The 104755-nt window shown below is 32.7% G+C and carries 102 protein-coding genes, 4 tRNA genes and 1 riboswitch (1 of these 107 cut by a window edge); of the genes, 64 read left to right on the top strand and 42 right to left on the bottom strand.

The window, feature by feature from the left end; all coding sequences use genetic code 11:
* Positions 1 to 693 precede the first annotated feature (693 nt).
* The 12 genes from thrS (at position 694) to BXU01_RS17275 (ending at position 12822) form a co-directional block, all read left to right on the top strand.
* On the top strand, positions 694 to 2640 hold the full coding sequence (gene thrS / locus BXU01_RS17330; RefSeq protein ID WP_083694323.1) for a threonine--tRNA ligase: 1947 nt from the start codon (positions 694 to 696) through the stop codon (positions 2638 to 2640).
* 22 nt (positions 2641 to 2662) lie between these two features.
* Positions 2663 to 3214 carry a translation initiation factor IF-3 gene (gene infC / locus BXU01_RS17325; protein ID WP_072974136.1) on the top strand — a complete coding sequence of 184 codons (552 nt, stop codon included), beginning with the start codon at positions 2663 to 2665 and terminating at the stop codon, positions 3212 to 3214.
* 177 nt (positions 3215 to 3391) lie between these two features.
* Entirely contained in the window at positions 3392 to 3589 is a 198-nt protein-coding gene (gene rpmI / locus BXU01_RS17320; RefSeq protein ID WP_022827375.1) for a 50S ribosomal protein L35, read from the top strand.
* Between the two features lie 179 nt (positions 3590 to 3768).
* Positions 3769 to 4113, top strand: a complete 345-nt coding sequence (gene rplT / locus BXU01_RS17315; protein ID WP_041515545.1) for a 50S ribosomal protein L20 — start codon at positions 3769 to 3771, stop codon at positions 4111 to 4113.
* Between the two features lie 151 nt (positions 4114 to 4264).
* Complete coding sequence (locus BXU01_RS17310) at positions 4265 to 4837, top strand: Crp/Fnr family transcriptional regulator (RefSeq protein WP_083694322.1); 573 nt, start codon at positions 4265 to 4267, stop codon at positions 4835 to 4837.
* 76 nt (positions 4838 to 4913) lie between these two features.
* Positions 4914 to 5348 (top strand): carboxymuconolactone decarboxylase family protein, encoded by a 435-nt coding sequence (locus BXU01_RS17305; RefSeq protein ID WP_083694321.1) that lies wholly within the window; start codon positions 4914 to 4916, stop codon positions 5346 to 5348.
* 159 nt (positions 5349 to 5507) lie between these two features.
* Entirely contained in the window at positions 5508 to 7232 is a 1725-nt protein-coding gene (locus tag BXU01_RS17300; protein ID WP_255373792.1) for a tetratricopeptide repeat-containing sensor histidine kinase, read from the top strand.
* A gap of 2 nt (positions 7233 to 7234) precedes the next feature.
* Positions 7235 to 9010 (top strand): tetratricopeptide repeat-containing sensor histidine kinase, encoded by a 1776-nt coding sequence (locus BXU01_RS17295; protein WP_083694320.1) that lies wholly within the window; start codon positions 7235 to 7237, stop codon positions 9008 to 9010.
* 293 nt (positions 9011 to 9303) lie between these two features.
* Positions 9304 to 10788, top strand: coding sequence for a tetratricopeptide repeat-containing sensor histidine kinase (locus BXU01_RS17290; protein WP_123774078.1), 1485 nt, complete (start codon positions 9304 to 9306; stop codon positions 10786 to 10788).
* Between the two features lie 13 nt (positions 10789 to 10801).
* Positions 10802 to 11470: a response regulator transcription factor gene (locus tag BXU01_RS17285; RefSeq protein WP_083694318.1), complete on the top strand. Its 669-nt coding sequence runs from the start codon at positions 10802 to 10804 to the stop codon at positions 11468 to 11470.
* Positions 11471 to 11570: 100 nt separating this feature from the next.
* A complete protein-coding gene (locus BXU01_RS23990; RefSeq protein ID WP_083694317.1) occupies positions 11571 to 11825 on the top strand; it encodes a hypothetical protein in 255 nt (84 codons plus the stop codon).
* Positions 11826 to 12018: 193 nt separating this feature from the next.
* Positions 12019 to 12822, top strand: a complete 804-nt coding sequence (locus BXU01_RS17275) for an endonuclease/exonuclease/phosphatase family protein (protein WP_083694316.1) — start codon at positions 12019 to 12021, stop codon at positions 12820 to 12822.
* On the opposite strand, the gene BXU01_RS17270 is transcribed toward BXU01_RS17275, so the two are convergent.
* The 10 genes from BXU01_RS17270 to tgt all read right to left on the bottom strand — a co-directional run bounded on the left by BXU01_RS17270 (position 12823) and on the right by tgt (position 23079).
* Positions 12823 to 14082: an asparagine synthetase B gene (locus tag BXU01_RS17270; protein ID WP_083694315.1), complete on the bottom strand. Its 1260-nt coding sequence runs from the start codon at positions 14080 to 14082 to the stop codon at positions 12823 to 12825.
* Between the two features lie 337 nt (positions 14083 to 14419).
* The gene (locus BXU01_RS17265; protein ID WP_083694314.1) at positions 14420 to 15085 is read right to left on the bottom strand and encodes a response regulator transcription factor; all 666 of its coding nucleotides are present in this window, start codon (positions 15083 to 15085) and stop codon (positions 14420 to 14422) included.
* 111 nt (positions 15086 to 15196) lie between these two features.
* Positions 15197 to 15988 carry a sensor histidine kinase gene (locus tag BXU01_RS17260; protein ID WP_083694313.1) on the bottom strand — a complete coding sequence of 264 codons (792 nt, stop codon included), beginning with the start codon at positions 15986 to 15988 and terminating at the stop codon, positions 15197 to 15199.
* The gene (locus BXU01_RS17255) at positions 15985 to 16461 is read right to left on the bottom strand and encodes a hypothetical protein (protein ID WP_255373791.1); all 477 of its coding nucleotides are present in this window, start codon (positions 16459 to 16461) and stop codon (positions 15985 to 15987) included. Before BXU01_RS17255 ends, BXU01_RS17260 begins: the two co-directional genes overlap by 4 nt.
* Positions 16462 to 16628: 167 nt before the next feature.
* Complete coding sequence (locus BXU01_RS17250; RefSeq protein ID WP_255373790.1) at positions 16629 to 17051, bottom strand: hypothetical protein; 423 nt, start codon at positions 17049 to 17051, stop codon at positions 16629 to 16631.
* 95 nt (positions 17052 to 17146) lie between these two features.
* Positions 17147 to 18691, bottom strand: coding sequence for a replicative DNA helicase (gene dnaB / locus BXU01_RS17245; RefSeq protein WP_055091733.1), 1545 nt, complete (start codon positions 18689 to 18691; stop codon positions 17147 to 17149).
* A gap of 141 nt (positions 18692 to 18832) precedes the next feature.
* Positions 18833 to 19786: an acetyl-CoA carboxylase carboxyltransferase subunit alpha gene (locus BXU01_RS17240; protein WP_083694311.1), complete on the bottom strand. Its 954-nt coding sequence runs from the start codon at positions 19784 to 19786 to the stop codon at positions 18833 to 18835.
* Positions 19787 to 19898: 112 nt separating this feature from the next.
* Positions 19899 to 20786 (bottom strand): DMT family transporter, encoded by an 888-nt coding sequence (locus BXU01_RS17235; RefSeq protein WP_083694310.1) that lies wholly within the window; start codon positions 20784 to 20786, stop codon positions 19899 to 19901.
* Positions 20773 to 21861, bottom strand: a complete 1089-nt coding sequence (locus BXU01_RS17230; protein ID WP_083694309.1) for an LptF/LptG family permease — start codon at positions 21859 to 21861, stop codon at positions 20773 to 20775. Before BXU01_RS17230 ends, BXU01_RS17235 begins: the two co-directional genes overlap by 14 nt.
* A gap of 87 nt (positions 21862 to 21948) precedes the next feature.
* Complete coding sequence (gene tgt, locus BXU01_RS17225; RefSeq protein WP_055091740.1) at positions 21949 to 23079, bottom strand: tRNA guanosine(34) transglycosylase Tgt; 1131 nt, start codon at positions 23077 to 23079, stop codon at positions 21949 to 21951.
* Positions 23080 to 23339: 260 nt separating this feature from the next.
* Between tgt and BXU01_RS17220 the strand changes: the two genes are divergently transcribed.
* The 3 genes from BXU01_RS17220 to BXU01_RS17210 all read left to right on the top strand — a co-directional run bounded on the left by BXU01_RS17220 (position 23340) and on the right by BXU01_RS17210 (position 25800).
* The gene (locus tag BXU01_RS17220; protein WP_083694308.1) at positions 23340 to 23660 is read left to right on the top strand and encodes a hypothetical protein; all 321 of its coding nucleotides are present in this window, start codon (positions 23340 to 23342) and stop codon (positions 23658 to 23660) included.
* A 254-nt stretch (positions 23661 to 23914) separates the two neighbouring features.
* Positions 23915 to 24766, top strand: a complete 852-nt coding sequence (locus BXU01_RS17215; RefSeq protein WP_055091744.1) for a transketolase — start codon at positions 23915 to 23917, stop codon at positions 24764 to 24766.
* 80 nt (positions 24767 to 24846) lie between these two features.
* The gene (locus BXU01_RS17210) at positions 24847 to 25800 is read left to right on the top strand and encodes a transketolase family protein (RefSeq protein ID WP_055091746.1); all 954 of its coding nucleotides are present in this window, start codon (positions 24847 to 24849) and stop codon (positions 25798 to 25800) included.
* 197 nt (positions 25801 to 25997) lie between these two features.
* Here BXU01_RS17210 and BXU01_RS17205 read toward each other — a convergent pair whose 3' ends face one another.
* Complete coding sequence (locus BXU01_RS17205) at positions 25998 to 27188, bottom strand: FKBP-type peptidyl-prolyl cis-trans isomerase (protein ID WP_083694307.1); 1191 nt, start codon at positions 27186 to 27188, stop codon at positions 25998 to 26000.
* 79 nt (positions 27189 to 27267) lie between these two features.
* On the opposite strand from BXU01_RS17205, the gene BXU01_RS17200 reads away from it, so the two are divergent.
* On the top strand, positions 27268 to 27657 hold the full coding sequence (locus tag BXU01_RS17200; protein ID WP_083694306.1) for an RNA-binding S4 domain-containing protein: 390 nt from the start codon (positions 27268 to 27270) through the stop codon (positions 27655 to 27657).
* Between the two features lie 94 nt (positions 27658 to 27751).
* The gene (locus tag BXU01_RS17195) at positions 27752 to 28252 is read left to right on the top strand and encodes a phosphoribosyltransferase domain-containing protein (RefSeq protein WP_083694305.1); all 501 of its coding nucleotides are present in this window, start codon (positions 27752 to 27754) and stop codon (positions 28250 to 28252) included.
* Here the strand turns inward: BXU01_RS17195 and BXU01_RS17190 are convergent.
* Positions 28244 to 28762 carry a shikimate kinase gene (locus BXU01_RS17190; protein WP_083694304.1) on the bottom strand — a complete coding sequence of 173 codons (519 nt, stop codon included), beginning with the start codon at positions 28760 to 28762 and terminating at the stop codon, positions 28244 to 28246. The genes BXU01_RS17195 and BXU01_RS17190 overlap by 9 nt on opposite strands.
* A 127-nt stretch (positions 28763 to 28889) precedes the next feature.
* On the opposite strand from BXU01_RS17190, the gene BXU01_RS17185 reads away from it, so the two are divergent.
* The 6 genes from BXU01_RS17185 (at position 28890) to BXU01_RS17160 (ending at position 32207) form a co-directional block, all read left to right on the top strand.
* Positions 28890 to 28962 (top strand) — tRNA-Lys (locus BXU01_RS17185).
* 40 nt (positions 28963 to 29002) lie between these two features.
* Positions 29003 to 29075, top strand: a tRNA-Lys gene (locus BXU01_RS17180).
* A gap of 44 nt (positions 29076 to 29119) precedes the next feature.
* Positions 29120 to 29205 (top strand) — tRNA-Leu (locus BXU01_RS17175).
* 14 nt (positions 29206 to 29219) lie between these two features.
* Positions 29220 to 29292, top strand: a tRNA-Lys gene (locus tag BXU01_RS17170).
* 361 nt (positions 29293 to 29653) lie between these two features.
* Positions 29654 to 30466 carry an AraC family transcriptional regulator gene (locus tag BXU01_RS17165; RefSeq protein ID WP_083694303.1) on the top strand — a complete coding sequence of 271 codons (813 nt, stop codon included), beginning with the start codon at positions 29654 to 29656 and terminating at the stop codon, positions 30464 to 30466.
* A 76-nt stretch (positions 30467 to 30542) separates the two neighbouring features.
* Positions 30543 to 32207, top strand: coding sequence for a serine hydrolase (locus BXU01_RS17160; protein ID WP_083694302.1), 1665 nt, complete (start codon positions 30543 to 30545; stop codon positions 32205 to 32207).
* Between the two features lie 18 nt (positions 32208 to 32225).
* Here BXU01_RS17160 and BXU01_RS17155 read toward each other — a convergent pair whose 3' ends face one another.
* Positions 32226 to 33212 carry a hypothetical protein gene (locus BXU01_RS17155; protein WP_083694345.1) on the bottom strand — a complete coding sequence of 329 codons (987 nt, stop codon included), beginning with the start codon at positions 33210 to 33212 and terminating at the stop codon, positions 32226 to 32228.
* Between the two features lie 296 nt (positions 33213 to 33508).
* Here BXU01_RS17155 and BXU01_RS17150 point away from each other — a divergent pair, with 296 nt between their 5' ends.
* The 8 genes from BXU01_RS17150 (at position 33509) to BXU01_RS17115 (ending at position 41020) form a co-directional block, all read left to right on the top strand.
* Entirely contained in the window at positions 33509 to 34009 is a 501-nt protein-coding gene (locus tag BXU01_RS17150) for a tetratricopeptide repeat protein (RefSeq protein WP_255373789.1), read from the top strand.
* A gap of 130 nt (positions 34010 to 34139) precedes the next feature.
* Positions 34140 to 35099 carry an ion channel gene (locus BXU01_RS17145; protein WP_083694300.1) on the top strand — a complete coding sequence of 320 codons (960 nt, stop codon included), beginning with the start codon at positions 34140 to 34142 and terminating at the stop codon, positions 35097 to 35099.
* Between the two features lie 75 nt (positions 35100 to 35174).
* On the top strand, positions 35175 to 36074 hold the full coding sequence (locus BXU01_RS17140; RefSeq protein ID WP_055091763.1) for a MerR family transcriptional regulator: 900 nt from the start codon (positions 35175 to 35177) through the stop codon (positions 36072 to 36074).
* 39 nt (positions 36075 to 36113) lie between these two features.
* Complete coding sequence (locus BXU01_RS17135) at positions 36114 to 37580, top strand: NAD(P)/FAD-dependent oxidoreductase (protein ID WP_083694299.1); 1467 nt, start codon at positions 36114 to 36116, stop codon at positions 37578 to 37580.
* A gap of 5 nt (positions 37581 to 37585) precedes the next feature.
* Positions 37586 to 38425 (top strand): squalene/phytoene synthase family protein, encoded by an 840-nt coding sequence (locus tag BXU01_RS17130; RefSeq protein WP_083694298.1) that lies wholly within the window; start codon positions 37586 to 37588, stop codon positions 38423 to 38425.
* Between the two features lie 148 nt (positions 38426 to 38573).
* Positions 38574 to 39014 (top strand): sterol desaturase family protein, encoded by a 441-nt coding sequence (locus BXU01_RS17125; RefSeq protein WP_083694297.1) that lies wholly within the window; start codon positions 38574 to 38576, stop codon positions 39012 to 39014.
* A 131-nt stretch (positions 39015 to 39145) separates the two neighbouring features.
* The gene (locus BXU01_RS17120) at positions 39146 to 39610 is read left to right on the top strand and encodes an SRPBCC family protein (RefSeq protein WP_083694296.1); all 465 of its coding nucleotides are present in this window, start codon (positions 39146 to 39148) and stop codon (positions 39608 to 39610) included.
* Positions 39611 to 39724: 114 nt separating this feature from the next.
* On the top strand, positions 39725 to 41020 hold the full coding sequence (locus BXU01_RS17115; RefSeq protein WP_083694295.1) for a deoxyribodipyrimidine photo-lyase: 1296 nt from the start codon (positions 39725 to 39727) through the stop codon (positions 41018 to 41020).
* Positions 41021 to 41525: 505 nt separating this feature from the next.
* Here BXU01_RS17115 and BXU01_RS17110 read toward each other — a convergent pair.
* Together BXU01_RS17110 and BXU01_RS17105 are read right to left on the bottom strand one after the other, a co-directional pair.
* A complete protein-coding gene (locus tag BXU01_RS17110) occupies positions 41526 to 42830 on the bottom strand; it encodes an AarF/ABC1/UbiB kinase family protein (RefSeq protein ID WP_083694294.1) in 1305 nt (434 codons plus the stop codon).
* On the bottom strand, positions 42827 to 43489 hold the full coding sequence (locus tag BXU01_RS17105; RefSeq protein WP_083694293.1) for a TetR family transcriptional regulator C-terminal domain-containing protein: 663 nt from the start codon (positions 43487 to 43489) through the stop codon (positions 42827 to 42829). The genes BXU01_RS17110 and BXU01_RS17105 overlap by 4 nt, the downstream gene beginning before the upstream one ends.
* 98 nt (positions 43490 to 43587) lie before the next feature.
* Between BXU01_RS17105 and BXU01_RS17100 the strand changes: the two genes are divergently transcribed.
* The gene (locus BXU01_RS17100; RefSeq protein ID WP_083694292.1) at positions 43588 to 44499 is read left to right on the top strand and encodes a TIGR01777 family oxidoreductase; all 912 of its coding nucleotides are present in this window, start codon (positions 43588 to 43590) and stop codon (positions 44497 to 44499) included.
* 2 nt (positions 44500 to 44501) lie between these two features.
* On the opposite strand, the gene BXU01_RS17095 is transcribed toward BXU01_RS17100, so the two are convergent.
* The 4 genes from BXU01_RS17095 to rmuC form a co-directional block, all read right to left on the bottom strand.
* Positions 44502 to 45071 (bottom strand): YceI family protein, encoded by a 570-nt coding sequence (locus BXU01_RS17095; protein ID WP_083694291.1) that lies wholly within the window; start codon positions 45069 to 45071, stop codon positions 44502 to 44504.
* Between the two features lie 271 nt (positions 45072 to 45342).
* Positions 45343 to 45738, bottom strand: coding sequence for a VOC family protein (locus BXU01_RS17090; RefSeq protein WP_083694290.1), 396 nt, complete (start codon positions 45736 to 45738; stop codon positions 45343 to 45345).
* Positions 45739 to 45768: 30 nt separating this feature from the next.
* A complete protein-coding gene (locus BXU01_RS17085; protein ID WP_083694289.1) occupies positions 45769 to 46317 on the bottom strand; it encodes an acyl-CoA thioesterase in 549 nt (182 codons plus the stop codon).
* A gap of 36 nt (positions 46318 to 46353) precedes the next feature.
* The gene (rmuC, locus tag BXU01_RS17080) at positions 46354 to 47730 is read right to left on the bottom strand and encodes a DNA recombination protein RmuC (protein WP_083694288.1); all 1377 of its coding nucleotides are present in this window, start codon (positions 47728 to 47730) and stop codon (positions 46354 to 46356) included.
* A 207-nt stretch (positions 47731 to 47937) separates the two neighbouring features.
* Between rmuC and BXU01_RS17075 the strand changes: the two genes are divergently transcribed.
* From BXU01_RS17075 to BXU01_RS17055, 5 genes are read left to right on the top strand one after another with little or no spacing between them, the layout of a single operon-like run.
* Positions 47938 to 48813: a protease complex subunit PrcB family protein gene (locus tag BXU01_RS17075; protein ID WP_083694287.1), complete on the top strand. Its 876-nt coding sequence runs from the start codon at positions 47938 to 47940 to the stop codon at positions 48811 to 48813.
* A gap of 9 nt (positions 48814 to 48822) precedes the next feature.
* Positions 48823 to 49221: a hypothetical protein gene (locus tag BXU01_RS17070; protein WP_083694286.1), complete on the top strand. Its 399-nt coding sequence runs from the start codon at positions 48823 to 48825 to the stop codon at positions 49219 to 49221.
* Positions 49222 to 49272: 51 nt separating this feature from the next.
* Complete coding sequence (locus tag BXU01_RS17065) at positions 49273 to 49824, top strand: RNA polymerase sigma factor (protein WP_083694285.1); 552 nt, start codon at positions 49273 to 49275, stop codon at positions 49822 to 49824.
* Complete coding sequence (locus BXU01_RS17060; RefSeq protein WP_083694284.1) at positions 49821 to 51797, top strand: hypothetical protein; 1977 nt, start codon at positions 49821 to 49823, stop codon at positions 51795 to 51797. The genes BXU01_RS17065 and BXU01_RS17060 overlap by 4 nt, the downstream gene beginning before the upstream one ends.
* A gap of 52 nt (positions 51798 to 51849) precedes the next feature.
* Complete coding sequence (locus tag BXU01_RS17055; RefSeq protein WP_083694283.1) at positions 51850 to 52371, top strand: MepB family protein; 522 nt, start codon at positions 51850 to 51852, stop codon at positions 52369 to 52371.
* Positions 52372 to 52429: 58 nt separating this feature from the next.
* On the opposite strand, the gene BXU01_RS17050 is transcribed toward BXU01_RS17055, so the two are convergent.
* From BXU01_RS17050 to BXU01_RS17040, 3 genes are all read right to left on the bottom strand, one after another.
* The gene (locus BXU01_RS17050) at positions 52430 to 55849 is read right to left on the bottom strand and encodes a T9SS-dependent choice-of-anchor J family protein (protein ID WP_083694282.1); all 3420 of its coding nucleotides are present in this window, start codon (positions 55847 to 55849) and stop codon (positions 52430 to 52432) included.
* Positions 55850 to 56149: 300 nt separating this feature from the next.
* Positions 56150 to 56902, bottom strand: a complete 753-nt coding sequence (locus tag BXU01_RS17045) for an SDR family NAD(P)-dependent oxidoreductase (protein ID WP_056246624.1) — start codon at positions 56900 to 56902, stop codon at positions 56150 to 56152.
* A gap of 146 nt (positions 56903 to 57048) precedes the next feature.
* Positions 57049 to 57426 (bottom strand): hypothetical protein, encoded by a 378-nt coding sequence (locus BXU01_RS17040; protein ID WP_083694281.1) that lies wholly within the window; start codon positions 57424 to 57426, stop codon positions 57049 to 57051.
* Positions 57427 to 57566: 140 nt separating this feature from the next.
* On the opposite strand from BXU01_RS17040, the gene BXU01_RS17035 reads away from it, so the two are divergent.
* Positions 57567 to 58151, top strand: a complete 585-nt coding sequence (locus BXU01_RS17035; protein ID WP_083694280.1) for a pseudouridine synthase — start codon at positions 57567 to 57569, stop codon at positions 58149 to 58151.
* Positions 58152 to 58258: 107 nt separating this feature from the next.
* Positions 58259 to 58714, top strand: a complete 456-nt coding sequence (locus BXU01_RS17030; protein WP_083694279.1) for a tRNA (cytidine(34)-2'-O)-methyltransferase — start codon at positions 58259 to 58261, stop codon at positions 58712 to 58714.
* Between the two features lie 347 nt (positions 58715 to 59061).
* Here BXU01_RS17030 and BXU01_RS17025 read toward each other — a convergent pair whose 3' ends face one another.
* From BXU01_RS17025 to BXU01_RS17015, 3 genes are all read right to left on the bottom strand, one after another.
* On the bottom strand, positions 59062 to 59838 hold the full coding sequence (locus tag BXU01_RS17025) for an ABC transporter ATP-binding protein (RefSeq protein WP_083694278.1): 777 nt from the start codon (positions 59836 to 59838) through the stop codon (positions 59062 to 59064).
* Between the two features lie 93 nt (positions 59839 to 59931).
* Positions 59932 to 60960, bottom strand: a complete 1029-nt coding sequence (locus tag BXU01_RS17020) for an iron chelate uptake ABC transporter family permease subunit (protein ID WP_369819569.1) — start codon at positions 60958 to 60960, stop codon at positions 59932 to 59934.
* A gap of 5 nt (positions 60961 to 60965) precedes the next feature.
* Positions 60966 to 62108 (bottom strand): ABC transporter substrate-binding protein, encoded by a 1143-nt coding sequence (locus BXU01_RS17015; protein ID WP_083694276.1) that lies wholly within the window; start codon positions 62106 to 62108, stop codon positions 60966 to 60968.
* A gap of 172 nt (positions 62109 to 62280) precedes the next feature.
* On the opposite strand from BXU01_RS17015, the gene BXU01_RS17010 reads away from it, so the two are divergent.
* From BXU01_RS17010 to BXU01_RS16975, 8 genes are all read left to right on the top strand, one after another.
* Positions 62281 to 62643 (top strand): DUF5522 domain-containing protein, encoded by a 363-nt coding sequence (locus tag BXU01_RS17010; protein ID WP_083694275.1) that lies wholly within the window; start codon positions 62281 to 62283, stop codon positions 62641 to 62643.
* 194 nt (positions 62644 to 62837) lie between these two features.
* Entirely contained in the window at positions 62838 to 63347 is a 510-nt protein-coding gene (cobU, locus tag BXU01_RS17005) for a bifunctional adenosylcobinamide kinase/adenosylcobinamide-phosphate guanylyltransferase (RefSeq protein ID WP_083694274.1), read from the top strand.
* A 43-nt stretch (positions 63348 to 63390) separates the two neighbouring features.
* Positions 63391 to 65070 (top strand): nicotinate-nucleotide--dimethylbenzimidazole phosphoribosyltransferase, encoded by a 1680-nt coding sequence (cobT, locus tag BXU01_RS17000; protein ID WP_083694273.1) that lies wholly within the window; start codon positions 63391 to 63393, stop codon positions 65068 to 65070.
* A 44-nt stretch (positions 65071 to 65114) separates the two neighbouring features.
* On the top strand, positions 65115 to 65537 hold the full coding sequence (tnpA, locus tag BXU01_RS16995; protein WP_083694272.1) for an IS200/IS605 family transposase: 423 nt from the start codon (positions 65115 to 65117) through the stop codon (positions 65535 to 65537).
* 207 nt (positions 65538 to 65744) lie between these two features.
* On the top strand, positions 65745 to 66542 hold the full coding sequence (locus BXU01_RS16990) for an adenosylcobinamide-GDP ribazoletransferase (protein ID WP_083694271.1): 798 nt from the start codon (positions 65745 to 65747) through the stop codon (positions 66540 to 66542).
* On the top strand, positions 66527 to 67060 hold the full coding sequence (gene cobC / locus BXU01_RS16985) for an alpha-ribazole phosphatase (protein WP_083694270.1): 534 nt from the start codon (positions 66527 to 66529) through the stop codon (positions 67058 to 67060). The genes BXU01_RS16990 and cobC overlap by 16 nt, the downstream gene beginning before the upstream one ends.
* Before the next feature lie 67 nt (positions 67061 to 67127).
* A riboswitch (cobalamin riboswitch) is annotated at positions 67128 to 67335 on the top strand.
* Positions 67336 to 67361: 26 nt separating this feature from the next.
* Positions 67362 to 69215: a TonB-dependent siderophore receptor gene (locus BXU01_RS16980; protein WP_083694344.1), complete on the top strand. Its 1854-nt coding sequence runs from the start codon at positions 67362 to 67364 to the stop codon at positions 69213 to 69215.
* Between the two features lie 4 nt (positions 69216 to 69219).
* The gene (locus BXU01_RS16975) at positions 69220 to 70251 is read left to right on the top strand and encodes a YncE family protein (RefSeq protein WP_083694269.1); all 1032 of its coding nucleotides are present in this window, start codon (positions 69220 to 69222) and stop codon (positions 70249 to 70251) included.
* A gap of 85 nt (positions 70252 to 70336) precedes the next feature.
* Here BXU01_RS16975 and BXU01_RS16970 read toward each other — a convergent pair whose 3' ends face one another.
* Positions 70337 to 71809: a S41 family peptidase gene (locus BXU01_RS16970; protein ID WP_083694268.1), complete on the bottom strand. Its 1473-nt coding sequence runs from the start codon at positions 71807 to 71809 to the stop codon at positions 70337 to 70339.
* 248 nt (positions 71810 to 72057) lie between these two features.
* Here BXU01_RS16970 and BXU01_RS16965 point away from each other — a divergent pair, with 248 nt between their 5' ends.
* The 5 genes from BXU01_RS16965 to yiaA all read left to right on the top strand — a co-directional run bounded on the left by BXU01_RS16965 (position 72058) and on the right by yiaA (position 74691).
* Positions 72058 to 72567 (top strand): RNA polymerase sigma factor, encoded by a 510-nt coding sequence (locus tag BXU01_RS16965; protein ID WP_055091832.1) that lies wholly within the window; start codon positions 72058 to 72060, stop codon positions 72565 to 72567.
* Positions 72554 to 73042, top strand: a complete 489-nt coding sequence (locus tag BXU01_RS16960; protein WP_083694267.1) for a hypothetical protein — start codon at positions 72554 to 72556, stop codon at positions 73040 to 73042. Before BXU01_RS16965 ends, BXU01_RS16960 begins: the two co-directional genes overlap by 14 nt.
* 16 nt (positions 73043 to 73058) lie before the next feature.
* The gene (locus BXU01_RS16955) at positions 73059 to 73586 is read left to right on the top strand and encodes a DUF4252 domain-containing protein (protein ID WP_083694266.1); all 528 of its coding nucleotides are present in this window, start codon (positions 73059 to 73061) and stop codon (positions 73584 to 73586) included.
* A gap of 1 nt (position 73587) precedes the next feature.
* Positions 73588 to 74127 (top strand): DUF4252 domain-containing protein, encoded by a 540-nt coding sequence (locus BXU01_RS16950; protein ID WP_083694265.1) that lies wholly within the window; start codon positions 73588 to 73590, stop codon positions 74125 to 74127.
* A 168-nt stretch (positions 74128 to 74295) separates the two neighbouring features.
* Positions 74296 to 74691 (top strand): inner membrane protein YiaA, encoded by a 396-nt coding sequence (yiaA, locus tag BXU01_RS16945; protein ID WP_055091841.1) that lies wholly within the window; start codon positions 74296 to 74298, stop codon positions 74689 to 74691.
* An 84-nt stretch (positions 74692 to 74775) separates the two neighbouring features.
* Here yiaA and carB read toward each other — a convergent pair whose 3' ends face one another.
* On the bottom strand, positions 74776 to 77631 hold the full coding sequence (gene carB, locus BXU01_RS16940) for a carbamoyl-phosphate synthase large subunit (RefSeq protein ID WP_083694264.1): 2856 nt from the start codon (positions 77629 to 77631) through the stop codon (positions 74776 to 74778).
* Positions 77632 to 77776: 145 nt separating this feature from the next.
* Positions 77777 to 77938, bottom strand: coding sequence for a 50S ribosomal protein L34 (gene rpmH / locus BXU01_RS16935; RefSeq protein ID WP_008464848.1), 162 nt, complete (start codon positions 77936 to 77938; stop codon positions 77777 to 77779).
* A gap of 167 nt (positions 77939 to 78105) precedes the next feature.
* Here rpmH and BXU01_RS16930 point away from each other — a divergent pair, with 167 nt between their 5' ends.
* Positions 78106 to 78621 carry a hypothetical protein gene (locus BXU01_RS16930; protein ID WP_055091846.1) on the top strand — a complete coding sequence of 172 codons (516 nt, stop codon included), beginning with the start codon at positions 78106 to 78108 and terminating at the stop codon, positions 78619 to 78621.
* Positions 78622 to 78903: 282 nt separating this feature from the next.
* On the opposite strand, the gene BXU01_RS16925 is transcribed toward BXU01_RS16930, so the two are convergent.
* On the bottom strand, positions 78904 to 79563 hold the full coding sequence (locus tag BXU01_RS16925) for an alpha/beta hydrolase (protein ID WP_083694263.1): 660 nt from the start codon (positions 79561 to 79563) through the stop codon (positions 78904 to 78906).
* Positions 79564 to 79854: 291 nt separating this feature from the next.
* Between BXU01_RS16925 and BXU01_RS16920 the strand changes: the two genes are divergently transcribed.
* A complete protein-coding gene (locus BXU01_RS16920) occupies positions 79855 to 80166 on the top strand; it encodes a GNAT family N-acetyltransferase (protein WP_255373788.1) in 312 nt (103 codons plus the stop codon).
* On the opposite strand, the gene BXU01_RS16915 is transcribed toward BXU01_RS16920, so the two are convergent.
* From BXU01_RS16915 to BXU01_RS16905, 3 genes are all read right to left on the bottom strand, one after another.
* Positions 80163 to 81593 carry an anion permease gene (locus tag BXU01_RS16915; protein WP_083694262.1) on the bottom strand — a complete coding sequence of 477 codons (1431 nt, stop codon included), beginning with the start codon at positions 81591 to 81593 and terminating at the stop codon, positions 80163 to 80165. The genes BXU01_RS16920 and BXU01_RS16915 overlap by 4 nt on opposite strands.
* A 16-nt stretch (positions 81594 to 81609) precedes the next feature.
* Entirely contained in the window at positions 81610 to 82713 is a 1104-nt protein-coding gene (locus tag BXU01_RS16910; protein ID WP_123774089.1) for a porin, read from the bottom strand.
* A gap of 255 nt (positions 82714 to 82968) precedes the next feature.
* Complete coding sequence (locus BXU01_RS16905; protein ID WP_083694260.1) at positions 82969 to 84603, bottom strand: ABC-F family ATP-binding cassette domain-containing protein; 1635 nt, start codon at positions 84601 to 84603, stop codon at positions 82969 to 82971.
* Between the two features lie 242 nt (positions 84604 to 84845).
* Between BXU01_RS16905 and BXU01_RS16900 the strand changes: the two genes are divergently transcribed.
* Complete coding sequence (locus BXU01_RS16900) at positions 84846 to 85289, top strand: PepSY-like domain-containing protein (RefSeq protein WP_083694259.1); 444 nt, start codon at positions 84846 to 84848, stop codon at positions 85287 to 85289.
* Positions 85290 to 85375: 86 nt separating this feature from the next.
* Here BXU01_RS16900 and BXU01_RS16895 read toward each other — a convergent pair whose 3' ends face one another.
* The 5 genes from BXU01_RS16895 to BXU01_RS16875 form a co-directional block, all read right to left on the bottom strand.
* Positions 85376 to 86551, bottom strand: coding sequence for a GlmU family protein (locus tag BXU01_RS16895; protein ID WP_083694258.1), 1176 nt, complete (start codon positions 86549 to 86551; stop codon positions 85376 to 85378).
* A 147-nt stretch (positions 86552 to 86698) separates the two neighbouring features.
* Positions 86699 to 87223 (bottom strand): nuclear transport factor 2 family protein, encoded by a 525-nt coding sequence (locus BXU01_RS16890; RefSeq protein WP_083694257.1) that lies wholly within the window; start codon positions 87221 to 87223, stop codon positions 86699 to 86701.
* Positions 87224 to 87227: 4 nt separating this feature from the next.
* A complete protein-coding gene (locus tag BXU01_RS16885; protein WP_083694256.1) occupies positions 87228 to 87635 on the bottom strand; it encodes a 4-oxalocrotonate tautomerase in 408 nt (135 codons plus the stop codon).
* 52 nt (positions 87636 to 87687) lie between these two features.
* Positions 87688 to 88260 (bottom strand): Crp/Fnr family transcriptional regulator, encoded by a 573-nt coding sequence (locus BXU01_RS16880; RefSeq protein ID WP_083694255.1) that lies wholly within the window; start codon positions 88258 to 88260, stop codon positions 87688 to 87690.
* Positions 88261 to 88405: 145 nt separating this feature from the next.
* Complete coding sequence (locus BXU01_RS16875) at positions 88406 to 88660, bottom strand: type B 50S ribosomal protein L31 (protein WP_029272307.1); 255 nt, start codon at positions 88658 to 88660, stop codon at positions 88406 to 88408.
* A gap of 250 nt (positions 88661 to 88910) precedes the next feature.
* Between BXU01_RS16875 and BXU01_RS16870 the strand changes: the two genes are divergently transcribed.
* From BXU01_RS16870 to BXU01_RS16845, 6 genes are all read left to right on the top strand, one after another.
* Positions 88911 to 89444, top strand: coding sequence for a DUF4199 domain-containing protein (locus BXU01_RS16870; RefSeq protein ID WP_083694254.1), 534 nt, complete (start codon positions 88911 to 88913; stop codon positions 89442 to 89444).
* A gap of 8 nt (positions 89445 to 89452) precedes the next feature.
* Positions 89453 to 90409, top strand: a complete 957-nt coding sequence (locus BXU01_RS16865; RefSeq protein WP_083694253.1) for a glycosyltransferase family 2 protein — start codon at positions 89453 to 89455, stop codon at positions 90407 to 90409.
* 128 nt (positions 90410 to 90537) lie between these two features.
* On the top strand, positions 90538 to 92265 hold the full coding sequence (locus tag BXU01_RS16860) for a phospho-sugar mutase (protein WP_083694252.1): 1728 nt from the start codon (positions 90538 to 90540) through the stop codon (positions 92263 to 92265).
* 5 nt (positions 92266 to 92270) lie between these two features.
* Positions 92271 to 93308 carry a YhcG family protein gene (locus BXU01_RS16855; RefSeq protein ID WP_083694251.1) on the top strand — a complete coding sequence of 346 codons (1038 nt, stop codon included), beginning with the start codon at positions 92271 to 92273 and terminating at the stop codon, positions 93306 to 93308.
* Positions 93309 to 95138, top strand: a complete 1830-nt coding sequence (locus BXU01_RS16850) for an ABC transporter ATP-binding protein (protein WP_083694250.1) — start codon at positions 93309 to 93311, stop codon at positions 95136 to 95138. It begins immediately after the preceding gene.
* A gap of 128 nt (positions 95139 to 95266) precedes the next feature.
* Positions 95267 to 95968 carry a DUF2971 domain-containing protein gene (locus tag BXU01_RS16845; RefSeq protein ID WP_083694249.1) on the top strand — a complete coding sequence of 234 codons (702 nt, stop codon included), beginning with the start codon at positions 95267 to 95269 and terminating at the stop codon, positions 95966 to 95968.
* Between the two features lie 253 nt (positions 95969 to 96221).
* On the opposite strand, the gene BXU01_RS16840 is transcribed toward BXU01_RS16845, so the two are convergent.
* The 4 genes from BXU01_RS16840 to BXU01_RS16825 are packed head-to-tail and all read right to left on the bottom strand — an operon-like array spanning position 96222 to position 101788.
* The gene (locus tag BXU01_RS16840) at positions 96222 to 96944 is read right to left on the bottom strand and encodes a hypothetical protein (protein ID WP_083694248.1); all 723 of its coding nucleotides are present in this window, start codon (positions 96942 to 96944) and stop codon (positions 96222 to 96224) included.
* A gap of 46 nt (positions 96945 to 96990) precedes the next feature.
* A complete protein-coding gene (locus BXU01_RS16835) occupies positions 96991 to 97626 on the bottom strand; it encodes a hypothetical protein (RefSeq protein ID WP_083694247.1) in 636 nt (211 codons plus the stop codon).
* The gene (locus tag BXU01_RS16830) at positions 97623 to 100082 is read right to left on the bottom strand and encodes a TonB-dependent receptor plug domain-containing protein (RefSeq protein WP_083694246.1); all 2460 of its coding nucleotides are present in this window, start codon (positions 100080 to 100082) and stop codon (positions 97623 to 97625) included. Before BXU01_RS16830 ends, BXU01_RS16835 begins: the two co-directional genes overlap by 4 nt.
* Positions 100083 to 100093: 11 nt before the next feature.
* Positions 100094 to 101788, bottom strand: coding sequence for a M23 family metallopeptidase (locus BXU01_RS16825; RefSeq protein ID WP_083694342.1), 1695 nt, complete (start codon positions 101786 to 101788; stop codon positions 100094 to 100096).
* A gap of 179 nt (positions 101789 to 101967) precedes the next feature.
* Between BXU01_RS16825 and BXU01_RS16820 the strand changes: the two genes are divergently transcribed.
* The 3 genes from BXU01_RS16820 to rny all read left to right on the top strand — a co-directional run bounded on the left by BXU01_RS16820 (position 101968) and on the right by rny (position 104330).
* Positions 101968 to 102258 carry a hypothetical protein gene (locus BXU01_RS16820; RefSeq protein WP_055091878.1) on the top strand — a complete coding sequence of 97 codons (291 nt, stop codon included), beginning with the start codon at positions 101968 to 101970 and terminating at the stop codon, positions 102256 to 102258.
* 6 nt (positions 102259 to 102264) lie between these two features.
* Positions 102265 to 102558 carry a cell division protein ZapA gene (locus BXU01_RS16815; RefSeq protein WP_012022231.1) on the top strand — a complete coding sequence of 98 codons (294 nt, stop codon included), beginning with the start codon at positions 102265 to 102267 and terminating at the stop codon, positions 102556 to 102558.
* Positions 102559 to 102767: 209 nt separating this feature from the next.
* The gene (gene rny, locus BXU01_RS16810; RefSeq protein ID WP_055091880.1) at positions 102768 to 104330 is read left to right on the top strand and encodes a ribonuclease Y; all 1563 of its coding nucleotides are present in this window, start codon (positions 102768 to 102770) and stop codon (positions 104328 to 104330) included.
* 82 nt (positions 104331 to 104412) lie between these two features.
* Here rny and BXU01_RS16805 read toward each other — a convergent pair whose 3' ends face one another.
* Positions 104413 to 104755, bottom strand: partial view of a PAS domain-containing protein gene (locus BXU01_RS16805; RefSeq protein WP_083694245.1) — the 3' portion only. It continues 1178 nt past the right edge of the window; the window shows 343 of its 1521 coding nt (coding positions 1179–1521); its start codon lies beyond the right edge, outside the window; the stop codon is at positions 104413 to 104415.

The raw sequence follows: 104755 nt of genomic DNA, 5'->3' as shown, positions 1-104755 counted from the left end.
TTTTTATAAGTGGCTGGTTTGACGTTTTTTACAGGCAGAACTTTTTTGGCGGTTTTCCCGTTTTTGGACAATTGGAGCGATTTTACCGCAAAGATGCTAAGTTTTTATTCTCTTGATCTGTTTGCCAAAGATCGCAAAGCTGGGTTTTCTGCTGCTTTTCCTGGTTCTCGCAAAGACGCTAAGGCGCTAAGCCTTCTCTTTTGGAACGTATTTTTCTGTTTTATGTCTCATCTTACCTTTGAAACCTCTGTCCTAGCCCCGATAGCAGCGGAAATCCTTTTGCTTTTTTCTTTAAAAAGCAAAAGATTGGAGCGGATAGCGGGAAATAGCTCCTAATACTTAATTTAAATTCCAATTTTTGAAATCCTAAATTCCAAACTGAAAAGCTTCGGCTCGCTCAGCTCGACAAAAGCTCTCCTTATATATAGGTATCAAAAATAAATCCGACAGGTTTTATAAACCTGTCGGGTTGTGGGATCATATTCTTCCTTATATATAGGAGTTTTATACTTATGTATGCATACTTGCTACAGAAGCTTATTAGACTACATTATTACCTACTTATTGAGCACAGATAAGCACACCTGAAAATAATTATGAAATTTAGTCTTACATATTATAGTATAAACATGAATATATGTATTGTATGTATTTCTGTAATGCGTTATATTTGCATTCACAAAATTATAAACAATGATTAAGATTACTTTACCCGATGGGTCAATTAGAGAGTTTGCTTCAGGCGTAACTCCGATGGAGGTTGCTAAGAGCATTAGTGAAGGATTTGCAAGAAACGTGATTTCTGCTTCTTTTAATGGTACAACAATTGAAACCGAAACTCCATTGACGACCGACGGTAGTCTTATTTTATACACATGGAACGATGCGGAAGGAAAAAAAGCTTTCTGGCATTCGACTTCGCACGTAATGGCTCAGGCGCTTGAGGAATTGTTTCCTGGAATTAAATTAACTCTAGGGCCAGCAATTTCAAATGGCTTCTATTATGATGTTGATTTTGAAGACCAGAAAATTACTGATGCTGACTTTAAAAAGATCGAAGATCGCGTTTTAGAGATTTCGAGAGGAAAACATGAATTTAAAATGCGTCCGGTTAGCAAAGCTGATGCATTAGAACTATATAAAGATAATGTTTACAAGACTGAATTGATTTCGAATCTTGAAGACGGAACTATTACTTTTTGCGATCATGCTACTTTTACTGATTTATGTAGAGGTGGACATATCCCAAATACTGGTATTATTAAGGCTTTTAAAATCATGAGTGTTGCTGGTGCTTACTGGAGAGGTGATGAGAAAAACAAACAATTGACTCGTGTTTACGGAACTTCTTTCCCTAAACAAAAGGATTTGACTGAATATCTTGAACTTCTTGAGGAGGCTAAACGTCGTGATCACCGTAAATTAGGTAAAGAACTTGAATTATTTGCTTTCTCTCAGAAAGTTGGCCAAGGTTTGCCTTTATGGTTACCTAAAGGTGCTGCACTTAGAGATCGCTTAGAGCAGTTTTTAAAGAAAGCTCAGAAGAAAGCCGGATACGAGCAAGTGGTGACTCCACATATTGGTCAAAAGGAACTTTATGTTACTTCTGGACATTATGCAAAATATGGTGCTGATAGTTTTCAACCTATACATACTCCTGCAGAAGGTGAAGAGTTTTTATTGAAACCAATGAACTGCCCTCACCACTGTGAAATCTACAACGTGAGACCTTGGTCGTATAAAGATTTACCTAAGCGTTATGCTGAATTTGGTACTGTATATAGATATGAGCAGTCTGGAGAATTGCACGGTTTAACTCGTGTAAGAGGGTTTACTCAGGATGATGCGCATATTTTTTGTACTCCGGAGCAATTAGACGAGGAATTCAAAAAAGTAATTGACCTTGTATTGTATGTATTTGGTTCGTTAGGTTTTGAAAACTTTACTGCTCAGATTTCGTTAAGAGATAAAGAAAACAGAGACAAATATATTGGTTCTGACGAAAACTGGGAGAAAGCTGAAAATGCTATTATCAACGCGGCAGCTGATAAAGGATTAAATACTGTTGTAGAATATGGCGAGGCTGCTTTTTATGGCCCGAAGCTTGACTTTATGGTAAAAGATGCTTTAGGAAGACAATGGCAATTGGGAACTATTCAGGTTGATTATAACCTTCCTGAACGTTTTGAATTGACTTATAAAGGTGCTGATAATGAATTACATCGCCCTGTTATGATTCACAGAGCTCCATTTGGATCTATGGAACGTTTTATAGCAATTTTACTAGAACACACTGCGGGAAATTTCCCACTTTGGCTAATGCCAGAACAGGCTATAATCTTGTCTTTGAGCGAGAAATACGAAATATATGCTAAAAAAGTTTTAGATTTGCTAGAAAATCACGAAATTCGCGCCCTAATTGACAACCGAAGCGAGACTATTGGTAAGAAAATTAGAGATGCTGAAATGCAGAAAATACCGTTTATGCTTATTGTGGGTGAGGAAGAGGAGAAAAACGGAACTATTTCTATCCGTCGTCACGGTCAAGAAGGAAAAGGGAATATTACAGTTACAATTGATGAATTTGTCGCTATTGTAAACGAAGAAATAAAAAAGACATTAAAAGTTTTTACAGTTTAACTTAAATTATAAAGTCATAGCAATAAGAAGCAACAGAGGTTACCAACCTCGAGTAGAAAAAAAAGATGCACACAGAATAAATAACAATATTCGTGGTGTACAAGAAGTAAGATTAGTAGGCGAGAACATCGAACCAGGTGTATTTAAGCTTGCTGAAGCTTTACGTTTAGCAGATCAATTCGAATTAGATTTGGTTGAAATTTCGCCAAACGCTGAGCCGCCGGTTTGTAAAATCATGGATTATAAGAAATTCGTTTACGAACAAAAGAAACGTGATAAGGTATTAAAAGCTAAGTCTACACAAGTTGTAGTAAAAGAAATTAGATTTGGTCCTCAAACAGATGAGCATGATTACGAATTTAAAAGAAAGAATGCTGAGAAATTCCTAAAAGAAGGTGCTAAATTAAAAGCATTTGTATTCTTTAAGGGACGTTCTATTATCTACAAAGATCAAGGGCAAATTTTATTGTTACGTTTGGCTACAGATTTAGAAGAGCATGGTAAAGTAGAAGCTATGCCAGTTTTAGAAGGAAAGAGAATGATCATGTTCATTGCTCCGAAGAAAAAGAAATAGTGTTCAGTTTGCAGTTTCAGTATACAGTTTTACAACAAACCTGAAACTTTAAACCTGAAACAAAAAAGAAGTAATACAGTTAACAGTCGCAGTTTTCAGTTTCGTACTGTAGACTGAAAACCGAGACTGACAACTAAAAATATAAGTAAGTAAGAATAAATTAAAACACTAGGAAAAATGCCTAAAATGAAAACAAAATCTAGCGCCAAGAAACGTTTCAAAGTTACTGGTTCTGGAAAGATTAAAAGAAAGCATGCTTTTAAAAGTCACATCTTGACTAAAAAATCTAAAAAACGTAAATTAGCTTTGACTCACTCAGCGCTAGTTCACAAAACAGATATGAAAAGCATTAAACAACAATTAAGAATTATCTAATAAGTCTAAAGTGTAAAGTCTTAAAGTTGGAAAGTTTTAAACTTTTGACATTTGACTTTGAAACCTTTGACTAAAGATTTTCTTTAGGTTAAAAAATTATTTAAAAATAACCTTGGAGTATGGCTTTTAAGTTCCTTTGATTTAATTCAGGACGCCTGCTACAAAAACACATTAAAATTATGCCAAGAGCAGTAAATTCAGTTGCTAAAAGAGCAAGAAGAAAAAAAATAATGAAGCAAGCCAAAGGTTTCTTTGGTAGACGTAAAAACGTTTGGACAGTTGCTAAGAATGCAGTAGAGAAAGCAATGTGCTACGCTTACCGCGATAGAAAACAAAACAAAAGAAATTTCCGTGCATTATGGATTCAACGTATCAACGCTGGAGCTAGATTGGAAGGAATGTCTTATTCTCAATTCATGGGTAAAGTAAAAGCTAACGGAATCGAATTGAACCGTAAAGTTCTTGCAGATTTAGCAATGAATCACCCTGAAGCTTTCAAAGCAATACTTAATAAAGTAAAATAAACGTTTTATAAACTAAATTTAGATTACTTACTTATCATAGAAAAACCATTCGCTGCGGCGGATGGTTTTTTGTTTTTATACACATCTCCAAAAAGTTCCTATTTTTAAGAATTGATTTTAAAAAGTACCTTTGTAAACAATCATATATATCATGCACAAGCCACTTTTACAACATATTGAAAAGATCGTATACCTAGAACCTTCAGAAATCGATATCCTGAATTCTCGTCTACGTGTATCTACAATTAAAAAGAAAGAGCTTGTATTACAAGAAGGTCAAATATGTAATACGCTTTACTTTATTATCAAAGGCTGTATGAGGCAATATATCATAAATGACAGAGGAATTGAACAAACGCTTCAATTTGGTATTGAAAATTGGTGGATTACAGATTACATAAGTTATCATAATGACATTCCTTCTCATTTCTATATTCAGGCTGTTGAGAAATCAGAAGTTATTGCTATCGAGAAATCAACTTTAGAGGCTATACTTATTCAGGTTCCAAAATTGGAACGTTATTTTAGAATCGTTGCTCAAAAATCTTTTGGCGCAGCACAAATGCGAATCAAATTTTTATTTACAATGTCGGCTGAAGAAAGATATAATCATTTTAATGGCCTCTATCCTGAATTCGTACAACGTGTTCCGCAATACATGCTTGCCTCCTACCTGGATTTCTCGGCAGAATTCATGAGTAAAATTAGAGCCGGCAAGATCTAGTGTAATTTCTTGAAGTACTTCAAGTTTTTTAAAGGACATATATGTGACCTTTGTATCAAACTTTAAAAGAAATAAAATGAAATCTAGAATTGTTATTCAAAAGGTGGCTCCGGAAGCTTATGAAGCTTTAGTAAATTTAGAAAAGTATAACGCGACTACTTCAGTTACTCCAATACAGAAAGAACTAATAAAAATTCGCGCGTCACAATTAAATGGCTGTGCTTTTTGTATCAACATGCATACTGCTGATGCCAGAAAATATGGTGAGACTGAAAAACGCATTTACTTATTAAGTGCATGGCGTGAAGCTGATGTTTATACTGAAGAAGAAAAAGCAATTTTAGCTTTGACAGAAGAAATTACGATGATTAGCAATCATGTATCTGAAGAGGTATATGAAAATGCAGCCCGTTTATTTGATGACAAGTACCTTGCTGAAATTATCTTGCTTATAATAACCATAAACTCATGGAACAGATTAGCCATAACAACAGGAATGAGAGCCGTATAAGCTCACCTACAATACTAATAATCAAAGAAGCCCTTAAAATTTAAGGGTTTCTTTGTGTTTAATAAAAAAATTACCATTTGATCATAAATACTAAAATAAATAACCAAATTAGTGTATTTATTACTTTTCTTAAATATTTAAATTCAATACTTTTGGAGCATGATACCAAACAGATTACAAAATTATCTATATATTATTTTTGCAATTTTTATTTTAATTTCATGCCAAAAAAATAATGATGATATAACTACAAATCCAAACAACAAAACAGAAGTCAAAAGACTTATTGCTTTAGGTGATCGCTTTTATAATAATAAAAAAATTGACAGTGCCTTTTACTATTACAACAAGGTAAAATTCATTTGTAATCCTATAACAGATTCTGAAAATTTTGTTAGCACAGTAAACAAAATGGCAGATATCCAACAAAATCAAGGCGATTATATTGGAAGTGAATCTACCGTTACTGAAGCAATGCCTTATTTAAAATATGTAAAGAATCCGGATTTTGCATGGAATACTTATATCATTTTAAGCATAAACTATTTAAATACTAACGATTATAAAAAGGCAATATTATACAATCAAAAAGCTTTTGAGTTAAAATCAAAACCATGGCAAAAATTAGCTGCAGAAAATAATATTGCAATTATATTGATTGAGGAAGAAAAATATAATGAATCTCTTCAAATTTTTCTGCGTTTGCTATCTAAAAAAGAAGTAACCAGTGATGATGAATTTCATGCAAAGGTACTTGACAATACAGGATTTTGTTACTTCAAGATTAATGATTTAAAAAATGCAATTCATTATTCTAATAAAAGTCTTGAAATAAGAGAAAAGGGAAAAAGACCTTTTGACTTAGGAAAAAGTTATTTTCACTTTGCAAAATATTACGAAAAAACAAATCCTTTGCTGGCAAAAAAATATATGCTTTCGAGCTATACACAATTCACGATTAGTAATACTGTCGAAGACAGGATGTCGTCTTTAAAACTATTGATCAAAAATAGTTCTAATCAAGAATTAAAAAAATATTCTGTAATCTATGTAAACTTAGTCGATAGTATATTTGAAGTTCGGCAAAAAGCAAAAAATCAGTTTGCCAAAATTAAGTACGATTCTAAAAAAGACAGGGATGAAAACCTAAAACTTAAAACTCACAAAGTAGAAAATCAACTTCAGATTGAGAAACAAAAAAACAGAAATATTATTTCGTACATCATTATTGTAATTACACTTGTCCTTATTTTAGTACTTTATTTTTACTTAACATCCAGAGGCAATAAAGAAAAAATTGAAGCTACTTATAATAGCGAAACGCGTATTGCAAAAAAATTACATGATGAACTTGCGAACGATATTTATCATACAATGGCGTTTGCAGAAAACAAAAACCTTTCTCTGGTCGAAAACAGAGTGCAGTTAATAAACAATCTTGATGCTATATATTCAAGAACACGTGATATATCAAAAGAAAATAACCCAATCATTACTTCAGAAAAATATAATTTTTACTTAAAAGAAATGATTGCAGGATTTAATACTCCGCATATTAATCTTTTATTAAATGGTATAGATACTATTTCGTGGGAAAAGATTGAACAGAATAAAAAAATAACTGTTTACAGAGTCCTGCAGGAATTGCTTGTAAACATGAAAAAACACAGTAATGCTACCTTAGTTTCTATCACATTTAAAACTACAGATAAAAGTATTTTTGTGACTTATACAGATAACGGAAAAGGCATTGATTTGAATAATATAACATTTAGAAATGGACTTCATAATGCTGAAAACAGAATTCTTGCCATAAAAGGAACGATCGATATTGATACAGCTCCTAAAAAAGGATTTAAAGTCTTTTTTGAATTTCCTCTGTAAAAATGAAAAAGACTATTTATCTATTCAAAAATAAAGTTATTCTTACCTGTTTATTGCTAATTTTATTAGCAGTAGCAGGATCGTTTTATTTACTAAATTCTGATCAAAATCAAAGCAGGAGTCCTAAACCTAAACCAAAAAACAAATTACCTGAAATAAATAAAATCATCGAAAAGGCTGATTTTCTATTTGATCATCAAACAGATAGTTCTTATTTTTATTACAACAAAGCCATTGAACTTTGTGAGCCAAAATTAGATTATCTAAACAAGTATATTTACTCTCTGATCTCAATAGCAAATCTTCAACAAAATGTTGGCGATTACATTGGTAGTGAAGAAACACTGACTAAAACACTTCCGTATTTAAAAAAACTAAAAAATCCTAAATACGAAATAAACTATTACACTCTTACTGCGTACAATTACTTCAATACTTATGATAATAATATGGCTCTTTACTATCATGTAAAAGCTTTAAAACTAGCCAAAAAACCATTTAAAAGATCAGAGATTTTAAATGATATCGTAATTATCTATACTTCACAAGGAAAATATCAAAAAGCCGTTGATATAATTTTGCCTTTACTTTCAAAAAAAATCAAACACGATACTGATGCCAGGCGTACTATTAATAATTACTCAGTACTTCTAGATAACCTTGGCTTTTGTTATTATAAACTTGGTAATCCTAAAGCTCTGGATTATTTAAATGAAAGCTTAAAAATAAAACTTGAATTAAAGGAAGATTTCGAATTAATTGGAACTTATACTTGTTTTGCATCATTTTATGAAAAAACCAATCCGAAGCTTTCAAAAATGTATGCAAAAAAATCATACATTAGTGCATGTAAAGTAAATTCAGCAACATTTAAAGCTAATGGTCTGGCTTCATTAATAAAAAAAACTGAAGGGAATGAATTAAAAAAATATTCCTTAGAATACATCAAAATAATTGATAGTCTTATTATTAACCGAAGAAAAGCTAAAAATCAGTTTTTAACAATTAAATACGATTCAAAGCAAAGCAAAACAGAGAATTTACTACTAAAAGCTCAAAAAGCAGAAAATGAATTAGAGCTGGAAAGACAAAAAAACCGAAATATCATTTCGTATATTACAATTGTATTTATTCTGGGGTTTATTGTATTTCTTTATTTTTATTTAAAATCGAAAGTAACAAAAGAAAAAACTAAAGCAATAGCGGAAAGTGAATTGCGAATATCAAAGAAATTAAGCGATGAACTTACTAATGATATATATCAAACCTTGACGTTTGCAGAAAATATCGATTTGGAAAAAGACGAAAATAAAGAAAAATTATTGAACAATTTAGATCTTATTTACTCACGAACCAGAAACATTTCTAAAGAAAATAGTCCTATTGTTACTGATGAAAATTATAGTATTGGTTTAAAAGAAATGATTTCCGGATTTAAAACACAGGAAATAAACATTATACTAAATGGTTTTGAAACTATTTCGTGGGCTAAAATTGAAAAAAATAAAAAAATAACTATTTATAGAGTTTTACATGAATTGCTTATTAACATGCAAAAACATAGTCATGCTGCATTAGTAGGTATTTTATTCAAAAATATAAATAACGAATTTCTTGTAACATATACAGATAATGGCAATGGAGTTGACCTTGAAAATTTGGATACCACAAATGGATTGCAAAATATAAAAAACAGAATTTTAGGCATAAAGGGCAAAATCGATATTGATTCTAGTCCGGAAAAAGGATTTAAGGTTTTTATTAAATTTCCTGTCTAGAAATGAGAAGCAAATTTAAGTTTTTAGATCAAAAAACAATATGGAAGTTTTTGCTAATAGTCCTGATTATAACTTTAGGAAGTTTATTATATTATTCAAATTATTACGAAAACCATACTACACGAAGAATAAAAAAAGCAGATAATTCGATTGAAATTAAAAACTTAATTGATAAGGCAGATTTACTTTTCGATAACAATCAGAACACTAGTGCGTACTATTATTTTAATAAAGCAGTATTACTTTGCAATCCTAGAAAAGATTATGTAGAATACGTCTATTCTTTGTCTTGTATGGGAAATATTAAATATCTACAAGGTGATTTCATCAATAGTGAAGCTATACTTACCAAAACGCTGCCTTATCTAAAAAAAATAAAAAAACCAAGGTATGCCTGGTATGTATATGTTTTGTTGGGCGATAATTATTATAGTACAGATGATTACAGTAATTCTCTCTTATATTATAAAAAGGCATTAAATCTTAAACAAAGTAATTTTAAAAAAACTAAAGTTCTTATCTATATAGCTGCAGTTTATATAGAACAAAAGAAGTACGAGAAAGCAGAATTAATACTATTAGTTCTTTCTAAAAAAAAGGATATTTATTTAAAAGATAAAAAATTAAATGATAGTGAATATGCCAGAATATTATATCATTTAGGATTAAGTTATTTACGGCAAGGAAAATTAGAGGCGATAGATTATTTCAACAGAACTTTAAAAATTCAATTAGAAAGTGAAGATTATGATGCATTAATAGAAACCTATAAATCTACAGCTCTTTTTTACCAAAACATAAATCTAAAAAAATCAAAACAATATGCTAAAGAAGCATATAAAATATCCCTAAAAAAGAATGCCATATCAAATAAAATAGTTAGTCTAAAATTGTTAATTGAAACCAGTGAGGGAGCAGAGTTAAAAAAATATTCACAAGAATATTTAAAACTTCATGACAGTTTTAATACAGCAAAATTAAAAGCTAAAAATCAATTTGCCAGAATTAAATACGATTACAACCGGGAACAAGAAGAAAATTTACAACTCAAAGCTCAAACTATTGACAATGAGCTTCAATTAGAAAGGCAAAAAAATAGAAATTTTGTTTTATACATTATAATTTCATTGATTCTTAGCTTGCTTACATTTCTTTATTTTTATTTAAAATTAAAAGGTAAGAAGCAAAAAAACGATGCTATATTTGAAAGTGACAGGAGGATATCTAAACATTTAAGTGATGAACTTACCAATGATGTGTATCAAACGCTGACTTATGCAGAAAATTGCGATTTTCAAAAAGATGAGAATAAAGAAAAATTACTAAGTGATTTAGATACTATTTATTCTCGTACCAGAAATATTTCTAAAGAGCACAGTCTTATTTCAACGGACAAAAACTATGAAATTGCATTAAAAGAAATGATTTCTGGATTTAAAACTCCTGAATTAAATATTATATTAAATGGTTTTGATCTAATTTCATGGGATAATATCGAAAAAAATAAAAAAATAATTCTTTATAGAGTCTTACAGGAGTTGTTTGCCAACATGAAAAAACACAGTCAGGCAACTTTAGTGAGTATTAATATTAAAATTATAGATAAAAATCTGACTATAATCTTTAATGACAATGGGGTTAGAACGAAAAATAGTACACCAAATTTTAAAAATGGACTACAAAATGTGGAAAACCGTATTAAAACTATAAATGGAAATATTATTTTTGACAAAAATTCAGAAAAAGGCTTCAGAATAAGCTTCTCTTTTCCTTTATAAATACAATGATGATATGTTTAAAAAAGTTTTAGTTGCCGAAGATTTAGATAGTATAAGTATAGCGGTTATTCAGGTTCTTGAAGATTTAAAGATTCCTACAATTGATCATGTGAAATATTGTGATGATGGTTTATTAAAAATAAAAAAGGCGTTACTGGAAAATGAACCTTATGATTTACTTATAAGCGATTTATCATTTAAATCTGATCATAGAAATATAAACTTATCAAGCGGAGAAGAACTTATTGATGCAGCAAACGGCGTTCAGCCCAAATTAAAAAAAATAGTTTTCTCTATAGAGGATAAATCATATCGTATAAAATCTCTTTTTTATGATTTAGGCATTAACGCGTATGTTTCTAAAGGAAGAAATAGCATTAGTGAATTAAGAAAAGCAATTGAAGGAACATTTAGAAACGAAGAAAAAATACTCTCATCAGATTTATCTTTTAGTTTTAATGATAAATCCCTGATTGAAATTGAATCTTATGATATTTCTATTTTGAAACTTTTGGCTCAAGGCCATATATTAGAAAGTATTTCAAGCGAATTTAAAGCTTCTTCAATAACTCCAAATGGTACAAGCAGTATCGAAAAACGAATCAATAAATTAAAAATATACTTTAAAGCAAACAACAATGTTCATTTGATTGCGATTGCAAAAGATTTTGGATTGGTATAAATTTTACAAGTTGGTGTAAATTTTATAAATTTTTTACGGATTCCCGTAAGGAAATGACTTTTTATAGATTTAAGTTTGTGTAGAATTTATTAACTAACCAATGAAACCCAGAAACATACTTAGCTCTAAGAAGAACTTACAGCAAATGATGCTCTCAAAAATTAATACAACTCAAAATAAAATTATAATGAAAACTATGTTGCTTTGTCTTTTTCTATCCTTAAGCTTTGCTTTTGTTTCAGAAAAAACCGGATGGTTAGAAGTTGACTGGAAAATCATCTTTATACCTGCTCTTCTTGTTTTGCAGATCATAATTATAGGAACTGCTCTAAAAAACAGATATAAAAAGCATTAATTCCCTGCTGTCCTTTAAAGAAATGACAATTTATCTGCAAAAAAAATACCTTTTTGCAAACTATTTTTATGCCTATTCTAATTACTTCTTGATTAGTGATTATGTGCTAATGATTATTTTTTTAATTAAAAATTGAATAACTTCAATTATTCTAAAATTTTGAAATGCTTATATTTGATCTTTTAAAGACCACATGAAATATATTCTAAGTTTTCTTCTTTTATTTTTTACTACTCTTACTTTTTCACAAACTAAAATTCTATCATGGAATTTAGAAAATCTTGGAAAATCAAAATCTGAATCCGAATTAAATTTCATAGCAAGTACTATTCTCGATTTTGATATTATAATTATTCAAGAAGTTGTTGCAGGATATGGCGGTGCTCAGGCAGTAGCTAAATTAGCCGGTATATTAAACACTAAAGGTACAAAATGGGATTATTCAATTAGTAACCCAACAAGCAGCAGTAGTTATAAAACAGAACGTTATGCTTTTATCTGGAAAACCAGCAAAATAAAATTGAAAGGCAATACGTGGTTAGAAAAAAAATATAGTTTAGAAATTGACAGGGAACCTTACTTTGCAACATTCGAAATAAACAAAAAGACAATTACTTTAGTTAATTTTCATGCGATAACAAAAAACAAGCAACCGGAAACTGAAATTAAATATTTTAAATTTCTACCTGCTGAATACCCTACTTTAAACCTCGTATTTATTGGTGATTTTAATTGTCCTCAATCACATACGGTATTTAATCCATTGAAAAAAATGGGATATGCTCCTATTTTGCTAAACCAAAAAACTACGCTAAAACAAAAATGCAGGGATGATAATTGTTTAGCGTCTGAATTTGATAATATGTTCTATAAGACCAATTCTCTGGAATACATTCATTCTGGCATTGTGCCATTTTATAAAAATTTTAATTCCTTAAAAGAAGCAAGAAAAATATCGGATCATATTCCTATCTGGTTCGAATTTTCTTTGAAGTAATTATGTTTTTAATTTTTTCTTTCTTGCTGCAGGAAACAAAACATTATTCAAAATCAAACGATATCCCGGAGAATTTGGATGTAAATCTAAAACCGTAGGAGGATCTCCAACCTGATGTTGAAAATCTTCCGGATCATGACCTCCAAAAAAAGTAAACATTCCTTTTCCTTTTTCTCCATGAATGTATCTTGATTCGCCATTAAGTTCACAAGTTCCCATTATTAAAACATTCGATTTTATTAGTGCGGTATCAAATGAGGTGGTCTGCCCCATAAAACCTTTTACTAATTGAGTGTGATTCTGACATAACATACTAGGAATTGGATCCCATTTTGCTGAAAATTCCATTAGCGAAAAATAATCTTTTTCCATCGGTACTCTGCGTTTAGCAGTCATATCTATATCAGAAAACTCATAAACTTCAGGTCTTCTTTCTAATGTAAAATCTTTGAAAGCAAATGAATTTCCATAATTTAATTTTGATTGATAATTAGATTCACTCGCATCACCATCAAACATAGCTTCGCAAATATCAACTCCATCAGCAGAAAGTGCGATATCAAAACTATCTGTTGCAGAACACATAGCAAACATAAATCCTCCACCAATAACAAAATCTCTAATTTTTTTTGCTACTGCACCTTTTTCTTGCGATACTTTATTGTAGCCTAATTTAGCAGCAAGAGCTTCAGCATCTTTTTTTTGATCTATATACCAGGGTGTATTTTTATAGGCGGCATAAAATTTACCATACTGTCCTGTAAAATCCTCGTGATGTAGATGCAACCAGTCATAAAGTAATAATTGATCACTTAAAACTTCTTCATCATAGATTGGCGTAAAAGGAATTTCTGCATAAGTTAAGACTAATGTTACGGCATCATCCCAAGGTTGTTTACCTTTTGGAGTATAAACTGCAATTTTAGGTGCTTTTTCAAGAATAACAGATTCCATATTTTGTGACGGACTTGAAATTTCTTCTAAAATTGAAGCTTCTTCACTGTCGGAAAGTATCTCAAAACTTACACCACGAATCTTGCATTCTCTTCGAATTTCATCTGCGTCAGGAAGCAAGAATGAGCCTCCACGATAATTAAGCAACCAACTTGCCTTGTAATCTTTACTTAAACACCAATATGTTATTCCGTATGCTTTTAAATGATTTTGCTGTGTAGTTTCGTCCATCGGAATTAAGATAAACGATGCTTTTGCATTTAATGAAAGTAGCAATATGAAAATATAAACTAAATATTTATTCATTAGAAAATTATTTTAGTAAAGATATAAAGGAAGCATGAAAAAACACAATAGATATATCTCTTTTATAGTGGAATAAAAGTTAAATAAACAATTATCTAATGACAGAATTTTTTTATCAAAATCACGTAAAAACACCTATTTTAGAAACCCATATTAGTCTTACATTTGTTACCCCGGATCATCAAACTAATCAATTATAAACCAAAACTATGAAGATTAATGATAGTAATAACCAACCAAAGGAAATGAATATGATGCGAAAAATAGGATTATGCGTTCTTGTACTGACTATTATTTTGTATTACGTATTATCAATTCAGTTTTTAACAAGTTAATTTTAAATTGTGAGTACAGCAATTTCATTTTGAATTGCATACACAACTAATCCTGCAATATTTCTGGATTCTGTTTTTAGCAATAAATTGTTACGATGTCCTTCTACGGTTCTTGGACTTAAATAGAGGTGTTCAGCAATTTCTGAAGTTGTTTTTTGTTGGCAAATAAGTTGAAGAATTTCTATTTCGCGCTGGGAAAGAAAACCAGTTTCTAGATTTCCTTTAGAATTTTTCGTCGAAATAATTGTTTCCTGTATTGTCTTTAAAACATTTTCATTATAATGAAATCCTTTTCTTGCGACTTGATTAATGGTATTGATCAAATCTTTTGGAGTGGTATTTTTTATTAAATAAGCAACAGCTCCAACCTGAATCATATTTGCAATAAATGATTTTGTATCATAACTAGTTAAAGCTACTATTTTAATATCCGGATATGATTTTCTGATAATTTTGGTGGCTTCTACACCATTTAATACAGGCATTTTCAAATCCATGATAATAATGTCGGGTTTTATTTCGATCTTATCTAAATTTAAAAGAAGTTCTTCTCCATTTGATGCTTCAAAAATAATATCGATATTATCTTCTCTTTGCAATAAAAAAGATATTCCTTTCCGGAATAAAACTTCATCATCGACTAAAGCAATTTTAATAGCGGCACTCATTTAGTTTGATTTTGGTCGTTTGGTTTGTCGAAATTACAAAATATGAAGCAAAAAAAGAGCTAAGAAACCTAATATGTTGGGTCACTATACCATTTATTTTAGTATTTTAACTTAAAAAGTAAAAATTACAGCAATACCTCTGCCAATTTCAGTATTTATTTTTATAGTTCCGTCTAAAAAAGAGATACGGCTATCAATATTTTTCATCCCCATGCCTTTTTGATTTTCTGCCTTTTGGTTGTCGAACCCTACTCCATTATCTCTATAATTACAACTATTAATTTGATTTTCTTTTTTAAAACTAATCCAAATTTCAGATGCTTTTCCATGACGCAATGAATTATTCATTAGCTCCTGCAAAACTCTAAAAACATGCAAGTGCCGATTAATGTCCTGCTCATCAAAATCAATTTCATTTTCGTAATTTACTTTTACTGATTTGCTGCTTTCAAATTCTTCACACAACTCTTCGACTCCGGCATTCAAACCAAATTTTTCAAAAACGGGAGGCAATAAATTATGTGCAATTTTGCGTGAATTCTCTAAAGCTTTAGCTGTTAGGTTTATAATATTCTCTGTAATCTCTTTTGTTTCGTCTTCGGTTAAATTAGGAGAAGAAAGTAAATAAGAATTTAATGAAACGATATTAAGTTTAGAACTAATATCATCATGCAAGTCCTGAGCAATTCGTTTTCGCTCTTCTTCCTGCGTAAAAATAACGGCATGCAACTGTTCTTTTTGATACTGAATTTCTAAATCTCGTTTTTCTAATTCTTTCTGAATAATTTTTTTTCTGGAAAAATAAAAAAACGCAACTAAAAAAACAGCGACAACCATAAAAAAGCATGATGTGTATAAAATTATGGCGACTATTTCTTTCTCATAAACGGGGCTTACACTCATATATAAGTATTAATTTCTTTCTTGGATTTAAAACTAACTTTCCATTCATATAAAATAAAAAGATAATACATAAGAATTAAAAAAGCATTTAATCTCCAGCTCAAATATTTTAAATTATCACTTAAATTCGAAGTAAGATTTCCAACTAAATACAAAACTGTACTTGTAAGCAGATAAAAAACTACACCTATTGTGTAATAGTAATATTCTTTTTTATCTGATAACATATTATAAAAATGCAACAAAGCAAAAACTACAATCGATAAAGAAGTAAGTGTAATTTCAAATAGATTAAATTTTAAAAATTGATCCGGCTCTATAAAGTATTGAATAAACAAAACCAATAAAATGGAAGTAATAACAAGTTTTACGAAAAATTTTTGGTTTCTGGTTTTTAAAATAGATTCATAAAACAATCCCAAAAAAATCATTTGCCCAACAAAAAAAAGATTAATTGCAAATAGATTATTCATATGCAGGTAATACATAATCTCCATTATAAATTGAATTATAAAAATGAAAACTAAATAAACCATAAAAAAAACATTAGCTTTTTCCTTATGGAAAAAGCTAAATGTATATAAAATCAGATTAATTAATAAAACAAAATAACCTGAATATATTAAAAGGTCATCCATCTTTATTCATTCATCGGGCTACCTGGATCACCATAAGGGGGACAAGGGCGAGAACCGTCATAAACAACATCTCCACCACCATTTTCTTCGGATTCACCTTTTGCAAAAACATCTTTATAAATTCCAGTTTTTTCGTCTAGTTTGGTTCCAACAAATATAAGATTTTGTTCTCCTAATTCGTTTACTCCTATATAAGCACGAACTGCATCAATCTCCAGCGTTTTTTTCAGTCTTAAAACTGCTTCTAAACTTTCTAAGGGGATTAAATAAGAGTTTATTTTCTTTTTGGATTCTTCATCTTTAGAGTCTCTGTACTTTCTCGCCCATGTTTCACCTGTTGATAATCCGATTTCAATTTTTCCTGGAAATTTTTCTTCTGCCATAATATAAATTTGTTTTTGGTTACGATAATATTCAATTGCCATCAGACAATTGTTTTGCTAAACTACTGAATTTTTATCAGAAAATATTAACAAAAAGGCAGAAAAAAAAGCCTCATAAAGAGGCTTTGATTATTTTATTAAAATGGGACATCGCTGTCATCATCGTCATCATTTAAATTGCTTCCAAAGGCTTCATTTGCCGAAGGAAGATTTTTAGTTATGAATGGATTTTCATCGTGATTCATTTTAGATGGCAAATCATCATAATTACCTGAAAAATCATCCAGGTTATCAAATTTACCAAGATGTCCAAGAAATTTCAAACGAACGTTTTCAATACCACCATTACGGTGTTTGGCGATCATAATTTCAGCCTGACCGGCAGTTGGTGAAGCTTCATCATCATCCCACTCATCGATTTTGTAATATTCCGGTCGGTATAAAAACGAAACGATATCAGCATCCTGCTCAATTGCTCCGGATTCACGAAGATCCGACAGTAAAGGACGTTTACTTGATCCACGGGTTTCAACGGCACGCGATAACTGAGACAGTGCAATTACAGGAACGTTTAGCTCTTTTGCCAAGGCTTTTAAGTTTCGGGAAATTGTAGAAATTTCCTGCTCACGATTTCCTCCTCCTTTACTATTTCCTCCCGCAGTCATCAACTGCAAATAATCTACAATAATGATTTTGATACCGTGCTGTGAAACCAAACGACGACATTTTGCTCTTAAATCAAAAATAGAAAGTGATGGTGTATCATCAATAAACAATGGTGCCTTTTCTAAGTTTTTTACTTTGGTACTCAGCATTGTCCATTCATGAGGTTCTAATTTACCCGTACGTAATTTTTCTGATGAAAGTCCTGTTTCTGATGAAATCAACCTCGTAATCAACTGAACCGAAGCCATCTCCAGAGAGAACAACGCTACTGCATGTCCAAAATCGATGGCTATATTTCTCGCCATTGAAAGTACGAACGCTGTTTTTCCCATCGCCGGCCTTGCTGCAATGATAATTAAATCACTAGGCTGCCATCCGGAAGTAAGTTTGTCTAAATTAGTAAATCCAGTTTCAACACCGCTCAATCCTTCTTGTTTCGAAATTTCTTCGATACGTTTTTTAGCCTGCAAAACTAAACTTTGTGCAGTTTCAGAACTACGTTTTATATTTCCTTGTGTTACTTCATATAATTTTGATTCGGCCTGATCAAGCAAATCAAATACATCTGTTGTTTCATCATACGATGCTTCAATAATTTCAGACGAAATACGAATCAAACTTCTTTGAATAAATTTCTGAAGAATAATACGCGAGTGAAATTCAATATGCGCTGAAGACGCAATTTTTTGTGTAAGCTGAATTAAATAAAAATCTCCACCTGCCAAATCTAATTTTCCATTCTTTTTCAACTGGGCCGAAACTGTCAGCAAGTCAATTGGCTGCGTGTCGGTAAAAAGCTGAACGATTGCTTCAAAAATAAATTTGTGTGCATCTTTATAAAAAGCATCAGCCTGCAAAATATCAATTACATCATCTACCCCTTTTTTATCAATCATCATTGCCCCAAGCACAGCTTCTTCTAAATCAAGTACTTGCGGAGGAAGCTTTCCTTTTTCTAAACTAATGATTGTGGTTTTATCTACCTTTACAGGATTTATATTTTTGAAATTTTCCATATAGCGAAAGTAGCAAATTTTAAAAAAAAATCGCTATCGAGTTATAACTATTAATTGTTTATAAATACGTTCTGTTTGTTCATAACCAAAAAAAAATCCGAAACGATAAGGCTTCGGATTTTAAATTACTCTTGTAAGAATTTACTCTTTATATTCGCCCATATTACTGTATTTGTCCATTCTTTGGGCAATTAAGTCGGCTGTTGATAAGTCTTTCAATTCGTTATATCCTTTAGTAATATATTCGGCAACCGTTTTAAAAGTAGTTTCACGGTCATAGTGCGCTCCACCTAGTGGTTCCGGAATTACATCATCAACTAATTTTTGTTTCTTCATATCAGATGAAGTCAATTTTAAGGCATCTGCAGCACGTTCTTTGTACTCCCAGCTTTTCCATAAAATAGAAGAACATGATTCTGGTGAAATTACAGAATACCAAGTATTCTCTAACATATAAACTTTATCACCAACACCTATTCCTAGAGCTCCTCCAGAAGCACCTTCACCTACGATAATCGTGATAATTGGTACTTGCAAACGAACCATTTCGAAAATATTTCTGGCAATAGCTTCACCCTGTCCTCTTTCTTCGGCTTCAAGACCTGGATATGCACCCGGAGTATCTACTAAAGTTAAAACCGGAATACCAAATTTCTCAGCCATTTTCATCAAACGCAAAGCTTTACGGTAACCTTCAGGATTTGCCATACCAAAATTACGGTACTGACGTGTTTTTGTATTAAAACCTTTTTGCTGACCAACAATCATAAACGACTGACCGTTTATTTTTCCTAGTCCACCAACCATAGCTTTATCATCTTTAAAATTTCTGTCTCCATGAAGTTCTAAAAATGTCTCTCCGCAAATTGCTCTGATATAATCTAAAGTATAAGGTCTGTTAGGATGTCTTGATAACTGAACTCGTTGCCAAGCTGTAAGGTTTTTATATATTTCTTTCTTAGTTTGTTCTAATTTTTTGTTGATTTCTTTGCAGGTTGGTGTTACATCAACATCAGATTCTTGTCCAATTATAACACACTTTTGTAATTGCTCTTCAAGTTCTTTTATTGGAAGCTCAAAATCTAAATATTCCATGGATTTTTGAATTTTGTTTGTAAATCGAACCGCAAATATAAAAATATTATATCATTGGTTGGGTTAAATCGTATTTAAAATATAAAAATGTAATTTAAAAATAAGGAAATTATTACACTTCTTTCTTATTTTTATAATGTTTAAAAACACCATTTAAGATAACTGTAATTACAATTATCAAAGCGCCAATATAAAATTCAGTACTCATTTTTTCTTTTCCACCCAGTATAAAATAGGCTAACATAATTCCGTAAACCGGCTCTAAATTAGTCGTTAACATAACTGTATAAGGCGTTAATTTTTGCATTACTTTAACCGAAGCAGTAAATGCGTAGGCTGTACAAACTGAAGCTAAAACGAGTAATAAAATCCAGTTATTTAATGACATGGTAAAGAAATCTGCATTGAATTTTCCTTGCACTAAAAAATAGATCGAAATAAAGAAAACTCCTGCGCCAAATTCATAGAAGGTAATAACAGACGGTTCATGGTCAGAAATCAGTTTCCCATTCATTAAGGTAAATAAAACACCCAGAATAATAGAAGCCAATGCATAATACATTCCGTGCAGGTATTTAACTTCAACCTGCATGATTAGTCCTAAACCCGCAATAATAATTAACCCGAAAAAAACTTCGTACCATAATATCTTTCTTCCGTAAAAAAGCGGTTCTAATAAAGAAGCAAAAAAGGCACCCAATGAGAATATCGAAAGTGTTATCGAAACATTAGAAACATGAATGGCCCTAAAAAAGAATATCCAATGCAACGCAATCAATAATCCTACGAAAATTAATTTTGCAAAAGATGCTGCTGAAATAACAAAAGATTGTTTTTTATACACTATAAAAGCTGCCAGAAAAACTCCGGCAAGAAACATTCTGAACCAAACTAAATTTTCGGCATCAATTGTGATCAAAGCGCCAAGAATAGCTGTAAATCCCCAGATAAAAACAATTAAATGAAGGTTTAAATAACTTTTTAGATTATCGTTTCGCATTACGTAGTAAGTACACTGCTAAAATTCCGAAAACAATATTCGGAAACCAAACAGCTAATAAAGGTGAGAAAGTAGATTTTTCGGCAAGAGTACCAAATATTTTATCAAAAAACACAAATGAAAAAGCAATTGCAATACCAATAGCAAGATTGGTTCCCATACCGCCACGACGTTTCATTGACGAAACTGCTACGGCAATAATGGTTAGGATAAAGGCCGAAACCGGCACACTGTATTTTTTATAAAGTACCACTAAATAGGTATTAATATTTCCTGAACCTCTTTTTCGCTCTTTCTCAATAAAATCAATCAATTTGCCTAACGGAAGTGTTTCTGCAATGTAAACCACAGGGGTTAAATCTGCTAATTCAAACTTAAAAGCCACATTTTTTTCAGGAACTTTCTCGATATTATCATTTAGTTCACCAAGTGTTCTTTTTGTATAATCATACAAAATATAGGTCTTCTTTTTAGGATCCCACTTAATACGGCTTGCAGTAATTTTATAGGTTAATTGATCTTTTTCAAAATGTTCCAGCGTAAAATTAAAAGCCGTTTTAGACTCTTCATTAAAACTATTTACAAAAATAAAATCGTTATCATTAATTTGTCTGTAAACATTGGTGTTTTCACCGCGCATCAGCTGTTTTCCATTTCCTTTTAGATAGGTATACCTAAAATTATTAAAACCTTCACTGGCAGCGGGAACAATAAAAAACCCCATTAAAAGTACAAATACCGAAACGATAGAAGCACCAATAATATAAGGTCTTAAAAATCGGGTAAATGAAATTCCTGAACTTAAAATTGCAATAATCTCTGTATTATTTGCCAGCTTTGAAGTAAACCAAATCACCGATAAAAACAAAAATATCGGAAATAATGAATTCGCAAAATAAACCGTAAAGTTGTAATAATAGATCGCAATTGCACTAAAAGGAATCTTGTTTTCCAACATTTTATTCACCTTTTCAGAGACGTCAATTACAATCCCAATCGGGATAAATAATAAGATCATCACCGAGAAAGTGGCTAAATATCTTTTTAAAATATACTTATCTATTATCGTCAGCATATATAAATTTGTTTGTTTTGTTTAAGGTTTCAAGTTTCAAGTTCTGCTGAGAACCTGAAACTTGAAACCTCAAACCTGAAACTTTTTTTAAAGTCTTTGACTCATATTTTTAACCATCATTTCTTTCCATGGTCTAAAATCTCCTGCTAAGATATGTTTTCTGGCTTCACGAACCAACCACATATAAAAACCAAGATTATGAATCGTTGCAATTTGTTTTCCTAAATATTCGTTGGCAGCAAATAAGTGACGCAAATAAGCTTTTGTATATTCTGTATCTACAAAAGTGTGTCCCATTTCGTCGATTGGCGAAAAATCAGCTTCCCACTTCTTATTTTTGATATTTATAGTTCCGTTTGCGGTAAATAACATTCCGTTTCTCGCATTACGGGTTGGCATAACACAATCAAACATATCAATTCCTAACGCGATATTTTCTAAAATATTTATCGGAGTTCCTACGCCCATTAAATAACGTGGTTTGTCTTCCGGTAAAATTTCACAAACCACTTCGGTCATTGCATACATTTCTTCAGCAGGTTCTCCTACAGATAAACCTCCAATGGCATTACCTTGTTGACCTGAATTGGCAATGTATTCAGCCGATTGCTGACGTAAATCTTTATAAGTACTTCCCTGAACAATTGGAAAAAAAGTTTGCTCGTACCCGTATTTATAAGGCACTTTATCCAGATGATTTATACAACGATCTAACCAGCGGTGTGTCATGTGCATGGAGCGTTGTGCATATCTGTAATCGCAAGGATAAGGCGTACATTCATCAAAAGCCATGATAATATCAGCTCCAATTGTACGCTGGATTTCCATTACACTTTCCGGTGAAAAAAAGTGATATGATCCATCAATATGTGATTTAAACTTTACTCCTTCTTCCTTAATTTTTCTATTATTTGAAAGAGAATAAACCTGATATCCACCAGAATCGGTCAAAATATTACGATCCCAATTCATAAATTTATGTAATCCTCCGGCTTTCTCAAGAATTTCAGTCTGCGGACGTAAATATAAATGATAGGTGTTTCCCAGAATAATATCCGGATTAATATCCTCTTTAAGTTCACGCTGGTGTACTCCTTTTACAGATGCTACCGTCCCGACAGGCATAAAAATAGGCGTTTCGATTACGCCGTGATCTGTAGTGATACTTCCCGCTCTCGCTTTAGATTGCGGATCTTTCTTTAATAAATCAAACTTCATCTGTTTCTTTTTTCAGTCGGCAAAGATAGGCTAATTTCAGGAAAATTTAATTAGATAATTTGTCAATTAGAAAATTAGATAATGATTCTGATAACTAGTCTAAAAAAAACAAAAAAGTAAAAGAAATAACTTCGAGATTTGAGATTAAAAAAATTGGATTTCAATTAATAATGTGAATACTGCAATATCCTTACTTTAAAAATGTAACAATGAAAAGCCTTTGATTGCGTAACTTTATCAAACACTTAAAATTAGAAACCATGATAAATTCAGAAGAAAAAAATCCTTTAGATTTAGATCAGATTAAGGATGATCAAATCGAGAAAAATCTGGAACAACTAGATTATCCCGCATCAGAGGACATCTATAATAATGAGGATAAACTGGAAGACATCGATCCTGAAGGAATATCAGGAGAAAGAATTATAAATCCAGAGAGCAACAATAACGAATGGAAACAAAATAGCGATAAACTTGGAAACGATCTAGACATTCCTGGTTCAGAACTTGATGACGAACAAGAAGAAGTTGGTTCAGAAGATGAAGAAAACAACTTCTATAGTGAAGGAGATACTGAATAACCCTTTTTGCCACAAATTTTTACAAATTTATTTTTTGCCACAGATTACCTGATTAGAACGATTTTTTTAAATCACTTTAATCTTGTAATCTGTGGCAAAATTTTTATATACTACCAACAAGATCTCAGACTTTTTTTCTAAACCAATAAAAAAAGGCGTATAATTTAACAATTACATCAAACTAAAGCGAAAAATCATTTGTCAGCCCGCAAAATAAAAATTACTTTTGCACCAGTTTAACTTTTACACATAAAATGAAGCCTAACACACAACAATTAAGCGATTTAACTATCCAAGTAAGAAGAGATATTCTTCGAATGGTACATGCTGTCAACTCAGGTCACCCAGGTGGTTCACTAGGTTGTACTGAATTTTTGGTAACACTGTACCAAAACATTATGGAGCGCAAAGAAGGTTTTGATATGGACGGAATTGGAGAAGATATTTTCTTCCTTTCAAATGGTCATATTTCTCCTGTATTTTATAGCGTATTAGCACGTAGCGGTTATTTCCCTGTTTCAGAACTTGCAACTTTCAGATTATTAAACTCACGTTTACAAGGACATCCAACTACTCATGAAGGATTGCCTGGAGTTCGTATGGCTTCTGGTTCATTAGGACAAGGTTTATCTGTAGCGCTTGGTGCTGCACAAGCAAAAAAATTAAATGGAGATAATCATTTAATTTACACTTTACACGGAGATGGCGAATTACAAGAAGGTCAAAACTGGGAAGCTATTATGTATGCTTCTGCTAAAAAAGTAGACAATCTAATTGCAACTGTTGACGTAAACGGAAAACAAATTGATGGTACAACTGACGAAGTTTTAGCAATGGGAAGTATCCGTGCAAAATTTGAAGCTTTTGACTGGGATGTTTTAGAAATTGCCGAAGGAAACAATATCGATGCAATTTTAGCCGGATTAAATGATGCTAAATCAAGAACAGGAAAAGGAAAACCAGTTTGTATTTTATTACACACTGAAATGGGTAACGGTGTTGATTTTATGATGCACACTCATGCATGGCATGGTAAAGCACCTAACAATGATCAATTGGCAAGTGCTTTAGCTCAAAACTATTCTGCAGATCAAATCGACTATTAAAAAAGTGTTCAGTCTCAGTGTTCAGTATTCAGCTTAGAAACCTGATCACTAAGAAACTAAGCATCTCATAAAAGACAAAAATGAAAAAATACACAAATACAGGAAGTAAAGATACCCGTTCTGGTTTTGGAGCAGGAATGACTGAATTAGGTCAAAAAAACGAAAAAGTAGTAGCACTTTGTGCTGATTTAATTGGATCATTGAAATTTGATGATTTCAAAAAAAATCACCCAGAGCGTTTTTTCCAAATTGGTATTGCAGAAGCAAATATGATTGGTATTGCTGCTGGTTTAACTATTGGAGGAAAAATTCCTTTTACAGGAACTTTCGCTAACTTTTCTACAGGAAGAGTTTACGATCAAATTCGTCAATCAGTTGCTTACTCTGATAAAAATGTAAAAATCTGTGCTTCTCACGCTGGTTTAACACTAGGAGAAGACGGAGCAACTCACCAAATTCTTGAAGATATTGGTTTAATGAAAATGTTACCTGGAATGACTGTAATCAATACTTGTGATTACAATCAGACTAAAGCGGCTACATTAGCATTAGCAGATCATCATGGTCCGGCTTATTTACGTTTTGGACGTCCGGTAGTACCTAACTTTACTCCTGCTGATGAGCCTTTCGTAATTGGAAAAGCAATTTTATTAAACGAAGGAACTGACGTAACAATCGTAGCAACAGGACACTTAGTTTGGGAAGCTCTTATTGCTGCTGAAGCATTAGAAGCAAAAGGAATTTCTGCTGAAGTAATTAACATTCACACTATTAAACCTCTTGATGAAGAAGCGATTCTAAAATCATTGGCAAAAACTAAATGTGTTGTAACTGCAGAAGAGCACAATATTCTTGGAGGTCTTGGAGAAAGCGTTTCAAGAGTATTAGCTTTAAACAATCCAGCTCCTCAAGAGTTTGTTGCTGTAAACGATAGTTTTGGTGAATCTGGAACTCCGGAGCAATTAATGGAAAAATACAAACTAAACAATCAGGCGATTGTTGAAGCTGTAGAAAGAGTTATTAAAAGAAAATAATTTACGATTTTCTTACTTTATAAAAAAAACCTCGAAAGCAATTTCGAGGTTTTTTTGTACCCTGAATATCATTTAATTATTCAGCAACAGATATACTTTAGCATTTTATATCACAACGAAGAATTTCTTTTAAAATTAGAACATAAAAAAACCTCGAAAAATAACTTTCGAGGTTTTCTATATATTCAAAATCCAGTTTAATTCTGTTTGATCGGATATGTTTTATCAAGATGAATTCTTAATCTTGGATTATCTGTATAATCTGTTTCTATATATTTTCTAACATTAGTAGCTGATTCCGGTTTTGCAGGATCTGCAAGCGCTCCTGTTGGCCTTCTTGGAATTCCTCTAGGCTCTGTTTCATCTGTATTAGGAGTATTAGGATTATCTGCTAAAGGTTCCCAAGGATAATATAATCTTGTACCATAATTAAAACCATTTACAATACCAGTTTCACTTGTTGGTTTAGTAAGCTCAAATCTGGTTGTAAAACCATCTCCGTCATCATCAAAATCTACAAAATCTGCAACACCATCTCCATCAGTATCATCAACCAAATCAGCCGGTGGATTAGGATATTTGGTTTTATCCCTAAAATCATACAGATAACCATCACCATTTAGATCTTCTAAATAATCAGGAACACCGTCTCCAAGAAATACTCTTCCTCCTGTACTGGCAGAAATAGTATATTCATTATCCATTCTTTGAAGATCAAATAATTTAAAGCTAAACACTATTGGAGAGTAAGACGGGATCGTTCCTTTTGAGTCAGCATAATAAGCGAGACCTGAAGGAAGAAACATAACCCCAGCTCCAAAATCCTTGTATGAAATAACTCCGCTGCCAGGATCTGTTGTTGAAGAACCTGTTTTGAATTTAGGAAAAATTTCTGACCAGCCTTCTATTACTGATCCTTCATTAGAATAAGGAAACAAATTAAATGTAGTTCCAATTCCGTATGAACTATCGAAAACAGTGTTATTTAATAAATTTCCTGTATAAGATGCTACAATCTTATCTGTATTAGTAGGCGCACTACCTAATCCCTCTCTTAAAACTAAGTAATATACTTTATAAGTAATATCATTACTATATACGTTTCTTGAGGTTAACTTATAAGTAGTCTGGTCCCAAATTGAAACATTTCCGTCACCAGCAACTATTTTTTTAATCACTACATCCTGATCCTGTGGAGTTCCTGGACTGTTTGTAACGGTGATATAATTAGTCTTTAAATATTTTTCAATAGAATCATTATCTGCTTTATATTGTACTGCATAATCTCTTAGAGGAACAGTCACCACATTATCATCATCACTTTTATTACAAGAAACCAAAGAAATACCGGCAAGCAATAAAATAAAATAATATTTAAATTTATTCATTATTGTTAATTTTTTAGGTGCGCAAGATACAATATTGATTTATTTTTGTAAAGAATTTAACTTTGATTTTAGAAAAATTATGAGAATAGATAAATACCTCTGGTGCGTGCGTTATTACAAAACCAGAAACATGGTTACAGAAGCCTGCAAAAAAAACCACATTACTGTAAACGGGCAAGTTGCAAAACCGTCGAAAGAGGTTTTTCCTACTGATAAAATCACCTTTAGAAAGGACCAGATTACACAAATTATAACCGTACTCGACATTCCGGAAAGTCGTGTAGGCGCAAAACTTGTCGATATCTATAGAAAAAACGAAACTCCTGCAGAAGCTTATGCGCATTTAGAACTTTTAAAACTGTCTAAAGAACATTATCGCAAAACCGGTACCGGAAGACCTACCAAAAAAGACCGCAGGGATATTGACGAATATGGCGAGGATATTGTTGATGATGAAGAAACGGAATAAACTTATTTTTAAAACACGAGATTACTTCAAAAAATCTAAATTCTAAAGACTATAATCTAAAATTCTTATTTGTAAATTAGCAAAAAAATAAATCATGAGCAAAAACATCATCTTAACAAATCAGGAAATCGAACATAAAATAAAACGTATTGCATATCAAATATACGAGACCTTTGTTGACGAAGAAGAAGTTGTAATTGCAGGAATCGCTTCTAACGGATCTATTTTTGCTCAAAAAATTGCATTAGCATTAAGTACTATCTCTACTCTTAAGGTTTCGCTTTGCGAAGTTAAAGTTGATAAACAAAATCCGCAATTGCCTATACAAACATCATTAACAAAAGAAGAGTACGAAAACAAAGGTTTAGTACTTGTTGATGATGTATTAAATTCAGGCACTACATTAATATATGCTGTTCGTCATTTCTTAGACGTTCCGTTAAAGAAATTCAAAACAGCAGTACTTGTAGACAGAAATCACAAAAAGTATCCCGTAAAAGCAGATTTTAAAGGAATCTCTTTATCAACATCTTTATTAGAGCATGTTCAGGTTGTTTTTGATGAAAAAGGTGATGATTACGCCTTCTTAAGCTAAAATTTCTAAAATATCTTCCACCGTTTCTTCGACAGCTTTATTATCAACTACAACTTTATGTTGTGCATGATTGTAATAATAGCTTCTGTCGAATAAATGCTTTGCAATAAACTCTTTCATTTCTTCTTCATTCATATTAGCTATAAGCGGACGATTGCTCTTATTATGTATTAATCTATTATATAAAGTATCGATCGAAGCTTTTAAATAAATAGAGGTAACATCGTCTCTTTTTAGTAATTCATGATTATTGGCATAACAAGGTGTTCCTCCTCCTAAACCTATTATACTATTTTCTGAAGATTGAAGTAATTCTACAAACATTTCATGTTCTAATTTTCGAAAATGGATCTCACCAAATTGCTCGAAAATCTCATTTATCGATAAATTTGCTTTTTTTTCGATGCATTTATCCAAATCGAGAAACGGAATATTTGTATTTTTTGACAAGTTTTGGGCAATTGTTGACTTTCCGCAACCCATATATCCTAATAATATGATTTTTTTCATTTTAATAATAGCCTAAAAATTAAGACGTTGTAAATTTTGATTAAAAAAAGACAAATTTATAATAAATAAGCTTGCAAATATCAAAAATAACTCCTTATATTTGCACCCGCATTCAAGGAAAGAATATGACTCGATAGCTCAGTTGGTAGAGCACATCACTTTTAATGATGGGGTCCTGGGTTCGAGCCCCAGTCGGGTCACAAAATTTGTGATTTAACAAAATACTTTCCTTGATAGCAAGACTCGATAGCTCAGTTGGTAGAGCACATCACTTTTAATGATGGGGTCCTGGGTTCGAGCCCCAGTCGGGTCACAACATAAGGTCGAGTATTTATTTACTTGACCTTTTTCATTTTAGGCCACGTGGAGAAACGGTAGACTTGCCATCTTGAGGGGGTGGTGCTCGCAAGGGCGTGTGGGTTCAAATCCCACCGTGGTCACCAGAAGATATAATAATGACTCGATAGCTCAGTTGGTAGAGCACATCACTTTTAATGATGGGGTCCTGGGTTCGAGCCCCAGTCGGGTCACAAAAAAGGTCAAGTATTCATTTACTTGACCTTTTTTATTTTTAAACTATATAAAGAACCAAAACTTAACTTCTTTAGAGAATTCCTTACATAAAATTTATTAGTTTCAAATCTCACTGCGATGACAAAAAGTTAGAATCCAAAATGTGTTTTTATCTTTTTTCATACTTCCTATTATTTTACAACCGCATAACAAGAACCGATAATTTTATCGATCCAGATCGAAACCAATTAAATCCATATCTTTCCTGTAACATTTTTCATCTTATTACATCTAATAGCTATTAAGTTCATTGTATTCATTTAATGTATACAAATCATCCTAATATCCTTGCCCGCAAAAGGGAATCAATGCGATTGTATGAAACATTTAAAAAAAGGCACATTTTACGGACAAACGAATCAGACAATTATTCTGGACGGAATAACCCTGACAGATACCGTGTATACGCACAGCAAAGTAGATTGGCATTATCACGAGAATGCCTATTTTACCTTTATTCTGGAAGGCAATGTTATCGAGGGAAATAAAAAAGAAATCTACAATTGTGCTCCCGGAAGTTTACTTTTTCATAATTGGCAAGAACCTCATTACAATATTAAACCAGAGGGATTCACAAGAGGTTTTCATCTCGAAATCGAGAAACACTGGTTCGACACCACAGCATTAAAAGATGATAACCTACAAGGCAGCATTAACATCTCTAGACCGGAAATTAAGTTTTTAATGTATAAAATCTTCAGAGCTGCTAAAATTGAAGGTTCTGCAATAGATTTTTCAGCACAAACTTTGCTAATAGAAATATTATCAAAACTAAATACACAAAATAATACATCGCTTTACAAAAACCCAAAATGGGTACAGCTTATTGATGAGATTCTTCATGATCAGACCGGAGATACAATCTCTTTGGATTATTTATCTAAAATAGCCGGAATACACCCTGTTCACCTCTCAAGGGATTTTTCTAAATACTTTGGCTGTACTTTAAGCGAATACAGGAGAAAGTTAAAAGTAGAAAAAGCGCTTTCCCTCCTGTCTTTACAAAAGCAATCATTAACAGAAATCGCTTATGAATGCGGATTCTCAGATCAAAGCCATTTTACGAGATGCTTCAGGGAGGTAAACGGATTAAATCCTTCTGCGCATTTAAAATTACTTTTAATGAAATAATGCAAATGTTAATCCTGTACAATTTTTAATCCCGGTTATCAAATAATTTTGCTTTTTAATCTTATTAAATCAAAAAATGATACGAACATTATCCCTACTAATAATCAACCTTTTTTATTTGATTGCCTCAGGTCAGACCACTAATCTTTTTAAACCTCAGGAAATAACGAACGAACTGCATAAATCAAACATTGGAAAAGTTACTTTCATGGATGGAAACATTCCGTTAGAGCAATATAAAAAATCTGATTTTCTTCAATCTTTCAATCTCACATACAAATCAAACCTTAATATCAGGATTTTTCTTGATAACTCAATAACAAACTATTTACATCAACTGGAACCCAATTTATCAGCTGAAGAACTTGTAAAAATGGGCAATCTTCAGTTTTCGTTTTATATCGATAATAAATTCATATACAAAGACAACATTAATTCAGGATGCAATTTTGGATCTGACAACAGCAAAAACACCTCAACAACATTAAGAATTCCGCTTACCAGCTCTAAACCTGAAAATCTCTGGGCATTGCATATGTGGGATCGTTTTAAAATTAATGGCGGCGAAACTGCACTAACAAACGGAACACATACTTTAAAAATTGAAATCAGACCTTACATCATTAGTAATCAAAATAATGATATTAAAACTGGAGATCTAATTGCTAAAGGAGAAATTAAACTCATAATAAAAACTCCTGTAGTAACTGCAGAGCAAATCGCAATACAAACTATATTACCCAATAGCGGATGGGAGATTTCTAATCTTGAAATTAATCATCAGAAAATCGAAATGTTAAACAAGGAAATAGCCTCTTATAACCTAAAAGAAATAACAAGCGTCGTTGCCATTTATGATGGTAAACTTTTGATAGAGGAATATTTTAATGATGCCGGCAGAAATACTTTGCATGATACTCGCTCTGCAGGAAAATCTTTTGCGTCTACACTTATGGGTATCGCTATAAATGACGGATATATTAAAAACGAAAAACAAACACTTAGTTCGTTTTATAACTTACACCAATATGCAAATTATGATACCAAAAAAGACAGTATAAAAATAAAAGACCTGCTAAGTATGAGTTCTTCATTTGAAGGTTCAGATGCACATAGCGATTCACCCGGAAATGAGGAGAACATGTACCCTACAGATAACTGGGTAAAATTTACGCTGGATCTCCCTACAGACTCAACAAAAACAAATGGAGGCACATGGGATTACTTTACAGCAGGCGTTATTCTTTTAGGAGATATTCTGGATAAAAATGTCCCAGACGGATTAGAAAAATATGCTGATCAAAAACTCTTTAAACCATTAAATATTACAAATTATCAGTGGCAATATACACCACAAAAAGTAGTAAATACAGCAGGAAGCCTACAAATGACCTCACTGGATTATGCAAAATATGCTCAATTATACAAAAACAACGGTATATGGAACGGCAAACAAATAGTCCCAAAATTATGGATAGAAAAAACTTTTACAAAGCAAATTAAGATTCCAGAGAGAGACAATCAATTTTACAGCTATTTATTCTGGAATAAAACCGTTACTTATAACAACAAAAATTACGAAACTTATTACTGCGCCGGAAATGGAGGAAATGAATTTATAATTTTCAAAGATTTACCACTTGTCATTATAATTACCTCAAAGGCATTTAACAAACCATACGGACATCCTCAGGCTGATAAAATAGTTCACGATTACTTATTGCCGGCAATCTTAAAATAAAAAACATAGTTTTCATCGTTACTCCATATTTTCTAAATCACTAACAAAAGCAATTTGACTTGGATTTTCCGGCAGATAAAAAATTTCTATTTGTTCCTGCTTTGTAATATCGAGTTCAAGCAAACCAATAACTTTCTTTAAGCTATTACGATGAACATCCTGTTTATTATCTGTGTATTCGAGTTCAAAACGAACTTCTGGCTGGTCATTAATATAAATTCCGGTTTGAGTTACTTTTATTAATTTTGCCCAGGTTTTTATGCCTTTAAATTTAATCAGTAATGAACCTCCTTCCAAACCTGTAAGCTTACGGTAAATAAATTTTAACAGATATCTAAAAAACAAGAGGACCGCAGGACATACAATCAATGGATGTCCAAAACTCATAAAACGCCAGCCCATACCAAAACTTTCCGTTTCATACGAATACGCATAATATCCAATTACGGCAGCGACAAATGCCAACCAGCCTAATAAAATACCCAATACTCTTATTCCATTTATATTTACCTCTGTAGTTGCAACAATAAAGTGAGGAGCTTTTTCTGCATCTCTGTTAAGTATTAGATTTATTTTTTTCCCAACTTCAAAACGTCGTTCTTGAGGTTTAGCATCAGTAACACTTGTTTTGTTTGTAATTTCAGTATCTGCCAGATTTTTAAACAACAATTCAAGTTCATAAGTAGAAAACTTCGCGTCTGGTTTAGAAGTTTTAACAGCACTTAAAATTTTTGCTTCCCTAAAAATTCCTTTTGACTTTAATTGTTCGATGTTTCTTTTTGAAATAAAAATTTGAACAATCCATTTTCGGAAATATCCTATCAGAACAATTAACCAGAGAATAACTGATATAGAAACGATACTTAAAGCCAGCCACGGATTTTTATCCTTCAGCGTATTGACATCAAATTCGCTATTTACCGCATAATATATGAGCATAGGGAAAGGAATAGCAAAAAACAACATATATAAAGCTCCAAATGCGATAGCAAAATTTTTCTTCATTTCTTTTAATAATTTGGGGTTACTAATTAAAATGTTCACTGCAGGAAACATCATTTTTCAACAATTCAACCAACTGATTATAACATTGTTTTACAATCAGATACTATCAAATTTACATAAAATATTACAGCAGAAAAGAAATTAGTTTAGAAATTGAGTTAAATAATAGTCCGGATCGAGTCCATAAAAAATCAATTACTAACTATTATTTTACAAAAGAATAGGAGTTTCAAAACAAAACTTTACTAAATTCGTTTCATAATTAATCAACCTACTAACTAATCCCAAATTGGTTTATGAAAAATTTATTACTTGTATCATTTATTATGATAACTTGCTCTACATGGGCTCAATCTGCAACTGGTTATTTTGACAAAGCCATGAAAAAAGCCGAAGCCGGCAATCATAAGGGCGCAATTGCTGATTATACAAAAGCAATTAGCATGAACACTAAATTTGTAGAAGCGTACCAAAATCGCGGTGTTGCAAAATTCAAACTAAATGATCTAAAAGGTGCTCAGGCAGATTTTAGCAAAACAATCGATTTAGACAGCATGAATGCAGATGCATTTACAGGCAGAGCAAATGTAAACTACAAACTAAACAACTTTCAGGAAACCGTTGACGATTGCTCCTCTTCACTTGGTTTAAACCCAAAAGATTACATCGCTTATAACCTGAGAGGATTGGCATATAATAAAATGGGAGACAAAAAAAATGCCTGTAAAGACTTTTCTAAAGCGATAGAATTAGGCAGCCAGAGCGCCATTAAAAATAAAGCTACATTTTGTAAATAAACAAAATTAAAGCCATTCAGTACGAAAGCAATTTGTAAAATAGATATTTACAAATTGCTTTTTTTTATTAAAATCAGCTATAATTTCGTCTAATAGTTATGCTTAACTTTGCCCTTTAAACCAAATCTTAATGGCACTTATAAAAAAAATAAACCAAAATGTACAAACTGATAAAAATTCAGGTTTTGGAACTAATGCAAACAGTTACGGAGGAAGATTTGTAAATAAAGACGGAACTGCGAATATAGAAAAAAGAGGCATGCATTTGTTTCGCCGCATTAGCTGGTACCATACCATGATAGATATGCCAAACTGGAAATTCATGTCCATTTTGTTTATTTTTTACATTGTCATTAATTTTATTTTTGCCGTTATTTATTATGCTATCGGGATCGAGCATCTCGACGGTATTGCACAATCTCAAAGTATATTAACCCAATTTGGCCAGGCTTATTTTTTTAGTGCACAAACCTTTACCACTGTAGGTTACGGACATATTAGTCCAACCGGTTTTTTGACAAGTGCCCTTTCCTCGGCCGAAGCTTTAATTGGTTTATTAAGTTTTGCTATAGCAACAGGTTTATTTTTTGGAAGATTTAGCAAACCCACAGCATTTTTAAAATTTGCAGACAATGCCTTGATTTCTCCTTATGCAGAAGGAAAAGGTCTTATGATACGTGTTGTTCCTTTTAAAAACACCAATTTTACAGATGCTACGGCAAAAGTTATGTTAGGAATGAGTTTAGAAGAGAATGGCCAGCATACTATTAAATTCTATAATTTAGACCTTGAACTAGATAAGATAAATGCACTTACATTAAGCTGGACTTTAGTACATCCAATTACAGAAGATAGCCCTTTATACAACTTTAGCCAGGAAGATTTAAAGAAAGTACAAGGTGAAATACTAGTATTCATTACCACTTTTGACAATATGTACAGCAATACAGTCGCTGCCAGAACATCTTATACTTTTAGCGAAATCATTTATGGGGCCAAATTCGAAACCATGTATAATCGAAGTAAAGATGGCTCTAAAACGATCCTGCATTTAGACAAATTAAACGATTATCAATCTGTAAACTTCTAGCAATCTATCATTTTAATGAAGTTATCAAAGTATTTTCAGATTTTATCCTATTTTTGTTCACCAAATAGCCAGTAAATGATAAACAATATTAAAACTGTTTTCAGCATAAAAGATCTCGAAAACTTATCAGGAATAAAAGCACATACCATTCGTATCTGGGAAAAAAGATACAACATTCTGGAGCCAATGCGTACAGACACTAACATTAGACTCTATAACCTGCAAAACTTACAGAAGCTTTTAAATATTACTTTATTACACGAATACGGTTATAAAATCTCTAAAATAGCAACCTATCCAGAAGAAAAAATCCCGCAATTAGTTCGTGAAATTATTTCAAAAAGAAATTCTCAGAATTACGCTATAACTTCTTTTAAGATGGCGATGATGAATTTTGATCAGGAAATATTCTTCAATACGTTTGACTGGCTTATTTCTGAAAAATCATTCAAAGAAGTTTTCAAAGATCATTTCCTGCCTCTATTGAAAGAATTGGGGCTATTATGGCAATCCGAAACCATAACCCCTGCAAATGAACACTTTATGAGTCATTTGATCAAACAAAAAATATTAATTTATACAGAAAGCCTTCAAATACAAAAACCAACAAAAACCAACAGAATTTTTGTTCTTTCACTGCCTCTTAATGAAATTCACCAAATAGGATTATTATATCTGCAATACGAAATTTTGTCTCACGGCTATAAAACCATCTATCTGGGCGAAAGTATGCCAATAGAAAACCTTCATGATCTGACCAAACATTTTGAGAATATTACGTTTGTATCTTTCATGACAATTCAGCCGGACAGAAGCGTTATCAACCAATATGTAAAAACTATGGGACAAAAGTTACTTCAAAAAAATAATGAAATTTGGCTTATGGGTAATATGGTTGAACACATTGATCCGAAAATTTTATCCGAAAGAATACAAATTTTCAATTCAATGGAAGAAACAATTAGTATGTTATAATATTATTTTGTTTAAAGTTTTTGTACATTTGTTAAACAAATGAAAAAAACAATAGCAATAATAGGATCAGGCTTCTCAGCATTAGCCGCTTCATGTTACTTGGCAAAACAAGGAAACAAGGTGACTATCTATGAAAAAAATGACTCTATTGGCGGAAGAGCCAGACAGTTCGAACAAGAAGGTTTTACGTTCGACATGGGACCAAGCTGGTATTGGATGCCCGATGTTTTTGAACGCTTCTTTCTGGATTTTGATAAAAAGACAACTGATTATTACGAACTCATAAAACTAAATCCTGCTTATCGGGTTTATTTTGGAGCAGATGATTTTATCAATATTTATGACAATCTCGAAGAAATAAAAACCACTTTTGAAACTATTGAAAAAGGAAGTGGTCAAAAACTAGAAGCTTTTATCAAGCAAGCTAAAAGTAATTATGATATTGCTATAAAAGATTTGGTTTATCGTCCCGGAGTTTCTCCTCTGGAATTAATTACCATTGAAACGACTTTAAAACTCAATCAGTTTTTTAGCACCGTGAGTAATGATATTCGTAAAAAATTTAAAAACAAAAAGCTGATCCAGATTCTGGAATTTCCCGTTTTATTTTTAGGCGCAAAACCCTCTAAAACACCTTCTTTCTATAATTTTATGAACTACGCCGATTTTGGCTTAGGAACCTGGCATCCAAAAACCGGAATGTTCGATGTAGTTCGCGGAATCGAAAAACTGGCATTGGAACTTGGAGTTACCATTGAAACCAATTCTGCAATAGAAAAAATAATAGTAGAAAATAAAACTGCAACCGGAATTGTTATTAACGGAAAAATAATTCAGGCAGATATTATTTTAAGCGGTGCCGATTATCATCATACCGAAACCTTATTAGATAAAGAATATCGTGCCTATTCTGAAAAATATTGGGAAAGCAGGGTTTTCGCTCCATCCTCGCTTTTATTTTTTATTGGATTCGATAAAAAAATAGAAAATATTTCCCATCATGCCTTATTTTTTGATGTAGACTTTGATCAGCATGCAGCAGATATTTACGATAATCCAAAATGGCCAGATGCTCCTTTATTCTATGCCAATTTCCCATCAAAGACAGATAAAACAGCAGCACCGGAAGGTATGGAAAGTGGCTTTTTCTTAATTCCGTTAGCACCTGGAATAAATGATAGTGAAGCACTTAGAGAACAATATTTCGAAAAAATCATTACACGTTTTGAGCAGATTACACAACAAAAAATTAAAAATAATATTATATTTAAAAGATCATTTTGTAAAAACGACTTTGTAACAGATTATAATGCCTACAAAGGAAATGCTTACGGAATGGCGAATACATTATTGCAAACGGCTTTTTTAAGACCAAAATTAAAAAGTAAAAAAGTTCGTAATTTATATTTCACAGGACAATTGACTGTTCCTGGTCCAGGTGTTCCGCCTGCTTTAATTTCAGGAAAACTAGTAGCCGGGTTAATTGAAAAATCTTTTAGATCTTAAAAAAAATGAAATCACTATTCGATACCGTTTCTTTCAAATGTAGCAAATTGGTCACCCAAAACTACAGTACTTCTTTTTCGATGGCTGTAAAAATGCTATCTCCAAGTATTCGCGAAGCGATTTACAGTATTTACGGATTCGTTCGCTTTGCTGACGAAATTGTCGATTCATTTCATGAGTACGACAAAGAAAACCTTATCAATGATTTTGAAAAAGAATATTACAAATCCATTGAATTCGGGATTAGTCTCAACCCTATTCTCAACTCATTTCAGCACACTGTAAAACAATATAACATTACAGATGATCAAATTCAGGCTTTCTTAAAAAGCATGAAACTGGATCTCATTAAATCAACATACAACTCTCAAACTGAATACGAGGATTACATCTACGGATCTGCAGATGTTGTAGGTTTAATGTGTCTCAAAGTATTTGTAAAAGGAAACGAGCAAAAATACGACCAGCTAAAAAATGAAGCAATGCGATTGGGATCAGCTTTTCAGAAAGTAAATTTTTTAAGAGATCTAAAAGATGATAATTTGGTTTTAAACCGAAACTATTTTCCAGGAGTCGATTTAAACTCTTTCGATGAAAATGCTAAAAACACCATTATCAACGAAATCGAAGAAGATTTTAGAGTTGCTTATCAGGGAATTGTAAAATTACCTATAGAAGCAAAATTTGGAGTTTACACAGCATACATCTATTACAAAAAACTGCTAAAAAAACTAAAAAACACACCATATTACGAAATTGGAAGCTCCAGAATCAGAGTTTCAAATTATACAAAAGCCGGGCTTTTAGCACAATCTTTTGTAACTTACAAGTTAAAATTGGTTTAGATTTACCCGCAATTTTTGTCATTGCGAGGAACGAAGCAACCGCATTTGCTAAATCAAACTTTACGTCTTATGATAGTGAGATTGCTTCGTTCCTCGCAATGACAAGATCAAGAACAAACAATAATTTCAACAATTCAAAACATAAAAAATGATTTCTTTTTTAATCTTTTTAGGCGTTTTTCTCTTCATGGAATGTGTAACCTGGCTTACGCATAAATACATCATGCACGGACTTATGTGGTATTTTCATGCTGATCATCATAAACCTAAATATGAACATACTTTTGAGCGCAACGACATTTTCTTTGTCATTTTTGCCATTCCAAGTATTGTGCTTTTTTATTTTGGCGTTCAGGGCGGATTCAATTATTTATTTTTCATCGCTTGCGGAGTCACGACTTACGGCGCTTGTTACTTTTTAATTCATGACGTTTTAATTCACCAACGTTTTAAATGGTTCAAAAACACCAAAAACAAATACCTGATTGGTTTACGAAAAGCGCATAAAATACACCACAAACATTTAGGAAAAGAACACGGAGAATGTTTCGGAATGTTATTCGTTCCTTTCAAGTATTATAAAATGTAGCATCATTTGGGCGTTACCCGCAGAAAAAGCGGGTCGGGCATTCCGTTCCCGCTTCCCGATGAAAAATCGGGAGAGCTCCACTGCAATCCCTAACGCAAACGCATCTTAAGAACTCCGTAATAATCGATTTTATGAAAGTATATAAACTAGAAACCGTACAACACTTAAACGCCAGTATCGAAGAATGTTGGGACTTTTTCTCCAGTCCTCAAAACCTGGAAACGATAACACCTGACGATATGAGTTTCGTTATTCAGGATTTCGATGGCAAACGCATGTATCCCGGACAAGTGATTACTTATACTTTAAAACCACTTTTGGGTATTAAAATTAATTGGATGACCATCATTACGGTTTCTTCAGAAAACCAATATTTTGTAGACGAACAACGTTTTGGTCCATACGCATTATGGCATCACAAACACTTTTTTGAACCCACAGAAACCGGCACAAAAATGACCGATGTGGTACATTATGCTTTACCATTTAGTTTTTTAGGGCAAATCGCAAATAAAATAATGGTAAAAAACAAACTGAAATCCATTTTCGAATATCGTCGTAATAAAATCGAAGAAATATTTAATTCAAAAGCATAATTATTGTAAAAATATTTTTGCCACAGATTAAAAAGATTAACACAGTAAAAAATTCTTTAAAAATCTTTTTTAATCTGTGGCATAAAAAATACCCGCAAAACGGAATTTAATATAATGGCAAAACAAAAAGCAACTTTTTTCTGGTTTAGACGTGATTTACGTCTCGACGATAATATTGGGTTATTCAATGCCCTCCAATCTGATTTTCCGGTGATTCCGTTATTTATTTTAGATGAAGATATCTTAGAGAATCTTCCTAAAGATGATGCTCGTGTTACTTTTATCTATGATTCCCTTCAAAAAATAAACGAACAGCTTCTGGAAATTGATTCATCGATTTTAATCAAAAAAGGAAAAACTTTCGACGTTTGGAAATCCCTCATAAAAGAATTCGACATTCAAAACGTTTTCTTTAATAAAGATTACGAACCATACGCTATAAAACGCGACATGACCATTGGTGACTTATTAAAACAAAATAATATAGCAGCTACTTCCTTCAAAGACCACGTGATTTTTGAAGAAAAAGAAATTACAAAAGCAGATGGACTTCCGTACACGATATATACGCCATACAAAAACAAATGGCTGGAAAAATATCATCTTTCCGGACAAGCTCATGAATATGACACAAAGCCTTTGTTTGTAAATTTTTCCAAAAACAATTTCAATTTTCCAGAATTATCAAAAATTGGTTTTGAAAGAAGCACGATAAAAGTACTTCCGTATAATTTAACCCAAATTGGTAATTATAAAGAAACCAGAGATTTTCCGGCTTTAGACGGAACCTCTTATCTCTCGCCACATTTGCGTTTTGGAACGGTTAGTATCCGTAAATTAGCAAATTGGGCCAATAAGAAAAACCAAACCTTTTTGAGTGAATTAATCTGGAGAGAATTCTTTATCCAGATTCTTTTTAATTTCCCCAATTGTGTAAATCACAATTTCAAGTCGGCTTACGACGGAATCCAGTGGCGAAACAACGAAGACGATTTTAAACGCTGGTGTTCCGGAACGACAGGTTATCCAATGGTGGATGCAGGAATGCGCCAGCTTAACGAAACCGGATATATGCATAATCGCGTACGAATGGTTGTTGCAAGTTTTTTATGCAAACATTTGCTCATTAACTGGCAATGGGGCGAAGCTTATTTCGCTGAGAAATTACTGGATTTTGAACTGGCCTCAAATGTAGGTAACTGGCAGTGGGCTGCGGGAACAGGCTGTGATGCTGCGCCATACTTCAGGGTTTTTAATCCCCAGATTCAACAAAAGAAATTCGACGAAAAAGCAAGCTACATCCGTAAATGGATTCCTGAATTTGACTTAGGATATAATGAACCAATGGTCGATCACGCTTTTGCCAGAGACAGAGCAATTGCAACTTATAAAGCAGGGATTTTGAAATAAGTTTTTTTTGTTTCAAGTTTCAGGTTCTACTGAATGTTTCCTTTGTTTCATTCCCATTTAGACAAAATCTTGTCCTCTCGACGAAGGAGAGATCACACTAGAAATTACGTTTTTAAAAGTAAACCCGACAGGTTTTAAAAACCTGTCGGGTTTGTCATTTTAATAAAGAGAAATTCTGACCATTAATCTTTGTCGAGTTACGAGTGTGATCTTTCCTTCATCGAGATGACATACTTTACGGTTACTGTGTAACAAAATATCTCAAAAAAAACTTTGGTAAAGTTTTGGAACTTTACCAAAGGTCTATATAAAATCCGTGTAAATCTGCGTTTTCGCGATAGCGAATCAGCGTCATCCGTGTGGTGTAAAAGCGTGACAAAATTGGGAGTATGTTACAAATAAATCTTAATTATGAAACCTAAATCCCTAGCCCTGATAGCAGCGGTATCCTTTTTATTTTTTTCTTTAAAAAATAAAAGATATAGCGTATAGCAGGAAACAGCTCCTAATACTTCAAATAATTACTAACTACAATCTTTGCTTTTAGATCAAACATCAAATTATACAAACCAAAGAAAGTACGGTTCATGTAGATGAAATGTTTTGAACCGCGATTCCCGTTCATTTTTTTAAGATTGGTATCGTTAGAGAAACGTTCTCCTAATTTGGCAATGCTGTCAAAGAAAGTCTCATCGGCAAAATCGAAGGTTTCGTTCTGAAACGGTTTTGTAAAAAGCGATAATAAATCATGAAACATCTCTGTAAAATATTCAATTTCTGCAGGTGAATCGTCCGGACGAAGAATTTCTAATTCGAACAGCTTTTGATTAAAAAGCGCTTTATCTGTAATGACGTTTTTATTGATTAACTCAAAATATGGCACATAAAACTCTTCCGGAATTTGTTTCATACAACCAAAATCCAGTGCAATTAAATGATTTTGATCGTTTACCAAAAAGTTTCCGGGATGCGGATCTGCGTGTACTTTTCGCAATACATGAATTTGATACATATAAAAATCCCAGAGTGCCTGCCCTAGTTTATCGCCAACTTCCTTATCTGTATTTTTGGCGGTGAACTCAGAAAGATGAATTCCGGTCATCCAGTCCATTGTGATAATTTTCTCTGACGAAAATTCAGGATAATATCGTGGAAAAAGTAAATTTTCGATCTTGCTGCAAGCTTCAACTACTTCCTGACTTTGTTTTAATTCCAGCAAATAATTGGTTTCTTCGACGAGTTTATCTTCGACTTCCTTAAAATATTTATCAGAGTCTTTTCCTTGTAGATTAAACATTCTGATTGCAATGGGTTTTACCAAAGCTAAATCAGACGAAATACTATTGGCAACTCCGGGATATTGAATTTTTACCGCTAATTTTTTACCGCTTTTTACCGCAAGATGTACCTGACCAATACTCGCAGCATTTACGGAGTTGGCATTGAATTCATCGAAAATTTCATAAGGCGTTTTACCAAAATTAGTTTTAAAAGTTTTTAAAACCAATGGAGCAGAAAGTGGCGGAACAGAAAACTGTGATAAAGAGAATTTTTCGACATATGCCTGAGGAAGGAAATTCTTGTCCATACTAAGCATTTGAGCAACTTTTAAGGCACTCCCTTTCAGGCTTTTTAATCCGTCGTAAATATCCTCAGCATTATTTTCGTTGAGTTTATCACGGGTTAAATCAGGATTAACCATTTTCTCAGCATAATGCTTCACATAGTTTACACCTATTTTTGCTCCGGTCTGTACCAATTTACTGGCTCTTTCTATTTTTGAGGTTGGGATATAATCGATCGTTTTCATTGTTTGCTGTATATTTTTTCTTTGAACAAAAATTTGCCCAAATCTATAAGATGATTCAGAGGTGCAACATTCATTAACTCGAATGAAGCATTTACTGATTTTTCGATAAAAATATCTGTTTTTTCAAACGCAGGTGACTCATCATCAACCCAGAATTTTATCGTTAACATTAATTGCAGCCAAGCCGATTCCTGAATTCCTTTTTCCTGAAATTTCTGTAATTTTTCTTGTTCTAATCTGTAATCGTCAGTCAGGATTTCTGAAACATATTCTTTAAAACTATTTCTAAGAGAGGTAAGCTGGACAAGATTTTTTAGCGGATTCCTGTCAAATTTTAATGCTTGCAGAACATAACTTCTGTTGGCGGTTAAGATTTCAAAAAAAGTGAAATAAAAACTCAGCATTTTATTTTTCATATCATACTCTAAATAGTCTGCATTTTTATGCAACAAATCGATTGTGTTGACAAAAAACAATCTGAATATTTCTTTTTCCAAACCTTCTAATGTTCCAAAAAAAGCATAAAATTCAGCTTCGGTAAAATCATTTTCTTTAGCAAAATGATAAACTGATTTTGGCTTTTGTCCTTTTTCCAGAACCTCTTCCATATAGATCGAAACGATGTCTTCTTTGCTGATTATCTTATTTTTAGCTACCATTTTATTAAAATTTAAATTTTGCCTTAAAGGTAAGCAATGTTTAAGTATCTTTACTTATCGTTAAACAGAATACGATGTTAAATATATTATAAACTATCATGGCAAAAAATATACTACTAACCGGAGGAACTGGCTTTATAGGTAAAAACTTAACGAATTTACTTATCGAGAATGGTTTTTCTGTCTCTGTTTTTACGCGTTCTCCCAAGGAAAATACTTCTGCAATCCATTATTACAAATGGGATCCGGATCACGATTATATTGATGAACAAGCTGTTTTAAAAGCCGATTATATTATTCATTTATCCGGCGAAGGAATTGTAGAGAAAAGATGGACGAAAAAACGGAAAAAAGAAATTCTCGAAAGTCGTATAAAACCTATTGATCTTATTTTTTCTGTTTTAGAAAAAAACAAGAAAACGTTAGATGCATTTGTTTCTGCCTCGGCAGTTGGAATTTACGGTGCTTTTACCAGTCATAAAATTTGTACTGAAAATTCGCCGCCAGCCAATGACTTTTTAGGACAAACATGTCAGGAATGGGAAAAAGCCGTTGACAAAATAAATACACTGGGAATTAGAACTGTAAAAGTGCGAACGGGAATCGTTTTAGGCAGAGATGAAGGTTTTCTAAAAAAAATAGTACCAAGTTTTAAATCTGGTTTTGGTGCAATTTTAGGTACTGGCAAACAATATGTTCCGTGGATCCATATATCAGATTTATGTAGTATTTATGTAAAAGCAATAGTAAATACCGAAATGCATGGTCCTTATAATGCCTGCATCACTGATAATACTACAAATGCCAGTTTATCAAAAACACTGGCAAACATATTTGGATACACGATCTGGCTTCCTAAAGCACCCAAGTTCGTTCTTAAAATTGTTCTGGGCGAAATGAGTGCTGCTATCTTAGAAGGACAAAGGGTTTCATCTGAAAAAATACAGAAAACGGGTTTCGAATTTCAATTTACAGATTTAGAACGCGCGTTGGTAAGTTGTTTGAAATAATTTTATTTTAAGGTAAGATACATTATTTCTTCGCTTCGCACGACTCCAATTAAAGTAGTATTGGCAGTTTGCGAAATTTTACTTGCTACAACACTTGGTATTGCAATATTAAAATCAGCGATGGATATAGGATAATTACAGGTAATCTGTAAACCTTCAGGAACTCTTTTTATCAAAGCTTTAAAATCTATTATCTTAAATTTTCCGTGAAGATAAAGTTTCCCTTTTACATCATATTCTTTTTCGACAGCATCGACATTTTTCAAATCAAATTTTTCGATTTTGCCTTTAAAGACAGCTTTGGGATATCGATTACTTTCTAAATAATTTTCGTTGAAATGTGTTTCCATTAAATCCATTTTAAAACGAAAATCTTTTATAGTAACAGCACATATTAAGGTACTGCTTAAAGGTTCAAGAACTATGGTTCCAAGCTTATTTACTGCTTTTACCTCTTCAAAAAAAGGAACAGAAGCTTCAAAATTTACAATTGCGGCAGCCGTTTTAAATTTATCCTGGGCAAGTATTGAAAATGCAGTAAAAAGTAAAATTAATACAGTAATTTTTTTCATAATCGTCAGCAATTAAACAATTATGTCATTCGATTTTTTATTTTAAGAAGAGAAAAAAACTGGACTTAATAATACATTAAAAAAATAGAATGGCAGTATTCCGTGAAAAAATAATAACTCAATGAGTATACTTAAAGTTACGAAATTTTCACGGACACAGTTGCCGGTTTATCTTAAATATTTGTGAAATATTTTTGGCTGTAAAAATGTAAAATGTTGGTTGTAAAATGACTTTTTGTTTAGAATATAAATTGACAAAAAATAAAACCATTTACCCCTGAACTTCTGTACAGATCTCAATTAAAAAACCATCAAGATCACGTACATACGCTACGATTTGACCCCAAGGTTTTTGTGTAGGTTCTTTTATTAATATCGCACCAAACGAAGTTGCTTTTTGCACCAACTCGCCAACATTGTCCGTGATAAAACCCAACTCGATTGCAAAAGGTTTGTTTTCTAAGCTGCTTTCAACAAAACCTTCACTTAAATTTTGAGCGGCTAATTTTTTTGAAGCAAATGAAATAGTTGTTTCGCCAGTGCTTAATTCTCCATAATCATTTTCCGGAGTTACAAACTTTCTGGAGAATCCAAATGCATTTTCATAAAATGAAATTGATTTTTCTACATCTTCAACATATAAAATGGTGTATCCAAACTTTACCATAATTCTTAATTTTAAATTTTGATAACTATTTTAACTAATCTCTAATAACACATTGTACTTATCTAAGCTTGCCAGATCTTCAATGGAGTTTACATTGGTAATTTTTTCGTGTTCTTCAACTTCCTTGCGAAGTTCAATATGTTTGATTGCTTTTCTAAAACGACGAACTTCATCTAAATTAGATAAAATTAATCCCGGTACCTGAACACTTTTTCCTTCTTTGTCTTTGGCAACCATAGTAAAATAAGACGAATTACAATGTTTGATTACACCGGTTTGTATATTTTCGGCTTCAACACGAATTCCTACAATCATAGAACTTCTTCCCACGTAATTTACAGAAGCTTTCATCGTAACCAATTCTCCAACTTCTATGGGCTTCAGGAAATTTACTGTATCAACAGAAGCTGTTACACAATAATTACCGCTAAATTTTGATGCCGAGGCAAAAGCAATCTGATCGAGTAATTGCAGAATATAACCTCCGTGAATTTTACCGCTAAAGTTGGTATGGGAAGGCAGCATTAATTCTGAAATACTAATTTTTGATGAAGAAACCGGTTTAAAATCTTTAGTCATGTTTTTTTGGAATAGGTGATTATAATAAGATGAATTTTAATTTAATAATTGATTATCATCATTTTCATTTGCTGCTCTTGCAACTATATTTTCAGGAAGTGATTTTTTTGCTTTCGCTCCCATTTTCTTTAATTTTTCGACACTCGAAATCAAATTTCCCCTACCATCAACGAGTTTGCTCATCGCACTTTCGTATTCGGTTTTAGTATCTTTAATTTTATTTCCAATTCTTACCAGATCACCCACAAAGCCTTCAAATTTATCGTATAAGGCTCCGGCTTGTCTGGCAATTTCAAAAGCATTTTCCTGTTGTTTCTGGTTTGCCCACATACTATCAATAGTTCTTAAAGTAGCCAGCAAAGTACTTGGTGTAACAATTACGATATTACGATCGAATGCTTTGTTATAAAGTGCCGAATCTTCATTTAATGCTATCGCAAATGCCGGTTCTATCGGGATAAAAAGCAATACAAAATCTGGACTTTCTATTTGATAGAGGTCATGGTAATTTTTATTTCCCAATTGTTCGACATGTCTTTTTATAGAATTTACATGCTCTTTTAGATAATCGATTTTAAGAGTTTCAGATTCTTCATTGATCCATTTTTCATAGGCAACCAAAGAAACTTTAGAATCGACAATCATTTTTTTACCATCCGGCAAATTGATTACAACATCCGGAAAAACCCTGTTTCCTTCATTATTGGTAAAACTTTGCTGTACTTCGTATTCTCGGCCTTTTTCTAAACCTGATTTTTCAAGAACACGTTCCAGAACTAATTCTCCCCAATTTCCCTGCATTTTATTATCGCCTTTCAAAGCTTTTGTAAGGTTCAGGGTTTCTTTGCTCATTTGTGCATTCATTTCGCTTAATCCAACAATTTGTTGACGAAGTGCCGCATGATAATCAATACTCTCTTTGTGTGTTTGCTCTACTTTTTGTTCAAAACCCTGAATTTTATCCTGCAAAGGCAGCAAGATATTTTTCATGTTCACGCTATTTTGTTCCGTAAATTTGGCTGATTTCTCTTCCAGGATTTTATTGGCTAAATTCTCAAATTCTTTCGTGAATTTTTCCTGTAATTCGGTTACTTCTGCTTTTTGTTCTTTATGTCGTTCCCATAAATTCTCAAAGTCAACTTCTTTTTTAGAAAGCTGAATAGCAAGACTATCTTTTTCTGTTCTGATATTTTCCTTTTCAGAAGCAATAAACTGAAGTTGTTTTTCAAAATTGATTCGTTCTCTTTCAAACTGCTCTTTCTGCAATTGCAATTGATTGATATTTGCATTCAAACGCTCTTCTAAACTTATTTTCTCTGACTGAGATCTCGCCACAAATAACAACTTACCTAAGTATACACCTAAGATTAGAGCCACAACAAAAGCCAGCAGATAAGGAAGAAAATCAAACATAATTAAATTTTATTTTTAAAGTAAAAGTAAGCAATAATACGTAGTACTTATTTTTAAAATCAAAATTTCACGAATTAACAGTTATTCAAAATTTAATGAACATTTTGAATAACTCTTCTGATTTAAATTAACTAAAAAAAACTTTTTTTCACGCAACCATTTCAAAAGATATTCATCTACAGTATATAAACCTATTAAAAAATTATCATGAAAAAATTAATGTTAAGCTTGTTTATAGCTTTTGGATTCAGCGCCTGCTCTCTTAATAATGACGATTTAAAAGTCGATTGCGGAGCTAGTGAAGACAAAGCTTTTACAGGATTTCCACTTTTATGTTCATACACCATCACTACTTTACCTACTAATCCAAATGCAATTTTAGTTGGGTCAGAAGAAAAAATGAAAACTCTTTTCACTAAGCATGAAAATTCTTGTCCAAATGCTACAGACACTCCTATAGATTTCACTAAAGATATGCTGGTTGGAATTTTTGCAGGCCTAAAACCTACAAACGGATACTCTATTAAAATAACAACAATTGTAGAAAACAAGTGTGAGATTTTAATTAATTACTACGAAAAAGCACCTCAGGCTGGTGAAACTCTTGTTTCTGCGCCAAGTTATCCGTCAGATTTTATTTTAATCCCAAGAAGCTCAAAAGCGGTCCTTTTTAACAAAGTCACGGAGAATACAGATAATATTGTTGTGGGAACTTTTAGCAAACAATGTACTGGGGCTGATTGCCAAAAATTCTTTCAAATCAATGATTTTAATATTTTAAAATTCCAGAATGTTGTTGCGGGAGGTTATGATTTTAATCAATACAGATATACTGCAACGACTAAAAAAGGAGATTATACGCTTTTATTAAAAGAGGTACCAACTGAAATTTTAAACTTAAAAGGACAAACTAAAACTTACGGAACTCCGGATGAAGCAAATCATGGTGGTGTATATTTTGAAATTCGTCAAGGTACTGTAACTACGAAAGTTATTATTGACAATGTAGATACTGCAGATCAAAGTGCAGAAGTAAAAGCTTTCAAAAAAGTCATTCAGGATAAAATTACAGCTCTAAAATAATCCAAGCTTATGAAACAATTCTTATTATTTATTGTAGCGTGTTGTCTGTTTTCTACCGCATATTCACTAGATTCAACAGGTGTAAAATCCGGTTCTATTATGAATACCTGGATTTGGGAAAAATCGATTGGAGGAGGCAGCAATCCTTATACTGCAACCCCAAAAACTATTGGATTTACAAAGAAGGTAATTTTTACTCCGGAAGGACGTGTGATCACTTACAAAAATGATGTAGAAATTAGAAATAGTGCGTATCAGATAGAAAAAGGCGTTAGTATTTTTGATCAGTCAGAAAATGACCTGATTACTTTTGAAGGCAAGACTTATATCATAGAAAAGCTTGACAATCAAAACCTAACAATTGTTAGTAACAACCAGGATGCAACCCGTACTATTTATAAAAGATAGTTTTATAAGCATTTAAGAACTATTTTTGCAAAACCAAACAATACCATTTTTTTGAAAGACGATTTAGAAAAATACATTAAGCTGTGCATAAAAAATGACAGGGAGGGACAACTGAAAATATATCAGTTGTTCTCTCCTGTTTTATACGGTATTTGCCTAAAGTATATGAAAAATGAAGATGATGCAAAAGATGTTTTTCAGGAGGCATTTGTAATCGTTTTTCAAAAAATAAGCCAATATAAATTTGAAGGAAGTTTTGAAGGCTGGCTAAAACGTATTTTCATCAATAAGCTAATTGAAACCTTGAATAAAAAGAAGAAAGAAAGTTTCTTTTTAGATGTTTTTGATCCTGATACTGACTTTGTCGAGGAAGAAGAACTGGATAGTATTCCTATAGAACAAGAAAAATTATTAGAATATATAAGGGATTTACCAGACCAATACCGAACGGTTTTTAACTTGTATGTTTTTGAAAAAATGAAACACAAGGAAATAGCAGAATTACTAAAGATTTCAGAAGGAACATCAAAATCAAATTTAAACAGGGCCAAGCACATTTTGCAGAAAAGAATACTGAGCATAAAAAATTTTAAAATAGCATGAAAAAGCAAGATATAGAAGATATTTTTTCATCAATGGAAAACTTTTCAAGTGTTCCGCCTCCAGAATTATGGAGTCAGATTGAGGAAAAATTAGACAAACCAAAAAAGAAAAAGAGAGCTATTCTTTGGTGGTCGGCTGCAGCATGCTTATTATTAGGCTTATTACTTCCTTCTGTTTTATATTTTAGCTCTACTTCAGGAATCAAAACAATACAAGGGGATTCTCAGGAAAATACCGTTGTTCTTGATAAGCAAAAAGACAATTTAAACCCAACTAAAACAACCTCAACAAAAGAGAATAACTCTGAACAAATTGCTATTGAAAATCAATCTGTTGCTACTAAAGATAATTCATCTTTAAAGAACACACCGGATCAACTTAATAATGCAGTAAAAAATCAAAAAACGACAGTTGCTCATACAAATTCTAAAACCTTAAATAATCCTAATGCTGATGGTTTAAATTTAAAACCTAATAAAGCAAACGAAAATATTAATCAGGCTGTAGCTGAAAAAACAACTGTTTCAGATCAAAAAAACGGATTTAATTCAGGTTCACAAAGTCAAATTGCAAATGCAGATAAAAAGGTTTCTAATCAAAATCTAACCGAAAAAACTATAGTTCCAGCTAAAGAAAACTCTTTTAATTCGACTTCAAAAAATCAAATTGCAACTGCTGATAAAAAGGTTTCTAATCAAAATCTGACTGAAAAAACTATTGTTTCAGGTAAAGAAAACTCTTTTAATTCAGCATCAAAAAATCAATTTACGAATGCTGATAAAAAGGTTTCTAATCAAACTCTGGCTGAAAAAGCTGCAGTTTCAGCCAAAACAAATTCTTTTAATACTGCATCAAAAAATCAGTTTGTAACTGCTGATAAAAAATCATCTGATAAAATTTTAGCCGAAAAAACTTTTGTTGCCGGAAATGCAAATCCATTTAATCCAAGTACAAAAAATCAATTGTCGAAATCAATTTTTGAAAATCAATCGGCTTCAAAAAACAACAAAAACATAGCTTCCAGCAATCCAAATCCATACATAAAAGACAATAATGGTGTTATAAACGAAAATGCCTTAAAACAAAACAATTCAGGTGTATTGCCTAGCAAAGAACTAGCGAGCAATAAAAGCAATTCTAAATTTAATAACGCTGCTCTAAGCAAGCAAGATTCTGTACAATTGGCAGAACTTCAAAATTTAGAAAAAGGTATCTTAACTCCTGAAACAAAAAACGAAAAGGAAGACAAAAAGATTGCTAAAGGTGAAAAATGGGCTGTCGAAGTTTTTGCCGGAGTTGCCAGTTCAGAAAACTATAAAAATGACAAAACTTTTGGCAATTCAAATGATTCGAAACAAAGTAATACATATGGTGTAAAAACCAAATACAAAATCAACAAGAAATGGGCTGTGGGTTCTGGTTTTAAAATTAATGAATTAGGCCAGAGCGTGGCAAACGTTTCGTATTTGAGTACAAAAAATGCTGCATTTTTTAGTTCTAGCGATTATTTTAACTTAAATACGACAGCTGCCGCACCAAAAATTACGACTAATGCAGATTATGTATTTGTTCCTAACTCAACTACAAATGCGATAAAAGAAAACGATATTCAAAGCAACAATATTCAAACCGGAAATCTGGATCAGAATTTACGATATATCGAAATGCCTTTAGAAGTATCCTATTCTGTTTTTAGTAAAAACAAAGCCAGTATCAATTTAAATACGGGAGGTTTTGTTGGTAAATTGATTTCTAATAATGTAGCTTTAGATGGCAATTCGCTTGGTCAGAATATAAATGCAAATGATTACGTATATGGTTCTACACTAAGTAGTACTTTGCAATATCGCGTGTACAAAAAGACCAATGTTTTTGTTGAGCCTGCGGTGAATTATTATATAAATCCATTGAATAATCAATCTTTTAATCAGTTTCAGTGGGGATTAAATTTTGGGTTAAATGTTTCTTTTTAAAGTTCTTTTTGTGGTAATTTTACCAAAATAACGGAATAGAAACACCCTAAAAATGACAATCAAAAACAATTGGAATGATCAAAAATCATTACCTGAAGATTTAATTATTGCCAAAGAATTAGTTTATGATTGCTGCAATTTTGACATCACAGAACCTCAACCAGAAACTGAAAGTACGGATTATAATGCTTACCATTTTTATTTGAACGGAAAGTATATTTACTATAGAACGGCAAAAATAACACCTACAAAAACAGGTCAGTTTGTAACCTTATGGAAACGAAATAAAAACGGAATCATCGAACCTTTTGATTTTTCTGACGCAATAGATTTTGTTATTATCAGTGTTCGAAAAAATGATTTATTTGGACAATTTATTTTTCCTAAAAATATTCTGCTGGAAAAATCAATTTTTTCTACGGCTACAAAAGAAGGAAAAAGAGCGACGAGAGTTTATCCACCCTGGGATGAAACAACGAGTAAACAGGCTCAGAAAACCCAACAATGGCAGTTAGACTATTTTTATGCAATATCTCCTGATCTTGATTTCAATAAGTTTAAAGGCTTATTTTAAAACATAAAAAAGAGGCATCCACAAACGCGGATGCCTCTTTTAAATTTGTAACAATTGCTTATTTTTTTACAATCTTGCTTTTATAAACAACTTTATTATTCTCTGTCAAAGTATAAACATAGATTCCGGATGCTAAATAATTTACCGGAATTGCCGTTGTACTTACATCTTGTGTTGCATTTATCTGGATAGGACTTGCAACTAAATGACCTGAAATATCATACAGGTTTAATTTTAGTTTCTTGTCATTATTAGTTTTTACAATAATATTCAAAACATCTGTACTTGGATTAGGGAATGCCTGAACAAAATAACCGTTCTTGGTTTCATAATCTATTGTAGACAAAGTTGAAGATTTTAACTCAAAACGAGCAATTACTGGTCCGTGATCAGATGTTGTATTCGTGTAGTTCGCAATATCATTACGAGGATCATAAACTGAAATTGAGTTTGGTATGTATTGATCATTCAACTCATTAGAAATCATGATGTGATCTAAAAATCCACTTGAACTTAAATAACTATATGCTCCAGCCTGGCTAATTCCTAAAGTAAGTGCATTATAATTTACCGTATCATCAACAAACATTTTATATGATGAAGGATTTGGCGTAATAACAGATGCTTTTACATCATCATTATAATCTCCTAAAATAATTAAATTAGAATTTGCATAATAAAGGTCCAAACTATCTTTTAATACTTGCGAGTCATATTTACGCATATTATATCTGGCGATATCTGTTCCGCTGTTTGCACGTGCATGAACATCTACTAGATTAAGCAGTTTTTTTACTCCACCCAGATTCGTTTCTATTTGTACCATGTAAGGCAAACGTCCTGATGAGAAAAAACTTGCCCCATTACCTCCAGGGTAATTAGGTAACGTTTTAGTTCCTGCACGTACGTCATCGTATAAGTCTTTAAACATTACACGCGTATCTGTTACTGTTGCAGTTTGCGTATTATAAATTACTACTAATTTTTGAGGAGGGAAATTAGGGTCCGGCGCATTAAACGAATACGACCATGATGTTGAAATTGTTTTGTCGAATGTTTTTCCGTTAATGCTAATCTTTTGAATTAAAGCATCTAAAGCAGGTTCATCTGATACTTCCTGAACAACATATACGTCTGCATTTAGTTTGTTCATTACTTTGGCTACATTATCAATTTGAAGCGCATTATCAGTTGGACCAAATTCAACTCCGTCTGTACCTTTTACCGCAGTACCAAAAAACTCAAGGTTATACGTTACAACATCAAAAGTATCTGCTTTTGGTATAGAAGATCCTGTCAAAGAACCAATTTGTTTGTTTAATGAAGTTCCGGTTACTGTTAAAGTTCCTGAAATAGTCAAAGCTTTTACAGAAGGTGCGAATTTTGCATAAAGTGTTTTTCCTGCCGCAGCATCAGCCTGACTTACAACAATAGACGATTGAAATGTGTTATCATCTAAAGACAATAGGTAATCTGCCGGAGCAGTAATTGTAATATCACCATGACCTTCTGCATTAAAACTAAAAGACTGGCTTGCAGAAACCGCACTTGGATTTACATCTCCAAAATCTAAAACAGGATTAGAAGCTACATAACCCGCTTCGTTCGTAATTTCTACATCGTCTAATGACCATTCTGCAGCAAAATTATTTCCGCCAGCTGTGGTTTCATAAACCCATGCCAAATACGTATGACTAGTTTTATAATTATTTAGTTTGATGTATTGTGATTTGGTGTAAGTTCCTGTTGTAGTTGGAAAATCAGCTGGTATTTCTGTCCAGTTTGCCGTTTCAGGATTACTTTTTCCGTCGTAATCAACAGAAACCATTAATTTTAAACCTGGTCCTGTATAAAATTTACGAGAGTAAAAAGATAATAATGGGAATTGTCCAAAAGTATCTAAATGCAATTTAGGCGAAATCAACCAGTCTTTGCTTGCTCCGGTATCAGAATATCCGTTCATTAAAACTGCTCCGGTTCCTGAGTTTACATTTCTGGCAACTGTTGTTGAAGCCCATTTGTTTAAAGTTCCGGCAACATTATATTGCGTCCAGCCACTATTTGTCAAAACATTTGCATCATTAAATCCTTGCTTGTAAGGATCAATTCCAGCTCCGGTTAACGTTATTGTTTTTGTAGTTGCACCAACAGATTCGTGTGTTATTAGTCCTGTAAAGTTACTTATTGCATCTGGTGTAAATTTTACATAAACTGTAGGCGTTGGATTAGAAACAAAATCAGCAACAGTAAAAACAAGAGACGAACTAAAGTTTGTATTATCTTTAGATATTGTAAAGTTTGCCGTAGTATTTAAAATTACATCATTCGTAAGATTAACAGCCTGAATTTTATATTCGAAAGTATCCGAAACAAATGTAGATTGCGAAAAACCTAAATCTAAAGAATTTACTGTAGTCGTTATAATTGGAGTTGCAACGCTTGAAGTTGTCACATCAACCTTATTTACAGTTGATTGAATATTGCTGTAAGGATCCTCAGAAATAGAGAAAACAGAATAAGATGTACTTAGGCTCAATCCTGCAAAGTTTTTCACATAAGCCTGAGAAGGATTCGTAATGTTTAAAAATCCGGATTGCAAAGCAGGGATTCCGTTTGCGTCCTGTCCAGCTTTTAATTGTGTAACTGTTGGTGCAGCACTTCCGCCTGGCAATAAAACATAATATGTTTTACCAACTTCATCTATTTTATTAGAAAAATCAAAACTTTCTCCATAAATATTTTCAGCTTTTGGATAGCCTGCTACATTTACAGGAGCAAGAACATCACTTCTAATATCGATATTATCTATAGCAAATGATTGTCTTGAACCGGCCGTACCTGAAACTAATCTTGCAATCCATCTTATCTGAACTAGATTTTGATTATCACAATCTGATGGCAATGTTACAGTTATTGTTTGTAAATTAAAAGGTGTTGTAACAGCAGTGGTTTGCTGTACTGTACTAGCATTTGAATATGCTGTAGTTGGCAAAGTGATAAAAGCACCTGTACTTCCTACACGATATTGCAATGCCATTTCCTGAAGACGATTGTTAGCGCTTCCGTCATATGGGTTACGAATTATCATCGCATCGTACTTTACTTTTATCGCTGTATTATTAAGGGTTGAGAAAGCAAAACCCAAAGAGAAATCAGCAGAAGTAGTATTCAAAAAACCAATTTTTCCATTATAATTATGAATATTACCACTATTAGTATTTGCGGTACTGTTTGCTGTTAAAGCTCTGTCACCGGTTAATCCGGTACCATAAGTAGCTGTATTTGCTGTAGCGCTTACTAACCAGCCTTGAAATCCAGCCGGATAAGTGGTAGAAGAAGCTAATAATCCATCAAAATTTTCAGTGATAGGAAGCGAAACTCTGGGAGATGGCATTGTTTGCGCAAAAAGATTCCCGGAGCAGCAATAAAAAAAACTTAAAAAAGCCATTAAATGGCGAGCAGAGTAAATGTTTTTCATGTGTTTAAAAAAATAGAGTTTTTAGAAATCAAATTTATATCCTTTAAAGTTAAGGGAATATTGTGAAACCATAAAGTTATTGTTTTCAATTTTATAAACATTCCATAATAAATATCAATTTATTGCACAAATGACTGAGTATTCACCAAACTTATCGTCACTTTAAACAATTATATATTATTGAAAGAATTTACTTTATCATTTTATTTTAATAAGATAAAACCTTATTTATTTTAAGTAAAGACATAAAAAAAGGCTATCTTAAAGTAAGACAGCCTTTATATTTTATATTAAAAAACTTTAAATTGCAGTATATCCACCATCGGCGATGATATAACTTCCGGTTGTGAAGGAAGATTTTTCTGAACTTAAAAAAACTACCAGTTCGGCGATTTCTTCGGCAGTTCCTAAACGGTTCATCGGAGCTTTTGCAGCAATGGCTGTCATCATTTCCTTATTTAGATTATCCTTTAGCAAAGCCGTTTCGATATAACCGGGACCAACTGCATTACAACGAATATTTTTTTGTGCATATTCAGCAGCAATATTTTTAGTCAACCCCACTACTCCATGTTTCGAAGCCGTATAAGCCGGACTAAGAGGCGCTGCAACCTGACCGTGAATAGAAGCAATATTTACAATACTTCCTCCGCCATTTTTTTCCATTTGTTCTAATTGATAACGGCAAGCATAGAAAACACCACTTAAATTTAAGGCAATTACTTTATCCCATGCTTCGGGTTCATATTCACCCGTTGGTTTGGCAGGACCACCCATTCCTGCATTATTGCAGGAAATATCAAGTCGGCCATATTTAGAAACGGTTACTTCAACCATGTGTTTATTGTCGCTTGCAATTGAAGAATCTCCTTTTACAAAAAAAGCTTCTCCACCCTTATCCTTTATAATTTTTACGGTCTCTTCGCCGTGATCTACGTTAATATCTGAAAGTACTACTTTTGCTCCTTCTCGAGCGTACGCTTCTGCCACCGCGCGTCCAATTCCTGAACCTCCGCCGGATACAAAAGCAACCTTGTTTTCTAAAAGTGCCATCTTTAATATATTTAAAATTTATACTTACAATTTACGAAGATCTTCAGGGACGACCATAAGAAATTCAGGGTTTACAATAAGATTAAGATTTTCTCATAATCAAATGTTATTTTACATTATGATTACGAAAATCAAATATTTTTTGCTTATTTACTATCTTCATCTAATTTCATGTTTCCGCGATCCTTGTGACTTTCGGGATTAGAATTAGAATAACGATTAGGCGTAATATCTGAGTTTCTATCTTTGTTTTCTACTGTTTTCTTTGCTTCTTCCTCTGTATTCACACCTCGATTAGAATTTGCGTTTTTTGTGTTTACGTCGCCTTTCACTTCCTTAATATCTTCGTTCTCATTTCGGGCTCTTTCTACTACTTCTTTATTGCCGCTTTTATCGGTAACAACTTCTTTTTTCAACTTAGATTCTTGTGATTCCTTATCGTGAGAAATATTTTTTCCTTTAGATTCATCTATATTTTTTTGAACTCCATTTATCTTTTTTGATCCTAAATTATTAGTTTCCATAATTTTGTATTTTAGTATTAGTATTATAATATTACGAATTCTTAAGCTGAAAACTAAGTGCTTTAACATTGCTTTTAGTTTATTTGATCAATATTTTTAATTCCTTCTCAAACAAAACTATCTTTGCAAAAAAATAAAACATGCATAGACACTTCATTCTTTTTAAACCTTACGGCTATCTCAGCCAATTTATATATGAATTAAAAAGAAAGAAAAAGCTTTTAGGCGAATTGCATGATTTTCCGATGGGTACAATGGCTATTGGCAGACTTGACGAAGATTCTGAAGGGTTGCTTTTACTCACTACTGACGGAAAAATAAGCGAACAAATAAGAAGTAAAAAAGTCGACAAAGAATATTATGTTCAGGTTGACGGCGTTATTACACCAGAAGCCATCGAAGAATTGCAAAAAGGCGTAGAAATTGGTTTTGATGGCGGAAAATACAAAACCAAACCTTGTAGTGCTTTTATTGTGACCGAAATTCCGGATTTTGGTCCAAGAGCAAAAAAAATACGCGACGAACGGCATGGTCCAACTTCATGGGCATCAATTACGGTAAATGAAGGAAAGTTTCGCCAGGTTCGAAAAATGACTGCCGCAGTTGGTTTTCCAACTTTAAGATTGGTTCGTGTTCGTATAGGAAATGTATATTTGCAGGACTTAAAAGCCGGTGAGGTTTTAGAGGTTCAGGATTTTTTTAAATTAGATAATGAGTTAATTTGAAAATTAGATAATTCGATGTCTGGATTGTTGGATGAGTTTGAATTAAAGATTGATTGACTAACAATTTCACCGATTAAACTATTAACCAATTAAACAAATAAACAATAATGTTAAACGTTGTTCTTGTAGAACCGGAAATCCCTAACAATACCGGAAATATTGGTCGCTTGTGTGTAGGCACAGAAAGTAGACTGCACTTAATTCATCCTTTTGGATTTGTGATTAATGATAAAAACCTGAAACGTTCCGGTTTGGATTATTGGGTACATCTTGATGTAACCGAATATCAAAACATAGAAGAATGGATCAATCAGATTCCAGATCAATCACGTGTTTTCCTGATGAGTTCTCATGCCGAAAAATCATATCTGGAAACCGATTTTCAAGACGGAGACTGGTTGGTTTTTGGTAAAGAAAGCGTTGGTTTAAGTCCCGAAGTTTTGGCTCGTTTCGAAAATCACTTAACGATACCTATGTCGAAATTAATCAGAAGTTTTAATATCGCCAATTCAGTAGCTTTTGTAGTTGGAGAAGCTAAAAGACAAATTGGGTTGAAGGTTTAATATATAATTGTAAGCTCCGAAGGAGCGATATATTTATAGCTCATATTAAATTCTAACGCGAAGCTCCAGCGGAGCGATATATATTTCACCCCCTACGGGGCTCTATTGAATGTGATTTACATTTCTATAAATATTACGTCCCGCTGGGACTTCTAAATTTTAGGTAATTATAATTGCATAAAAGGTTTAAGATAATTGTAAGCTCCTGAGGAGCGTTATATTTATAGCTCATATTAAATTTCTAAGGCGAAGCTCCAGCGGCGCGATATATATTTCATCTCTACGGGGCTCTATTGATTGTAATTTACATTTCTATAAATATGACGTCCCGCTGGGACATCCAACTTTTAGGTAATTATAAACTTCCCTTTTTCTGCATCAAAAATAATATGTTCGTCCTTGAATAAAGTGGCAAAACTTCCTTTTTCAATTAAATTACAAGGTTCATCCTGAACTACTAGATCTTGCATCATAATAATCATTTCGTCACTTAACTGAATCGCCAGATCGATATCATGTGTCGAAAATAAAATACACTTTTGGGTTTCCTGCGTTAACTTTTTCAATAATTTGAATAAGGCTACTTTATGCAATAAATCCAGATGTGTTGTAGGTTCATCCAGAATAATTAGTGGTGTATCCTGCGCCAAAGCTCTTGCAATTAAAACCTTTTGCAATTGTCCGTCGCTAATTTCATAATGTTTTTTTTGAGCCAGATGTTCGATTTGAGTTAATTCTAAAGCTTCCTGAACTTTTTCTACATCGGTTGATGTCAATGTGCCAATCCAGTTTGTATAAGGCTGACGACCCAACGCCACCAACTCAAAAACAGAAAGATTACTTGGTGGTAACTTCTCGGTTAAAACCAAACTTAGATTTTGGGCTAAATCTAAAGGTTTATATGTATTTATATTTTTATCATTCAAAAAAACGCTTCCACCTAAAGGTTGCTGGATTCCGGTAATTGTGCGTAATAAGGTTGATTTTCCAATTCCATTTGCTCCAATTAATGAAATTAGTTTTCCTGAAATTAAATTTAGATTTAGATTTTCAGCAATAACCACCATTTCTTTCTTGGATGTATATCCAATGTTTAAGTTTGAGGTCTTTAAAATAGTATTCATTTTTAAAGTTGCTAAGTTTTCTTGCCACCGATTATAAGGATTAAAATGATTTTAAAATCTGTGAGAATCTTTTTAATCTGTGGCAAAATGATTTTACTGAAAATTTCTTTTTCGCATTAATAACCAAACTACAACAGGCGCACCTATTATAGAGGTAATGGCATTAATTGGTAATGTGGTCTCTAATCCTGGTAATTGCGATGCCATATCGCAAAAGAGCATAATTATTCCGCCATAAAAAAACGTACTCCAATATAAAACCGTATGATTACTGGTTTGAAAAGTCAGCTTTGCAATATGCGGAACTGCTAAACCAATAAAAGCAATAGGACCTGCAAAAGCAGTAACACTTCCTGCCAGAATACTTGTTGCAAATATAATTGTTAGTCGTGCCCTTTTATAATTCAAACCCATGCTTTTGGCATAATTCTCACCTAAAAGCAATGCATTCAAAGGTTTTATACTACTGGCACTTAAAAGCAAACCTAAAATAATACAAACTGATAAAATGGCAATTGATGTCCAGGAAAGATTACCTAAACTTCCCAAAGACCAAAAGGTGAATTTCTGCAATTGTTCAGCTGAACTAAAGTAGGTTAAGACTCCAACTATAGCACTGGTAAAACTACCAAACATAAGACCAACTATTAAAATTGCCATTGTGTTTCGCAATCGCTGTGCTACTAACAAAACCAACATTAAAACCAAAACACTTCCTAATGTTGAAGCAAGTACAATTCCGTAAGGTGACAAAAGAATCCCGTTTAAAAATGTGGGTAAAAAACCTGCTCCTAAAATTACAACTGCAACGGCCAGAATTGCTCCGGAACTTAACCCTAAAACATCTGGTCCTGCTAAAGGATTCCTGAATAAGGTTTGCATCAACAATCCGCTTATAGACAATCCTACACCTACCAAAACAGCCGTGATGGCTTTTGGTAAACGATAATTAATGATAATATATTCCCAAGTCGATTTGCTGGACTCACCTCCTGTTAAACTCGTATAAACTTCTTTAAACGGAATTCTTACTGATCCTAAACTAATGTCCAGAAAAAACATAAACAAGAGTGCTAAACCAAGTATTGAAAACAGGATTATATTTCGCTTTTTATTGATCAATGCCTTTAGTTTAATTTAGATGCAAAAGTAAATTCGTAGCTTGGCAATAAATCGGGATGAAATATTTTGATATAATCTTTCAGTACTAAATCAGGACGGCTTGGTGCTAATTCATAATAAACAGTTCCTCCTGTTGCTCCTGATTTGCCTTCGAAAGTATATACATTTTTATTTTTAAAAGCATCAAACTGACTATAATGGGTGTTAATTTTCCCAAACTCATCTAACGTTTTAAAGGCACCTGAAGCAATCCAGAAATCAGCTGTTTTTGCCTTTACTAAAACTTTTTCAAAAGATAATCCTTCACTTCCTGTACCTTTTAAGTCTGCCCATAAATAATTTGCATGAGCATCTTTCATAAATTGTGCTACCCAGCTGTTTCCTTTGGCAACGTACCAAACATCTTCATACATAGCACCATATAAAACAGTTGCAGTTGCGGGTTTATCTGTTAATAATTTCTTAGCCTGATTGTAACTCAAAACAATTTTATCAAATAACTCTTTGGCTTTTTCTTCTTTACCAAATAAAGCTCCGTATAGTTTAATCCATTCTGCTTTTCCTAATGGAGATTGCTCCATCCAGTCTGCCTGAATCAAAATAGTTAGTCCGCTTTTCTTTAAATTATCCAACATCGGATTGTTATTATCAACTCCAAAAGTGACAATTAGGTCCGGAGATAACTCAATCAATTGCTCAATATTTAACTTTTCGTTCTGACCTACATTTTTAACTGCACCTTTATCTATTAAAACTCTGGTTTTTTCTGATGAAACATAATCAGTGTGCGGAAAACCAACTAATTTATCTTCGACTTCTAACATCTCAAGAAATGGAATATTAGTTGTTGAGGTCACTACAACGGATTCTAATGGAACTTTTATCGTGGTGTATTTTTGTAAACTGTCCGGAACCTTAGCCTCTTTTTCTTTTAAAACATACGTAAATTTTGCATTTGCATTGGGCCATGGATCTGAAACTGTCACTACTGAATATCCTTCGTGTTTTACAATCGAAAGTCCGGAAGCATATTCTATACTGTTTTTTGCAATTTCAGTTTTTGCAATTTCCGCAGTTTCATTCTTTTTACATCCAACGAGAATAAAAAAAGGTAAAATAAAAATTAATTTAGGTAATAAATTTTTCATAAACAGGTTATCTTATTTTTAGGGAATAGTTTTTGCTTTCTCGATTTGGTCCATAATCTGAATCATTTTTAATTTAACAATTTAGATTTTGAAAGAGACAAAGGTAACGCAATTTCTATTTTTTTTGTTTACTTTTATTCTTACAAAATCCAACAAATACCACCTTTATCTTATGAATACCATAAAAACGAAAGTTTGTTCCGGTTGTGAATCTTCTTTTAATTGTGGCGATATTTCAACCGAAAACAAATGTTGGTGCAATGATTTTCCTCCTATCTTTAATCTTTCTGAAGGAGGTGATTGTCTTTGTCCGGTTTGCTTTAAAGAAGCGTGCGAAGATAAAATAGATGCTTATATAGAAACAATTACACCACAAAAAGCCCTGGCGAATAAAGCCAAATCTTTACCAAAACAAGAAAAACTAATTGAAGGAATTGATTATTATCTCGAAAACAATAATTATGTTTTCAAGGCTTGGTTTCATCTAAAAAGAGGAAGCTGTTGTGGAAATGATTGCCGCCATTGCCCTTATTGAATTGTTAATTATAAATTATTAGTTATAAATTTATATCTATTTTTATACGATTGGTCATTTGCGTTAGGGATAGAAGCGATATCTCCCGATTTAAAAAAACAAGGCTTTTTAGCCGTAGTTTTTGTTAATTGGGAATAAAGCGGATAGCCCGGCCGTAGGAAACGCCATAACAACTAACAATTAACAATCAATAAATGATTTACCTAATTACGGGAGGCGAACGATCAGGAAAAAGCAGTTATGCTCAAAACTTAGCCTTACAGCTTTCAGATTCACCTATATATGTCGCTACAGCCAGAAAATGGGATGATGATTTCAAGAACAGAATCGATCGCCATCAGAAAGAACGTGATGAACGCTGGAAAAATATTGAAGAAGAAAAATATTTAAGCCAAATTGATTTTACCCAAAAAGTTGCACTGATCGATTGTGTAACGCTCTGGTTAACAAACTTTTTTACAGATCATAAATATGATGTAATTTTAAGTCTGGAAGAAGCCAAGAAAGAATTCCTTGCAATTGCCAATCAGGAAAATGCAACATTGATTATTGTCACAAACGAAATTGGAATGGGGGTTCATGCTGAAACTCATATTGGCAGAAAATTTACAGAACTGCAAGGCTGGATGAATCAGTTTCTGGCTTCAAATGCTGATGAAGTGGTTTTGATGGTCTCGGGAATTCCGGTTAAGATAAAAGGTTAAAAATAAAAATACTAATACTTCAAATTCAAAAGCTATACAAAAAATGAGTTACCTAGATGATATTTTAAAATTACGCCGGGACACTCGCCATTTTACAACGGATGAAGTTCCTGATGAGGTGATCGAAAGAGCGCTACAAGCCGGACATTGGGCTCCATCTGTAGGATTAACTGATGCTACGAGATATTTTATCATAAAATCTATCGAAGTAAAAACCGCTGTAAAAAATTTATTTCTCGATTATAATAAAAAAGCCGAAGAGCTTACAGATAATCCGGAACAAAAAGAACACTATAAATCCCTCAAGTTAGAAGCAATCGAAGAGGCACCAATTGGACTTATAATTGCATATGATCGATCTGTTCTAAATCAATTTACGATTGGAACTGTTGGCAGTAACGAAGCAGTAAAATTTAGTTCGGTTTGTGCTGCACAAAATATTTGGCTATCGCTTACAGAACAAGGTTACGGAATGGGATGGGTTTCTATTTTGAATTATTATCAGTTTAAAAAAATTCTGGACTTACCGGAAAATATAGAGCCGCTGGGATATTTTTGTATAGGAAAACCTGCGACGAATTATGATAATCAGCCCATGTTACAGCAATTGCATTGGAAACAGAAATCAGAAGCTCCCATTTGTACTGAAATTAAAAATGTTATATCAAATTCTATATTAGATTTTGATTTAAAAGTCCAATCTGAAATTAAAACTGAAAGTGAATTCAGCAGACTTTTACAGGAAAAAATAGATTCTAAAACAAAACCCATCGGTGCTTTGGGAACTCTAGAAACACTGGCTTTTAAGATTGCAACGGTTTTTGAGACTTTAAGTCCAAAGATAACAAAACCTAATATTGTTGTTTTTGCAGCAGATCACGGAATCGCGAATCATGGAGTGAGTGCTTATCCGCAGGATGTGACCAGACAAATGGTTGCTAATTTTCTCGAAGGCGGAGCCGCAATAAATGTTTTTTGTAATCAAAATGATATTCAATTATCGATTGTAGACGCGGGTGTGAATTATGATTTTCCCACAAATGCTAATTTGATTTCTGCTAAAATTGCCAAAGGAACGCAGTCTTTCCTGCATATTCCCGCAATGAGTGACACAGAGTTGCAATTGTGTTTTGAAAAAGGAAAATCGATTGTTGAACAAATTGCTAAAACAGGTTCTAATTGCATCGGTTTTGGCGAAATGGGAATTGGAAATACTTCTACAGCTTCTGTTTTAATGAGTCTTTTAACCCATTTACCTATCGAAGAATGTGTTGGAAAAGGTACGGGAGTCGAAAATGAAAAATTACTCGAGAAACAAAATATCCTTAAAAATGCCCTTAAAAATTATTCCGGTCAAGCCGAATTAAAACAGCAACTCGCCTATTTTGGTGGTTTTGAAATCATACAAATCGCCAGCGGAATGTTGACTGCTTTTGATCATAAGATGCTGATTTTGGTAGATGGCTTTATTTGCAGTGTTGCCTTTTTGGTTGCATCAAAAATTAATCCCAATATAAAAAACAATGCTGTTTTCTGTCACTGCTCTGCTGAAAAAGCACATCAAAAATTATTAAATTATTTAGACGCAAAACCAATTTTAAACCTTGATTTGCGCTTAGGCGAAGGAACAGGCTGTGCAATTGCTTTTCCTATTTTACAATCAGCCATAGCTTTTTTGAATGATATGGCAAGTTTTGAAAGTGCCGGAGTCAGCAGGAAGTAATTAAAGTGATATTTTTTCGTTAAGTAAGAAAAAACACTACAAATATGGCATTCATAAAAGTATACATTCATTCTGTCTGGAGTACAAAAAACAGATTCCACTTTTTAGATTCAATTGCGTTACGCCAAAAAGTTTGGAAACATATAAAAGAAAATGCTAAAGAAAAAGGAATTTATGTTGATTTTATAAATGGATATTCAGATCATTGCCATTGTATAATTTCTTTAGGAGCTGATCAGAATATTCAAAAAATAATACAGCTTATCAAAGGAGAATCTTCATTTTGGATTAATAAAAATAAATTAACAAAAGAAAAATTTGAATGGCAAGATGAATATTTTGCGGTTTCAGTATCAGAATCTCTAATAGATAAGGTTAGAGATTATATTAAAAATCAAGAAATTCACCATAAGAAAAAAACTTTTCAAGAAGAATATGATGAAATTATTAGCAAATTTGGGTTTTAAAAAAACAATCTATAAATAGATTTGGCTAAAGCCTTTTCTGATTATAAATTTTAAACCCCAGATAAATCTGGGGACTATTCAAAAACATATTCATATTAATAAATCAAGATTTGCAAATAATATAGATTTGAATAGACAACATCTTTAGATGTTGGTATATAGTAATCATCAAAATGGCTTTAGCCGAATAACTATTTATCAATTTTCATGAAAAAAGAACTACATATCTTCTTTACCTGTTTAATGTTTTACACCAGAATTCCGTGTCCAAAAAACATTAATCATCATCCTGACTATTTAAACAAAGCAACTCGTTATTTCCCTTTAATTGGATGGATTGTTGGCAGTATTTCTTTTCTCGCATTTTATCTCTTTTCTCTTTTCCTGTCAACAGAAACGGCTGTAATTTTTGCACTTATTGTTTCTGTATTAACAACCGGAGCTTTTCATGAAGATGGTTTTGCTGATGTTTGTGACGGTTTTGGTGGAGGCTGGACCAAAGAAAAAATCCTGATTATTATGAAGGATAGTGCCATTGGCGCTTATGGGTCAATTGGTTTGGTTTTACTTTTTTTATTGAAATTTAAATTGCTTTCTGAATCTATTTTACTTTTTAAAGGAGACAATGGTATTGCGGTTTTTCAGGTTTATCTTTTATTTGTTTCGGCTCATGCTTTGAGTCGTCTTGCTGCAATCTCTATTATTTTTACACATGAATATTCGAGAGATGATGCTTCGAGCAAGAGCAAACCTATTGCGAAAAATCACACCTGGAAAGAAATTTCAGGATCTTTTTTCTTTGGACTGATTCCGTTATTTGTGTTCTCTTATTTTCAGTACAAATTTCTTTTGGCTCTGCTTCCGGTTTTTATTATGCGCTATTTTCTAGCTCGTTATTTTCAAAAATGGATCGATGGCTATACGGGCGATTGTTTGGGTGCGACGCAGCAAGTTTGCGAAGTGGTTTATTATTTAAGCATTCTTTTTATATGGAAATTTATTTAGTTCGTCACACCGAAACAATTTGCGAAAAAGGAATCTGCTACGGACAATCTGATGTAGGATTAGCAGAACCTTTTGAACCCATTTTTGAAAATATCGTTTCGCAATTACCACAAGAAGCGATTATATTCTCGAGTCCGCTAAAGCGTTGCGTAATTTTAGCTGAATATATTCAGAACAACACAAAAGCACTTTCATTACAAAAAGACAATCGATTGATGGAAATGAATTTTGGCGATTGGGAAATGAAAAACTGGAACGATATTAATCCGGAGCAACTCAATCCCTGGATGGAAGATTTTGTAAATATCAATGCTTCAAATGGTGAATCGTTTATCGAATTACACAAAAGAGTTGGTGATTTTTTATCTCAATTTTCAAAACAACCAGAAGCATCAAGGATTATAGTTGCACATGCCGGAGTTATTAGAAGTATCTTATGTCATCATACATTATTACCATTAAAAGATGCTTTTAATAATAAAGTAGATTTTGGTCAGGTAATAAAAATAGTACTTTAAATGCCATTTCACTTAGAATTTAGCTCTAAAAGGCAAACAAATTTGAAAAATCGATAATTTTAACTTTATCTTTGCACAAAATTAAGGTTGTGTTTAAATCAACACATTAAAAGGGAATCAAGTAATTATAAAGCTTGAGCTGTACCCGCAACTGTATGCTAAGTTCTGAAAAAGAATGTTTGTTATTAACTACAAAACCACTGCTCGCCCCCGCGAATGGGAAGGTAAATAACAAAACGCAAGCCAGGAGACCTGCCTTTATAACAAATATCGAGCTCTCGGGAAAAAGAGTGTAGAAATTATGACTTTAAAAAGACTTTCGGCTTTTTGTTTATTGTTGTTGTGCCAGATTATATCGGCGCAGAAAGACTCTATTACCAGTTTGAAAGAAGTTGTCGTTTCTGATGCAAATCTTAAAAAATACTCCAATTCACAATCTGTTTTAAAACTCAATGATTCGATTATCAATAAAAACGAAGCATTACTTACGGATTTACTAAATTTTAATTCGACTATTTATTTTAAGGAATATGGTCGCGGAATGCTTTCCACAGTTGCTTTTAGAGGAACTACGGCATCACAAACAGCAGTAATCTGGAACGGAATCAATATTAATTCTCAAATGAACGGAAGTACTGATTTTAACACTATTTCAGGTTCTGATTACAATTCAGTAAGTGTAAAAGCCGGTGGAGGAAGTGTTATTTATGGCAGCGGAGCTGTTGGAGGAACTGTTCACTTAAACAATGATTTGGCCTTTTACAAAAGATTTGAAAACAGTTTAAAATTAGATTACGGAAGTTTTAATACTATTGGAATCAATTATAAAACTAACATTTCGAATGATAAATGGAGCGCCCAAATTGGTTTTTCTAAAAACAGTTCGACAAACGATTATAAGTACATCCATAAACGCAACTGGAAAGGGGGGCAACGCTGGAATCAAAATGGTCAGTATGATATTATTACCATCAATGCCAATGTTGGATATAAATTTGATACTAAAAACAGCCTGAAATTATACAGTCAGACTTCAAACACAGATCGAAATACTTCATTAATTTCTGAATCTGAAACTAAAACCAGATATGTTAATGGTTTTAACCGAAACTTATTAGAATACGATGGTGATTTCGGGAAATTTACAACCAATATAAAAGGCGCATATATATTTGAAAACTACCAATATTATGGTAATATTTCGACAAATAATTTTACGTACGGAAAGACAGAAAGCTTTATCACAAAAGCAGATTTAGGTTATCAAATTTCTAAATCGACACAAGTAAATGCTATTTTAGATTATAACAGAACGAAAGGATACGGAAGCGGATTTGGAGATCATGTCAGAGAAATCAGCTCGACTGCTTTATTGGTAAAACAAGAACTTTCTGCCGATTGGAAAAATGAATTTGGTATCCGAAAAGAATTTACAGATAATTATGAATCACCTGTTTTATTTTCTCTGGGATCTTCCTATCAATTTAGCAAATTATATAATCTAAAATTGAATTTATCCCGAAATTTCAGAATCCCTACTTTTAATGATTTGTATTGGGAAACAGGAGGAAATCCAAATTTAAAACCTGAAAATTCTTATCAGGCAGAGGTTGGAAATGTTTTCACTTTTAGAAATATCTCGTTGACACAAACCTTTTATTACATGAAAATAAAAGATTTATTGCAATGGATTCCGGGAAGCAACGGTATCTGGTCTCCACAAAATACAGATAAGGTAAACAGCTACGGCGCTGAAACATTGCTAAGCTGGAAAAAACAGTATGGCAAAAATTACTTTGCTGCAAATGCAACTTATGCTTACACGGCTTCAAAAAATGACGATACTAAAAAGCAGCTTTTTTATGTTCCTTTAAATAAAGTTACAGGATCTGTTTCATATTCAAGAAACAGGATTTCTGCTTATTATCAGTTTTTATTTAATGGATTTGTTTACACCAGAGCAGATAATGACCCAACAGAAATTATAAATGATTATAATGTTTCGAACATTGGGATCGATTATGATTTTAAATTTCTCAACACTTTCAAACTTGGTTTTCAGGTACTGAACCTTCTAAATAAAGAGTATGAAAGTCTGGAATATCGACCTATGCCTGGTCGTAATTTTAATATGTATTTAACCTTAAAATTTTAATATAATGAAGTTTAGCAAATTATTTTTAATAGCACTTAGCGTTTCGTTATTCGTTTCGTGTTCAAATGATGATGAAGATACTCCAAAAGGAGTTTATGACAATGGTTTTTTCATCTTGAATGAAGGAACTTCACAAGGTACTGTTTCATTTTCAAGTAATGACTTAACTTCTTTTACTAAAGACGTTTACTCAACTGTAAATGGAAATGATATACTTGGAAAATTTGCGCAAAATATCTTTTTTAACGGAGACAATGCTTATATTATTTCTGGCGGAGCTAACAATATTACTGTAGTTAACAGATATACTTTTAAATTAATTACTAAAATCGAAACTGGTTTATTAAATCCAAGATATGGAGTTGTAAAAGATGGTAAAGCGTATGTTACAAATGCAAATACATATTCATACGAAAACGCAGCAACAGGTGATACAGATGATTATGTTGCTGTAATTAACCTGGCGACTAATACTTATGAATCAAAGATCGATCTAAATTCTACTGCAAACAGAGTGGTATTAAAAGACGGAAAACTATACATCACTGATTCTTACAACGATAAATTATTGGTAGTTGATATCGCTACAAAAAAACTGGATGCTCCTGTGCAAATTGGTCTTAATGCAGATTGTATCGAAGAAGAAAATGGGGTTTTATACATTTTAAAAGGAGGTTTTGGAAACGAAAGTGAACTTGTAAAAGTAAAAATAGCAGACAAAACAACTACTAAAATTACTTTTCCGGAAAGCTTAAGTGGTGCAGGATTTATGGATCTTGAAAATAGTAAAATTTATTACACAGTAGGAAGTTCTGTTTACACGATAAATACAAATGCTACTGCTGCATCAACAACACCAATTGTAACGTCACCTGCGACTTATTTATATGGATTTGCTGTAAAAAATGATCGTATTTATGTTTCACAAGGAAGCTTCACGACAGATGGTAAAGCTTACATCTACAATTTAACTGGGGTATTGCAAAAAGAATTAACTACTGGTGTAGGAACCAATGGTTTTTATTTTAATGACTAAATAATCATTATTTTTTTTAGAATTAGTTTTTGGAATATTCTAATTAAAAAAGGCTTTCAGAAATGAAAGCCTTTTTTATTGGTTTTTATTTTAATGCTCTTAAGAGCCCTTCCGGAGCTTTTTCTATAAACATCTGATTTCTCATTCCGCTCATTGCTTTTACGTCTGTAAAAACTTTTAAAGCTACACCTTTATCATTTTGTGCTTTCTTAGCGCCAGATCCTGTAATTTGCGAAATGGCAACATTAAGCAATGGTTCTGACGAATCTCCTAAAACACCCAGGTTACTTATACGCTCTAATTGCTCGTATGTTGGTTTTAAACCATCTGTATATTCACCAAAATTAGCTGCGTTTACAATTTTTAAAACCAAAGGCTGCATCGCATATTTATGATTTGGATTTCTGTTTGATTTCCCAAAGGTTGGAGAATCATATAAGGTAACAGATCCTACATTTTTACCTACTGTCGTCTCCCCTATCTGAACTACTGAAATATAAGGCACTAAACCATTTATAACTAATTCACTCGCAGAAGCAGTACCACTTGTAGTCAAAATATAAATCTTGGTCAGGTTTAAACTGTTAATAGCAGCTCCATCTATTTTATCTACGAATTTATTATTTAGAGATTCAGGATCTTCACTTTCATAATATTCATTAATTTTTGCATTCCATTTTTCTTTAGAAAAAATCTGACCGGTAAACTGCCCCGTTATCATACTTGCCAAACGTGTTGCTGTTTGTATAGAACCTCCTCCGTTGTATCTTAAATCCAAAACAAAATCTGTAATTCCCTGCGATTTTAATTCGGCGAAAGCTGCGTTAAGCTGTGTATCATAATTACCATAAAATCCATTATACATTAAATAACCTATTTTGTGACTTCCTGAAGTAATGACTTTATTGATAAAAATTGGATTTTCATCTAAAGTTGTTTTTACTAACGAAACGGTTTTTCCATTAGACTCAAAAGTAGTTCCGTTATAAGAAACCATATTCAGTGTATAGCTATCAGCTGCTAAAAGTGATTGATAATTAGAAACTGTCAATTGTGTCCCGTTTACTCCACTAAAAAGGTCACCACGCTTAATCTCTTTTTTCGAAGCATCAGAATTCGGGATAATATAACGTACATAACCAACAAGGTCTGTAGAGCTTCCCGGTTTATAACTCAATCTAAAATCTACTCCATCATTTTTTGAAGTTCCCTGAAGTTCTTGTTCCAGAACAGTATAATCATCAACAATCCAGCTAAAACGATCGATTGCCTGACCTTTAGGAAATTTGCTGATTGGCTTATTTAATAAATCCTGAAATAAATCTTCTTGTTTAGCATATCCTCTTAAAAAAGAATTTAGCGCTTCCTGAGTGTTAAAACGATCATCAGCTAAATTAGGTACATCAGCTTGCCATAAATAAAACTGATTTAATCCTTTCCAGACAAAATCATTTACTTGTAAAGCTGCAGGAGACTCAACATCATCCTGATCTTCACATGATTGCAAAGAAAATGCAAGCAAAAATAATAACAGTACACTCTTTAATATTGTTTTCATATAGTAGATATCTATGTAGTATTAACGTAAAAATAGTATCTTTAGTTTTAACTCTAATTATTTTAAAGAGTTTTTTTTTATTAAAATTTACATCTGCCTTGTAACAAAAATAATCGTGTCTCGTCTTGACTATATAAACGAACTAATAATGGTTTGTTTATGAAATGAAAATAACCCTGAATTTTATCTGAAAAAAGATTTAAAAACAGGATTATCATTTCTAACCAAAAACCAAAAAATAACCACAGATGAACCAAATTGTGTTTATAGAATTAATAAATCCTTTTAAAGACAAAGTTTTTCGTCTGGCAAAAAGATTACTAACCAGTACCGAAGAGGCAGAAGATGCAACGCAGGAAGTAATGGTTAAATTATGGAACAAAAAAGAGAATTTAGACTCGTATAGTAGTGTTGAAGCACTGGCGATGACAATGACAAAAAATTATTGCCTGGATCAATTAAAATCTAAAAGAGCCGGAAATCTACAAATTGTTCATAATAATTATACGGATCGGGAACCTCAGCTGGATAAAAAATTAGAGGATTCGAATAGTCTGGAATGGGTAGAAAAAATTATAAGTCAATTGCCCGAACAATTACAAATATTAATTCAGTTACGCGATGTTGAACAATATGAATTTGATGAAATTGCGAAAATTGTCAACATGAATGAAACGGCTATTCGGGTAGCACTTTCTAGAGCGAGAAAAAAAATTAGAGAATCAATGCTTAATACACACCGTTATGGAATTCAATAAAATAGAAGATATATTAGAAAAATACTTTCAGGGAGAAACCAGTATTGCAGAGGAAAAAGAATTAAAAGACTATTTTTCTTCACCAAATGTTGCGCAGCATTTAGAGCAATACAAACCTATGTTTGGTTATTTCTCTCAGGTAAAAGAACAAAAATCGACGCAGGAACTCAAAAATCTTGCCCGAACAGACGAAGCAATACCACTAAAAACTAAAAAACGAAATGTGGCGTGGTTATCTATTGCAGCTTCTGTTGTTGTTTTACTAGGAGTTGGGACCTATTTTTATGTGAGCGAAAAAAATGCACCTCCGGCTATAGCGCAATCAGAATTAGGAACCTACGATGATCCGGAAGAAGCACTTGCAGCAACGCAAAAAGCTTTAGCCTTATTATCAAACAATGTTAATGTAGGTATCGGAAGTGTACAATACATTAAAGAATACGAACAATCAAAAAACAAAATTTTTAAACAGTAATTAAAATCAATCAAAAATGAAAAATTTCATCATAACACTAGTTTTAGCATTCGTTAGCCAGGCATTTTATGCACAGGGAGCATTTGATAAATTTGATGGTCAGGACGATGTGACCTCAGTAATTGTAAACAAAAAGATGTTCGATTTAATGAGTAAAGTAAAAGTCGATGCTTCTGACAAGGAAACACAACAATACATCAACCTGATTAAAAAATTAGATTACCTAAAAGTTTTTACCACTAAAAATCCAAAAATTGAAGCTGATATGAAAGCCTCTGCTGACAAATATGTAAAAACAGCAGGTTTAGAAGAATTAATGCGAATTAATGATGGCGGCAGAAACGTTAGAATATCCGTTAAATCCGGAGCAACAGATTCTCAGGTAAGAGAATTACTGATGTATGTTGACGGGGCAAAAAACGATGAAACTGTTTTATTATCATTAACAGGTAATTTTGATATTAACGAAATTTCAGTACTTACAGACAAGATGCAACTTCCTGGTGGTTCTGATCTAAAAAAAGCCTCAAAAGGCAAAAAATAAGATGAAAATCAGCATTTTTACCTCAGCCCTTTTAGCAATACTGACTTTAGTAAGTTGTAATTCTAATCCTTCATTACAGAAATATTTTGTTGAGAATACCGATAATAAAGATTTTATCGCGCTTGATCTTTCACCCAGTATTTTAAACGTGGAGAAAACAAAATTATCTGCAGAACAAAATGAGGCTTTAAAATCATTTGACAAGATGAATATTTTAGCCTTTAAAGCAAATGCCGCAAATCAAGCTCAGTTCGAAGCAGAAAGAGCAAAAGTCAAAACGATTCTAAAAGATCCAAAATACCAACAATTAATGAGTTTTGGCTCTGGTAAAGATGGCGCATCAATAAGCTATGTAGGCACAGATGACAATATTGAAGAATTCGTAGTTTTTGCCAATAAAAAAGAAAACGGCTTTGCAGTTGTCAGGGTATTAGGAAAAAATATGAACCCAAACAATATTATGACTTTAATGTCCGTTTTAAAAGAATCAAAAATCGATATGGAACAATTGAAGCCTTTGCAGCAATTGATTAAGCAATAACAACTATCTTACTTTATTTTTTCTAACAAAAGGCTCCTTGATTATGGAGCTTTTTTTATTTAACAATTTAGAAGAATATACTGAATAACATTTATTGTAATTTATTAGAATCAGAACCTAATTTATTTATATTTGTGATTAACCAAAACATAAATTAAATAAATTAATATGGTACAAAAAACATCGAATGCCTTTATAGCGGCATCTTGGGTAGCTCTTGGAGCTGGAACAGTTGGATTTATTGTTGGTCTTGCAAGAGCCGAAATGCTCTTAAACGAAAAAGGATATTATTTTACCGTTTTAATGTTTGGTCTGTTTGCTGTTGTTTCATTACAAAAAAGCGTTAGAGACAGACTTGAAAAACTTCCTGTAACAGATATCTATTACGGAATTTGCTGGTTTGGTACACTATTATCTATTGTACTATTAGTTGTAGGTCTCTGGAACGCTACAATTTTACCAAGCGAAAAAGGTTTTTATGCATTTGCTTTTCTATTAGCGCTTTTTGGTGCAATTTCAGTACAAAAAAATACCAGAGATAATATGTCAATCTCTAATGAATAATTTTTATTAAATAAACCAACTTCCAGTATTAAAACAAAAAAGCTCCAATTTTCATTGGAGCTTTTTTAATATCAGGATTTGAGATTATTTACTCAAATACATTTTTCTTCTAGAGTACAATTCATAGAATTGATCGTCTTTTAAGTCGTCAATAAACAAGATACTTTCTCCTGTCGATTTCATTTCTGGTCCTAATGCTTTGTTTACATTATGGAATTTACTAAAAGAGAAAACTGGTTGTTTGATCGCATATCCTTTTAATTGTGGATTAAAATCAAAGTCCGTTACTTTATTATGTCCTAACATTACTTTTGTAGCGTAGTTTACATAAGGTTCTCCGTAAGCTTTTGCAATAAACGGTACTGTTCTGGAAGCTCTTGGATTTGCCTCGATAATATAAACTGTATCATCTTTTATCGCAAACTGAATGTTGATTAAACCAACCGTTTTCAAAGCTCTCGCGATTTTCATCGTGTGATCTTTTATTTGCTGCATCACGAATTCTCCTAAGTTAAAAGGAGGCAATGTAGCATTACTATCTCCAGAGTGAACTCCGCAAGGTTCGATGTGCTCCATAATTCCTATGATATACACATTTCCATCAGCATCACAAATCGCATCCGCTTCGGCTTCGATTGCTCCGGCCAAATAATGATCTAAAAGCAATTTGTTTCCTGGAATCGTTTTCAATAAGTTGATAACGTGCTCTTCCAATTCTTTTTTGTTAATTACAATTTTCATTCCCTGACCTCCTAATACATAAGAAGGACGAATCAATAATGGAAAATCTAATGTATCTGCAAGAGCAGAAGCTTCGTCAGCAGTTTCAGCGATTCCGAATTGTGGGAAAGGAATATGTAATTCTCTCAACAAATCAGAGAAACGTCCTCTGTCTTCGGCTAAGTCAAGTGCATCAAAACTAGTTCCGATGATTTTCACTCCGTATTTAGATAATTTTTCAGCTAATTTCAAAGCTGTTTGACCACCTAACTGTACAATAACACCTTCTGGTTTTTCATGCTGAATAATGTCATATATATGTTCCCAGAAAACTGGCTCGAAGTATAATTTATCAGCTGTATCAAAATCAGTCGAAACCGTTTCAGGATTACAGTTAATCATGATCGTTTCATAACCACATTCTTTAGCAGCCAAAACTCCGTGTACACAAGAATAATCAAACTCAATTCCTTGTCCAATTCTGTTTGGTCCTGAACCCAGTACGATGATTTTCTTTTTATCGGTTACGACACTTTCGTTATCTACATAACGCTCACCATTTGCTTTTTCGATTTCAGCCTCAAAAGTAGAATAGTAATAAGGTGTTTTTGCTTTAAACTCAGCCGCACAAGTATCAACCAGTTTAAACACACGGTTAATATTTTTGTCCATACGTAAAGTATGTACTTCACTTTCCAGACAATTTACCATATGAGCAATTTGTCTGTCAGCAAAACCTTTTTGTTTCGCTTCCAGTAAAAGTTCTTTTGGAAGATTAGATACTTTATAATTCGAAATTTCTTTCTCTAAAGTATAAAGTTCTTCGTATTGTTTTAAGAACCACATATCGATTTTTGTGATTTCATGAATACGGCTCAACGGAATTCCCATTGCGATTGCATCATAAATTACAAAAACACGGTCCCAACTTGCAAAAGTTAGTTTCTCGATAATTTGTTCGTAGTTTTTATATCCTTTTCCGTCAGCACCTAAACCATTTCTTTTGATTTCAAGAGATTGAGTAGCTTTGTGAAGTGCTTCCTGGAACGAACGTCCAATTCCCATTACCTCACCAACAGATTTCATCTGAAGCCCTAAAGTTCTGTCAGCACCTTCGAATTTATCAAAGTTCCAACGTGGTATTTTTACAATTACATAATCCAAAGTTGGTTCGAACAGCGCCGAAGTTGATTTTGTAATTTGGTTTTGCAATTCATCTAAGTTGTATCCTAAAGCTAGTTTAGAAGCAATTTTAGCAATTGGATATCCAGTTGCTTTAGATGCCAAAGCAGATGAACGAGATACACGAGGATTAATCTCGATCGCTACGATATCTTCTTTTTCGTCTGGTGAAACTGCGAATTGTACGTTACAACCTCCGGCAAAATTACCAATACTACGCATCATTAAGATCGCATAATCACGTAATTTTTGGAATGTTGTATCTGATAATGTCATTGCTGGTGCAACCGTGATCGAATCTCCGGTATGAATTCCCATTGGATCCATATTTTCGATCGAACAAATGATTACCACATTATCATTCTTATCTCTTAAAAGTTCTAACTCATATTCTTTCCATCCCATTAAAGCTTTATCAATTAAAACTTCATGAATTGGAGACGCTTCAAGTCCGCGAGTTAAAAGCTCATCAAAATCTTCTTTTTTATAAACAATTGCTGCTCCTGTTCCTCCAAGTGTAAATGAAGGACGAATTACAAGCGGAAACCCAAATTCCTGAGCGATTTCTTTTCCTTCTAAATATGAAGTAGCTGTTTTTGCAGGTGCAGTTGGCACATTAATTCTTTCTAAAAGCTGTTTAAATTGCTCTCTGTCTTCTGTAATATTAATTGCGTTTACATCAACTCCAATTAATTTTACTCCAAAATCCTGCCAGATTCCTTTTTCTTCAGCTTCCAAACATAAATTCAAAGCTGTTTGTCCGCCCATTGTTGGCAAAACAGCGTCAATTTGTGGATGTTCTTTCAGAATTTCAATAATCGATTTTGTAGTTAGTGGTTTCAAATATACATGATCGGCCATTGTTGGGTCGGTCATAATAGTCGCTGGATTCGAGTTTATCAAGATAACTTCAATTCCTTCTTCACGAATAGAACGTGCAGATTGAGAACCTGCATAATCAAATTCGCAAGCTTGACCAATAACAATAGGACCTGACCCTATTATTAAAACTGATTTTATTGATGTGTCTTTAGGCATTTTGTATGTATTGTGTAGTTATTATATGCATTCAAAAAACATTCACAGTGCTTTAGAAACTAGAATGTTACAAATTTTTTACCGACAAGGTATAAAAAAAGGCGATACTAAAAAAGTAATCGCCTTATGTATGTTTATACAAACATTATTTTTTGTGTCTAGGCTCGCTAGAAACAGTTAATTTATGTCTTCCTTTTGCTCTTCTACGCGCCAGAACTTTTCTTCCATTCGCAGAAGCCATTCTGTCCATAAATCCGTGCTTATTTCTTCTTTTTCTTTTCGATGGTTGAAATGTTCTTTTGCTCATTGCTTTGTATCTTTAAAATGGTGTCTATTTTCTGTTTTTTCTATTTTGAATATCGTTGTTCCAAAACCGAGTGCAAATATACAAAGACTTTTTTTTCTCGCAAGTAGTTTTATAAAAATATTTTTAATTCATTTTACTATCTTTGCAATCACAAATATACATCTATTATGTTTCACAAAAATATTAAACTTATTTTGGCCGGACTTCTTGTAGTAGCAGGCATTTACCAATTTACAGAAAGTAATATCGGGAATGGAATTTTCCTTATTTTACTAACTGCAATTCCAATTTTTCTTTACTTTAAAAATGAATTTATCCTTTTAGCCTTCCTTAAATTAAGAAAACAAGACTTTGAAGGCGCTAAAAAATGGCTGGCATACATCAAAAACCCCGAAGCAGCCTTAGTTAGAAAACAACAAGGATACTTTAATTACCTTCACGGAATCATGTTATCTCAGACTAATATCAATCAGGCAGAGAAACATTTTAAGAAAGCTATCGAACTTGGACTATCAATGGATATGGATTTGGCCGTAGCAAAATTAAACCTTGCCGGAGTTGCTATGTCACGCCGCAGAAAACTTGAAGCAACCAATTTATTGAATGAAGCTAAGAAATTAGACAAACAAGGAATGCTGAAAGAGCAAATCACAATGATGAAAGAACAAATGAAGAAAATCTAAACTTCTTTACATCAAAATATCAAAATCCCAAACTCTTTTAGAATTTGGGATTTTTTATTTTCATGCTGAGCGGAGTCGAAGCATCGTCCCAATTTTGTAATTTAGATAAATGAGACCCGAGCGATAGTGAACCGACGAACAAAATCACACTAGTTAACAGGCAAAGATTACACAACGAAACCCGACAGGTTTTAAAAACCTGTCGGGTTTACTATACTTTGACAAAAGTTATCGAGATCAAAACCTGAAACCTGAAACTTTAAACCTGAAAAAAATCAAAAACTATTCTTCCAATATAATCGAAGGCAAATTCTCATTCAGCCATTTATATTTATTCAGGATCATAATATGAGTTCCTCCTTTTACTACAATACAACTATTAATATACTTAATAGGAAAAACATCATCCTGGTCGCCATGAATATGAACTACCTTTGAATCAATTTCATTCCTATTCCATAAAATAACCGATTCAACAGCCCATTGCAAATACTTAAGGTCGCGAACTGCTAAAAACTTCTCATATAATTTAATTCGCTTATTGATTTTTTCTCCAAAGGAATACTTTGCAAGATTTTCGATATTCAAAATTAACTTCATCGGAATCAGTTTGTAGGCTTTTGTAGTTTTACCTATTTTCATTCTTCTCGGAAATTCGGCATTACTTCTTACACTCGAAATAATAATTACTTTTCGCGCTTCTATATGTTTAGCGATTTCCTGAACCAGAATTCCTCCAAAAGAAACCCCTATTAAAACCGGATTATCATGTTTAATGTTTTTCGAAATTCTAAGGGCATAATCAGTCAACGCTTCTTTTGGCTGCGGAATCTCCCATTCCAGCAAACATACCTCAAAGACAGATTCATCTAATTTGATTCTTTCAAAAATAGCCGGACTAGCCGCCAGACCAGGCATAAAATATACAGGAATTTTACTCATTTGTTAGAAAAGTGATTATGGTTACAGCGCTTAATTTTAAGCTAAAAATACTTTTTTTAGCAATATGCACTGCAAATCTTACACCATATTTATTTTTTAAACCAACTAAAATTACAAAAGGCATATAAAATTAAGACAACTTTAGGCGTTCAAAAAATAATTTTATATTGAGAATCAATTGATTACCTTTGTAGTCATTATTACCATTATTTAATAATCTTTTTAAAGATTCTTTAGATGATATTTTAACGTTCTTTTTCTATTATTTTTTTTAATTCAATCCCCCAAAACATGACTAATATGGAACCTATTGAAACTATGGAAATCAAAGACAACACTTTTGCAAGACAATTTGAAACCATGGTCCCTGAAGGATTACTTACTGTTGAATATTCGTTTCAGGAAAAGAAAATTTTCCTAACTAAAATCAACACTCCTGAAGGTTTTGAAAATCAAGCTTTAATTGATGTACTACTTAAAAACATCATGGAAATTATCATTGAAAAGAAATTTAGATTAATGCCCATTCATCCCAGAATCGTATTATTTATCAAAAAGAATCCTGAGTTTAAAGAATTACTTCCTCCAGGAATCAGAATTTAAAAATAGCCTATAAGTCTTAGCCATAATCCACCGATAACCATGTAAATAAGCAACATTGTTAATCCGGTGATTAAACCTTTGACCCACCAGCTTTTTAAATCTACGTAGCCGCTCCCAAAGAAAACAGGTGCCGGCCCGTGACCATAATGTGTTAATGTTCCGTAAAGTGATCCTACAAAACCAAGCATAAAAGCTAATAGCAATCCCGGAATTCCAAGCGAAACACCTACACCAAGCAAAGCCGCATACATTGCAGCAACGTGTGCGGTTGCACTTGCAAAAAGATAATGGCTAAAAAAGTACACTAATATAATAATAGGAAAAGCCATTTGCCAGCTTAGTCCGCCAATCTCAGCTTTTACCAAGTTACTAAACCAACCTATAAATCCTAATTCGTTAAGAGAACTGGCCATCATTACCAAAACCGAAAACCAAACAATTGTATCCCAGGCACCTTTTTCGGCTTTTACATCTTCCCAGGTTAAAACAGAAGTAAGCAACAAAATCACCAAGCCAATAAATGCAGTAGTTGTAGCATCAATAGAAAATAAATCTCCTGTCATCCAGAGAAATAGCAAAATAAAGAAAGTAAACAGCATCATCCATTCATTGCGGGTTATTGCGCCCATTTCTTTTAGTTTTTGAGCCGCAATCTGCGGAGCATCTCCGGTTTTTTTTAGTTCCGGGGGATAAATTTTATACAACACAAACGGAATTACAAAAAACGCCACCAAACCCGGAACTATTGCTGCAGTTGCCCAAGAGATCCAACTTATTTTAATTCCCAGATTAAGGGCAAATTTTTGACACATAGGATTACTTGCAGTTCCGGTCAGAAACATAGACGAAGCAATCAGGTTCGCATTATAACTGCTCAAAGTAAGATATGCTCCTAATTTTCTATGGGTTTCCGGTTGATCCGGCATTGAGCCGAAACTCATTGACATCGATTTCATGATAGGATAAATAATCCCTCCTCCTCTTGCCGTATTACTTGGTACTGCAGGAGCCAGAACTAAATCTGCGAGACCTAAACCATAAGCGAGACCAAGCGAACTTTTACCAAATATCCTAATAAACAAAAAAGCTATCCTGTTTCCTAAACCGGTTTTGATAAAACCTCTGGCAATGAAAAACGAAATTCCGATAAGCCAGATCACTTTATCACCAAAGCCTCTTAATGCCAGTGTAATCGACTTGCCAGCTTCACCAGGCGCCAAGACCTGAGAAAATGCAGTTAAGGCAATTGCAATCATACACATCGTACCCATAGGCGCGGCCTTTAGAATAATTCCTAAAATAGTAGCTACAAAAATGGCGAATAAATGCCATGCTTCAATTACAACGCCATTGGGAGCAGGAATAAACCAAATTGCAATTCCAATTGCAAGTGTTATAAGCGATTGAGGAATTTTTACTTCTTTCATAAAAATTAATTTTAAATTAAAGTCTGAGCTGTAACTGAATCAAGAATAAATCATCATTATAAAAAGAGGTATCCGGAATATTTTTATCGTATCGGTCTATTTCAAATCCCATTTCTATGCGTCCTAAATATGCTTTACCAAATTCAAGACTTACCATTGGCGTATACGTTTTTCGTACATTCGAATTTATCTTATAATTATTATCAAAAGATTCAAATCTACAGGACAATTCCAGCGAAGTCAATTTTTTATAATCAACAACATACCTTAAATTAGGCAAGAAATAAACACCACGCATTTGATAATCATCAACATTAGAAGTTCTGGTATCAGCTGGTAAAGAAAAATAAAGACTATGATTCGTACCTTGTTTATATTCTATTTGCAAATCAAAAGTAAACCTGTCAGTAAGCTTAAAGTCACTGGTAACATCAGCTCCCAAAGCAAATACCTTTTGATCTGATCTTTTTCCGATACCACCATTTAGCCCTAAATTTATTTTATGCAGTTTCGACAATTCAAAAACCCATCTTGTCGAATATTGTTTTCCATTGTCGTTATCCATTTCCTGATTTTTTCCGTTTCCGTTCAAAACCGAAACAGCATAACTCACAGGGATTTTACCAATATCAAAAGCTCCGGACGCAGAAGCTCCAATTTGAAAACTTGTCCATCCATTTTTTCCAAACTCATAATATTGATTCGAAAAATCAAATGATTTAATGATATCTACCGGAACTAATTCTTCGATACCAAATGCGGGACGAAACTGACCACCTGTTAAGGCTATATATTTATTGAAAGTATATTTTCCGTAAGCATTTTCAAGAACCTTACTTTTTGGATCTGATTTAAAATCAGCAAGGTTTACCAAAATCACCACTTCTGTAGCTTCACTTAATTTAGTATTAAGGCCAACACGCATTCGTTTGATATCAAATGAGCTTTGAGTTACTTCGCCTGTAGAATGATGAACTCCCAGGACATCAACATTTTCACCAAAACTTTCTAAATACCTGGCTTGCAAAAGCCCTTTAAACTGAAACTGAGGATACTTTACACTACTTTCAGAATCGGTTGTCTTTTGATTTTCATTTTGAGCACGAACCAAAAATGGCATGAACACAAAGACAAAAAGAATTTTTATTAGGGAAGACCGATTCATATATGTCAAAAATAAAAATGAGACTTTAGCGCATAGTTTTATTTAGGCAGGTTTAAAAACATACACACCCTACAAAATATCTTACCAAATTAAGAAAAATATAAACATATTGTAAAAAAAATCTGCATTAAAATTTCATTACAAATATTCATTAAAACAAAAAAAGGTATAAGAACTAACTTATACCTTTATATTTTAAAGTAGAAAAAATTACTTTTCAATCTCTCTCATAGAATCCATTTTTTTATGTGCAAGAAATCCTGCTACATCTTCAAAATGCTCTTTTACGCGCTTGTTCCCAAACTCAAATACTTTAGTTGCTAATCCGTCAAGGAAATCACGATCGTGAGAAACCAGGATTAATGTCCCGTCAAAATCGCGTAATGCATCTTTAATAATATCCTTAGTCTTCATATCCAAGTGATTCGAAGGCTCATCGAGAATTAATAAATTAACAGGCTCCAACAATAATTTAATCATTGCCAAACGTGTTTTTTCTCCTCCTGAAAGTACTTTTACTTTTTTAGTAATATCATCACCCTGAAACATAAACGCTCCAAGAATATTTTTTATTTGTGTACGAACATCTCCAACAGCAATTGCATCTATAGTTTCGAATATCGTAGCATTCTCATCTAATAATGAAGCTTGGTTTTGAGCAAAATATCCAATTTGAGAATTGTGACCAATTTCAACACTTCCTTCATCAATACCAATTTCTTTCATGATCGCTTTGATCATAGTCGATTTTCCTTCTCCATTTTTACCTACAAAAGCTACTTTCTCACCTCTTTCAATCACAACATTAGCGTCTTTAAAAACTACATGATCACCATAGGATTTAGAAAGTTCTTTTACCACAACCGGATATTGTCCGGAACGTGCTGCAGGTGGGAATTTAAGTTTCAATGCTGAGTTATCAACTTCATCAACTTGTACGATAACTAATTTCTCAAGCATTTTCACACGAGACTGAACTGCATCAGTTTTAGAGAATGTCCCCTTAAAACGATCAATAAATGCCCTGTTATCAGCAATCATTTTTTGCTGCTCATCGTATGCTTTTTGTTGGTGTACGCGACGATCTTTTCTCAATTCTAAGTAATGAGAATATTTTGCTTTATAGTCGTAGATTCTTCCCATTGTAACTTCGATAGTACGATTAGTAATATTATCTACAAACGCTCTATCGTGCGAAATTACTACAACTGCTTTTGCTGAATTGATCAGAAACTCTTCTAACCATTGGATACTTTCGATATCCATGTGATTGGTAGGCTCATCCAGTAAAATCAAGTCCGGTTTTTGCAATAAGATCTTTGCCAATTCTATACGCATTCTCCATCCTCCTGAAAACTCAGAAGTCTGACGTGTAAAATCTTCACGCTCAAAACCTAAACCAACTAATATTTTCTCAACTTCAGCTTCGTAATTTACTTCTTCGATGGCATAAAACTTTTCGCTTAAGTCAGAAACTCTTTCGATCAATTTCATGTAAGCATCACTTTCATAATCTGTACGAACGGTTAATTGCTCGTTGATTTCGTCGATTTCAGCTTTCATTTTAAAAATTTCACCAAAAGCTTTAGATGCTTCTTCCATTACAGTAGAACCATCTTTTGTCAACAAATGCTGAGGCAAATAAGCAATAACAGCTTCTTTTGGAGCCGAAATACTTCCGGTTGAAGGTTTGCTCTGACCTGCAATTATTTTTAAAAGTGTCGATTTTCCCGCACCATTTTTACCCATAAGGGCAATTTTATCATTTTCATTTATAGCAAAAGAAACATCGCTAAATAATGTAGTTCCACCAAACTGAACCGAAATATCGTTAACTGTAATCATTAGTTTCTGTGAATTTGTTTAATCGGTTAATCGTTTAGTTGACCACCTGTTTTTTTCGTGGTGCAAAGATAGATTTAATTAGATAATGTGCCAATTTGAAAATTAGATAATTTTGAAAATGTGTTAATTAGACAATATATGAATCGAATAACATCTAAATCGTAACGAATGAAACAGCAATAGTCTTTTCATATTTTAAAATTTTAGCCTTATCTTGTATAATAATTAAAAATCAGGAAAAAATGAGAACGAAATTAAATTTGGCAGCCAGCATAATTGCAGGATTAATATTTGGACTTTCTGCAAATGCACAAAAAACTGTAATTAAAAAGGAAAATTTACCGGCAAACGCACAAACTTTCCTGAAGACCCACTTTGGATCAAAAAAGCCGAGCTATATATTAGAAGACAAAGAAATTCTCTCTACAGAATACAAAGTTCAGTTTGATAATAAAACGGAAATAGAATTTGACAAAAAAGGAAACTGGAAAGAAGTAGATGGGAATGGCTCTAAAATCCCTTCGTCTATTATCCCGAAAAAAGTCGCTTCGTATATAAAAACAAATTTCCGCAAAGAAAAAATAATCAAAATAGAATTAGGATCTTCCGGTTACGAAACAAAACTAACCAATGGTTTAGAATTAAAATTCAACCTAAAAGGAGATTTTATTAAAATCGATAAATAATTAATTAAAAATACAAAACCCGACAGGTTTTAAAAACTTGTCGGGTTTGCTAAATTATCTAATTTTCAAATTGACTAATTATCTAATTAATCTTTTCTCCATTTTTTAGTTTCCTCAAAAATATGTTCTAAGATTGCTGCTTCTGTTTCATCGAAATCTATGTTTCGTCTTCCCATTACTAATTTTGCAGTTTCGAAAGCTTTTTTGGTTACATAAGTCGTAAAACCTGCTGCTCCGCCCCAAGAAAAACTTGGTACAAAATTGCGAGGAAAACCACTGCCAAAAATATTGGCGCTTACTCCTACTACAGTTCCGGTATTAAACATGGTATTGATTCCGCACTTACTATGATCTCCCATCATTAAACCACAAAACTGAAGTCCGGTTTTAGCAAAACCTTCTGTTTCGTAACTCCATAATTTTACTTCTTCGTAATTATTTTTCAGGTTTGAGTTATTACTGTCGGCTCCAATATTACACCATTCACCTAAAACCGAATCACCTAAAAATCCGTCGTGCCCTTTATTTGAATTCGCAAAAAGAACCGAATTTTTAACTTCTCCTCCAATTCTTGATCCCGGACCAACTGTAGTTGCACCGTAAACCTTGGCGTTTAATTTTACCTGAGCATTTTCACATAAAGCAAAAGGACCACGAATTACGGTTCCTTCCATAATCTCGGCATTCTTACCTATATATATAGGTCCGTTTGAAGCATTTAAAGTTACAAATTCCAGTTTTGCACCTTCTTCAATAAAAATATTCTCGGATGCAATAACATTTACACTTTTTGGGATTGGCTGTGATTTTCTGTCTTCTGTCAAATAAATAAAATCTTCGCGAATTGCAGCATCATTTTTCGAAAAAATATCCCAAGTATGCTCTACAGTCAAGGCATCTCCGTTATATTGAATAATTTCGTACGAATCAAAATCTACTTCTTCCTGATTTTCATTGGTAAAAAAAGCAATTACATCATCACCTTTAAAGATTGCCTGATTTTCTTTTAAATCAGAAACTAATTCTGCAAGCGTATCATTTGGTAAATATGCCGCATTGATCATTACGTTTTCTTCCATTTCAACCATCGGGAATTTGGCAGAAAGGTAATCTTCGGTAATAGTTGTTATGGTCGAACCTAAACGCGTTTCCCATTTTTGGCGAATCGTCATGATTCCAATTAAGATATCAGCAACAGGTCTTGTAAACGTAAAAGGTAATAGTGCATTCCGGACGGGACCGTCAAAAAGAATGTAATTCATAAATAAAAATATTTGGTACTTGTTAAAATCTGATTTGGTTATCAGGTCCAAAGTTACGAATATTTTATTTTGTGCAATTAAATGTCTTATGACAACAAAAGAAAATCCGGCAAATACAATTTAGAACAGTAAACTCAATAGCCGCTTTTATTTATTTCTGCTTTTACGATCGGGCTGTTTAAAATATTTAACCAATTCTATAGAATATATTACACTTGTAATCTTCCATTTACCATCTCTTTTAATAAGATTTAAATATTTACTCCCCCAATTAGTCATTTTTCCATCAGCCCAAAAACTATAATCCATTGCTACTGAAGCAACGGTTCCGTCTTCTATAATTTTAATATTATCAAATTTGTCTTCGGTTGTTTTATAGTTAAATAAGCCTCTTAGAAAACCTTTGTAAGATCCTGAAAAATAATTACTCCCGGATTTAGCCTCTCCTTTTTCCTCAATTTCTTTAGTCCGGGTTCGGTCTTTATCAGCCGCACACCAAACTACATGATCTTCATTAAACAAACTATAAAATGCAATAGAATCTTTTTCGATTACACTTTTTGAGTAGGAATCAATTATAGCAAAAATCTTTTTCTTATTCTCCATTTTTTGTTGTCCATAACAATGTATTACTGTTAAAAATATCAATGTCAAGATGTTGATTTTTTTCATTTAATTAAACTTTTAAAATTTTATTCTTAATAATTTTATACTCAATTGTAAGACCTTCATATCCATAAGCATCGGCTTTCATTTCTTCTATTGCGGCATAACTTACAGGATGAAGATTCGATATTATTGAAGCCAAAGAATTATGCAAAGCTTCTATAAACTTTGCTTTATCATCTTTTAAATTTGTGGAATCTGAAATTTTAATAGTCAGAAAGAAACTATTTTTCTTTAATTCGGCTAAAGATTCCGAATTGATAAACCAAAGATAATCTGGTATAAAAGATACTGTTACAACAGTGACTTCTGGTTTTTTATTTAGGATTTCTTTAGTGAGACTGCTAATAGTCTGTACTAACTCTTTTGCCAAAGCAGGATTTTCCTGACCACTGACTTTTAGATTAATTGCTGGCATACTTCAAATATTAATTGATTATTGAAGTACAAAATTGAATCTAAATCAACATTTATTTATTGATGTATGTTAAGAGTTTTATTCGGCTAAGCGATTCGGGTTTAATTCCAAGATAAGAAGCAATATGATATTGAGAAATCTGTTGCCCTATTCCTGGATGTGTTTTATAGAGCATTTCCAATCTTTCGGCTGCAGAATTTTTCAGAAAAGAGGTTTCTCGCCTGCATTTTCTAATAAAAAAAATATCCGAAATATATTTTGCCAGCTTTAAAAATGCAAAATCATCTTCAATTAATTGATTAAACTTTTTAAGAGTTATGTACATAATTTCAGTTTCAGCAAGAGCTTCAATGTTGCAGTTTGTTGGGCTTTGAGTTAAATAACTTGTATAAGCTGTCACAAAACTATTTTCAAGATAAAAATCATTATTATATTCAACTCCATCATTTTGAACATACGATCGAAGTTTTCCAGATTTTACTATTCCAATAAATTCACAAACAAAACCTTCCTGAATTAAATGTTCTTTTTTCTTTAAAACTTTAAACTGAAGTTCATTATTAAACTTTTCAAAATGATGCATCTCTAGTTCCAGTTTTTCAAAAACAGCTATAAGTGACTCCATTTGATTGTCTTTAAAATTATTTTATTCAAAGATAGAGATATCACGCAACATAGATTCGTCTATTTAAGTATTATATTTTTGACGTTTTAAATCCATAAAAAAAGCCTCCCAAATTGGAAGGCTTTTGTATAAATAAAAACAGTTATTAGTTTTTAACGTGTTTTGCATATTTAGTTTTGAATTTATCAATACGTCCTGCAGTATCGATAAGTTTAGATTTACCAGTATAAAAAGGGTGAGATGTTCTAGAAATCTCCATTTTTACAACTGGATACTCAACTCCGTCAACTTCAATTGTTTCTTTTGTATCTGCAGTAGATTTAGTGATAAAAACTTCGTCATTTGACATGTCTTTAAATGCAACTAATCTGTAATTTTCTGGGTGAATTCCTTTTTTCATCTTTTCTTTTTATTTATTGTTTAGAGCATTTTTATTTTGAAGCTTTTTCATGGTTAGAAAAAGGTGTAAACAAAGGATACTCTTTTTTTGTTTAAAATTTAATTTATTTTGAGTTTGCAAATTTACAATTCTTTTTTAATATACAAATGTTTAGCCCACTTTTTTTTAGTTAAATTCAAAAAGCTTTTTTTGTCTCTCAATATATTGGGAATTGCTATATTTGTGGATTAATTTTAAAACATATAGAAATATGATTAATGAAGTTATAAAAAAGAATGGTATTACTTATGGTGTAATGATTGGAATTGCATCTGCATTAGTTACGAGTACTATATATGCGATTGATTTAAATTTATTCACGTCATGGTGGATCGGGCTTTTGAGTCTGGCTATTAACCTTACTATATGTATCGTTTTACTTTCTAAAACCAAGAAAGATTTAAGAGGAGTTTTTTCTTTTAAAGAAGCTTTTACTACTTATTTTATAGCTGCAGTAATTGGAATTCTGATTTCTACATTTTTTAATATTATCCTTTTCAATTTTATTGACCCGGCAGCAAAAGATACTCTGAACGAATTGATCATTAAATATACGGCCACTATGATGCAAAAATTTGGATCACCGGCTTCTGCAATTAATGAAACTATCGACAAAATGAAAGAAACAAATCCATATTCTACTTTAGAATTACTTAAAGGATCTGTTTTCGCGATTGTTGTCAGTTCAATTTTTGGATTAATTTTCGCAGCATTTTTTAAAAGCAAAACTACTACACAAGAATAAAAATATAAATGAATCTATCTATACTTATACCGCTTCTTAATGAGGAGGAATCACTAAAAGAACTCTATTCGTGGATTATTAAAGTGATGCAATCTAATAATTACTCTTATGAAATCATTTTTGTAGATGATGGTAGTACAGATGATTCTTGGAATATTATTGAAAGTTTTTCTAACGAAAACCCTAATGTAAAAGGAATTCGTTTCATGAAGAATTTTGGAAAATCACAGGCGTTGCATGCTGGTTTTGCAAAAGCGCAAGGAGATGTTATTATTACTATGGATGCGGATTTGCAGGATAGTCCGGATGAGATTCCAGGATTATACGAAATGATTACGGCCCAGAAATTTGATTTGGTTTCGGGCTGGAAAAAGAAACGTTACGACTCTGTTGTGGCAAAAAATCTTCCGTCTAAACTTTTTAACTGGGCAGCAAGAAAAACTTCAGGAGTAGAATTGAATGATTTTAACTGCGGATTAAAAGCATACAAAAATACGGTTGTAAAAAACATTGAAGTATCTGGTGAAATGCACCGATACATTCCGGTTTTGGCAAAAAATGCCGGTTTTGGTAAAATTGGTGAAAAAGTAGTGATTCACCAGGCCCGTAAATATGGTGAAACTAAATTTGGAATGGAACGTTTCATAAACGGCTTTTTGGATTTAATCACAATTTGGTTTTTATCCCGATTCGGAAAAAGACCAATGCACTTATTTGGTGCGATGGGTTCATTAATGTTTATTATCGGGTTTTTAGCAGCCGGATATATTGGTATATCTAAATTATACCATATGTATAACGGAATGAAATATAGCCTTGTAACCAGTAATCCTTGGTTTTTTATTGCTTTAACTACCATGATTTTAGGAACTCAATTATTCCTTGCAGGTTTTCTTGGCGAGATTATCTTGAGAACCAAAAGCAATGAAGCACGTTATAAAGTAGCCCGAGAGGTTAATTTTTAACGTGAAGTCCTAGCCCTGATGGAAGGGAAAATCCTTTTTTATACGCCGCGGCGGATAAAAAAGATTGGAATGACAGCAGGAAATAGCTCCTGAAAATTATTATTTTAAAATATAAAAATATACGAATGATGAATATAGCACCTAATATTTTGAATGCTGTAAACGAATGGCTGACCCCAACATTTGATAACGATACACAAGCTGCAGTTAAGGAATTAATGACTACGTCGCCAAAGGAACTTGAAGAAAGTTTTTATAAAAACCTGGAATTCGGAACTGGCGGAATGCGCGGTGTTATGGGTGTTGGAAACAATAGAATCAACAAATATACACTTGGAAAAAACACGCAGGGATTGTCTGATTATTTGCATGAGGTTTTCCCTAATCAGCCTTTAAAAGTAGTTATCGCTTATGATTGTCGTCATAACAGCAACACTTTAGCAAAAGTTGTAGCTGATGTTTTCTCTGCAAACGGAATTCACGTTTATTTGTTCTCGGATTTACGTCCAACTCCTGAATTGTCTTTTGCCCTTAAGCATTTAGGCTGCCAATGCGGAATTGTACTTACAGCTTCACACAATCCGCCGGAATACAACGGATATAAAGTATATTGGCAAGATGGTGGACAAATTGTTCCGCCGGAAGATGCTGCAATTATCAATGTAATCGAAAATTTAGATTACGATAAAATTAAATTCAACGCAAACGAAAGCCTGATTGAATATATCGATACTGAACTTGACAAAGCTTTTATAAAATCATCTATAGAAAACGCCAGTTTTAATACTCCGGCCGAAGCCAAAGATAATTTACATGTTGTTTTTACGTCATTGCACGGAACTTCGATAAAATCTATTCCTGATACTTTATCGCAAGCAGGTTATAAAAACGTACATATCGTTCCTGAACAAGCGATTCCTGATGGAGATTTTCCAACAGTTAAATCTCCAAATCCTGAAGAGCCTGAGGCTTTGACTATGGCTTTGGCTCTGGCAGATAAAACAAATTCCGACATTGTTGTAGGAACTGATCCTGATTGTGACCGCCTTGGTGTTGCCGTTAGAAATAATGATGGTAAAATGATTTTGCTTAACGGAAATCAAACCATGATTTTAATGACTTCTTTTTTATTGAAACAATGGAAAAAAGCAGGCAAAATCAACGGAAAACAATTCGTAGGCTCAACTATTGTTTCGACTCCAATGATGATGGAATTAGCGACAAGTTATGGCGTTGAATGCAAAGTTGGTTTAACCGGTTTTAAATGGATTGCCAAAATGATCAAAGATTTCCCGGAACTCGAATTTATTGGTGGCGGTGAAGAAAGCTTTGGTTTTATGGTTGGTGACGCCGTTAGAGATAAAGATGCTGTTGCAGCTACTTTATTAATATGCGAAGTTGCAGCTCAGGCAAAAGCGGCTGGAAGTTCTGTCTACAAAGAACTTTTACAACTTTATGTTGAGAACGGATTCTATAAAGAATACCTGGTTTCGTTAACCAAAAAAGGAATGGAAGGTTTACAGGAAATCACTCAGATGATGATTGATTTACGTGAAAACCCTCTAAAAGAAATCAGCGGACAACGTGTAATTATGGTTGAAGATTATCAATCTTCTATTGCTTTAAATTTATTGACTGGTGAGGAATCTAAAATGGATATCCCAAAATCTAACGTATTGATTTATTATACTGAAGATGGTTCTAAAATTTGTGCAAGACCAAGCGGAACTGAACCTAAAATAAAATTCTATATTAGTGTAAATGCAGAATTGGATTCGGTTGCTAATTTTGACGCTGCAGAAAGTTATTTGGACGAAAAAATACAAAACATTATTGCAGGAATGCAATTGAAATAAAAATAATGAGTGATAAACCGGAGACAAATGATCAACCCGAACTATTAGATTCTATAATTGGATTAATAGATCAGAGCCGTCATTTTGTTGCTAAAACGGTTAATCAGGAATTAACGCTTTTGTATTGGAAAATTGGAAAAACGATCAATGAAGAAATTCTAAAAAATGATCGTGCTGATTATGGCAAGAAATTAATTCAAAATTTAAGCACAGAGCTTTCCATCAGATACGGAACTGGTTTTAACAAAAGAAACCTACATAGTTTCATCAAGTTAAACACTATAATTCAAGACCTTACAATTGTGCACACAGTGTGTGCACAATTGAGTTGGTCTCATATCAGAACTCTAATCTATATTGAAAACAATATTAAAAGAGAGTTTTATATCCAGATGAGTATTCACGAACGCTGGAGCGTGAGAACTTTGCAAGAACGCATTGACAGTATGCTTTTTGAAAGAACGGCAATCAGTAAAAAACCCGAAGAAACTATAATTAATGATCTGAAGTTATTAAAGACTGAGAAACAAATTAGTCCTGATTTAACTTTTCGGGATCCTTATTTCTTAGATTTTCTAGGATTGCATAATAGTTATTCAGAGAAAGATCTGGAAAGTTCAATCTTAGCCCAACTACAAAATTTCATTACTGAAATGGGCAGCGAATTTGCTTTTCTTGCCCGTCAAAAAAGAATAACAATTGACGATGAAGATTTCTATATCGATTTACTTTTTTATCATCGCGGTCTTCGCAGATTGGTTGCTATTGACTTAAAACTAGGAAAATTTAAAGCCGGTTACAAAGGCCAAATGGAACTTTATTTGCGCTGGTTAGAGAAAAACGAACAAAAAGAAGGCGAAAACAAACCAATTGGATTAATTTTGTGTAGTGAAAAATCTCCTGAACAAATTAATTATTTAATGCTTGACAACGATGAACAAATCAAAGTTTCGGCTTATTTAACACAATTACCTGAAAAAAAATTATTGCTAGAAAAACTGGAAAAAGCCATTGCAATAGCAGAAAATAACATCCACAAATAAATGAGTAATTTCAAGAAAATAGTTCCTTTTATATTTCCGTATAAAAAATATGCATTCTTAAACATCTTTTTCAATGTTTTGTATGCGCTTTTTAGTACACTATCTTTTATGGCATTGATTCCTATGCTTCAGGTCCTATTCGATAAAACTAAGAAAAACTATGTAATGCCAACTTATGAAGGACTTACCCATATAAAAGAATATGGAGAAAACTATTTAAGCTATTACATTACAACACATACAGACCCTAATAATCCCGGGTATGTACTTTCGATTATGGTCGCCTTAATCATCTCGATATTTTTATTGAAAAACTTAGCAGACTATTTAGCGATGTTTTTCATCAATTTTTTGCGAAATGGTGTTTTAAGAGATATGCGAAATGCACTGTATAAAAAAACACTCGAACTGCCTTTGGCTTTTTATTCTGAAAAAAGAAAAGGAGATGTTATCTCCAGAATTTCTGCTGACGTAAATGAGGTTCAGACTTCTTTCCTGGCAATTTTAGAACTTATTGTAAAAGAACCTTTAACTATTATTTTTACAATAGGCGCCATGTTAATTATCAGTGCTAAACTTACTTTGTTTGTATTTATCTTTATTCCTGTTTCCGGATATATTATCTCATTGATAGGAAAACAATTAAAAAAACAATCCAGTAAAGCACAACAGGAACAAGGTAGTTTTTTATCTACCATTGAAGAAACAATTGGCGGATTGAAAGTGGTAAAGGGATATAATTCTGAAAATTATTTCAACTCTATCTTTCAAAATTCAACTGAGCGTTTTTTCAGATTATCAAATAGTATCGGGAATCGCCAAAACTTAGCTTCGCCAGCAAGTGAGTTTATGGGAATCACTGTAATTGCAATATTACTTTGGTATGGAGGTCAAATGGTTTTGATAGAAAAAACTCTTGATGGCCCTTCATTTATCGCTTACATGGGATTAGCCTATAATATTCTGACTCCTGCAAAAGCAATTTCTAAAGCTTCTTATGGAGTAAAAAGAGGAAATGCAGCTGCAGAACGTGTTCTTGAAATTCTGGAACAGGAAAACACTATTGTTTCAAAAGAAAATGCAATCGAAAAAACAACTTTTGATGATAATATAGATATTCAAAATATCAACTTTAAATATGAAGATGAAACGGTTTTAAAAGACTTTTCTCTTCAAATTAAAAAAGGTCAGACTGTTGCTCTTGTTGGACAATCCGGAAGTGGAAAAAGTACAATTGCAAACTTATTGACTCGTTTTTATGATGTAAACGACGGAACAATTTCTATTGACGGAGTTAATATTAAAGACATGAATTTACAATCGCTTCGCGGTTTGATGGGATTGGTAACACAGGACAGCATTTTATTTAATGATACAATAAAAGCTAATATAGCGTTAGGAAAATTAGATGCTACGGATGATGAAATTATTGAAGCGCTAAAAATCGCCAATGCTTTCGAATTTGTAAAAGAATTGCCTTTAGGAATTTATACTAACATTGGTGACAGCGGAAATAAGCTTTCAGGCGGTCAAAAGCAACGTTTATCTATCGCTCGCGCTGTATTGAAAAATCCTCCTATTATGATTCTGGACGAAGCAACATCAGCACTGGATACTGAAAGCGAAAAATTTGTTCAGGTTGCTTTAGAAAACATGATGCAAAACAGAACTTCGATTGTTATTGCTCACCGACTTTCGACCATCCAGAAAGCAGACAAAATAGTCGTAATGCAAAAAGGAAAAATCGTTGAACAAGGCACACATGATGAATTGATTGGGCAAAACGGAACCTACAATAAATTGGTAACTATGCAATCATTTGAATCGTAAATAAAAGAATATACTTTTAGCCACAGATTACACAGATTAACTCAGATTCTTTTTTTAACGAAATAAAATCATTTTAATCTTTATAATCTGTGGCTATTTTTTTTAGCATAAATCTTAAAATGTAAAATATGTATCTCAACAGTCAGAATATAAAGCTTCCCGATGATCCGGATACTGTTGTTTGGAAATATTTGGACTTATCTAAATTTCTTGATTTATTAATGTCTAAGAAGTTATTCATGTCCCGATCTGACAAATTCGAAGATCAGTACGAAGGAACTTTCAGCGAACCTACTTTTGAGGAGATCAAAAAACTTGCGATTGATAATCCTGACTTTTTAAATTATTACAAAACCCATCGCGAACAAGTTGCCATAAGCAGCTGGCATATCAACGAATATGAATCGTTTGCCATGTGGCAGATTTTCACGCAAAACAGCGAAGGATTAGCAATCCAGTCGACTATTGGCAGGTTGCAAAAAGCAGTAAATCCGGAGAATAATTTTGATCAGTATATTGGTGAAGTCAATTATATCGATTACAAAAAAGAATATATTCCGTTTGATGATTTATTTTTTCCGTTTTTGTTTAAACGAAAAAGTTTTCAGTACGAACGCGAAGTTCGTATTATTACCGACACTTCAAAAAGTATTACAAAACTAAACGACGGTTTAAAAATCAATGTCGATCTTAAGCAATTAATTGAGAAGATATACATTCATCCAAAATCTGAAAACTGGTATAAAAAACTTGTAATCGAATTGGTAGAACGTTTGGGTTTTGATTTCGAAATTGAAAAATCTGATCTGGAAAGCGATATATTGATATAGAGATGCTAAGTTGCTGAGATACTAAATTGCTGAGTTTTTTTCACAGATTACATAGATTAAAAGGATTTACACCTATTGACTACATATTTTAAATAATTTCTAAAATACTAACCTAAACTGGACTAAAGTCCAGCTCTACAAAATTTATAGAACCTGCGGTTCTTTTTATCAACCGTAAAAAAAAAGCCCTTTAAAAAATTAATTTTTTAAAGGGCTTTTTTTTATTGATTTCAAATCTTAGCAACTTAGAACCTTAAATAGGTTTATAGCTCTTTACTTCCCATTTTTTCGCGCCTAAATCAATGTAGTTATAATGCAAAACGTCATTTTTGTCAAATTGCCCGTTTTGGTTCGTATCTTCTATTGTTCTAAAGTATAAACGGCTTTTAGATTCTACCAAACTCCAATCTACTAATTCCTGAAAATCTTCAGAGATTTTCGTGAAATTTTCTCCGCTAATATTACTCAGATATAATGTTTTAATATCTCCTGAATCAATTTTACCATCTTTATTGGTATCTGAATCTGCAAGGGTATATACCATAATTTGGTTTTGAGTTTTGTCTGCAACTGACTTTAAATAAGTAGCTGTTAAAATCAAAGCCGGTTTATCTGTCAAAGGCCGGATCGAATCAGAATCTACTTTTTGAAATTTTAAATTCTGTAAATATCCTGTAATTTCATACTCACCTAAATTCGAAATTGTAAAGCTTACATCATTCACACTTGACGATCCGTAACGCGATTTCGTTCCTTTCTCAAAAACGCGTAAATCTCCCACAGGATGAATTAAATAATTCGTTCCTTCCATCTGAATTGGCAAATCTGCGATTTCAATCTGCGTAGAATCTGTTTTAGATACAACACTTGTTTTGTTTGCAGCATCATAAATTACTTTCGGTTTCTGAACTTCATCTTTACAACTCGCTAATGTTCCGATGATTGCTAAGGCTATATATGTTAAGGATTTTTTCATGTACGCTAATTATATTAGGATATCAAATATAGTATTTTTGATTGTATTATCTCGTTTTATTGAATTTTACTAGAGCAAAGATATTAAGGAATACGATTGCAATATAGCCCATAAAAAGAATCTTATATTTTTTATACAAGCTTAAAAGATCTTTCAGTTGCTGCTCCCTTTCCATTTTTAAAAAATAATCTTTATTTGCCTCCCAATAACCACAATTTATAGGAACTATTTTGGGCGAATTTTTATTTACTTTAGGTTTGGGTAACATTAAAACAAAAAAATCATCATTATATTTTAAATATGTTGAAATTCCTTCGATCATAAAAACATCCAGAATCTTAATATAAACGTCATAAGTCATTTTATTGCCCAAATGAATTTGAACTCCATTTATAGTATCATTTACACGATTCAGTTTTCTTAAAGTAATTTGGAGATTTTTTAAATTCTTATTTTCTAAATTCTCAGAATTATTAAAATTAAAAAACTGATAATTTCTTTTTTTAGACAGCAAATATTCTTTGGTAATAGAATCTTCAGGAAAGTGAACATCAATCGTTCTAATGTCCTTAAAAGCGTCAACTTTATAAAAATGATAAAAGCAAAACAAAGGAATAAAAACCAAAGAGATCATTCCCGGAACGTAAAAAATTCTTTTTCTTTTTTCGCGTTCGTTTATCATAGTCTCGCATTTAGCTTTACATTAAAAACCCTTGAAGTCATGTAATTTGGAATTGCGTATTGATTTTTAGAATACACATCGCGAACCCATGTATTTGTGATTGCATTTTGATTATTGAAAAGATTAAAAATTTCTAATCCAACAGATAATTCTTTGAAGTTTTTTAACCATTTTGCCTTTGGCACTTTTGTACTGCTGTCAATAAAAACTTTTGCAAAACCAACATCTGCACGACGATAATCATTTAATCTGCTTTGATATAAATAAGGATCAGAATACGCAGGAGATCCGCCTGGCAAACCTGTATTATAGACTAAATTAAGATACAATTTTACACTCGGAATATTAGGCATATAATCCTGAAACAACATCGCAAATTTCAAACGCTGATCTGTTGGTCTGGCGATATATCCTTTGTTCTCATAATTTTCTTCGGTTTTTAAATATCCAAAACTAATCCAGGATTCTGTTCCGGGTACAAATTCTCCATTTAACCTGAAATCTAAACCTTGTGCATAAGCTGTTGCATTATTATTGGCTACATATCGAATTCTGACATTATCGATCGAATATACATTTACATCAGAAAGTGATTTATAATACAGTTCCGTTACCCATTTAAACGGACGGTTCCACATCTTGAAATTATAATCATTACTCAAAACAATATGTACGGATTCCTGCGCTTTTACATTTGGATTCACAACACCATCCAGATCACGAAGTTCTCTATAGAAAGGCGGTTGATGGTATAATCCTCCCGAAAGTCTGAAAACCATATCCATATCCCAATCCGGTTTTATGGCAAATTGTGCACGCGGACTAAAAACAATTTGATTTTTTCCTTCAACTGCAGCACCGGAAACATCCCAACTCTGGAAACGCACGCCAGCATTATACCAAATCTGACTAGATCCTAATTCTGATTTTTTATTGTATTGTGCATACCCTGAAAATCTGTTAATCGTATTATAATTTGTCGCCCGAATATCCTGATAAGGCAGTAAAGGTCCTGTGTAAGGCTGATAAGGCTGATTATTTGTTGGTAAAGTAACAATTGGAGGATTTATAGAAAACCCGGCTGAATCGATCATCTCCCACTCAACAATTCTGTCACGAATAGATTCTCTGGTATATTTTAAGCCAAATTCTAATTGGCTGTCGTTTTTCCATTCTTTAAAGCCTTTAATTTCTGCATTTGCTATTAATGCATCCAGATCATTTCTGGCATGATTAAGCTGTGAACCAATTCCTCTTGTAAAATCAACTTCTGTTGTTTGATCCTCGCCTACATTTCCTAAACGATACTGTGCCAAAATATCAAAATGCTCTTCTTCCATTGTATGAAAAAGCGATCCAATAAATTTTAAAGTCAAACTTGACGAAGCTTTATAAGTGGTTTTAAATGCACCAAAATAAGTGTCATACTGATCACGTTCTTTTCCTTCATAATAAACAGCAAGCGACATAGGCTGATCGATAGTTCCAAATTTTGTTTCGCGAGTTAAAGGCTGATATAAATATTTGTTCTGAGAAATATTCCCTAAAAAGCTTACTTGCCATTTATCTGAAATATCATAATTAATATTAGTCTGAATATCAGCAAAAGTAGGCGTGTAATTCGTTTGTGTATCCTGACTATTTACCAGCAGACTATTATTTCGATAACGAACACCGGTAACGGCTGACCATTTTTTATTTTTAGAAACGGCATCTACAGAAATGCTCCCGCCTAATAAACTAGCCTCTAAAGAAGCTCCAAAATGCGTTGGCTTTCTATAGGTAATATCTAATACTGATGATAATTTATCTCCAAATTTAGCCTGAAATCCACCAGCCGAAAAATCGACATTCTGAACCAGATCCGTATTCGTAAAACTTAATCCTTCCTGTTGTCCGGAACGAATTAAAAAAGGACGATATACTTCGACTTCATTCACATAAACGAGATTTTCATCGTAATTCCCGCCACGAACGGCATATTGTGTACTAAGCTCATTGTTTGAGTTTACGCCTGGAAGTGTTTTTAATACATTTTCTATTCCGGCATTTGCTCCGGGAATTTTCTTAATGGTAGCAGCATCAACAGTTGTAATTCCCTGAACACGTTTTTTACTTCCTGAAGACACAAAAACCTCTCCCATTTGCTCCTCAGAATTATTCATTACAGGATTAAAAACAAAAACTTCATCCGGTTTTAAACTTATGGTAAGACTCATCATTTTTAATGAAACATGAGTAAAAATCAGCGACGTTTTTTTTCTTGAAGGCACATCTATTTCATAAAAACCATTAGCATCTGATCGTGTACTATTGCCCAAAGAGGTAATATTAACATCAACAACGGGACGATTGAGATCATCTAAAATAACACCTTTAATATGAGCATTTTGAGCAAATGAAACGCAAGTAATGCATAAAAAAAGAAAAACGAATAGTAGCTTATTTTGGTTCAACTGTTTTGGTTTTATTTTTGTTGGCTTCTAAAAAAATGAGTTTCAAAGATAGCAGAATTACCTACATTATCAACAACTTCAATTTTTAAATCATTTGCTCCTTCGGCAACAATCGAATCATCAAAAGTATGGGTGATTTTCCTGGTTTTATTTTCATATTCAAACAAAATCCATTTTCCGTTTAAGTATCCATTATAGGATTTAATCCCTGATGAACTGTCATTAATCGTAAACTCAATTTTTTTCTGATCACTTATCCACTTTCCTTCAATAGGTTTTGCAATTTTAATAGTTGGTGCAATGGTATCCAAGACCAACCCAAACTGGCCCAATATTTTAGATTTTGCAGTAAAAACATCTCCCTTTCTTATGGTACCATTATAACTGGCATTATTACCAGTAAGCCTGCCTATAAAAAGTTTATCCCTTAATGATTCCAGATAAAGGCTGTCTTTTATTGTAATGGTAAAATTAGAATGAACAGGAACGGTATCGTCATGAATATAAATACGATTATTCTTTACATCAAAATTTAAATTAAAATCATCGTAAAAGGTTCCTGCAGGAAAAAATACAGACATATTATCTTTTTCGAAATTGGCGTCTTTATTTGTTTTTATAAAATATTTTGACGCTACAGGTTCTGCATTGATAATTGGAGTTGCCGGATCATATTCAATTGGAACCGTAATTGAGCTCAAATTACCAAAATAATCCGAAACTTCAATTCGGTATGTAGAAGCCAGATTTGGTTCGACCGGAATAATTCCGCGAAGAGAATCTGTTTTGATAATACTTAAGGCAAAAGGCGTTTTCATAAAGAGTTTCTGAACACGTTGACCTGATTTTTTATATTTTGCATAATCAATGAATGCATTAATATACCTCATTTCATCAAATGAGTAGGTATTGAATTGGTAGTTGTAATTTTGATTTCCGTTAAAAAAGGTTGAAACATTAAAAACACCATTTTTATTAAACGAAACATCATCAAAATCTACAGCCGAAATTCCGAAACCAATTTTTCCGTTCGCCTTTACTTTGCCAGCTAAATATGTCCCGTCTTTTTGAAGCGTTAGATTTAACAACAAAGGCAACTTAGACTGATTGACCGTAGAATTCTCTAACGGATAAACATACACACTTGAAACGGTAGGTTTTTTAGTATCTTTTATCTCTTTATCAAACCCGAAAAATATTGGATTTATTACAAACTCGGTTTTAGTATCACGAATTTCGAAATGCAAATGAGGCCCTTCTGATGAACCTGTATTTCCGGAAAGTGCAATTATTTGTCCTTTTGTAACCGGAAGTTCAAAAGGTTTAGGAAACATTTCTATTTCATACGACTGCTCTTTATAATGCGCTTTAGTTACATAATCCTGAATTTCACCAACGGTAGTCTGCAAATGACCGTAAACCGAAGTATATCCGTTTGCATGTGTAATATAAATGCATTTACCATTCCCGAAAGTTGAAATTTTTATTCTCGAAACATATCCATCAGCAATTGCGTGTACACTTAATCCTTCTCTTTGATTCGTTTTTAAATCGAAACCTGCATGAAAATGATTAGGCCTTAACTCCCCAAAATTACCGGAAAGCTGCATCGGAATATCAAGCGGAGCACGAAAATCTTCCTTAGGATATTGGGTTTGTGCAAAAATAAAAGGGCAAAAAAACAGGGTGAGTAAAGAGAATTTCATAAACAACATTTTTGCTAAGATAAAAAAATATGAAGCCAAAAACGAGGAAAAAGCTACAAAAATACAATTGATTGAATTTCATTTATTTGGTTATTTTTAATGTAAAAAAATCGATAAAAAATTGCATTAATAAAAAGGAATACTAACTTTGTATGATTAAGTAATGAATAGGATTTACAATGAGTGTAATTGCAGAAATAATTGATACTCTTGAATATAAAGTCGAAAAGCTTTTTGAGAAGTCAAAAGGTTTAGAGAAAAACAATCAGGTTTTAAGATTAGAACTAGCCAAAGCTGCGCAAATTATCCAGAAACAATCTGAAGAAATGGAAGCTTTGAAGAAGCAATATGATACACTTAAGATAGCCAATTCGTTGCTTGGCAGCGACAATAACAAGAGAGAGACAAAGCTTAAAATAAATTCATTAATTCGCGAAATTGACTACTGTATAGCACAACTATCAGACTAGAAAGACATGGACGGAAAGCTTAGAATTAAAATATCAATCGCAGACAGAGTTTACCCTTTAACGGTTGAACCAGCTCAGGAAGAAGGACTTAGAAGTGCTTCTAAAAAAATTGATGCTATGATCAAGCAATTCGAAGAAAGTTACGCGGTTCGTGATAAACAAGATGTTCTGGCTATGTGTGCCTTGCAATTTGCATCACAAGTCGAACAAAAACAAATTGATAACGCAATCGATGGCGAAGAAACCATTGAAAGAATTAAAAGATTAAATTCGCTATTAGATCAATATCTCGAAAATTAAACGTTCTTTACAGAAACTAAGATACTGCCTACATTAGTTCACAATTGGTAAACTCAACACTAACAAATTAAAGTGAGTGAATCTTCGCTACTATAGTATGCCCCGATTTTATTGGGGAAACTTGAACAGTGAGTTAGCTCAAAACTTGTCTTTACGAGTTTATTCAAGCAATTAATGTAGGCTTTTTTTATATATAAATTTTAACAAACATGGACATCATAACGATCATTATTTCAGGTATTATAGGGATTGCGGCAGGTTTTGCAATCGCTAAAATTATCGAAAAAAGCAATATTTCTAACTTAATCAAAAATGCAAAAAAAGAAGCTTCTTCCATTTTAAAAGATGCTAATTTAGAAGCTGAAAACATTAAAAAAGATAAAATTCTTCAGGCAAAAGAAAAATTCATTGAATTAAAATCAGAGCACGAACAAGTTATTCTTGCCAGAGACAAAAAAGTAGCAGAAGTAGAAAAAAGAGTTCGTGATAAAGAATCTCAAATCTCGAATGAATTATCAAAAGCTAAAAAAGTGAATGATGATTTTGAAGCTAAAACAAATGAATACAATAACAAAATTGAAGTTTTAGATAAAAAACAAGCTGAAGTTGACAAATTACACAAAAGTCAATTGCAACAGCTTGAAGTAATTTCAGGACTTTCTGCAGAGGAAGCAAAAGAGCAATTGGTTGAAGGTTTAAAAGCCGAAGCTAAAAGCAAAGCTATGTCGCATATTCAGGATACTATTGAAGAAGCGAAACTTACTGCACAGCAAGAGGCGAAGAAAATTATCATCAATACGATCCAGAGAGTTGGAACTGAAGAAGCAGTTGAAAATTGCGTTTCAGTATTTAACATTGAGTCTGACGATGTAAAAGGTAGAATCATTGGTCGTGAAGGTCGTAACATTAGAGCCCTTGAAGCTGCAACCGGAGTAGAAATCATTGTTGATGATACACCAGAAGCTATTATCCTTTCTTGTTTTGACCCGGTTCGTAGAGAAATCGCTCGTTTGTCATTGCACAAATTAGTAACTGACGGACGTATTCACCCTGCCAGAATTGAAGAAGTTGTTGCCAAAACAGCCAAACAAATTGACGATGAAATTATTGAAGTTGGTAAACGTACTGTTATCGACTTAGGAATTCACGGTTTACATCCTGAATTGATAAAAGTTGTTGGTAGAATGAAATACCGTTCATCTTACGGACAAAACTTATTGCAACACTCCAGAGAAGTTTCTAAGCTTTGTGGTATCATGGCAGCTGAATTAGGCTTAAATGTAAAACTGGCTAAAAGAGCAGGTTTACTTCATGATATTGGTAAAGTTCCAGACACTGAAAGCGATTTACCACACGCATTATTAGGTATGCAATGGGCGGAGAAATACGGCGAAAAAGAAGAAGTGTGTAATGCAATTGGAGCTCACCACGATGAGATCGAAATGAAATCATTACTTTCTCCAATCGTTCAGGTTTGTGATGCTATTTCAGGTGCAAGACCAGGCGCAAGACGTCAGGTTTTAGACTCATACATTCAACGTTTGAAAGATCTTGAAGAAGTAGCTTACGGATTTAGCGGTGTAAAAAATGCATATGCAATTCAGGCCGGTAGAGAACTTCGTGTAATTGTAGAAAGCGAAAAAGTTTCTGATGATAATGCAGCGAACTTATCTTTCGAAATTTCACAAAAAATTCAAACCGAAATGACTTATCCAGGTCAGGTAAAAGTTACTGTAATCAGAGAAACAAGAGCGGTTAATATTGCCAAGTAATCTCAAACTTATATAAACAACAAAGGCTATCTTAACGGATAGCCTTTGTTGTTTTTTTGCAAATACGGTTTTGAATATTATTTTAGATATCATTAAAGACAATTTTAAAGCTCGTCCCTACTCCAACTTCACTTTCTACAGAAATGCTTCCTTTCATGGCTTCAATTTGATTTCTGGTAATATACAATCCTATTCCGCGGGCTTCATGATGCTTATGAAATGTTTTATACATCCCAAATAATAAATCACCATAAATAGTAAGATCAATCCCTAAACCATTATCTGTAATTTTTAACGATTTAAAACCTTCTGGTTCAATTCCAAAATCAAATACAATAATTGGATCACGATCAGGATGCGCATATTTTATGGCATTTGTTGCAAAATTCAGCAAAACACTTTCCATATATGCAGGATTAAAATTC

The sequence above is a fragment of the [Flexibacter] sp. ATCC 35103 genome, from assembly GCF_001975985.1.
In the GTDB taxonomy this organism is placed as follows: domain Bacteria; phylum Bacteroidota; class Bacteroidia; order Flavobacteriales; family Flavobacteriaceae; genus Flavobacterium.
This window is presented reverse-complemented; position numbering and strand designations above follow the sequence as displayed.

Bases quoted from the DNA above. Each gene is read 5' to 3' on its own strand.
- BXU01_RS17305 (WP_083694321.1), top strand. From the start codon at position 4,914: ATGAAATCTAGAATTGTTATTCAAAAGGTGGCTCCGGAAGCTTATGAA.
- rpmH (WP_008464848.1), bottom strand. From the start codon at position 77,938: ATGAGCAAAAGAACATTTCAACCATCGAAAAGAAAAAGAAGAAATAAG.
- BXU01_RS17160 (WP_083694302.1), top strand. From the start codon at position 30,543: ATGATACGAACATTATCCCTACTAATAATCAACCTTTTTTATTTGATT.
- BXU01_RS16965 (WP_055091832.1), top strand. From the start codon at position 72,058: ATGAACCAAATTGTGTTTATAGAATTAATAAATCCTTTTAAAGACAAA.
- BXU01_RS16855 (WP_083694251.1), top strand. From the start codon at position 92,271: ATGAGTGATAAACCGGAGACAAATGATCAACCCGAACTATTAGATTCT.
- BXU01_RS17215 (WP_055091744.1), top strand. From the start codon at position 23,915: ATGAAGCCTAACACACAACAATTAAGCGATTTAACTATCCAAGTAAGA.
- BXU01_RS16980 (WP_083694344.1), top strand. From the start codon at position 67,362: ATGACTTTAAAAAGACTTTCGGCTTTTTGTTTATTGTTGTTGTGCCAG.
- BXU01_RS17130 (WP_083694298.1), top strand. From the start codon at position 37,586: ATGAAATCACTATTCGATACCGTTTCTTTCAAATGTAGCAAATTGGTC.
- BXU01_RS16875 (WP_029272307.1), bottom strand. From the start codon at position 88,660: ATGAAAAAAGGAATTCACCCAGAAAATTACAGATTAGTTGCATTTAAA.
- BXU01_RS16970 (WP_083694268.1), bottom strand. From the start codon at position 71,809: ATGAAAACAATATTAAAGAGTGTACTGTTATTATTTTTGCTTGCATTT.
- BXU01_RS17135 (WP_083694299.1), top strand. From the start codon at position 36,114: ATGAAAAAAACAATAGCAATAATAGGATCAGGCTTCTCAGCATTAGCC.
- BXU01_RS17200 (WP_083694306.1), top strand. From the start codon at position 27,268: ATGAGAATAGATAAATACCTCTGGTGCGTGCGTTATTACAAAACCAGA.
- BXU01_RS16930 (WP_055091846.1), top strand. From the start codon at position 78,106: ATGTTTCACAAAAATATTAAACTTATTTTGGCCGGACTTCTTGTAGTA.
- BXU01_RS17140 (WP_055091763.1), top strand. From the start codon at position 35,175: ATGATAAACAATATTAAAACTGTTTTCAGCATAAAAGATCTCGAAAAC.
- dnaB (WP_055091733.1), bottom strand. From the start codon at position 18,691: ATGGAAAATTTCAAAAATATAAATCCTGTAAAGGTAGATAAAACCACA.
- BXU01_RS17260 (WP_083694313.1), bottom strand. From the start codon at position 15,988: ATGAGTGTAAGCCCCGTTTATGAGAAAGAAATAGTCGCCATAATTTTA.
- carB (WP_083694264.1), bottom strand. From the start codon at position 77,631: ATGCCTAAAGACACATCAATAAAATCAGTTTTAATAATAGGGTCAGGT.
- thrS (WP_083694323.1), top strand. From the start codon at position 694: ATGATTAAGATTACTTTACCCGATGGGTCAATTAGAGAGTTTGCTTCA.
- BXU01_RS17285 (WP_083694318.1), top strand. From the start codon at position 10,802: ATGTTTAAAAAAGTTTTAGTTGCCGAAGATTTAGATAGTATAAGTATA.
- BXU01_RS16860 (WP_083694252.1), top strand. From the start codon at position 90,538: ATGAATATAGCACCTAATATTTTGAATGCTGTAAACGAATGGCTGACC.
- BXU01_RS23990 (WP_083694317.1), top strand. From the start codon at position 11,571: ATGAAACCCAGAAACATACTTAGCTCTAAGAAGAACTTACAGCAAATG.
- BXU01_RS17060 (WP_083694284.1), top strand. From the start codon at position 49,821: ATGAAAAAGCAAGATATAGAAGATATTTTTTCATCAATGGAAAACTTT.
- BXU01_RS16895 (WP_083694258.1), bottom strand. From the start codon at position 86,551: ATGAATTACATTCTTTTTGACGGTCCCGTCCGGAATGCACTATTACCT.
- BXU01_RS17240 (WP_083694311.1), bottom strand. From the start codon at position 19,786: ATGGAATATTTAGATTTTGAGCTTCCAATAAAAGAACTTGAAGAGCAA.
- BXU01_RS17255 (WP_255373791.1), bottom strand. From the start codon at position 16,461: ATGAATAATCTATTTGCAATTAATCTTTTTTTTGTTGGGCAAATGATT.
- BXU01_RS16890 (WP_083694257.1), bottom strand. From the start codon at position 87,223: ATGAAAAAAATCAACATCTTGACATTGATATTTTTAACAGTAATACAT.
- BXU01_RS17095 (WP_083694291.1), bottom strand. From the start codon at position 45,071: ATGAAAAAAATTACTGTATTAATTTTACTTTTTACTGCATTTTCAATA.
- BXU01_RS17090 (WP_083694290.1), bottom strand. From the start codon at position 45,738: ATGGTAAAGTTTGGATACACCATTTTATATGTTGAAGATGTAGAAAAA.
- BXU01_RS17050 (WP_083694282.1), bottom strand. From the start codon at position 55,849: ATGAAAAACATTTACTCTGCTCGCCATTTAATGGCTTTTTTAAGTTTT.
- BXU01_RS17290 (WP_123774078.1), top strand. From the start codon at position 9,304: ATGGGAAATATTAAATATCTACAAGGTGATTTCATCAATAGTGAAGCT.
- BXU01_RS16820 (WP_055091878.1), top strand. From the start codon at position 101,968: ATGAGTGTAATTGCAGAAATAATTGATACTCTTGAATATAAAGTCGAA.
- BXU01_RS16920 (WP_255373788.1), top strand. From the start codon at position 79,855: ATGACTAATATGGAACCTATTGAAACTATGGAAATCAAAGACAACACT.
- BXU01_RS17310 (WP_083694322.1), top strand. From the start codon at position 4,265: ATGCACAAGCCACTTTTACAACATATTGAAAAGATCGTATACCTAGAA.
- BXU01_RS17205 (WP_083694307.1), bottom strand. From the start codon at position 27,188: ATGAATAAATTTAAATATTATTTTATTTTATTGCTTGCCGGTATTTCT.
- BXU01_RS17075 (WP_083694287.1), top strand. From the start codon at position 47,938: ATGAAAAAATTAATGTTAAGCTTGTTTATAGCTTTTGGATTCAGCGCC.
- BXU01_RS17295 (WP_083694320.1), top strand. From the start codon at position 7,235: ATGAAAAAGACTATTTATCTATTCAAAAATAAAGTTATTCTTACCTGT.
- BXU01_RS16955 (WP_083694266.1), top strand. From the start codon at position 73,059: ATGAAAAATTTCATCATAACACTAGTTTTAGCATTCGTTAGCCAGGCA.
- BXU01_RS17125 (WP_083694297.1), top strand. From the start codon at position 38,574: ATGATTTCTTTTTTAATCTTTTTAGGCGTTTTTCTCTTCATGGAATGT.
- BXU01_RS17230 (WP_083694309.1), bottom strand. From the start codon at position 21,861: ATGCTGACGATAATAGATAAGTATATTTTAAAAAGATATTTAGCCACT.
- BXU01_RS16885 (WP_083694256.1), bottom strand. From the start codon at position 87,635: ATGCCAGCAATTAATCTAAAAGTCAGTGGTCAGGAAAATCCTGCTTTG.
- BXU01_RS17115 (WP_083694295.1), top strand. From the start codon at position 39,725: ATGGCAAAACAAAAAGCAACTTTTTTCTGGTTTAGACGTGATTTACGT.
- BXU01_RS17220 (WP_083694308.1), top strand. From the start codon at position 23,340: ATGATAAATTCAGAAGAAAAAAATCCTTTAGATTTAGATCAGATTAAG.
- BXU01_RS17270 (WP_083694315.1), bottom strand. From the start codon at position 14,082: ATGAATAAATATTTAGTTTATATTTTCATATTGCTACTTTCATTAAAT.
- BXU01_RS16870 (WP_083694254.1), top strand. From the start codon at position 88,911: ATGATTAATGAAGTTATAAAAAAGAATGGTATTACTTATGGTGTAATG.
- BXU01_RS16925 (WP_083694263.1), bottom strand. From the start codon at position 79,563: ATGAGTAAAATTCCTGTATATTTTATGCCTGGTCTGGCGGCTAGTCCG.
- BXU01_RS16880 (WP_083694255.1), bottom strand. From the start codon at position 88,260: ATGGAGTCACTTATAGCTGTTTTTGAAAAACTGGAACTAGAGATGCAT.
- BXU01_RS17165 (WP_083694303.1), top strand. From the start codon at position 29,654: ATGAAACATTTAAAAAAAGGCACATTTTACGGACAAACGAATCAGACA.
- BXU01_RS16845 (WP_083694249.1), top strand. From the start codon at position 95,267: ATGTATCTCAACAGTCAGAATATAAAGCTTCCCGATGATCCGGATACT.
- BXU01_RS16815 (WP_012022231.1), top strand. From the start codon at position 102,265: ATGGACGGAAAGCTTAGAATTAAAATATCAATCGCAGACAGAGTTTAC.
- BXU01_RS17040 (WP_083694281.1), bottom strand. From the start codon at position 57,426: ATGGAAACTAATAATTTAGGATCAAAAAAGATAAATGGAGTTCAAAAA.
- rmuC (WP_083694288.1), bottom strand. From the start codon at position 47,730: ATGTTTGATTTTCTTCCTTATCTGCTGGCTTTTGTTGTGGCTCTAATC.
- BXU01_RS17300 (WP_255373792.1), top strand. From the start codon at position 5,508: ATGATACCAAACAGATTACAAAATTATCTATATATTATTTTTGCAATT.
- BXU01_RS16850 (WP_083694250.1), top strand. From the start codon at position 93,309: ATGAGTAATTTCAAGAAAATAGTTCCTTTTATATTTCCGTATAAAAAA.
- BXU01_RS17035 (WP_083694280.1), top strand. From the start codon at position 57,567: ATGCATAGACACTTCATTCTTTTTAAACCTTACGGCTATCTCAGCCAA.
- BXU01_RS16990 (WP_083694271.1), top strand. From the start codon at position 65,745: ATGAAAAAAGAACTACATATCTTCTTTACCTGTTTAATGTTTTACACC.
- BXU01_RS16825 (WP_083694342.1), bottom strand. From the start codon at position 101,788: ATGAAATTCTCTTTACTCACCCTGTTTTTTTGCCCTTTTATTTTTGCA.
- BXU01_RS16900 (WP_083694259.1), top strand. From the start codon at position 84,846: ATGAGAACGAAATTAAATTTGGCAGCCAGCATAATTGCAGGATTAATA.
- BXU01_RS16835 (WP_083694247.1), bottom strand. From the start codon at position 97,626: ATGATAAACGAACGCGAAAAAAGAAAAAGAATTTTTTACGTTCCGGGA.
- BXU01_RS17120 (WP_083694296.1), top strand. From the start codon at position 39,146: ATGAAAGTATATAAACTAGAAACCGTACAACACTTAAACGCCAGTATC.
- BXU01_RS16865 (WP_083694253.1), top strand. From the start codon at position 89,453: ATGAATCTATCTATACTTATACCGCTTCTTAATGAGGAGGAATCACTA.
- BXU01_RS16910 (WP_123774089.1), bottom strand. From the start codon at position 82,713: ATGCCATTTTTGGTTCGTGCTCAAAATGAAAATCAAAAGACAACCGAT.
- BXU01_RS17045 (WP_056246624.1), bottom strand. From the start codon at position 56,902: ATGGCACTTTTAGAAAACAAGGTTGCTTTTGTATCCGGCGGAGGTTCA.
- BXU01_RS17110 (WP_083694294.1), bottom strand. From the start codon at position 42,830: ATGAAAACGATCGATTATATCCCAACCTCAAAAATAGAAAGAGCCAGT.
- BXU01_RS17150 (WP_255373789.1), top strand. From the start codon at position 33,509: ATGAAAAATTTATTACTTGTATCATTTATTATGATAACTTGCTCTACA.
- tgt (WP_055091740.1), bottom strand. From the start codon at position 23,079: ATGAAGTTTGATTTATTAAAGAAAGATCCGCAATCTAAAGCGAGAGCG.
- tnpA (WP_083694272.1), top strand. From the start codon at position 65,115: ATGGCATTCATAAAAGTATACATTCATTCTGTCTGGAGTACAAAAAAC.
- BXU01_RS17195 (WP_083694305.1), top strand. From the start codon at position 27,752: ATGAGCAAAAACATCATCTTAACAAATCAGGAAATCGAACATAAAATA.
- BXU01_RS17070 (WP_083694286.1), top strand. From the start codon at position 48,823: ATGAAACAATTCTTATTATTTATTGTAGCGTGTTGTCTGTTTTCTACC.
- BXU01_RS17275 (WP_083694316.1), top strand. From the start codon at position 12,019: ATGAAATATATTCTAAGTTTTCTTCTTTTATTTTTTACTACTCTTACT.
- BXU01_RS17100 (WP_083694292.1), top strand. From the start codon at position 43,588: ATGGCAAAAAATATACTACTAACCGGAGGAACTGGCTTTATAGGTAAA.
- BXU01_RS17155 (WP_083694345.1), bottom strand. From the start codon at position 33,212: ATGAAGAAAAATTTTGCTATCGCATTTGGAGCTTTATATATGTTGTTT.
- BXU01_RS16950 (WP_083694265.1), top strand. From the start codon at position 73,588: ATGAAAATCAGCATTTTTACCTCAGCCCTTTTAGCAATACTGACTTTA.
- rpmI (WP_022827375.1), top strand. From the start codon at position 3,392: ATGCCTAAAATGAAAACAAAATCTAGCGCCAAGAAACGTTTCAAAGTT.
- BXU01_RS16975 (WP_083694269.1), top strand. From the start codon at position 69,220: ATGAAGTTTAGCAAATTATTTTTAATAGCACTTAGCGTTTCGTTATTC.
- BXU01_RS17190 (WP_083694304.1), bottom strand. From the start codon at position 28,762: ATGAAAAAAATCATATTATTAGGATATATGGGTTGCGGAAAGTCAACA.
- BXU01_RS17145 (WP_083694300.1), top strand. From the start codon at position 34,140: ATGGCACTTATAAAAAAAATAAACCAAAATGTACAAACTGATAAAAAT.
- BXU01_RS17235 (WP_083694310.1), bottom strand. From the start codon at position 20,786: ATGCGAAACGATAATCTAAAAAGTTATTTAAACCTTCATTTAATTGTT.
- BXU01_RS17085 (WP_083694289.1), bottom strand. From the start codon at position 46,317: ATGACTAAAGATTTTAAACCGGTTTCTTCATCAAAAATTAGTATTTCA.
- cobU (WP_083694274.1), top strand. From the start codon at position 62,838: ATGATTTACCTAATTACGGGAGGCGAACGATCAGGAAAAAGCAGTTAT.
- BXU01_RS17025 (WP_083694278.1), bottom strand. From the start codon at position 59,838: ATGAATACTATTTTAAAGACCTCAAACTTAAACATTGGATATACATCC.
- BXU01_RS16915 (WP_083694262.1), bottom strand. From the start codon at position 81,593: ATGAAAGAAGTAAAAATTCCTCAATCGCTTATAACACTTGCAATTGGA.
- yiaA (WP_055091841.1), top strand. From the start codon at position 74,296: ATGGTACAAAAAACATCGAATGCCTTTATAGCGGCATCTTGGGTAGCT.
- BXU01_RS17055 (WP_083694283.1), top strand. From the start codon at position 51,850: ATGACAATCAAAAACAATTGGAATGATCAAAAATCATTACCTGAAGAT.
- BXU01_RS17030 (WP_083694279.1), top strand. From the start codon at position 58,259: ATGTTAAACGTTGTTCTTGTAGAACCGGAAATCCCTAACAATACCGGA.
- BXU01_RS17010 (WP_083694275.1), top strand. From the start codon at position 62,281: ATGAATACCATAAAAACGAAAGTTTGTTCCGGTTGTGAATCTTCTTTT.
- BXU01_RS16905 (WP_083694260.1), bottom strand. From the start codon at position 84,603: ATGATTACAGTTAACGATATTTCGGTTCAGTTTGGTGGAACTACATTA.
- BXU01_RS17210 (WP_055091746.1), top strand. From the start codon at position 24,847: ATGAAAAAATACACAAATACAGGAAGTAAAGATACCCGTTCTGGTTTT.
- cobC (WP_083694270.1), top strand. From the start codon at position 66,527: ATGGAAATTTATTTAGTTCGTCACACCGAAACAATTTGCGAAAAAGGA.
- rny (WP_055091880.1), top strand. From the start codon at position 102,768: ATGGACATCATAACGATCATTATTTCAGGTATTATAGGGATTGCGGCA.
- BXU01_RS17250 (WP_255373790.1), bottom strand. From the start codon at position 17,051: ATGGCAATTGAATATTATCGTAACCAAAAACAAATTTATATTATGGCA.
- BXU01_RS16840 (WP_083694248.1), bottom strand. From the start codon at position 96,944: ATGAAAAAATCCTTAACATATATAGCCTTAGCAATCATCGGAACATTA.
- BXU01_RS17265 (WP_083694314.1), bottom strand. From the start codon at position 15,085: ATGAGTGCCGCTATTAAAATTGCTTTAGTCGATGATGAAGTTTTATTC.
- BXU01_RS17105 (WP_083694293.1), bottom strand. From the start codon at position 43,489: ATGGTAGCTAAAAATAAGATAATCAGCAAAGAAGACATCGTTTCGATC.
- BXU01_RS16960 (WP_083694267.1), top strand. From the start codon at position 72,554: ATGGAATTCAATAAAATAGAAGATATATTAGAAAAATACTTTCAGGGA.
- cobT (WP_083694273.1), top strand. From the start codon at position 63,391: ATGAGTTACCTAGATGATATTTTAAAATTACGCCGGGACACTCGCCAT.
- rplT (WP_041515545.1), top strand. From the start codon at position 3,769: ATGCCAAGAGCAGTAAATTCAGTTGCTAAAAGAGCAAGAAGAAAAAAA.
- BXU01_RS17015 (WP_083694276.1), bottom strand. From the start codon at position 62,108: ATGAAAAATTTATTACCTAAATTAATTTTTATTTTACCTTTTTTTATT.